At 40.4% G+C, this 115,343-nt stretch carries 87 protein-coding genes (2 of these 87 running past the window's edge); 41 read left to right on the top strand and 46 right to left on the bottom strand.

Going from position 1 to position 115,343, the window contains the following annotated elements; all coding sequences use genetic code 11:
• From T7867_RS16320 to msrA, 4 genes are all read left to right on the top strand, one after another.
• Positions 1-836, top strand: partial view of a class I SAM-dependent methyltransferase gene (locus T7867_RS16320; protein ID WP_322299566.1) — the 3' portion only. 25 nt of this gene lie to the left of the window's left edge; 836 of the gene's 861 nt are visible here — the last part of the coding sequence; its start codon lies off the left edge, out of view; the stop codon is at positions 834-836.
• 60 nt (positions 837-896) lie between these two features.
• Positions 897-1,433: a peptide-methionine (R)-S-oxide reductase MsrB gene (gene msrB / locus T7867_RS16315; RefSeq protein ID WP_322299565.1), complete on the top strand. Its 537-nt coding sequence runs from the start codon at positions 897-899 to the stop codon at positions 1,431-1,433.
• Between the two features lie 68 nt (positions 1,434-1,501).
• A complete protein-coding gene (locus T7867_RS16310; RefSeq protein ID WP_068221964.1) occupies positions 1,502-1,978 on the top strand; it encodes a pyrophosphohydrolase domain-containing protein in 477 nt (158 codons plus the stop codon).
• Between the two features lie 50 nt (positions 1,979-2,028).
• Positions 2,029-2,694 carry a peptide-methionine (S)-S-oxide reductase MsrA gene (gene msrA, locus T7867_RS16305; RefSeq protein WP_322299564.1) on the top strand — a complete coding sequence of 222 codons (666 nt, stop codon included), beginning with the start codon at positions 2,029-2,031 and terminating at the stop codon, positions 2,692-2,694.
• Here msrA and T7867_RS16300 read toward each other — a convergent pair.
• Complete coding sequence (locus T7867_RS16300; protein ID WP_322299563.1) at positions 2,691-3,209, bottom strand: hypothetical protein; 519 nt, start codon at positions 3,207-3,209, stop codon at positions 2,691-2,693. The two genes, msrA and T7867_RS16300, sit on opposite strands and share 4 nt — an antisense overlap.
• A gap of 260 nt (positions 3,210-3,469) precedes the next feature.
• Between T7867_RS16300 and T7867_RS16295 the strand changes: the two genes are divergently transcribed.
• Both T7867_RS16295 and T7867_RS16290 read left to right on the top strand, forming a co-directional pair.
• Positions 3,470-3,949 carry a DUF456 domain-containing protein gene (locus T7867_RS16295; RefSeq protein WP_068221968.1) on the top strand — a complete coding sequence of 160 codons (480 nt, stop codon included), beginning with the start codon at positions 3,470-3,472 and terminating at the stop codon, positions 3,947-3,949.
• Between the two features lie 219 nt (positions 3,950-4,168).
• A complete protein-coding gene (locus T7867_RS16290; RefSeq protein ID WP_068221970.1) occupies positions 4,169-5,512 on the top strand; it encodes a M20/M25/M40 family metallo-hydrolase in 1,344 nt (447 codons plus the stop codon).
• Positions 5,513-5,627: 115 nt separating this feature from the next.
• Here T7867_RS16290 and T7867_RS16285 read toward each other — a convergent pair whose 3' ends face one another.
• Complete coding sequence (locus T7867_RS16285; RefSeq protein WP_157717655.1) at positions 5,628-6,506, bottom strand: hypothetical protein; 879 nt, start codon at positions 6,504-6,506, stop codon at positions 5,628-5,630.
• Between the two features lie 291 nt (positions 6,507-6,797).
• Positions 6,798-7,670 carry an AraC family transcriptional regulator gene (locus T7867_RS16280; protein WP_068221976.1) on the bottom strand — a complete coding sequence of 291 codons (873 nt, stop codon included), beginning with the start codon at positions 7,668-7,670 and terminating at the stop codon, positions 6,798-6,800.
• A gap of 102 nt (positions 7,671-7,772) precedes the next feature.
• Between T7867_RS16280 and T7867_RS16275 the strand changes: the two genes are divergently transcribed.
• Positions 7,773-8,171 (top strand): DUF983 domain-containing protein, encoded by a 399-nt coding sequence (locus tag T7867_RS16275; protein WP_068221978.1) that lies wholly within the window; start codon positions 7,773-7,775, stop codon positions 8,169-8,171.
• Between the two features lies 1 nt (position 8,172).
• On the opposite strand, the gene T7867_RS16270 is transcribed toward T7867_RS16275, so the two are convergent.
• A complete protein-coding gene (locus tag T7867_RS16270) occupies positions 8,173-8,949 on the bottom strand; it encodes a S1/P1 nuclease (protein ID WP_068221979.1) in 777 nt (258 codons plus the stop codon).
• A 1,148-nt stretch (positions 8,950-10,097) separates the two neighbouring features.
• On the opposite strand from T7867_RS16270, the gene T7867_RS16265 reads away from it, so the two are divergent.
• Positions 10,098-10,787 carry a YciI family protein gene (locus T7867_RS16265; protein ID WP_068221981.1) on the top strand — a complete coding sequence of 230 codons (690 nt, stop codon included), beginning with the start codon at positions 10,098-10,100 and terminating at the stop codon, positions 10,785-10,787.
• Positions 10,788-10,985: 198 nt separating this feature from the next.
• Here T7867_RS16265 and T7867_RS16260 read toward each other — a convergent pair whose 3' ends face one another.
• Positions 10,986-11,963, bottom strand: a complete 978-nt coding sequence (locus tag T7867_RS16260; RefSeq protein ID WP_068221983.1) for an NADPH:quinone oxidoreductase family protein — start codon at positions 11,961-11,963, stop codon at positions 10,986-10,988.
• Between the two features lie 79 nt (positions 11,964-12,042).
• Here T7867_RS16260 and T7867_RS16255 point away from each other — a divergent pair, with 79 nt between their 5' ends.
• Positions 12,043-12,432: a hypothetical protein gene (locus T7867_RS16255; RefSeq protein WP_157717656.1), complete on the top strand. Its 390-nt coding sequence runs from the start codon at positions 12,043-12,045 to the stop codon at positions 12,430-12,432.
• A gap of 3 nt (positions 12,433-12,435) precedes the next feature.
• Here the strand turns inward: T7867_RS16255 and T7867_RS16250 are convergent, their stop codons facing one another.
• The 9 genes from T7867_RS16250 to T7867_RS16210 form a co-directional block, all read right to left on the bottom strand.
• Complete coding sequence (locus T7867_RS16250) at positions 12,436-13,302, bottom strand: ABC transporter ATP-binding protein (RefSeq protein ID WP_068221987.1); 867 nt, start codon at positions 13,300-13,302, stop codon at positions 12,436-12,438.
• Positions 13,295-13,969, bottom strand: coding sequence for a molybdate ABC transporter permease subunit (modB, locus tag T7867_RS16245; RefSeq protein WP_068221989.1), 675 nt, complete (start codon positions 13,967-13,969; stop codon positions 13,295-13,297). The genes T7867_RS16250 and modB overlap by 8 nt, the downstream gene beginning before the upstream one ends.
• Positions 13,966-14,367 carry a TOBE domain-containing protein gene (locus T7867_RS16240; RefSeq protein ID WP_068221991.1) on the bottom strand — a complete coding sequence of 134 codons (402 nt, stop codon included), beginning with the start codon at positions 14,365-14,367 and terminating at the stop codon, positions 13,966-13,968. Before T7867_RS16240 ends, modB begins: the two co-directional genes overlap by 4 nt.
• A 1-nt stretch (position 14,368) precedes the next feature.
• Positions 14,369-14,830 carry an IS200/IS605 family transposase gene (gene tnpA / locus T7867_RS16235; RefSeq protein WP_068221993.1) on the bottom strand — a complete coding sequence of 154 codons (462 nt, stop codon included), beginning with the start codon at positions 14,828-14,830 and terminating at the stop codon, positions 14,369-14,371.
• 612 nt (positions 14,831-15,442) lie between these two features.
• The gene (locus tag T7867_RS16230; RefSeq protein ID WP_273513264.1) at positions 15,443-18,049 is read right to left on the bottom strand and encodes an FtsX-like permease family protein; all 2,607 of its coding nucleotides are present in this window, start codon (positions 18,047-18,049) and stop codon (positions 15,443-15,445) included.
• Positions 18,049-18,375, bottom strand: coding sequence for a PadR family transcriptional regulator (locus T7867_RS16225; RefSeq protein WP_317038758.1), 327 nt, complete (start codon positions 18,373-18,375; stop codon positions 18,049-18,051). Before T7867_RS16225 ends, T7867_RS16230 begins: the two co-directional genes overlap by 1 nt.
• Positions 18,376-18,468: 93 nt before the next feature.
• Positions 18,469-19,206, bottom strand: a complete 738-nt coding sequence (modA, locus tag T7867_RS16220) for a molybdate ABC transporter substrate-binding protein (protein WP_068221999.1) — start codon at positions 19,204-19,206, stop codon at positions 18,469-18,471.
• A 159-nt stretch (positions 19,207-19,365) separates the two neighbouring features.
• Positions 19,366-22,284 (bottom strand): FAD-binding and (Fe-S)-binding domain-containing protein, encoded by a 2,919-nt coding sequence (locus T7867_RS16215; RefSeq protein WP_068222001.1) that lies wholly within the window; start codon positions 22,282-22,284, stop codon positions 19,366-19,368.
• 284 nt (positions 22,285-22,568) lie between these two features.
• Entirely contained in the window at positions 22,569-23,156 is a 588-nt protein-coding gene (locus T7867_RS16210) for a hypothetical protein (RefSeq protein ID WP_157717657.1), read from the bottom strand.
• Positions 23,157-23,244: 88 nt separating this feature from the next.
• Between T7867_RS16210 and T7867_RS16205 the strand changes: the two genes are divergently transcribed.
• Complete coding sequence (locus tag T7867_RS16205; RefSeq protein ID WP_068222005.1) at positions 23,245-23,466, top strand: hypothetical protein; 222 nt, start codon at positions 23,245-23,247, stop codon at positions 23,464-23,466.
• Positions 23,467-23,499: 33 nt separating this feature from the next.
• On the opposite strand, the gene T7867_RS19705 is transcribed toward T7867_RS16205, so the two are convergent.
• The 4 genes from T7867_RS19705 to T7867_RS16190 all read right to left on the bottom strand — a co-directional run bounded on the left by T7867_RS19705 (position 23,500) and on the right by T7867_RS16190 (position 27,076).
• Positions 23,500-23,574 carry a CPCC family cysteine-rich protein gene (locus T7867_RS19705; protein ID WP_157717708.1) on the bottom strand — a complete coding sequence of 25 codons (75 nt, stop codon included), beginning with the start codon at positions 23,572-23,574 and terminating at the stop codon, positions 23,500-23,502.
• Between the two features lie 73 nt (positions 23,575-23,647).
• Complete coding sequence (locus tag T7867_RS16200; protein WP_068222007.1) at positions 23,648-24,985, bottom strand: sensor histidine kinase; 1,338 nt, start codon at positions 24,983-24,985, stop codon at positions 23,648-23,650.
• Positions 24,975-26,351 (bottom strand): sigma-54-dependent transcriptional regulator, encoded by a 1,377-nt coding sequence (locus T7867_RS16195; protein ID WP_068222009.1) that lies wholly within the window; start codon positions 26,349-26,351, stop codon positions 24,975-24,977. Before T7867_RS16195 ends, T7867_RS16200 begins: the two co-directional genes overlap by 11 nt.
• A gap of 263 nt (positions 26,352-26,614) precedes the next feature.
• Positions 26,615-27,076, bottom strand: a complete 462-nt coding sequence (locus T7867_RS16190; protein WP_322299562.1) for an endonuclease domain-containing protein — start codon at positions 27,074-27,076, stop codon at positions 26,615-26,617.
• A gap of 404 nt (positions 27,077-27,480) precedes the next feature.
• Here T7867_RS16190 and T7867_RS16185 point away from each other — a divergent pair, with 404 nt between their 5' ends.
• The 5 genes from T7867_RS16185 to T7867_RS16165 all read left to right on the top strand — a co-directional run bounded on the left by T7867_RS16185 (position 27,481) and on the right by T7867_RS16165 (position 39,594).
• Complete coding sequence (locus tag T7867_RS16185) at positions 27,481-29,844, top strand: ABC transporter permease (protein ID WP_068222013.1); 2,364 nt, start codon at positions 27,481-27,483, stop codon at positions 29,842-29,844.
• A 36-nt stretch (positions 29,845-29,880) separates the two neighbouring features.
• Positions 29,881-32,244, top strand: coding sequence for an ABC transporter permease (locus T7867_RS16180; protein WP_068222015.1), 2,364 nt, complete (start codon positions 29,881-29,883; stop codon positions 32,242-32,244).
• Positions 32,245-32,324: 80 nt separating this feature from the next.
• Complete coding sequence (locus T7867_RS16175) at positions 32,325-34,724, top strand: ABC transporter permease (protein ID WP_084375696.1); 2,400 nt, start codon at positions 32,325-32,327, stop codon at positions 34,722-34,724.
• Positions 34,725-34,796: 72 nt separating this feature from the next.
• Positions 34,797-37,169, top strand: a complete 2,373-nt coding sequence (locus T7867_RS16170) for an ABC transporter permease (protein ID WP_068222019.1) — start codon at positions 34,797-34,799, stop codon at positions 37,167-37,169.
• 58 nt (positions 37,170-37,227) lie between these two features.
• Positions 37,228-39,594 (top strand): ABC transporter permease, encoded by a 2,367-nt coding sequence (locus T7867_RS16165; protein WP_068222021.1) that lies wholly within the window; start codon positions 37,228-37,230, stop codon positions 39,592-39,594.
• A 160-nt stretch (positions 39,595-39,754) separates the two neighbouring features.
• Here the strand turns inward: T7867_RS16165 and hrpB are convergent, their stop codons facing one another.
• Together hrpB and T7867_RS16155 are read right to left on the bottom strand one after the other, a co-directional pair.
• Positions 39,755-42,241, bottom strand: a complete 2,487-nt coding sequence (gene hrpB, locus T7867_RS16160; RefSeq protein WP_068222023.1) for an ATP-dependent helicase HrpB — start codon at positions 42,239-42,241, stop codon at positions 39,755-39,757.
• A gap of 45 nt (positions 42,242-42,286) precedes the next feature.
• Positions 42,287-43,123, bottom strand: a complete 837-nt coding sequence (locus T7867_RS16155) for a hypothetical protein (protein ID WP_068222025.1) — start codon at positions 43,121-43,123, stop codon at positions 42,287-42,289.
• A 398-nt stretch (positions 43,124-43,521) separates the two neighbouring features.
• Here T7867_RS16155 and yaaA point away from each other — a divergent pair, with 398 nt between their 5' ends.
• Positions 43,522-44,286 (top strand): peroxide stress protein YaaA, encoded by a 765-nt coding sequence (gene yaaA / locus T7867_RS16150; protein ID WP_068222027.1) that lies wholly within the window; start codon positions 43,522-43,524, stop codon positions 44,284-44,286.
• Positions 44,287-44,653: 367 nt separating this feature from the next.
• Here yaaA and T7867_RS16145 read toward each other — a convergent pair whose 3' ends face one another.
• Both T7867_RS16145 and T7867_RS16140 read right to left on the bottom strand, forming a co-directional pair.
• On the bottom strand, positions 44,654-47,827 hold the full coding sequence (locus tag T7867_RS16145) for a WD40/YVTN/BNR-like repeat-containing protein (RefSeq protein WP_068222029.1): 3,174 nt from the start codon (positions 47,825-47,827) through the stop codon (positions 44,654-44,656).
• Between the two features lie 82 nt (positions 47,828-47,909).
• Positions 47,910-49,325 (bottom strand): Gfo/Idh/MocA family protein, encoded by a 1,416-nt coding sequence (locus T7867_RS16140; protein WP_068222031.1) that lies wholly within the window; start codon positions 49,323-49,325, stop codon positions 47,910-47,912.
• Between the two features lie 316 nt (positions 49,326-49,641).
• Here T7867_RS16140 and T7867_RS16135 point away from each other — a divergent pair, with 316 nt between their 5' ends.
• From T7867_RS16135 to T7867_RS16110, 6 genes are all read left to right on the top strand, one after another.
• Positions 49,642-52,293 carry a TonB-dependent receptor gene (locus T7867_RS16135; protein WP_068222033.1) on the top strand — a complete coding sequence of 884 codons (2,652 nt, stop codon included), beginning with the start codon at positions 49,642-49,644 and terminating at the stop codon, positions 52,291-52,293.
• A gap of 47 nt (positions 52,294-52,340) precedes the next feature.
• Positions 52,341-53,426 carry a DUF4249 domain-containing protein gene (locus T7867_RS16130; protein ID WP_068222034.1) on the top strand — a complete coding sequence of 362 codons (1,086 nt, stop codon included), beginning with the start codon at positions 52,341-52,343 and terminating at the stop codon, positions 53,424-53,426.
• On the top strand, positions 53,417-55,708 hold the full coding sequence (locus tag T7867_RS16125; protein ID WP_273275851.1) for a hypothetical protein: 2,292 nt from the start codon (positions 53,417-53,419) through the stop codon (positions 55,706-55,708). The genes T7867_RS16130 and T7867_RS16125 overlap by 10 nt, the downstream gene beginning before the upstream one ends.
• A gap of 201 nt (positions 55,709-55,909) precedes the next feature.
• Positions 55,910-57,364, top strand: a complete 1,455-nt coding sequence (locus T7867_RS16120) for a hypothetical protein (protein WP_273275849.1) — start codon at positions 55,910-55,912, stop codon at positions 57,362-57,364.
• A gap of 3 nt (positions 57,365-57,367) precedes the next feature.
• A complete protein-coding gene (locus T7867_RS16115; RefSeq protein ID WP_273275847.1) occupies positions 57,368-58,930 on the top strand; it encodes an alkaline phosphatase family protein in 1,563 nt (520 codons plus the stop codon).
• Positions 58,931-58,934: 4 nt separating this feature from the next.
• Positions 58,935-63,473 carry a molybdopterin cofactor-binding domain-containing protein gene (locus T7867_RS16110; RefSeq protein ID WP_068222051.1) on the top strand — a complete coding sequence of 1,513 codons (4,539 nt, stop codon included), beginning with the start codon at positions 58,935-58,937 and terminating at the stop codon, positions 63,471-63,473.
• 315 nt (positions 63,474-63,788) lie between these two features.
• Here the strand turns inward: T7867_RS16110 and T7867_RS16105 are convergent, their stop codons facing one another.
• The 4 genes from T7867_RS16105 to T7867_RS16090 all read right to left on the bottom strand — a co-directional run bounded on the left by T7867_RS16105 (position 63,789) and on the right by T7867_RS16090 (position 66,530).
• Complete coding sequence (locus T7867_RS16105; RefSeq protein WP_068222053.1) at positions 63,789-64,466, bottom strand: hypothetical protein; 678 nt, start codon at positions 64,464-64,466, stop codon at positions 63,789-63,791.
• A gap of 82 nt (positions 64,467-64,548) precedes the next feature.
• Complete coding sequence (locus tag T7867_RS16100) at positions 64,549-65,073, bottom strand: hypothetical protein (protein WP_068222055.1); 525 nt, start codon at positions 65,071-65,073, stop codon at positions 64,549-64,551.
• A gap of 100 nt (positions 65,074-65,173) precedes the next feature.
• The gene (locus T7867_RS16095) at positions 65,174-65,713 is read right to left on the bottom strand and encodes an acyl-CoA thioesterase (protein ID WP_068222057.1); all 540 of its coding nucleotides are present in this window, start codon (positions 65,711-65,713) and stop codon (positions 65,174-65,176) included.
• 166 nt (positions 65,714-65,879) lie between these two features.
• On the bottom strand, positions 65,880-66,530 hold the full coding sequence (locus T7867_RS16090; RefSeq protein ID WP_068222061.1) for a protein-L-isoaspartate(D-aspartate) O-methyltransferase: 651 nt from the start codon (positions 66,528-66,530) through the stop codon (positions 65,880-65,882).
• A gap of 108 nt (positions 66,531-66,638) precedes the next feature.
• On the opposite strand from T7867_RS16090, the gene T7867_RS16085 reads away from it, so the two are divergent.
• Positions 66,639-67,223 (top strand): riboflavin synthase, encoded by a 585-nt coding sequence (locus T7867_RS16085; protein WP_068222064.1) that lies wholly within the window; start codon positions 66,639-66,641, stop codon positions 67,221-67,223.
• Entirely contained in the window at positions 67,220-68,296 is a 1,077-nt protein-coding gene (locus tag T7867_RS16080; protein ID WP_068222067.1) for an o-succinylbenzoate synthase, read from the top strand. The genes T7867_RS16085 and T7867_RS16080 overlap by 4 nt, the downstream gene beginning before the upstream one ends.
• A 10-nt stretch (positions 68,297-68,306) precedes the next feature.
• On the opposite strand, the gene T7867_RS16075 is transcribed toward T7867_RS16080, so the two are convergent.
• A complete protein-coding gene (locus T7867_RS16075; protein ID WP_068222070.1) occupies positions 68,307-69,944 on the bottom strand; it encodes an ABC-F family ATP-binding cassette domain-containing protein in 1,638 nt (545 codons plus the stop codon).
• Between the two features lie 302 nt (positions 69,945-70,246).
• Between T7867_RS16075 and T7867_RS16070 the strand changes: the two genes are divergently transcribed.
• From T7867_RS16070 to T7867_RS16050, 5 genes are all read left to right on the top strand, one after another.
• On the top strand, positions 70,247-70,564 hold the full coding sequence (locus tag T7867_RS16070) for a hypothetical protein (protein WP_068222073.1): 318 nt from the start codon (positions 70,247-70,249) through the stop codon (positions 70,562-70,564).
• A 243-nt stretch (positions 70,565-70,807) separates the two neighbouring features.
• Positions 70,808-71,671, top strand: coding sequence for an MbnP family protein (locus T7867_RS16065; protein ID WP_068222076.1), 864 nt, complete (start codon positions 70,808-70,810; stop codon positions 71,669-71,671).
• The gene (locus T7867_RS16060; RefSeq protein WP_068222079.1) at positions 71,661-72,713 is read left to right on the top strand and encodes a cytochrome-c peroxidase; all 1,053 of its coding nucleotides are present in this window, start codon (positions 71,661-71,663) and stop codon (positions 72,711-72,713) included. The genes T7867_RS16065 and T7867_RS16060 overlap by 11 nt, the downstream gene beginning before the upstream one ends.
• Positions 72,706-73,626, top strand: coding sequence for a hypothetical protein (locus tag T7867_RS16055; RefSeq protein ID WP_068222081.1), 921 nt, complete (start codon positions 72,706-72,708; stop codon positions 73,624-73,626). The genes T7867_RS16060 and T7867_RS16055 overlap by 8 nt, the downstream gene beginning before the upstream one ends.
• Before the next feature lie 12 nt (positions 73,627-73,638).
• Positions 73,639-74,100, top strand: a complete 462-nt coding sequence (locus tag T7867_RS16050) for a hypothetical protein (protein WP_157717658.1) — start codon at positions 73,639-73,641, stop codon at positions 74,098-74,100.
• A gap of 51 nt (positions 74,101-74,151) precedes the next feature.
• Here T7867_RS16050 and T7867_RS16045 read toward each other — a convergent pair whose 3' ends face one another.
• From T7867_RS16045 to topA, 5 genes are all read right to left on the bottom strand, one after another.
• Positions 74,152-75,561, bottom strand: coding sequence for an MATE family efflux transporter (locus tag T7867_RS16045; protein WP_068222087.1), 1,410 nt, complete (start codon positions 75,559-75,561; stop codon positions 74,152-74,154).
• A gap of 156 nt (positions 75,562-75,717) precedes the next feature.
• Positions 75,718-76,404 carry an SIR2 family NAD-dependent protein deacylase gene (locus tag T7867_RS16040; RefSeq protein WP_068224149.1) on the bottom strand — a complete coding sequence of 229 codons (687 nt, stop codon included), beginning with the start codon at positions 76,402-76,404 and terminating at the stop codon, positions 75,718-75,720.
• Between the two features lie 102 nt (positions 76,405-76,506).
• On the bottom strand, positions 76,507-77,049 hold the full coding sequence (locus T7867_RS16035; RefSeq protein ID WP_068222091.1) for an HD domain-containing protein: 543 nt from the start codon (positions 77,047-77,049) through the stop codon (positions 76,507-76,509).
• Positions 77,046-78,014: an alpha/beta hydrolase family protein gene (locus T7867_RS16030; RefSeq protein WP_068222094.1), complete on the bottom strand. Its 969-nt coding sequence runs from the start codon at positions 78,012-78,014 to the stop codon at positions 77,046-77,048. Before T7867_RS16030 ends, T7867_RS16035 begins: the two co-directional genes overlap by 4 nt.
• A 72-nt stretch (positions 78,015-78,086) precedes the next feature.
• Entirely contained in the window at positions 78,087-80,573 is a 2,487-nt protein-coding gene (gene topA, locus T7867_RS16025) for a type I DNA topoisomerase (RefSeq protein ID WP_068222096.1), read from the bottom strand.
• 145 nt (positions 80,574-80,718) lie between these two features.
• On the opposite strand from topA, the gene T7867_RS16020 reads away from it, so the two are divergent.
• The 3 genes from T7867_RS16020 (at position 80,719) to T7867_RS16010 (ending at position 83,589) form a co-directional block, all read left to right on the top strand.
• Positions 80,719-81,210 carry a SixA phosphatase family protein gene (locus T7867_RS16020; RefSeq protein ID WP_322299561.1) on the top strand — a complete coding sequence of 164 codons (492 nt, stop codon included), beginning with the start codon at positions 80,719-80,721 and terminating at the stop codon, positions 81,208-81,210.
• Between the two features lie 64 nt (positions 81,211-81,274).
• Entirely contained in the window at positions 81,275-82,552 is a 1,278-nt protein-coding gene (gene speE / locus T7867_RS16015) for a polyamine aminopropyltransferase (RefSeq protein WP_322299560.1), read from the top strand.
• Positions 82,552-83,589 (top strand): agmatinase family protein, encoded by a 1,038-nt coding sequence (locus T7867_RS16010; RefSeq protein ID WP_322299559.1) that lies wholly within the window; start codon positions 82,552-82,554, stop codon positions 83,587-83,589. Before speE ends, T7867_RS16010 begins: the two co-directional genes overlap by 1 nt.
• A gap of 4 nt (positions 83,590-83,593) precedes the next feature.
• On the opposite strand, the gene T7867_RS16005 is transcribed toward T7867_RS16010, so the two are convergent.
• Positions 83,594-84,193: a biopolymer transporter ExbD gene (locus T7867_RS16005; RefSeq protein ID WP_322299558.1), complete on the bottom strand. Its 600-nt coding sequence runs from the start codon at positions 84,191-84,193 to the stop codon at positions 83,594-83,596.
• A 118-nt stretch (positions 84,194-84,311) separates the two neighbouring features.
• Between T7867_RS16005 and T7867_RS16000 the strand changes: the two genes are divergently transcribed.
• Complete coding sequence (locus T7867_RS16000) at positions 84,312-85,724, top strand: alanine/glycine:cation symporter family protein (RefSeq protein ID WP_322299557.1); 1,413 nt, start codon at positions 84,312-84,314, stop codon at positions 85,722-85,724.
• 46 nt (positions 85,725-85,770) lie between these two features.
• On the opposite strand, the gene T7867_RS15995 is transcribed toward T7867_RS16000, so the two are convergent.
• Entirely contained in the window at positions 85,771-86,121 is a 351-nt protein-coding gene (locus T7867_RS15995) for an arsenate reductase family protein (RefSeq protein ID WP_322299556.1), read from the bottom strand.
• A gap of 189 nt (positions 86,122-86,310) precedes the next feature.
• On the opposite strand from T7867_RS15995, the gene T7867_RS15990 reads away from it, so the two are divergent.
• From T7867_RS15990 to T7867_RS15975, 4 genes are all read left to right on the top strand, one after another.
• Positions 86,311-86,745 carry a hypothetical protein gene (locus tag T7867_RS15990; RefSeq protein ID WP_068222113.1) on the top strand — a complete coding sequence of 145 codons (435 nt, stop codon included), beginning with the start codon at positions 86,311-86,313 and terminating at the stop codon, positions 86,743-86,745.
• A 171-nt stretch (positions 86,746-86,916) separates the two neighbouring features.
• Positions 86,917-88,104, top strand: a complete 1,188-nt coding sequence (locus T7867_RS15985) for a hypothetical protein (RefSeq protein WP_322299555.1) — start codon at positions 86,917-86,919, stop codon at positions 88,102-88,104.
• A 78-nt stretch (positions 88,105-88,182) separates the two neighbouring features.
• The gene (gene gyrA, locus T7867_RS15980; RefSeq protein ID WP_068222119.1) at positions 88,183-90,711 is read left to right on the top strand and encodes a DNA gyrase subunit A; all 2,529 of its coding nucleotides are present in this window, start codon (positions 88,183-88,185) and stop codon (positions 90,709-90,711) included.
• Positions 90,712-90,742: 31 nt separating this feature from the next.
• Positions 90,743-91,915, top strand: coding sequence for a tetratricopeptide repeat protein (locus T7867_RS15975; RefSeq protein WP_068222122.1), 1,173 nt, complete (start codon positions 90,743-90,745; stop codon positions 91,913-91,915).
• An 898-nt stretch (positions 91,916-92,813) separates the two neighbouring features.
• On the opposite strand, the gene T7867_RS15970 is transcribed toward T7867_RS15975, so the two are convergent.
• The 5 genes from T7867_RS15970 to T7867_RS15950 form a co-directional block, all read right to left on the bottom strand.
• On the bottom strand, positions 92,814-93,539 hold the full coding sequence (locus T7867_RS15970) for a hypothetical protein (protein ID WP_322299554.1): 726 nt from the start codon (positions 93,537-93,539) through the stop codon (positions 92,814-92,816).
• Between the two features lies 1 nt (position 93,540).
• Positions 93,541-97,644, bottom strand: coding sequence for an Eco57I restriction-modification methylase domain-containing protein (locus T7867_RS15965; RefSeq protein WP_322299553.1), 4,104 nt, complete (start codon positions 97,642-97,644; stop codon positions 93,541-93,543).
• Position 97,645: 1 nt separating this feature from the next.
• Positions 97,646-101,038, bottom strand: a complete 3,393-nt coding sequence (locus T7867_RS15960) for a helicase-related protein (protein WP_322299552.1) — start codon at positions 101,036-101,038, stop codon at positions 97,646-97,648.
• Positions 101,035-101,226 carry a helix-turn-helix domain-containing protein gene (locus T7867_RS15955; RefSeq protein ID WP_322299551.1) on the bottom strand — a complete coding sequence of 64 codons (192 nt, stop codon included), beginning with the start codon at positions 101,224-101,226 and terminating at the stop codon, positions 101,035-101,037. Before T7867_RS15955 ends, T7867_RS15960 begins: the two co-directional genes overlap by 4 nt.
• A gap of 256 nt (positions 101,227-101,482) precedes the next feature.
• Positions 101,483-101,788 (bottom strand): GIY-YIG nuclease family protein, encoded by a 306-nt coding sequence (locus T7867_RS15950; protein ID WP_322299550.1) that lies wholly within the window; start codon positions 101,786-101,788, stop codon positions 101,483-101,485.
• Positions 101,789-102,035: 247 nt separating this feature from the next.
• Here T7867_RS15950 and T7867_RS15945 point away from each other — a divergent pair, with 247 nt between their 5' ends.
• The 3 genes from T7867_RS15945 (at position 102,036) to greB (ending at position 105,689) form a co-directional block, all read left to right on the top strand.
• Complete coding sequence (locus T7867_RS15945) at positions 102,036-104,240, top strand: glycoside hydrolase family protein (protein WP_322299549.1); 2,205 nt, start codon at positions 102,036-102,038, stop codon at positions 104,238-104,240.
• Between the two features lie 285 nt (positions 104,241-104,525).
• Entirely contained in the window at positions 104,526-105,050 is a 525-nt protein-coding gene (locus tag T7867_RS15940) for a CIA30 family protein (RefSeq protein ID WP_157717660.1), read from the top strand.
• 123 nt (positions 105,051-105,173) lie between these two features.
• On the top strand, positions 105,174-105,689 hold the full coding sequence (gene greB, locus T7867_RS15935; RefSeq protein ID WP_068222141.1) for a transcription elongation factor GreB: 516 nt from the start codon (positions 105,174-105,176) through the stop codon (positions 105,687-105,689).
• A gap of 380 nt (positions 105,690-106,069) precedes the next feature.
• On the opposite strand, the gene T7867_RS15930 is transcribed toward greB, so the two are convergent.
• Positions 106,070-108,463: an ABC transporter permease gene (locus T7867_RS15930; protein ID WP_322299548.1), complete on the bottom strand. Its 2,394-nt coding sequence runs from the start codon at positions 108,461-108,463 to the stop codon at positions 106,070-106,072.
• Between the two features lie 129 nt (positions 108,464-108,592).
• Between T7867_RS15930 and T7867_RS15925 the strand changes: the two genes are divergently transcribed.
• On the top strand, positions 108,593-108,754 hold the full coding sequence (locus T7867_RS15925) for a hypothetical protein (RefSeq protein WP_322299547.1): 162 nt from the start codon (positions 108,593-108,595) through the stop codon (positions 108,752-108,754).
• A gap of 6 nt (positions 108,755-108,760) precedes the next feature.
• On the opposite strand, the gene T7867_RS15920 is transcribed toward T7867_RS15925, so the two are convergent.
• From T7867_RS15920 to T7867_RS15895, 6 genes are all read right to left on the bottom strand, one after another.
• Positions 108,761-109,087, bottom strand: coding sequence for a hypothetical protein (locus T7867_RS15920; RefSeq protein ID WP_322299546.1), 327 nt, complete (start codon positions 109,085-109,087; stop codon positions 108,761-108,763).
• Positions 109,088-109,091: 4 nt separating this feature from the next.
• A complete protein-coding gene (locus T7867_RS15915) occupies positions 109,092-110,567 on the bottom strand; it encodes a tyrosinase family protein (RefSeq protein WP_322299545.1) in 1,476 nt (491 codons plus the stop codon).
• 12 nt (positions 110,568-110,579) lie between these two features.
• On the bottom strand, positions 110,580-112,415 hold the full coding sequence (locus T7867_RS15910) for a multicopper oxidase family protein (protein ID WP_322299544.1): 1,836 nt from the start codon (positions 112,413-112,415) through the stop codon (positions 110,580-110,582).
• 280 nt (positions 112,416-112,695) lie between these two features.
• Positions 112,696-113,979 (bottom strand): serine hydrolase domain-containing protein, encoded by a 1,284-nt coding sequence (locus T7867_RS15905; protein WP_322299543.1) that lies wholly within the window; start codon positions 113,977-113,979, stop codon positions 112,696-112,698.
• 115 nt (positions 113,980-114,094) lie between these two features.
• Positions 114,095-115,162 (bottom strand): helix-turn-helix domain-containing protein, encoded by a 1,068-nt coding sequence (locus tag T7867_RS15900; protein ID WP_322299542.1) that lies wholly within the window; start codon positions 115,160-115,162, stop codon positions 114,095-114,097.
• Between the two features lie 157 nt (positions 115,163-115,319).
• A protein-coding gene (locus T7867_RS15895; RefSeq protein ID WP_322299541.1) for a transglutaminase-like domain-containing protein crosses the window boundary here: on the bottom strand, positions 115,320-115,343 show its 3' portion. Its footprint extends 606 nt past the window's final position; only the last 24 of its 630 coding nucleotides appear in the window; its start codon lies beyond the right edge, outside the window; the stop codon is at positions 115,320-115,322.

Below are 115,343 nucleotides of genomic sequence, written 5' to 3'. Positions count from 1 at the left end.
TCAATCAGAAAATTTCTAATGGTGAACTTTATTTTCACCCAGGAATACAAGTAGAAATTAGCTTGGAGCAAGGGTTAATTACTGAAAATCAAACCTATTTCTATCCGATTGTAGACGATATTGTTCTGCTGAGAAAAGATACTGCAGTTACCGCGAAGAACAGAACAAAGAATCCTCTTCTAAGAGTGACTCAGCAAACTGTTGAAGCTTTTTATACAGAGTTTAAGCCTCTTAAGAAAGGAGATAATTCACACGTAGGTTTAAAGCAAATGCGCAGTAAGCCTCTTTCTAACGAGCAGCTGAGTGAACTTAAAGGCCTTTTGCCTAGATCTGGAGACTGTTTTCTAAGTGCTGTAACTCATGATGTAGACGCTTTACATAACCTCGTTTTCAATACCCATTTTAATCAATATTTGCATATAGATTTTTCTTTAGACCGACTTAGAGCCATAAAAGCAGAGATGAAAGATAATACCTTGTTGATTCTCTGTGATAATGCCAACTTGCCTTTTGCTGAAGAGTCTATTGATGCATTGTTCTCTTTCGACTATATTAATGAGTATGACAAGGCAGATCAAACGCATGCTTATCAAGAGTTAAAACGTGTACTGAAAGGGAATGGGCATTCCGTTGTTCTTTATGATAAGGATAAACCATTACATGCTCAAGCTCAATTTAAGTCAGATCAATTGTCTAAAAAGGCTTTAGGAATTGTGGCGCCATGGAAAAAGAAAAAGGTACCGTCCATCTATTTTCACCCTGTGAAAACCCATTCTAATGATGATACTTCGAGCGATTTATATACCAAAACATCGCTCGGAAGACAATTCTCCTAATTCGGAAAACCGAGTCAAACCTTTTGTACGTAAATCTAGTTAGGCAAACAAAAGCTATTCATGAAAGCAAAGATCATTTTAATATCAGGTTTAGTTATAATTCTAATTTCTAGCATTTTCGCAACTAAGCGATCTAAGGCGTTTCAAGATCAAGACCCTAAGAAGAAGGAGAAATATGAAATTCAGTTGACTGAGGAAGAATGGAAGCAGAGGCTGACACCTAAGCAATATTATGTTTTAAGAGAGCAGGGCACCGAACCACGAGGTGGTAAATACGATAAGTTTTATAAAGAAGGAACTTACTATTCTGCTGCTTCATTGCAGCCAGTTTTCTCTAGTGAGACCAAATATAACTCATACTCTGGTTGGCCAGCTTTTTGGAAACCAGTATCGGATAGCGCAATAGAGCTGAAGAAAGATACCTCTCTTGGTATGGTGCGTTGGGAAGTAGTAGATAGTAAAAGTGGTTCACATTTGGGACACGTTTTTGAAGACGGGCCGGAACCAACTGGTTTAAGGTATTGCATTAACTCAGATGCTTTAATCTTTGTGCCAAAAGGAGAGGAGCCTCCTAAATTCAAAAAAGACGATAACTAATTCCAGCGCAAAAGAATTATTGATTAACATTGGCCTGAAACTAAATTTCAGGCTTTTTTTATTGAATTATGGAAGAACCAAAAGCACTTAATAGCGTAGCAGAATTTCACAAGACTTTTAAACATCCTATACTCAGTTCACCTCAAATACCTTCAGAAGATAGGTGTAAACTGAGGGTTTCTTTAATTGCTGAAGAACTAAAGGAACTTGAAGAAGCCATTAATGATAAGGACTTGGTTGAAGTAGCCGATGCACTTTGTGATATTCAGTATGTTCTAAGTGGAGCCATTTTAGAGTTTGGCCTTGCAGATAAATTCAAAGAGTTATTCGATGAGGTTCAGCGCTCAAACATGAGTAAAACTTGTAAAACCATGGAAGAGGCAGAAGCTACTCAGAAATTCTATTTAGACAAGGATGGTACAGAGAGCTACATAGAAGAGTCTGACGGGCATTTCTTGGTATATAGATCTTCCGATAACAAGACCTTAAAGTCAGTCAATTACTCACCGGCCGATCTAAAAAGTAGGCTGGCTGACCACCTCTAAAAACCTTTGACTTACTGAGGGCGTTATCAAAGCGAACGTAAAAAATGATTATGCGAGATATTTATTCTATTCTGGTTTCTGCAATGCTACTTCTATCAGTAAGTGCTTGCTTTGGTCAGAGTGAAGGCTCTCAGTTGGTTAATTTGAACAAGGCGAAAGGAGCAGGAGAAGAGGTGGCCACATTTGCTGGTGGATGCTTCTGGTGTACAGAAGCAGTGTTTGAAAGAGTTAAGGGAGTAAGAGATGTGGTTTCTGGCTATACAGGTGGGCCTGAACAAAACCCAACTTACTATGAGGTAAGTTATGGTAAGACTGAACATGCTGAAGCAGTTCAGATCTATTATGATCCTCAGGTTATTACTTATCAGGAATTGCTAGATATATTCTTTGTAGCTCACAACCCTATACAAGCTAATGGTCAAGGCCCTGATATTGGTAAGCAGTACAGGCCAGTTGTGTACTATCATGATGCCGCTCAGAAATCGGCAACAGAGAATACAATTAAAAAGCTAGACGCCTCTGGAAAGTATTCGAAGTCTATAGTGACTGAGGTTGAAGCATTTGAAGAGTTCTGGCTAGCCGAAGATTATCACCAAAACTATTATGAACTCAATCCTGGGAATCCATACATAATTCAAGTGGCTGTTCCTAAGGTGAAGAAGTTTAAGAAAACCTTTCCAGAGTATGTAAAAGCAAAGTACTCAGGAGAAAACTAAAGTTTAGAGAGGGCATTAAGTATTTTTTGCCCTCTATTTTTTTCACCCGCTGTACCTTCTGGAATAATTTGCTCTATGGCTCCCATGAGTTCGTGTTTTAATTCAGGAACTTGTTTTACAACATTGTAGGCAGTAGACATAGAGAAGACTTTTACGGCTACTGGTTCGTTATTGTCTTCAAGGAATCTTATACATACATCATACAATTCTCCCCAGAGACTCTCATCTACATTTTGGAATTGTAAAACTCTAAGAACATTTCTTTTAACAGCCACAATACAGTCTGTTTGCCTAATTGCTTTAACCATTCTAGGGAAGAAAGGCTTGATTAGTTCTGCTTGTTTATCACCTAAAGTTCCAACTACCCAGGCAGCTCTCTGCACCATTATGTGATTTGAGCTAAAGAATTGATCCATCAAAGCATCAATTTCACTAGGGTTATTTAATAGGTGTTCAACTATTAAGTCTTTATTCTCTTTGCTATGTTCTTTGGTGAGTTGAGCCTTGATGTCCATATCTATTGGTAAATAACAAAAGTCAAACCTCAAATTCCAAGATTCCTTAACTCTCAATATTCTGTTTCTTTTTTCATCCCGAGGAACCGAGGGATCAGCCCGTCTATGTTCATGAGTAGATCATTCGGCATGCTCATGATTTGGAAAATTTTTTAGCCTAAAAATCCATCCATCGACAATGGACTATCGACCATTGACTTGTACTAAGGTGTAACAAATCAAAGTTTTGTGCATCTTTAAATTAGGTCAAAACAACAACCATGGATATTCTTTTAATCATTCTCGGTTTCATTTGTGTCATTGTAGGTATTGGAGGATGTTTTTTGCCAATCCTGCCTGGTCCGCCAATCAGTTTTTTGGCATTATTACTACTTCAATGGACAGAGAAGTCGCCTTTTGATTCAGACACTCTTTGGCTTTGGGCTTTCATTACTGCAGCTGTTACAGCGCTAGATTACGTTGTACCCATTTATGGAACCAAGAAATTCGGAGGAACTAAAAGAGGAGTGTGGGGCAGCACCATCGGATTGTTGGTTGGTTTGTTCTTTTTTCCTCCATTCGGAATTATTATCGGTCCGTTTGTAGGCGCCTTTTTGGGAGAAATGAGTACTGGCAAGACTACCAATAAAGCCGCACTCAGGTCTGCCTTCGGTTCCTTTGTTGGTTTCTTGGCAGGAACACTCCTGAAATTAATAGCTTCTGCTTGGATGGCCTGGCTCTTTGTGGTGAATGTTTTTTAGAAGTTTCTTTGATTCAAGGGAGAAATCTTGCCTCTAACTTTTTGGCCGATGCCTCGTTCCCTCGGGATGTAAATGATTAGTTTTTCCTATACTAAGCAATCCCGATAGCTATTGGGAGAAGTATATGCCAGATTACATTGATAGGTCAGTTTAACATCCCAAACAGCATCACTTTCTAGTGTTGTATTTCTTCAGTATACTTGAATTAAACATTCATCTATGAAACTGACTCAAGCCAATTTTGGTGTCTTTACCAAAATCATCTGTTTACTTGTTCTTTTCGTCTCATTTCAGGCCAATGCTCAACTCGATCGTACCGAAAAAAAGCTTTCTTCTTGGGTAGATGAGCATAACTCTGAAGCATTAGACTTACTTAAAGAGCTTATTAACATCAATTCTGGCACCATGAATTTTGATGGAGTGAGACAAGTGGCGGATGTTCTAATTCCGAAATTTGAAGCAATTGGAATGGATGCCAGTTTTATTGATGGAAGCTCATGGAACCGCGCTGGGCATTTGGTGGCCAAAATTGAAGGAGGAAAAGGGCCGAAGATTTTAATGATTGGTCATTTAGATACCGTATTTGAACCAGATAGCCCATTCCAGCAATGGGAACAGGTTGATGAAAATACTATCAAAGGGCCTGGAATTGCCGATATGAAAGGTGGAGATGTAATTATTCTTCAGTCCTTAGCTGCATTAAATGAGGCTGGTCTACTGAAAGACATGAACATTTGGGTGGTGATGACAGGTGATGAAGAACTCAGCGGCAGGCCACTTGACCTTTCTAAAGCGGAGTTGAAAAAGGCTGCGGAATGGGCTGATATTGCGCTTGGGTTTGAAAACGGTGATGGCAATCCAAAGACAGCGAATGTAGCCCGTAGAAGTTCATCTGGTTGGACACTAGAGGTGAAGGGTGTTCCTTCACATTCGTCTCAAATCTTTAAACCGAACATTGGGGCAGGTGCCATCTATGAGGCTTCTCGAATTCTTTATCAATTCTATGAAGAACTGTCAGGAGAAGAGTTTTTAACCTTTAACCCAGGGAATATTGTAGGTGGAACCGATATTAGCTACAATGACAAAACCAATTCTGGGACTGCTTTTGGAAAGACCAACGTAGTAGCCGAATCTGCTATTGTGAATGGTGATATTCGCTGTATCAGTGAGGAACAGTACAAGAGGGCACAGGAAGTGATGAAACGCATAGTTTCAGAGCATTTGCCCCAAACTGAAGCAACAATCACTTTCAGTGATGGTTATCCGCCTTTTGCCCCAACTGATGGCAATTATGAACTTCTAAAGCAATTCAGTCAGGTGAGTCAAGATTTAGGCTTTGGAGAGGTTACTCCTGTAAACCCTGCAGACGCTGGTGCAGCAGATATATCATTTACAGCTTTTGGAATTAAAATGGGCATTGATGGAATGGGAATGGGCGGAACTCAAGGTCATACTGTCAATGAAGCTGGAGATCTAAGAACCTTGCCAATGCAGACTAAAAGAGCTGCAGTTTTAATGTACCGCCTGCTAACTGATAAGTCACTTTCTTTTTCCAATAAATAGATAAAGATCTGTTGAAAATAGATAGACTTAATAAGTTGCTACTTTGCCCTCATCTAGTATACTTTTCTGGATGAGAAATTCAGACTGTCCAAGGATGAGTTATGCACTAGCATCGCTACTTCTTGCTATATCTTTTTCTTGACTCTTCGCTGAAAATGATTCGGAAAGAATAAACTTCATTCAAAGGTTTACCACGAGAATAGAATTTTTTGAGTTTTGGGAATTCATTGAATATTGTTCTAATCTCATTAACATATGCCTCTGGAGCTTTAGCTTTGATTATATATAGACTATCTTTTTGGCCTAATTTTATGCCTGCATATAGGCAGTATTCCTTTGATAGTTCAGGAAACTTCTTCCAATCAATTCGATTAAAAACTTTAGTTATTATAGAGTCTGGGTGATTTGAAAAGTTGTTGTCATCTGGTCTATATCCATTTATAAAGTGACTCTGATCAACTTGATTTCCTTTGTCGATTTCCAGAACTGTTTCTTCTTCATAGAATCTTGAGAATCCCGTATGATTATACTTTATTACTTCTCCATGCTGAATAAAAAGGTTGCCGGAGTACCAATTAGCTTTTATAGGGAAATCAGTGTTAAATAGTTTACGGAAGATGCTTTTTTCTTTGTCGGCACATTGGAATACATCAATAAGAAATAATTCATTGTTTTCAATTTTCCACAACCCTTGATATCCTCTCCACAACCCAGTGGAACACATCTCTTTAAGGAAGGGATATTTCTCATTTCTTTTATCTAGTTCACCTAAATAGGGATCTAATGGTAAAGAAAGCATTTCCAACGTATCACCATTATATATAATCAACTCTGAAGCTTGACTTGTGGCAAAGGATAACTTAATAGATAGACTGAGAATTAGGGCAATGATTAATCTCCTATGCATCAATTGGCTTATTTGTTCAAATGACTTTGACTTAAGAAATAAATATAAGGTCCAAGAAATGGCAGAAAGAGCATTAACATTCCCCAATGGTAAGGAAGTCTACGTTTGGCTATATCCATGAAAAGCGCAATGTAGCAAGGCAGGAAACAGGCAAAGGCTAGAATAAAGACTGCTGGAGCATTATCGAATGTCAGACTCTGGCTAATTCCAAATATAAATAGGAGAAGGGCAAAGCTTAGTAAAGTACCAACCGCCCATTTAGGCATAAATGTTATTTGTGAGTTCATGTTAGGAATATAGTGATTTCATTAATGAATATTGGTTTTCTAATTGATTAGTGGCTTGTTAGTAGGATGATCGTGTCTCTTGAAATGATGATTACTGAATATACCCTTTCCGAAACTGCTGTGGCGTTTGGGTGGTGTGTTTTTTAAAGAGCCTAGAGAAATAGGAGTAGTCAGAATAGCCCAACTGGTTAGCTACTTCTGCAATGCTTAAATCTCTAAACATCAATAAGCGTTTTGCCTCTAACAATACCCTAGCGGTAATTACTTGACTTACTGATGTGCCTAAAACGTGATTGCAGATTCTATTGAGATGCTTTAAGGTTATGTTGAGTTGGTCGGCATAATATGATGGTCCTTTTTCATCTTTGTAAGAGATTTCCACTAAGTGTTCTAAAGTCCTAATTGTGCTGTCATAATGCGAGTTCCTTTTCACCTTATGATTTGTCGGGCTGTAAGCCCGTGTCAATGCTATATATACAAGAGTTATAAGGGAGTGAATTTTCAGCGCTTTATACTCATGGCTTGCTTTGTACTCTTGTAGCAAGTTGTGACATAGATCGTGCACCGAACTAAACGCTTCTCCGTCTAACACTATTTCTGGAGTATTCTGTTTTGAATAGAAAAAAGGAAACTCATCTAACTCGAATTCACTATCTCTTAACATGAAAAACTCTTTTGAATGAAGAAAAACAAAGCCTTTTACATCATCTGAAAGCTCCCAATGATGTACCTGACCAGGTGCCATAACAAAAAAACTCCCAGGTTTTACTTCAAATTCATTGAAGTCTATTTCGTGAATTCCTTCGCCATGAGTAAAAAGTACATTCAAATAAAAGTTGTGCTTGTGTGGGTGTGAAATCTTATTATGATGATCTAAAAGATGTGTTTTTAGGTCATTAATGTAAACTCCATTTCCTCCACTAAGCAAGAATTGATCGAGGTGTAATATTGGGATATTCTCCATACTACAATTAATGGAAAATGTCTTAATTGTGCTAGTATTAGAGTGTATTGTAACAGCTTTGTTTTCTACATGATTCTAACTTTGCAATAAATTGAAAAGGAGATGGGTAGGTTCAACTCAATGGTAAAAGGCAAATGCCCTAAATGTGAAGAAGGAAAGATTTTTGAGTCAAATGGAAATATTCTGAAGCTTCAGGGGCCAAAGATGCATGAGAATTGTCCTCATTGCAATTTCAAATTTGAACGTGAACCAGGCTATTTTTTCGGAGCCATGTTTGTGAGTTACGGTATTACTACGGCTGAGGCAATCGCTACTTTTGTTGCTATCAGGGTTTTAGGAATAGAAATGTCTGTAGACCTCATGATGGCCATAATTACAGCTGTAATGCTTATTTTCTTATTTCCGAACTTTAAACTATCGAGAATATTGTGGCTCTATCTTTTCACAAAAAAACATAGAACCACTCCTGTAGATGCCGCTAGTTCAGAAGCTCAGGCTTAGATTATCCGTAAATGTCGTTGATAACTCCTGCCAATCTAACTCCAGCCTGAAGGACTCTTAACTTGATGATGTCGAAATACTTATAGCCATATTGATAGCTCAATCTTCCATTTTCCGGAACATCATACACTTGGTCTCTATAAGACATAGACTCATAAGCCCATTCTCTTACGGTTGCAGACTGCCAATCTTTTATCTGACTTGAACTCGGGTGATTTACCCAATCTGCAAACTCTGTGTAGCTCAATTGTTTGCCATCGATCATGCGACTATCCCAAACGCTATGCAGGTTAGTGCTGCTTCCGAAATATTCAACTTTAACATCGTTTCCACCACGATCTTCACCATTCCCAACATGAAGAGGTTGGTGAATGTCGCCAATCAAATGAACTAGAAACTTCAGTTTTGTAGCCTCCTCTTCGGCCGATAAGTCCCCTGCCTTAAGCTCGGCAGTGATGGTTTCTATCGCTTTGATTACATCGCCACCTTCTTGCTCAGGAGCTTCTTCATAAGTCATTCCATCGGGGATTGTGCAGTAATGCCAAGTGTTGGCATAATCGTAAGCCCTGTCCGATCTTACTTCATCCATCCATGTGCTTACCTCAGCCAGTGTTTCGCTGCCAAGAACACGTTTCACATTTTTCTGCGCCTTTTTGCTTAACATACCATCAGCGATATGACCAACTGTTCTATGTCCAATTTGTCCCCAGAAGAAACTGCTTGAGGTTAGAGAAATAGAGAACAATACTAGAAGCGAAAGAGTAAGAAATTTTCTCATGACTTGAAATTTGCCCAAAGATAAGGATGTAATGGTTTACAAAGAGCGATTTTAAATTTAACTAATGTGAATTAGGCTTTACCTTTTGATGAACTAAGCGTTTACCTCCCTGTCCTCATAAGATTCTCATCCCCATCAGAGTCACACGCAATGGATTCTGATGATGCTTTAAGATGCTCAGAGTCCCTTTAAGGAGACGTCTGAGCGAGGTAAATGTCCCTTTTAGGAGGTTTTTGGGTGAGGAGCTATAAATGTTAGAATTGTACGAAGTTCTCTAATCGAAGGCTGGCTAACTACTTTCACTATGTAGATATAGAGCTGTGAGCTTTGTTCAAGCTCTTTTTCATCCCGAGGAATCGAGGGATCGGCCAGGCTTTATTTATTGCTCAAGCAGTGTTGTCACTCTTAAGCTGGATTCTGGTGACAAAACCCAATCAACCTAGAGTATTAGTCGAAGCGAGACGCTTCAACTAGGTTGGAAGCTGACAAGTTCAACTGAGGCGCGTCTCACTGGTCAGACCACTCCAAGTGGTCAGACCAGTTGATTCCCATCTCCATCCGAGTCTCGCGCAGTGGACTCTGATGATGCTTTAAGATGCTCAGAGTCCCTTTCAGGAGACTCTAAGCGAGGAGCGTGTCTCTTTCTGGAGGTGCCTGAGTGAGCTTGGTGTGGTAGAGAAGTTCTCTACTTGAAGGCTGGCTTCCTACTTTCACTGTTGTAAGGCTCCTAGTTTTGTTCAAGCTCTTTCTCATCCCGAGGAATCGAGGGATCGGCCAGGCTTCATTTATCGCTTATTCAGTGATGTCATCTGGAAGCTGGGTTTTGGTGACAACACTCAAATAGTCTGAGTATTAGTCGAAGCGAGACGCTTCAACTAGGGTGGAAGCTGGCAAGTTCAACTGTGCGCGTTTCACTGGTCAGACCACTCCAAGTGGTCAGACCAGTTGATTCCCAACACTATCAGAGTCTCATGCAGTGGACTCTGATGATGCTTTAAGATGCTCAGAGTCCCTTTCAGGAGACGTCTGAGCGTAAAAGGTGTTGCGTTTCAATTTGACCTACGATTTGAAGGGTAGACGAAATTTCTATCTTCCAGCTATCGTCCTCGGACTTTATTGCTAATTTCATTCATTCTTAATTCATCGATATGAAACTCAAATTGACCTTCCTCGCTCTGTTCCTAATGGTTGCTGCTCAATTACAGGCTCAGTATGGTGATGGTAGATATACCTTCGTTTTCCTGAACACGAATCCTGACCGAGCTGAACTACCCAAAGAGCAAGTCGATAGCCTTCAGTCAGGACATATTGCTAATATCAATCGGCTAGTGAAAGAGCAGAAGATGATTGCTGCAGGTCCGTTTTATAATGGGGGAGGTATTTTTCTATTCGATACCAATAAGACCGATACGGAAGCAGTTTTAAATTCTGATCCTGCAATTTCTGCTGGCCGTTTTAAGCTAGAGGTTTATCCGTTCGATCTGATGGAAGGGAAGCTTTGCACGCTTTGGCATAAAGACGAAGCCGATGTAGAAATGACGACCTATTACTTCGTACGCTTTGAGCCAAATAAGGGTGATGAGAACATTGATGCAGTAAAGACTAATCGTTTTACTGAGAATTTGCTGAAAGAACTCAAACAGAAGTACAAGGACAACGCTGAGTTGGTTGGAGCTATTAACTTAAATGCCAATGAAGGTCAGGTTGTCATCTATAAATCAGATCAGGAGGGAGGAGTTGAAGAGCTTTTCGCGACTCATGAATTGGTTAAAAAGGGCTTGATGTCCTATTATCACAGACAAATTTATTTCCCTAAAGGAGTATTCTGTGAAAATTAACTCAAAACCATTTTCTTTCTGAATTAGGATTGATTGAACTTGTTCAAGTTAGGATTTTATAGCCTGAAGCTCTGCCTGAAAGACATGGTTTATGTGGTAAGCCGATTTCTGAGAAGCAGGTCATTCCTGCTCAATTGTTCCTAGCTATTTTGAAGGTTAACCCAGACTCATTGTTCGAGTTTTTGATAGCAAAAACATTTAATCTATTATAACCACATTCTTACCTATTACCTTTCTATCCATCAGATCACGAATAGCCTGAGCACCTTGCTCTAACGGATATTCTTTATAGATGTGCTGTTTCACTTTTCCTTCCTGAATCCACTGAAGAATCTGCTCAAAGTTCCTCATGTTTTCTGCGGGTTCTTTCTGAGCAAAAGCGCCCCAGAATACTCCAACTATCGAGGCGCCTTTCAGCAAAGGTAGGTTCATTTTAATAGCAGAAGGAGAACCAGCAGCAAAACCCACCACCAAATACCTGCCTCCCCAAGCGAGAGAACGAACTGCGGGTTCAGCATATTGATCTCCAACAGGGTCACAAATCACATCGAAACCTTCTCCATTCGTCATGGCTTTTGCTGTTTCCTTTAGATCTTGTTCTGAGTAGTTGATGACTTCATCAGCTCCGGCTTTCAGGCAAATTTCCAGCTTTTCTTTTGAACTTGCAGCAGCCACCACATGAGCGCCCATCTGCTTGCCAATCTGAACTGCTGCCAACCCAACACCACCAGAAGCACCTAAAACCAGTAGTTTTTCTCCATTCTGAAGGTTAGCTCTTTGCTTAAGCGCGAAGAGTGATGTGCCAAAATTGTACATAGTAGTGGCAGCGGTTACAAAGTCCATGCCCTCAGGAACAGGCAAGCATTTGTGAGCATCAGCGGCTACAAATTCAGCAAAGCCACCCCAACCAGTAAGCGCGAAAACTCGATCACCTTTTTTGACGTGGTTCACTTCAGGGCCTACTTCAACAGCTATACCAGATACTTCACCACCCGGGGCAAAAGGTAGTTCAGGTTTGAATTGATATTTATTTTGAATGATGAGCGTATCTGGAAAGTTGACACCACAGGCTTTCACTTGAATTAGAACCTGATTGGGTTGAATTTGAGGAGTTTCAAGCTCATCCATTTTAAGGTTCTCAGGTAGACCGAAGGAGTGACAAACCAATGCTTTCATGAAGCTGAATTACTTTAATTTATCATCTAATTCCAACCATTTGTCCCAAGTTGAGGTCTAGAATAGCAAAAGCACAAAAATGAAGAAGCTATCTTTTATTCTATCTATACTTTCCATCGCTTTGATCACTTCATGCGACAATGATTCGGTTGATGGCTGTATTCAAGTTAAAATGATTAATCAGCTATGTGGTACGGCTATTTATCAGGTTACTGGTGGCGAAGTACCGAGTGGTGTCGCTAATTCTTGGACTAACAATAGTGGAGTTACTTATAAGAATGTATTTACTACAACCGTGAGTCCATGCGACAGTGGTGTACAAGTTGGTGATACTTTCTTTGTAAATATTGTTGATGAGCCAGTAGAGTCGGATTGTATTCAATGTATGGCGTTATTGGCTGACACACCAGATCAGTTTCTGCATACTGTTGTATCCTCACAATGCAATCCGATAAGTAATGATTTTTAGAAGCTAAATTTTCTTAATAATAGGGTTGAAAGCCTTCGATGCTACGATGACCTCATCGCCAATTCGAAGGTTTTTTTGTTCCGAGTCGCTGATAACTACTTTTATTAGCTGGTTGCCCACCAACACAGAGGCTATACAAAGCAGTTCTTCTTCCTGAATGTCGACCACGGCTCCAGTAAACTGAAATTTTCCACTCAGGCTTTTGTTTCCGAAAACCTCAGTTGGTTTTCCATCTTTGGTGATGTTGCCTTTTTCAATTTCAATGATTCTATCGGCTAACCTTAAGGCTTCTGAAGGGTCGTGAGTGACCATAATAGTGGTTAGCTCAAATTGCTGATGCACCTTTTTAAGGTATTCCTGAAGTCGAATACGCATTGACCTATCTAGGGCCGACAATGGTTCATCAAGCAGTAGAAGTTTGGGTTTTTGAACCAGTGTTCTGGCTAAAGCCACCCGCTGTTGCTGACCTCCTGAAAGCTGATTGGGTTTCTGATTTCTCAACCCCTTGATTTCCATGATATCCAGTAGCTCTTCAATGATGGAGTCAGCTTGTGACTTTTTCAAGGCATATCTAAGGTTGCCCTCAACAGTCATGTTAGGGAAGAGAGCGTATTGCTGAAAAACCAGTCCGCAGTTTCTCTGCTGAGGTTTGATATTAGTTTTATGGCCGAACCAAGGTTCTTGATTGGAAATGATGTTGCCTGAATCTGGATTCATCAAACCTGCTATCATGCGCAGGAGGGAAGTTTTGCCAGCTCCTGATTCACCTGAGATCACTAAAAATTCACCTGCTTGGCACTTAAAATCTAGGTCAAGTTCTAGTTGGCCTTCGGCTGAACTCAATAGCTTATTGACTTTTACTTCAAGCATGGTTTCCAGTGAGATTAATTCTCTTATTTAGGCTGTAAACTGTCACCAAAATGCCAAAGCTGAGTAGAAGTAGTACCAGTGCGTATTGATGTGCTGCAGCATAATTGAGCGACTCGACCTCATCATAAATGGCAATGGAAGCCACTTTAGTGACTCCAGGTATGTTTCCGCCAATCATTAGTACTACTCCAAATTCACCCATGGTGTGGGCAAAAGAAAGTACCAAGGCTGTTAGAATCGATGGTTTGATATTGGGTAGAAGAACATGGGTCAGTGTCTTAAACTTCGATTGGCCTAAAACATATGAAGATTCTTTCATGTTTAATGAAAGACTAGCTAATCCCGATTGGATTGGCTGTACCATAAATGGAAGACTGTAAATCATGGAAGCAAGTACCAGTCCTGGAAAAGAGAAGAGCAATTGAATACCAATGGTTTCCTGGAGCCAGTTGCCAAAGGTATTATTAGGACTGAAGGCAACCAGTAAATAGAAGCCAAGCACCGTAGGAGGGAGCACAAGAGGCAAGCTGATAATGGACTCTATAATTGGCTTGATTCTCGACTTAGTTTCTGCTAACCAATTGGCCAAAGGAACAGAGACAACAAAAAGTAGTATAGTGGTTACCAAAGCTAACTCTAAGGACAGTATAATAGGTGACCAGTTCATTCCTTCGAAAGCATTAGTTCGTTGGTTTTAATTAAGGCAAAAACTTCTTGTCCAACAGTCAGCCCCAATTTATCTGCTGATCCGCTAGTAATCACTGAAGTAATAGGCCCAACTTGGGTTTGAAGGGTGATTCGAGCCAATAGCTGACCTTTTTGAATGTCCGTGATATCGCCTGAAATCTGATTCTGCAAGCTGATGGGTAAGTTGGCCTGAATAGCAATTGAAGCTTCTAACTCCTTAAAGATCACATTTACTTCATTGTTCAACTGTATGTAATCGGCTGTTTCAGGAGTATCAATCACTATGCTTTTTAGCTTCAAGCCATTGGCATTCAGGCTTACTAACGAGAAGCTACCGGAGGTTTTGATGTCTGAGATTTTAGCTTTGAAAGAGTTCAATTCAGTCTAGAAATTCGAAGAGATATTCCTCATTATAGTCGACCCTAAATTTGCTAAGAAAATCGATGTATTCTTCACGGAAACTAGTTTTTCTATGATGCGCTGGTTGATTATTGATGTACTTAACTACTGTCTGAACTTGACTTTGGGCATATGAAAACGCTCCATAGCCGATTTGCCAGTTGAACTTATTTTTCAGAAACTTCTTCTCATTAATCCATTTGGAAGAGTTGGCTTTGATGTCTCTAGCTAAGTCGCAAACGGACTGAATTGGGTTTAAACCTATCAAAATATGTGTGTGATCAGGCATGCAATAGATAGCAATGCATAGATGTCCGTGGTTCTTAATAATGCCAGTAATGTACTTTTGGAGTTCCTCCCTTATGGTTTCCTTAATCAGGTTGTCTCTTCCTTTCACCACAAAGACATAGTGGATATAGATTTGTGTGTATGTGTTTGCCATTGAACAATTTACTAATACTTATGTGAATATATCGCTTCTATGAAGCTTAGTTGGAAGGTAGGATTATTGATGGTTATGACATTTCGCCACTATGTGGCTGTCTAAACTCACAATATGGTATGGGGAAATTAGGCTCCAGAGGAGCCCAATGTCATAACATCTGCAACTCGACCGGATTATTAAGCTTCGTAGAAGCGAAATAAGGTAAAGCACAAATGATAATTGAGGGAACAAGAGGGAGGCAGCCTTTCATTTGAGGTAGTAATGCTTATACCCTTTATTTTTTTGAGTAGGCTGGATTGCAGGATAGTGTCTTTGATGAGGTTTATTTTGATTTTATCGGCCCTCTCGCTTCTATGAAGCTCAGGTTAGCTTAACCATTGATGGTTAAGACATTTCGCCACTCTGTGGCTGAACTAATCTGCTGGCTTGGTTGGAGGGGCTCTGGATGAGCCTTATTTCCTATCTAATAGAACGTCTAGCCACAGAGTGGCGTTATGTCATAATTATGAGTTATCCTACTATTCCATTAAGCTTCGTAGAAGCGACATCGCACAACGTACTGCCCAGAGATTAGTCGCATAGACGAGTTTGTGAAGAAATTCCGTCTACTCAATCATTTCTTAGGTTTTCTGCCGGGTTGATCCTGATGATCCTTCTGCTTTGCCAGAATATGGCAGATAAACCGATTATGATGGTCAATAGGCTGCTTACAAATACTTCTGCGAAGTGAACACCACCACTAAACTTATTGTAGATATTCACAAAGAGATTATCATAGAAAAAATAGGCTCCAGGTATGGCAATTAACAAGGCAATTAGCCAAAGCTTTAAGAACATTCCCGAGAGGTTTCCGAAGAGCGTCATGGCATTGGCGCCAAGTATCTTACGAATAGCCACCTCTTTACGCCTGTTTTCGGTAGAGTAAACAACCATCCCCAATAACCCAAGACTAGAGATTGTAATAGAGATTAACGCCAAAAAGCCGAAGATTTTCATGGCCGTAAACATAAAGTCATAACTCTGAGCCACAATACTTTCTAAATACCTAGGTTGAAATTGGCTTTCAGGTTGAAGCTTATTCCATGCGGCTTCAATGTTAGCCAGTGTTGCATCACCATTTACTCCGTTAAGTTCAATAATCGCATAATTATAAGCCGATTCATTTAGCCGCATTACCATAGGTTCAATTCTTTCGTTAAGCGGTTCGTGATTATAATCTGCTACTATACCAACAATCTGAACTTGCTTGTCGGCTAACTGCCTGATTAAACTGTCTTGAGGGTTATTCTCAATATTGTTGAGAAGGCTCAGCAGCTTCTCATTAACCAGCACCTGTTCAAATTGAATATTACTCAATTGGCTTTCGCCCCAAACCATTTTAAGATTCATTTTATCAATGAATTCTTCACTGATGTAAACCTCTCTAACTAGAATAGAGTCGGTCAAATCATCACTGTAGAAATAATTCGTTTTGTTCAAGGGTAAACCAGGGATGTTGGAACTGAAACTTATGTCTTCGACCCCATTTATAGCTTGCAATTCATTTTGAAGTACGGCTACATTGTTCGACTCAAGAGGTAAGATAATTCTGTTTTCTTTGGCAAAACCTGGGTCATAAGTAATGGTGTGCGAGTACTGCCTTAATACTACACCAATGCCAATCATGAAAGAGAGCGAAAGAATAAACTGAAAGACTAGAAGCCCTTTTCTGAAGCCAGAAATCGATACTTTTTTGTTACTGGTTCTGTTGTTGATGGCTGAAATAGGAGCGATACGAGCAAGGTAAAGAGCCGGTAATACTCCTGTAACAAGGCCTGTTAAAATGGCAAAGCCTAAGAACATGATGATGACAAGAGGAGTCATCTCAAACGTCAAGGCTTCTGCACCAACTAGCATAGAGGTAAACTCTCCTTTTATAAGGTTGAAGAGTACGGTCGAAAGCAATAAACTGATAATGCAGACGATAATTGTCTCTACCAAAAACTGTCTGATAATGAATTTATTAGGGCTTCCAATAATTTTTCTAATGCCAATTTCTTTGGTTCTATTGAGTGTGTTGGCAATGGCCATGTTGATGTAATTGAAACACGCTGGAATAAGCACCATAAGCGATACTCCAATAAAGTACAATAGCCCATCGTACCCGAAAATCACACCAATTCTATCTGAGTAATTGGGGCCTGGGTTGATCTCAGTTATGGCCTGAATATGATAAGAAGCTTGAGAAGATTCCAAATCAAAGAATGCTTGGCCGCTTTGACCTAAGTTGCCTACCATTGTTTCTAGGTCACCTTTAGAAGCCTCCGACTTAAAGTAGAAATAATTGCCGCTAAAATCTGTCCACCCTGCAGCACCAATATTGTTTCCGCGATTAGTACCTGAGATGTTTGCTAGCAAATCGAACTTGAAATGGGTACGCTGAGGGAAAGGCGCCAACACACCACCAATTTCGAAAATACCATCTCTTTCTGTTTCAACGGTTTTTCCGATAACATCCGTAGAGTTGAATAATTTTTCAGCCAGCTCATGCGTAATGATCACGCTTCTGGGATTATCAATTACGTTAGCATTGCCTCTTTGTAATTTGAAATCAAAAAGTTCAAGGAAGCTGGGTTCGGTATAGTAACCATACATCTGAATAGGCTCTCCCAGTGATTTGATAGTAGGGAAGAAATGATCGTTAATAACTGCACTATTTGTGATTTGCTGGGTACTGTTACGTAATAATTCTGCCAAGGCAGGAGGGGAGGAAGCAAAGTGATTTCTGTCTCCTGAAGTGGTTAGCTTTGTTGTGATTCGATAGATGTCTTCCGAATCTTGGTGGAACCTATCGAACTGTTTAAGATCCGACACCATGGCTAGGCAGAGTAAGGCAACCGACATGCCTAAGGCTAAACCAAAGACGTTGAGCCCTGTAAAGAGCTTTTGTTTTTTTATGTTCCGAATAGAGATTTTAATGTAGTTGAGAATCATTGTATTGAGTTTTTGACCAGAATAATAATTTGAAAATGACCTGTCTTTCTTGCGCTTTCTCAGGGCGTAGGAGAAAGAGAGTTTTATAACTTCTAACCAGTAGAAGAGGCGGGCTCTAAATTCCCCTTTCGATTCTAACTTATCTTCATAGAGTTCCTGCAGATCGCCTAAAAGATCTTCATTCTGAGCCTGACCACTTGCCCAGTGAAAGAGTTTAGTTGCGAGTTTAGGAGCTTTATGCATTAGCCAACTGATAAGTTGATTTTAGAGTTTTGCCAAAGTTCATCACGAAGGCTTTTCATGTTGTTGAGCGCTTCCTTAGCACTTTGTGTGATCTCGAAATAGCGTTTTCTACGTCCACCACGTTTGGCTGTAGGCTCTCCTAAATAGGAAACGAGAAACCCTTTTTCTTCCAAGCGTGTGAGAGTGGAATGCAAGGCACCCAAGCTCATTTTACGATTAGCCTGCTGCTCTATCATTTCCAAAATGGTAGTTCCGTAAGCTTCCTCAGCCAGATTCGCTATGGTTAACAAAACGAGTTCTTCAAACTCACCCAAATAGCCCTTCATAATATGTTTCTACTTTTGATATTAAATATAGGACGGCAACAATAGAAATATGTTTCTACTTTTCATAAAATATGACTAAAAAAATTGAAAAGGCTATCTGTAGCCAAAATTGCGTAGAATGGAAAGGCCTTTTTCAGATCTCACAAATGTTGCAAATGCCTCAGCTTCCTTTCCTAAGCCTCGGTCATTTTTAAGTATAACCATAGCCTGATTGATAGGGGAGTGCAAGCTATCAGCTATGGTGATCCAATTGTCATGGGTTGACATATTAGGAGAAAGGACAACCGATTTGGCTGTGAAGCCCATTTCCGCAGCCTGAGAGATGATAAATTGGTTGACCTGAGAAATACCTTCTCCAAAGACAAATTTGGACTCATTGGCCTCATACAAATTCAATCGCTTAAGCACTTCCTCCGCAGCGAGTCCATAAGGAGCAGTTTTGGGGTTGGCCAATGCGGTATGCGATACCTCTTTAGAACTCAGTTGATCCAAAGAAACTAACAGATTTTCCTTCATAGACCAGAGCACCAATTGTCCCTGAGCATAGATAACAGGTTCTCCAATTGTGTTTCCTGATGCCTGAAGTGCTTCGGGGAACTTGGTATCGGCTGAGAAGAAGAGATCGTAAGGAGCACCCTGTTGAATTTGCGCAGTCAGTTTACCAGAAGAGCCAAGGATGATCTCGCAATCAGTTCCGGTCTCAGCCTCATAAGCCTCAACCAAGGCACTCATAGCAAACTGCATATTGGCAGCGGTGGCGATGGTGAGCGAGCTTTTTTTGGGGGAACAGCTGAATATCGCTAGAACTAGAAGGAAACCTAATTTATTCATTATCATGAATCTAGTGATTAGTCTTGAGTCTTGGGTCTTGAGCTAATATTTTGTCCGTCATTGCGAGGGAGGTACGACCGCGGCAATCTCCTTGTTTTTGGGCAGAGACTGCTTCGTGCCTCGCAGTGACGTTCAAGATCTAATCGCGAAACAATGACATTATCTCAAAACACTTAATAAAATCTCCACCACATGCAGCGCCTTTCTCCCTGTTCCGTCTTTAATCTGATGACGGCAGCTGGTGCCTGAAGCGGCAATAATTACTTCTTCCGGTTGCTTTCTCACAGTAGGGAAGAGTACTAATTCTCCAATCTGCATGGAGAGCTCATAGTGTTCCTTTTCGTAGCCAAACGACCCGGCCATGCCACAGCATCCTGAAGGAATCATGTGCACTTCAAAGTTTTTCGGAAGACTCAGAATCTTCTTAGTAGGAGTCATGCTGGAAAGCGACTTCTGGTGACAGTGTCCATGAACTTTAATCAGCTTCTGCACCTCTGTAAACTGTTCCGCTTTGATATGGCCTCGGTCAATTTCTCTAGCCAAGAATTCCTCTATAGTGAAAGCATATTTGGCTAAATTTCTAGCCTTTTCCTGCAATTCACCACGAGTTAAGCCGATAAACTCATCTCTGAAGGTAAGTATAGCGGAAGGCTCTATGCCTACTAAAGGCACTTCTTCCGAGACTATATCCGCAAATAGCTTCACATTGGCTTCGGCCAATTCCTTGGCTTCATCCAACAATCCTTTGGAGAGCTGTGGTCTGCCACAATCTGGGTGATCTACGAAAGTCACTTCATAGCCCAGTTTGTCCAACAATAGGACCGCCTTCTTCCCGATTTCAGCATCGTTGTAATTGGTGAATTCATCGCAATAGAAGTAAACCCTTTTCTCTTTCTTTTCAGGTCGGAATTCTTTGTTCAGCCAATGTTTGAGTGGCTTCTTGGCCAGTTCAGGCATGCTGCGCTCTTTAGCGAATCCTGCAATCGACTTGGCCAGATTTCCTGTAACCGAGTTGCCAAAAACCAGATCGTAAGCCCATGGAGCTTTGCTGGCCAGCTTCATGCTTTTGGAGAAATGAGCGATCCGTTTGGCCCTAGTTGGAACGCCCTTTTCCTGATAATATTGATATTGCCACTCGGCCTTGAGTTTGGCCATATCCACATTAGACGGACATTCTGAAGAACAACCTTTGCAACTCAGGCAAAGATCCATCACTTCTTTAATTTCTTCGTGAGCGAAAGGATTAGCCTTGTCTGAACGAGTCAGCATTTCCCTCAAAATATTGGCTCTGGCTCTAGTGGTCTCCTTCTCGTTTCTGGTGGCCATGTAACTCGGGCACATGGTGCCGCCACTGAGTTCCGATTTGCGACAGTCTCCCGATCCATTGCAAAGTTCAGCGCTACGAAGAATCCCCTGATTCTCGGAGAAATCGAACATGGTGTCGAATTCTCTGGTCTCCTGATCTTTCTCATAGCGAAGCGAACTGTCCATAGGAGGGGTGTTCACTATTTTGCCGGGATTGAAGATATTCTGCGGGTCCCAGATTTGCTTCATCTGCTTGATGAGCTCATAATTGTGTTCACCCACCATTTGAGGAATGAACTCGCCTCGGAGTCTTCCATCACCGTGCTCTCCTGAAAGCGAACCTTTGTATTTTTTAACCAGTGAAGCAATTTCTTCGGCTATGATTCTGAATTGCTTTTGTCCTTCTGCCGTCTTGAGGTTCAAAATGGGACGCAGGTGCAGTTCTCCAGAACCGGCATGCGCATAATGCACGGAGTATAAGCCATGTTTTTGGAGTATCTGGTTGAACTCTTCGATATAGGCAGGTAAATCCTGCACATCTACAGCTGTGTCTTCAATAACCGGAGCAGCTTTGGCATCGCCAGGAACATTAGAAAGAAGGCCCAATCCAGCTTTTCTGAGGTTCCAGACGGATTTAATCTGTTCTCCCTGAATGACGGGATAGGCATAACCTCTTCCTTCACTTTTTAAGTCAGAGATTAAATCAGTGACTTTTTGGTCGGCTTCTTCAGGTGTTTCGCCATTCAATTCGACCACCAGAATGGCTTCAGGATCGCCTTCTACAAAGAAGCGTAGTGCACGATACATTGGGTTTCGCTTGGTTGCTTGTAGAATGTAATCATCCATCAGCTCACATGCTGATGGAGCATATTTCAGTGCTACCAAATTGGCTTTTAGGCTATCATCTATTGTTGCTGAGTGAATGCAAACCAGTCGCTTGTTATTAGGTGGAAGAGGAGTGAGCTTGATCTTCGCTTTGGTAACCATGCATAGTGTTCCTTCTGAACCAGCGATCAGACTACAAAAGTTAAAAGGAGTGCCATTTTCAACAAAGGGCTCATGCCTAAGTAGCATATCCAGCGCATAACCTGTATTTCTTCTCGGTATATCGGCCTTAGGGAATTGCTCAACGATCTCTTTTTGATTCGTTTCATCCTTCAACATCTCTCTGGTTTCAAAGTAGATGTTATTGTGAAGCAAACCTGTTGTAGAAAGTCCGTTGCATCGGTTTAAAAACTCGCCTGTATCCATCGGACCGAACCAAGTCTCTGAACCATCGGCTAAAATGGTTTCTACCTCTAAGAGATGTTCTCTCGTACTACCATAAACCACCGAATTAGAGCCGCAAGAATTATTTCCAATCATACCGCCAATCATGGCTCTGTTGGCTGTAGAGGTCTCAGGTGCAAAGAAGAAACCGTAGACGGCTAGGTGCTTGTTCAGGTCGTCTCTAACGATTCCTGGTTCAACCCAAGCGTAGCCTTCTTCAGCATTTACTTCAATGATTTGGTTGTAGTTTTTGGAAAGATCTACCACAATGCCACCGCCCACTACCTGACCAGCGAGAGATGTCCCTGCCGTTCGGGGGATCAGTGAACTATTGTTCACCGAAGCAAACTTAACCAAGGTAATTAGGTCTTCTTTTCCTTCGGGAATAACCACAGCAAGAGGTAATTCTCTGTAAGCCGAAGCATCAGTGGCATATAGCCTTCTGTGGGTTTCGTCAGTATATAAATCTCCTTTTAGGGAGTCGCGTAATGGCTGCCAATTCATGAAGAGGCAAAATAACAGGAGTGAATTTTTAAAGGAAGTGGTACAGGGGAATTATTTGTGCAATCGTAATAGCATAATTAGTCTTGGGGGCTCCCTAAGACTTTGAATAGGCAGTCAAGGGCGGTCAAAGCGAGACGCTTTGATTAGTGGAAGAAGCCTATATATTGATCTTTCTAGCCATTATTATTCAGGTGATTATTCTTTGATAGGCCAAGTAAGGGGTGATTTTTCCAGTTTCTAGTCTTGGGCGAGATGCCAAGACTAGATTGAGATGAAGCTGGAGTTTACTTTTTCCTCTTGCCAAGCCTAAACGCTAATGACAACTCCAGAAAATTTCCGTTAGAATTGAAAACATTAAATCCATGGATTCCAGATTTGTTTTCTGTTGGTGTTGAGTTCTTATTGCTATAGTTGACTTGATAAAAACCTGCATAAGGTTTAAAACTGAGTCCCAAGGAAAATCTTCTCGTTATGTCGTAATTGATACCGGCAAAGCCATATAGATAAAGTGAATGCACGTCATATTGCCGATTATAATTAATGACCCCATTATTATTTACTCTTTCTTTAACTCTGACAAATGAATATCCTATTCCTCCACCAAATCGGAAAAATGCCCTTGATGAAAGAGGATATCTCCACTCTCTTCCAGCTTCAAAACCAATTCTATTCTGATGCTGAAAACCGGAGTAAGCACTCCCATAAAGACTGAAATTCCATAGTTTTCTTTCTGACCCGAATCGGTAGGTGATACCTTGATCTTGAGTAGTTGCGAATAACCCAATTTCTTTCGTAGCTGAGCTGTCTTGTCCATGCACGAGACTCGAAACAAATAGGGCGCAGCCAATGATTATTTTTGTAATATGTTTCATTGATGGTGTTGTTTGATTTACTCAATGATAGTCGTCCTCCTATTCCAGAACAAAAGTTTGAATCGAGTTTAACTTTTATTCAGGTTTATTGGAATCAGTTTTAAAAAATCAGTTAAAAGATGGTCTAAGTGAGATGTTGAAACTAGGTTTTTATGAGACGCCTAAGACTGGGTTTAGGAGTGGACAGGTTTCCATTACCAATAGAGAAACAGAATCAGATGAGTTATTCACCCAACTAGAAGTTTATGTATTGATCTTTTTGGCTATCATAATTCAGGTGATTATTCTTTACAGGCCGAGTAAGGGGTGAAAAATAGAATGGTAGATTAGCAAATTGCAAGAACTAAATGAACCGAATATCATACGCCCCAATTTCTTCTAAGGTGAAATAATCACAACAAGGGCATTGGTATTTCATAATTCAAATCTCAATGTTATTTGGAGATTCCCGCCTACGCGGGAATGACGTCTAAATTTAATATATGGATATCCTAAAAACTCAAAACAAAACACGCTCCCTTACCAATTTCACTTTCAACTCTTAGGTCGCCACCATGGAGTTGCATAATCTGTTTGGATAGACTCAGTCCAATACCTGAACCTCGCTTTTTAGTGGAATAGAAAGGCATAAAGATCTTCTCTTTGGCTTCTTCGGTAATGCCTTGTCCGTTGTCTTGGATTGAGACTTTGGTATGTCCATCACGGAAATCAACTTTTACCTCAACTTCTCCGTCTTCTTGGTTTTCAATAGCTTCACTAGCATTCTTGATCAAATTAATGAGCACTTGCTCGATTAACTGATCGTCTAAGTTTACAATGGTTTCCTGTTTTAAAACCTTCAGTGTCAGCTGATTTTCCTTGAATTCATTCTTCATCAGAGCCACCGCACTTTCGACTACTTTGTTAATATCATGCTTTTGTAGGTTTGGTTCGGGCAGGTTGGTGTAATCTCGATAAGCATTGATAAAGTTGATTAATCCATCTGAACGACCTGATATGGTGCGTAGACCTTCTTCCAGGTCGTCAAGGCTATCATCTGGTATCAGGTTAGCATCGGGCTTTCTGGTTACATCTTCTGCAATAATTTCCTTTAGCGTTGAGGTGAGGGATGAAATAGGGGCAATGGAGTTCATAATCTCATGCCTCAACACCTTGGTCAGGTTTTGCCAGGCTTCCAACTCACGCGATTGCAGTTCAGCCTTAATGTCTTGGAAGGCCAACAAACGAAACGATTCATTTCCTAATTTATAACGGCTGATAAATACCGCTAACTCGTTGCCGTTCTTGGTTTTATAAATGATTCTAGAATGATTTCCCAGTTCCTTCAGTATCTCCCTGATTTCAAGGTAAGACCGATTGATTGACACATTTCTATCATTATTCAGGTTCAGTAGGTTAAGAGCTGAGCGGTTGATGAACTTCACCTTGTTTTCTTCATCGATGGACACAATACCAGAAGCTATGTTTTCAACCACCACCTGCAATTCCTGAAAGAACTCTTCACGCTTCTGACGTTCCAACAAAATGGCATCAATCACTTCTTTGAAAGCCATATTCAGTTCCTTGAAGGTCTTTCCCAGCTTATTGTCATGGGTAAAGCTCATGTTGAAGTCGTTGTACTTGATGGCATCGAAAAAGCGTCTGAGCTTCTTGTTGGTGCTTTCTATGTAGTTGAAAAGCTCAAAGACTTCAAAGATGATCAGAAAGCCGGTAACCACAGTGGTTACGTACTTTTCATCGAAGAAAATTAGATATACAAAGGCAGATACGGTGATGAAAAGAACAATCACCCGAAGCAGTACAAATAAGCGGAAACGGTTAAAGCCCATACTTCTCTAATCTTCTGTATAGTGACGAACGCGTAAGTCCCAATTCCTGAGCGGCATGGGTAATGTTTCCGTTGTGCTTTGCCAAGACTTTGCGGATGAGAATTCGCTCTACATCTTCCAGATTATACTGCTCCAGATTGATCTCGCTTTGGTCTTTCGGCTGATTCGAGGCATTAAAGAAGAAGTCTTCCGGCTGCAGAATGTTGTCTCTGCTCATAATCACAGCTCTTTCCACAGCATGCTGAAGCTCTCTAACATTACCAGGCCAATGGTATTTCTCCAATCGCTTCACAGTGGCTTCTGAGAACTTGTAAATGTCTTTGTTGTATTTCTTAGCAAACTGCTCCAGATAATGTTCTGCCAGTATTCTAATGTCCTCGTTGCGTTCTTTCAGCGAAGGCAAGGTAAGCTCAATGGTGTTGATACGATATAGCAGATCTTGCCTAAATTCCCCCTTTTGCACCATTTCATAAAGCGGCATGTTGGTGGCACATATCAAGCGAATGTCTACATCAAGTACTTTGTTTGAGCCAACGCGAGAAATACGTTTATTCTGCAAGGCTGTCAATAATTTGGCCTGAAGAGCAGGAGAGAGGTTGCCAATTTCATCGAGGAAGAGAGTGCCGCCATTGGCTACTTCAAATCTACCAGCACGATCTGTTTTGGCATCGGTAAATGCACCACGCACATGACCAAAAAGTTCCGACTCAAAAAGGGTCTCAGTGATAGCTCCCAAGTCTACCGTAACGAAGGGTTTATCAGCTCTTTTGGAATTGCGGTGAATGGCTCGAGCAATGAGTTCCTTACCCGTTCCGTTTTCACCCAGAACTAGCACATTGGCATCGGTTTCAGCTACTCGTTCAATGGTGTCAAACACCCTGATCATAGCCGAAGACTGACCAATAATGTCTTTGAACTTATGATCCAATTCTTCACGCATAAGTTCCTGTTGGTCTTTGAGTTGCTGAACTTCTGCTTTAGAAGATCGAAGCTGAATAGCTGATAGCATTGTGGCTAGCAGTTTCTCATTTTCCCATGGCTTCATCACAAAGTCTGTTGCTCCAGCTTTGATGGCTCTTACCGCCATATCTACCGAGCCAAAAGCTGTGATAAGCACCACCACGGCAGACGGATCAATCTCCAGAATTTTATCTAACCAATGAAAGCCTTCCTGACCTGAATTCACATCTTGTGTAAAGTTCATATCTAGCAGAATCACATCATACGATTCATTTTTAAGTAGGTCAGGAATCAGGGTGGGATCTTTCTCCAGATCAATCTGCCCGAAATGGCGTTTCAGGAAAATACGAGCTGCTTTGAGCAGGTCTTCGTTGTCGTCTATAATGAGTATGCGTCCTGTTTTCATGTTTGGGTTTCGGTGATTTTAATCCTCTTAACTCTCTTTTAAAAAAGGTAAATTATTAGCAGATAAACATCTTTGGAATTGATCTGAATGATGTTTGTAAGGATACTCCTCCTTGGCGAAGGAGGTTGGGAGGATTGACCTAGTCACTAATCCTCCTAGCCCCCTTTTCAAAAAGGGGGAGAGTTGCTGCCATAAATTATTTACTTTTTCCATAGTCGCTTTGCTTTATGCATATGCTTCTGGTGGTTCTAACTCTAGTACGTTTATTTTCCCATAGGCTTCCTGAGCAACGGCAGAGGTTCTGGGGATTGACTGTTTCCTTGTCTTCCTTTAATCCCTTCAGGTACAAATTCTTTCAGATAGTGATAAACCGCATTTACATCTTCTATTACCAACTTTTCGGGAATTCTAATGACCTGATAACCGAGTTCTTTCAATCTATAGTCTCGAATTTCATCTTCCTCAACTATATGGTCATGATATTTTCCATCCAATTCGATGATCAATTTCAATTCGCGACAGACAAAGTCAACTATATAGTTTTCAATAATGAATTGCCTGTTGAATTGAAGTCCGTAAAAACCTTTGGCTCTGAGAACGTATTTCCAGAGTATGGCCTCACCTGGTGTCGACTCATTTCTAAGTTTTCTGGCGTTGTGTTTTAAGTGTTTGTTGTAGGTGGTCATAATGGATTTATCATCTAATCCCCCTAGCCCCCTTTTCAAAAAGGGGGAGGGTTTGTGCTAGGTTTTATTTTTCTTGTAATAAAACAACCTTTTACTGATGCCTGATTTATCGTCATTCCCGCGCAGGCGGGAATCCCTTACGGATCTTGTTTTCATTGGAGATTCCCGCCTGCGCGGGAATGACGTTCTAAAATGTATTCACCCTTAAACCCCTTAAGGGGCTTTTTTTATTTTAGGCAGAGTTAAAAAGCTTAGCAAATCAATCCTTCCTCATGAATATACACAAATACTACCGTCCGCCAGCGAACGGTAAAGTTCGTCAGCGAATAGTTTAAGTTGAGGATGTGTTTTTAAAGCACTGTAAATCAGGTTTTTAACTTTGGCATATTGCTTGGAAAGAAAATGGTGGGTTAGAGCCCAATGGTCAAAATAATTCAACACTCATGTTTAAAAACTACTTCAAGACTGCTAGCCGATATCTTCTCAAAAACAAAGGCTACACGTTCATCAATGTATTTGGTCTGTCGATAGGCTTGGCAGCTTTTATAATGCTTGGTCTGTTCGTAAAGGTTGAGTTTAGTTACGATGAGCATTTGAGCCAGAAAGACCAGATTTATCAAGTCTTTCTTAAGGATACTACTGATAAAGCTCCTGATTTTGCCTTACAGACCATGGCACCTATGGGGCCGCTAATGGTTGATCAAGTACCTGAGGTAGCGGCAAGCACTCGTTTTGGTACTATGCATAAGAAAGTGTTGAAAATGAACAACCAGAGGTTTTTGATCGAAGGAGTTCGTTACACTGATCCGGAAACACTCGATTTCTTTGATGTTAGTCCTGCTACTGGTTCTTCCAATTTGAAGCTAGGGAAGAGTGATATTATCTTATCAGAAAGTGAGGCAAAGAAGGTTTTTGGTTCGGTTCAGGCTGCAATTGGAGAATCGGTTGAAATAGTTGAGCTCGGCACTTTTCAAGTAGGTGGTGTTTTCAACGATTTACCAGATAATACTCACTTGGATTTCGATTACCTTATCTCTTTCGAGAATGCCAATGATGCTTTTTTCTCGGGAGTCAATTTTATTATGGAGAAAACAGTCTTCGATTGGGGTGTGGTTTCTGCTTTTCCTTTATATGTCAAGTTGAATGCTGAGAACCTAGATATTGAGTCGGTTGAAGCAAAAATGAATGCGGCCTTAGGGCTACATCAGAGTAATAGGGTTACCAAATTACTCCCTGTTAATGAAATTTATTTTTCAGACCTGAGTCATGGTTACTTTGGGAGAAAAGGAGAAAAAGACAAAGCTCAGCTCTACCTAATTATTGCGCTGGTCATTTTAGGTGTGGCCATTATCAACTACATGAATTTGGCTACGGCTCGCTACTCTAAACGATCTCGAGAAGTTGGTATTCGCAAAACAGTTGGTGGGCATAAAATGCAGCTGGCCAGACAGTTTCTAACAGAATCTTTCATCATTACATTTATCGGTTTAGTATTGGCTATTTGTTTGGTTGAGCTTTGTTCTCCAATACTAAGCAACTTTGTAGATAAGTCGATTGGTGTTGATTACAGTGCACCAGAAAGCTATCTTATTCTATTATCAATTGTTATAGCTGTAAGTTTCCTAGCGGGAATTTACCCCGCTTCATTCCTTTCCAGATTCAATGCCATTGAAGTACTTTCTGGTAGAGCAACGGGCGGTAAGAAGGGTTCAAAATTTAGAACTGCGCTGGTTGGTTTTCAGGTGTTTATTTGTCTTGGTCTTATATCGGTGACAATGATTGTTCTTCAGCAATTCAAGCACATGTCGAATTTAGATTTGGGCTTTGATCACGATCAAATTGTGGGCGTTTCTTTGGCCGATAAAGGTGTAGCTGAGAATTATGAAACTTTCAAAAATGAGTTAACCAAGAATGCCTCAATCGAATCTGTTACAGGGGCTTCTTTCTCTGTTTTCGATGGTAGTGCCAGCTTCTATATGGATCCGGAAGGAATGGAAGAATCTGTGCCCATCACTTTTATGAATGTCGAAACGAACTTCGCAGAGCGTTTAGGAATCACAATTAAAGAAGGTGATGATTTCTCTTCTGAAGGTGAGTTAAACAGAAAAGGAATACTCATTAATGAGACTGCCCAGGAAGAATTCGGTTGGGATACTCCAATTGGTAAAACCATAAGCGATTATAAAGTCATTGGCCAGGTGGAAGACTTTGTCTATGGATCGGCCAAAGAGGCAATACAACCTTTAATGATTGTACCTTCGAAAAGTGGCTTTACTTATGCTTACGTTAAGATTTCAGGGGGAAATATTAAGTCTGCCATGAATCATCTGCAGTCAACCTTTGAAAATTTCGCAAGTGATTACCCATTCGATTACAGTTTTCTAGACGATGTCTTCGCTAAGAAGTATGAACAGGAGCAGAAGCTTTCTCAAGTCTTTTCAACCTTTACAGTGTTGGCCATTATTGTAGCCGGTCTTGGGATTTTAGGGCTTTCCATCTTCATTGCTGAATCCAGAATTAAAGAAGTGGGAATCAGGAAAATTCTTGGTGCCAATATTGGTCAGTTAATCTGGCTTTTAAATAGTGGCATCACCAAGCTCATTCTTATTGTAGCACTCATCACCCTGCCTTTAGTTTACCATTTTATGTCTGAGTGGCTCGATGGTTTTGTCTACAATATTTCCATCAGTGTTTTCACTATGCTTATTCCACTCATTGCCTTGATCGCAGTAGTCTGGATTATACTGATATTTCAATCCCTTAAATCGGCTTATGCTAATCCTGTAAACGCTATTAGAACAGAATAAGGGTTAGGATGAATCACTCACAAATCAACAAAAGACATGAATAAACTGGCACAATTCCTTAAAAGTGGCTTCAAGTCCTTGAAACGAGAGCGGTACTATGCGCTGCTCAACATTCTTGGACTTGGTTTAGGTATTTTCTGCTTTCTACTCACTTCGCTTTATGTGAAAGATGAGTTGACCCATGATAAATGGCATAAGAATGCAGAGAATATCTATATGCCACAACAGATTTTCGAGTCAGAGCAAGGCTCTATGATGTTAATGCCATCTTTTGCCATTGGGCAGGGGTGGGTAGATGAAATTCCTGCGGTTCGAGACTATGTGAATATTAGCTCTGAAAAGCATAGAGACTACATCATTAATGAAAGTGAGTTTAAAACCAAGCAACTGGTCTTTACCACTGGCGCTCTATTTAGAATCTTTGATTTTAGTTTGGCTTTAGGCAACCCAGAGAAAGCCTTAAGCGAACCCGATGCAATGGTTATTTCTCATGAAATAGCCAGAAAGCATTTCAAAGGTGAGAACCCTTTGGGAGAGTACATTGAAGTAAAGGGAATTGGAACCTATAAGGTTACTGGAGTGCTCAATCCAATCCCCAGTAATTCTCACTTACAATTTGAATTTTTAGTGCCTATCGACTTTACCAAAGACCCTTATACTGGACTTGAAAATAACTGGCAATTTGGTAGTGGCTATCACTATTTACTGATTGACGAGGGCTCTGATATGGAAAAGCTCTCTGATGAAACTTTGGCTATGCTTGAGAAGCATACAGGAAATAAGCAGGCAATGCCTTTTAGGTTCAACAAATTCTCTGAGTTGTATATGTCTGGCAGTGCTATGAGAACTGGGGATAGCATGTTTGGTGGGCGGAAGAAGTACGTGGTTATATTTAGTATAATAGGAGCTCTTATGCTTCTGGTTGCGTCTTTTAATTATATCAACTTGACCACTTCAAGGTCTTTTGCCAGAGCAAAGGATTTTGCAATCAGGAAAGTGATTGGTGCGTCCAAAGCTAGGTTAATTGCTATTCAGTTGGGTGAAACGTTTTTCATTGCCTTGCTAGGTCTGGTCATAGCGCTAATTGCCTTAGAACTTACTTTGCCATCGATTAACGAATTGATAGGAAAGAATCTTTCCCTCCAGATTCAAAGAGACCCTTCAGTATTATTTCTTCCAGCATCTGTATTGGTGTTAGTAATGCTGCTTTCAGGATTGTATCCGGCACTTATTGGAAGTCGTTTTAATTTATCAGCTTCATTAAAAGGCAAGTCGCCCAACTCTAGAGGAACAGTCATTCGTAAAGCTTTAATCGTCATTCAATTCACTATTTGTACAGGGGTTTTGGCAAGTGCTTTAATTATCCGCTTCCAAGCTAACCACATGATCAATATGGATTTGGGATATAATACCAAGAACATCATTTCAATAGAGATGAGAAGAAGTGGCCTTTATGACAAAATGCAAACCTTTAAGAATGAAGTTCAGCGTTCGGCTATAGTTGAAGGAATTGCTTCTGGTCCAATTCCTACCAGCGGTGGGGCTATGATAATCAATATTGGCGAAGAAGATAAGGTTCAACAGTTCTTTGGGTACAGTGCTGCCGACAAGAACTTCATCAATATTGCTGATTTGCAGATCGTTGCTGGCAATTCTTTCGCAAATGTAGATGAGTCGGCTTTGGCTAATGGTGTAATTATTAATGAAGCAGCTTGCGAGCTTTTGGATCTTTCTCCAGAAGAAGCTATTTCTACAAAAATTCCAGATTCTGAAATGGAAATTGTAGGGGTTATTAAGAACTATCATACAAGTTCTACAAAGTCTAAAATTGGCCCTCAAATCATCTCTTATGATGAAGATCAGCTTAGCAATGTATTGATCCGATACAAGGCAGGTGATCAGGATAAAGTGGTTGCTCATGCTGAAGCAGTTTTGGCAGAGTTGGGATATACTGAGCAATTGAAATACAACGTAATTGAAAATCATTTTGAAAACGCCTTCAAAAGGGAAGAAGCGCTGATCTCTATTTTCGATGGTTTGACCATTATGCTGATTTCAGTGGCGGGTCTTGGTCTATTTGCCCTTGCCGTTTTCGAAAGCCAGATTAGAGAGAAGGAACTTTGTATACGCAAAGTGCTTGGTGCTAATTCTTTAACCTTACTCAGGAACTTGAATATGCGTTTTGTGCTATTAATAGGTCTGGCCTTGATAATTTCTATCCCGATTACCCAGTACCTAATTGGTAGTTGGTTAGATGCATTTCCTTATCGAATAGATTCAACGGCCAACTACTTCATTTTAGCTGGTGGCGTTGTAATGGTCCTAGCCATTGTAATGCTATCTATTCAAGGAGTAAATAGTGTGAGGAAAAACCCGGCCGAAGTGCTTAGAAGTGAATAAAGGTCAGTTCAATCTTCCTTGTTTGAAGTTCAAAATTGAGCCAACATGGAACATGAAACTTAGAACATAAAATTAATACCATGCTCAAAAACTATCTGAAAATCGCCATTCGAAATATCCGTAAACACAAAGGATATTCATTCATCAACGTCTTTGGGCTTGCCGTAGGGATTTGTTGTTGTTTGCTCATTTTCCTTTATGTAAAAGATGAGTTGACTTACGACAGGTTTCACACTAATGTAGATAGAATCTACCGCATCAACTCTGAAATTGATTGGTTTGGGAACAAAGACCTCATGGGAGCTTCTAACTTAGTTGAAGCCAAAGAATATGCAGATAGAATTCCTGAAGTAGAGGCTTTTACTCGGTATAAGAGTACTGCCTTAGTCATCAAAAAAGGGGAAGAGTATGTGAATCAATATGGGGCATTGTTTACCGATTCTGGAACCTTTGACATATTCGATTATGAGGTTTTAGACGGAGCTCTTGATGGAGCATTGGACGACCTCAACTCAATAGTGATTTCCAGAAGCATTGCGGAGAAGTATTTCGATAGAGTGAATGTAGTTGGAGAAGAACTCACCATTAAGCTAGAAGGAAAGCTGGAGCAGTTCATCATTCAGGCAGTTTTTGAAGATTTTCCAATTAACTCATCATTAAACCCGAATATTTACTTTCCATTAGAAAAGTCAAATGACTTCAGAAACCTGAAACCTGAAAGAGCTTGGAATAATATAGGAAATACATCTATTCTAATGCTTAGAGCAGGTTCTGATCCTTTAGAAGTTGAAAAGAAACTTAGGGAAGTTCGTCTTCAATTGAATCCGGAAGAAGATTCATGGGCGAGAGGTATTATGAGCTATTTAGAACCTCTGAAGAGTTTCCACTTGAATACAGAGGTTCAGGGTAGCTCAGGCGTTTCCAATGCCAGCGACCCTACCTACTCTTATATTTTAGGAGGAATTGGATTGCTGATTCTAATTCTAGCCTGTATCAATTTTGCCAACCTATCGGTGGCAAGGTCTATTCCGAGAGCCAAAGAAATTGGTTTGAGAAAAGTGCTAGGTGCGCAGAGAAAACAAATTGCACTTCAGTTTTTAGGAGAGGCGTTCTATGTTTCAGTCATAGCCTTTGTACTTGGCCTTATTCTGGCTGAATTACTTTTGCCAACCTTCGGTCAATTAACAGGGAAGGATTTTTCTTCCAGAATATGGAATGATGCCTACTTAATAGGAATCTGTTTGGGAGTAGTGGCTTTCAGTGGCTTAATGGCTGGCTCATATCCTGCCTTCTTTGTGTCTCGTTTTTCAGTCCTCAAAAGCCTTTCTGGCAGGGTGAAAATGAGTGGTAGACAGTACCTCACCAAAGGTTTGGTGCTCTTTCAATTCGCTATTGCTGCCATTTTGGTAATTGGTACCATTGGTATGAATCAACAGATTTCCTTTCTACTTAAAACCGACTTAGGTTATAACGATAAGGACTTGGTTTCAATGAGTATTAGGGGCAGCGAGAAGCAGGCTAACATTGTAACTAGTGAGCTGGCCAAAGATCCGAATATTACCAAAGTTGCCCTAGGTGGTGATTTCTCTTCCGCTACTTCAATGGGTTATGGAGAGGAGGAGTTTTTCTGTGTTGTTTCTGCAATTGACACGAGTTTTATTGATGTTCTGGGTTTGGAGCTACTCCAAGGTAGAAATATTAAACAGACAGAAGACGCCTATATAAGAGGACAGGATACACTGACAAACATAGTTGTCAATCAAAAATTCTTGGAGAAGATTAAGTTTGATGGAGATCCAATTGGGCTCTACATCACAAGTGGAGGCGATGAGGAAGAAGACGCTTACCGCATAGTGGGGGTGGTCAATGACTTTATTTATTCATCGGCTAAAAGTGGAGTTTCTCCAATATCATTTATAGCAGGAAGCGCTGAAAAGGGAAGTTTTAATAAGGTGAATGTCAAGCATAGCGCTGGATACGCTAGTGAAATAGAAGGAAAACTAACTGATGCATGGAGAAAAGTAGACCCATATACGCCTTTAAGCTTTTCATTTGTTGAAGAACAGAATAGAGAAAGCTATTTTGATGAGAAGCGGTGGAGATCCATTATTACTAGCGCTACTGTTATTGCCATCATCATTTCATGTCTCGGGTTATTCGGAATGGCACACCTTTCTTCTCAACAGAGACAGAAAGAAATTGGTGTAAGAAAAGTATTAGGGGCAAGTGTGAGGGAACTGGTGTTTATGCTCAATCTGAGTTTTACCAAATTGGTAGCTATTTCGGCCATAGTGGCTATTCCAGCAGCTTATTACTTCTTAGACGATTGGCTTTCAAACTTTGCATTTAGAATAGACTTAGGTGTGTTGGTTTTCCTTATTCCAACCCTGATAACGCTTTTTATCGCGGTATTAACGGTGAGTATACAGTCTTATAGAACAGCCAATGCTAACCCAATTAATTCATTGAGAGATGAATAGAACTGTTCAAAGTTTCAAGTTCAAAGTTGAACCAATATGAAATCTAAAACCTAGAACATAAAACTAATAAACATGCTAAAGAACCACCTTAAACTCGCTTTCAGAAGACTGATCAAGAATCGGTTTTACACCCTCATTAACCTATTGGGTTTATCGGTTGGTTTTGCATCTGTATTGATCATTTTCCTTTTTGTAAAGAAGGAGAGGGCGTTCGACAAGTTTCATTCAAAACTGGATAGGATTGAGCACTTGGCAATTGTAACAGAACGGGATGGTACCGCCCAGAAATCAACCAGAACTTCAGGGCCTATTCTGGTAGAACTAGCAACTGATTATCCAGCTATAGAAGCTTTTAGTAGATATGAATTATCTGGAGGAAGCAAATTTGTATCCGATTCCACAATATCCGAAGATCTGGCCATTAGCCACAATACCTTTCAGGTCGACTCTAAATTCAATGAGATATTCGATTTCAAACTTAAATATGGTCAGTACCCAGATTTTGATAATGATCATAGTGCAATAATCATTACAGAAAGTAAAGCGAAGGCATTATTTGAAACAGGGCAGAAGGCAATTGGGAGAAGCGTGTTTAGTAGTTTTAACAAGGAGGAATATATAGTGAAGGGAGTGATAGAAGACATTCCTGAAAGTTCTTCACTTCGTTTTGATTGTCTCACCTCTCTGATGGGAGCCTATCCATCGGTAGAAGGTAAAACAAGTTTTATAAAAATGTGGGGGAATAACATCGTTAATAATGTGGTGTTATTCAAGAAGGGTGTCACCCGTGAACAAAGAGAGTTAGTTGCTCATGAAATTGCTGAGTTATACAACACCAGAGTAGTTCATCAGGAACTTCCATCAAGTTTTGAATTTCAGCCTTTTAAAGAAGCCCATTTCGACTTAGCCACCAATGACCACTTCAGTGACCAGACAGATGAAAGTTACCTGCTGATATTTAGCACTATTGCTTTGGTTATTCTTTTCGCTTCGCTTGCGAATTACTGCTCTCTTACCCTGTCTCAATCAGTTGAAAGAGTTAAGGAGATTGGCGTAAAAAGGACAGTTGGTGCATCAACCATGAATCTCATCAGCCACTATTTTTTCGAGTCTGTAATACTTACTTCATCAGCTTTTATTCTGGCTCTGATCATAATAGAGGTTTCAGTTCCGGAAATAGAAAGTGTAATCAATAAGAGCTTGGGTGTACAAATTTTTAGTGACCTAACACTTCTATCGAAATGCTTTAGTGCAGTTGTGCTTGTGTCTTTTCTTTCCATACTTTATCCTGCTTATATAGCTTCTAGAAGGGGCTTGAGCAATTTTAAAGCACATGGTAGTTCAGCATTATTCCGAAGAACATCATTTATCTATGTTGTTAATTGCTTTCAAGCAGCCGTATTCGTTTTTCTATTGGCAGCTACTTTGTTTGTCAATCAACAGTTAGATTTTGTTCAAAACGAGAATCTGGGCTTTAACAAAGAGCATGTTTTGATGGTCTCAGTGAATACACGTGAGTCCATTTTCAAGAAGAATGAACTGAAAGCTACTTTCGTCAAGAGCCCATATGTGCAGCATGCTGCAATATCAAGTTCTTATCCGGTAGAGCATGCCCGCCCAACATATGCAGCGAAAGAGGAACTGAATTTTATTCAGTATACAGCCGATGCAGAATTTCTGGGGGTATTTGATTTCGATTTGATAGAAGGCAGGCCACTAGAAAACCTCGAACACCACAAGAATTACACAATACTAAACGAAACTGCTGTGGAAGCTTTGGGCTTTGATGAACCGATAGGTAAAAAATTCAACGGAAAGGAGATTATAGGTGTTGTGGCCGATTTTCATGCAGAATCGAAAAGAGAATTGATTAAGCCTCTGGCCATTCGATTGTTCGAGCATGATGGTTTTGGATGGATTTTGATGCGGCTAAAGTCAGATAATATTCAGGCTGCTATGGATGATGTGCTCGAGCGATACGAAGAGGTAACAGGAAGCAGCAAGATTACTTACCGATTCTTTGATGAGCAGTACGACAAAATCTATGCTTCGGAGAAGGTGATCAAGTATTTGATGCAGATTTTTACCGGTATTGCCCTCCTGATTTCCTTCTTCGGAGTGTTTGGGTCGAGTTCCTATACGGTGAGGCGAAGAGTGAAGGAAATCAGCATTCGCAAGGTGCTAGGCGCGAATCTGATCGATCTAAATAGAGCCATCAACAAAAGTGGTCTTAGATACCTTGTCATCAGTGCTCTGGTGGCCATTCCATTGTCGTATTGGTGGATCAACGATTGGCTAGCTCAATTCTCATATCAGATCAATGTTGGTGCCTTAAACTACGCTCCGGTTTTAATGATTACAGCTTTGTTAATTATTCCTGCTATGCTTTTTCAGGTGGTTAAAGTGTATCACACTAAGACAGTTAACTATTTAAAAGATGAATAAATGAGTTCAAAGTTGAGCCAACATGAAACCTAAAACTTAGAACATAAAACTAACAGATATGTTAAAACACTTTTTAAAAACAGGCTATAGAGGCTTTAAGAGACAAAAACTTTACTCACTTGTCAACCTTTCGGGCCTGGCAATTGGTATGTTCTGTTTTCTCATTACGGCACTTTACGTAAAGGATGAACTGACTTTTGACCGATGGCATGAGAATGCCGATAATATCTTCATGTCTTCTTTGGAAATGCAGCGAGAGGATGGAGAGAAGTTCAAGGTTAGGCCATCTTATGCTTTGCTTAAGGCATTGAAAGAAGAAAGCTCTGAAGTAGTAAGTGCTGTAAATATTAGCCGAAACAACTGGAAGTACTATCAGCTAGGTGAAGAGTGGGTTCAGACCGAGCAGTTCTATTATTCTTCACCAGAACTTTTCGAAGTATTTGATTTTAGTCTGAAGTATGGTAACGAAACCACTGCACTTTCTGAGCCAACCGATGTAGTAATTTCTTCTGAATTGGCAGAATCTCTTTTCTCTGGGGAGAACCCATTAGACAAAATGATAAGCATTCAAGGCCAGGGTGAACTGAAGGTGGTGGGTGTTCTAAACCCAATTCCAGCAAATTCACATTTGAGGTTCGATATGGTGGCTTCAATTAATAATCCAGGCTCTAGATATAAAAGATCAGAGGGGGAGTGGGTTTATGGAACGGGATACAATTACTTCCTTCTAAAAGGAGATTATAAGCTCGATAAGCTCTATGAGGATACCAAAACGATTTTAGCTAGAAATGGTGCTGAGGATATAGCTGCCAACTATGAGTTTCTCAAATTTTCAGAATTGTATTTGAAGCAACAAACTGAGCGCTTTAATAGGGATATGTTTGGCGGTCAGATGAAGTATGTCTACATCTTCAGTTTAATAGGAACGCTAATTCTTCTAGTAGCCTGCTTCAATTACATCAACCTTACTACTAGTGCTTCAATTAGCAGAAGCAAGGAAATGGGTATTCGTAAGGTGATAGGTGCCTCAAAGACAAGTTTAGTATCTAACAAAATGGTGGAAACTCTCTTTGTTTCATTTTGGAGCTTAGTCTTAGCCATCATAGCCGTAGAAATGACGTTACCTTATATCAATTCCCTAATAGGTAAGTCGCTTTCATTCAATGTTTTGCAGTCTCCATCACAGCTAGTATTACCAGTAGTGTTGCTTATTGTTGTCATGTTGATTTCTGGCGTCTATCCTGCATTTATGTTGAGCTCTATCAACTTGTCAACAGTATTAAGAGGAGCTCAACCTAAAACTAAAGCCGGTTTATTTAAAAAGTCGCTGATTGTATTTCAGTTTATCATCTGTTCAGGTCTTCTAATCGCTGCCTTAGCTATCAGAAGCCAAGCTGACTTCCTCATTAACATAGATAAAGGTTACAATGAGGAAAATATTATGTCTATGAGTGTTAGACAAGAAGGTCAGCGTTTGGAATATGAAGTGCTCAAAAACAAGCTAGAGTCCATTCCTCAAATTGAGGTGGTTACTTCTGCTACACTTCCCATTTTTCCGCCTCCGCCTCCGCCATCGATGGTGGAGATAGAAGGTAGAATGTTTGCGATGACCTTTTTTACAGGCTTCGTTGACAGGAATTTTAATGAGATTTTTCAGTTGGAGTTTCTTGAGGGAGTGGACTTTACACAAGTACCAGAATCTGAACTTGGAAATGCGGCTATTATCAATGAAACAGCTAAGAAGAAGCTAGCTCTCAATCCAGCTTTAGGTGCTAAACTGCCTGATGGGTCTAAGGTAGTAGGAGTAGTAAAGGACTTTTTCTTTGATACAGCTAAATCGGAGATTCAACCCGCTTCTCTTACCTACTATCCAAGAGGTTTCTATAATGTTCAATTTAGTTTCAGAGCTGGAAATAAGGCAGATGTTATGGCTCAGGTTGAAATGGCCATGAAACAAGAGTTTGGCCTAAAGTCTGCGCCAAGCATGACAGAACTGAAGACCATAACCCAAGGCTTTAACTTTTATGATGCTGAAACTACGCTCAAAACCATCTTTAATATGCTGACAGGTATGGTTATTCTGGTGGCTTTCCTTGGCTTGTTCGCCATGGCCACTTTTGAAAGTAATGCTAGGGAAAAAGAACTCGGAATTAGAAAAGTGTTGGGTGCCAACTATTTCCACATCTTAAAAACGCTCAATAAGCATTTTGTTGGGCTGATGGTTGTAGCCTTTCTAGTATCGATTCCCACTACATTTTACTTGGTAGAAGAATGGCTCCAAGCTTTTCCGTATAGAATAGAAGGTCTTGGAAGCTTTGGTATAAGCTCAGTAGCCATCATAGTTTTGATTGCAACCCTCATACTAGGAGCTCACAGCTATTTAAGTACTCGAAAGAACCCAACTGAAGTACTTAGGAATGAATAAACCTGTTCGATGTTTCATTTGGGCTCAAAGTTGAGCCCAAATAAAACTCGAAAATCACTAAGCATGGGGTTAGATCACTTGGCAATCATAAACTCCTTCAATAACTATTGACAAATGACCACTGACCAATTACCTAATTCCCCAATTTCCGTTCAACCGATTACTGTTTTCTCTTTTTAACCCCACGAATAGCGGGTTCATTCCAAGGATCATCTGGCCAAACATGCTTAGGGTAGCGCCTTTTTAGTTCCTTGCGGACTTCAAAATAGGCATCGGACCAAAAGCTTTTAAGGTCAGAGGTGATTTGCACGGGTTTGAAACCTGGAGAAAGTAGATGCATTAGTACACCCTGTTTTCCACCATTTATCTTAGGAGTTTCGGCCAAGCCAAAAACTTCCTGAATACGCACGGCAAGGATAGGAGCTTCGGCATTATCTCGGTATGCCAGTCGGATGCTTGAGCCACTTGGCACTTCAATCTTTTCAGGTGCCAAGTCATTCAATTGGCTCTGCTGCTCAAAGCTGAGACTGTGATGAAGAATGTCTTTCAGGTTGAGCTTCTTCAAGTCTTCAGGCTTACGAATGTCATTGAGATAAGGAGCTAGCCATTCAGCTGAGGTCTGTAGGAGTGAAGAGGTGCTGACTTCTGGCCATTGCTGGTCAGGATTCCATTTCCTGAGCGATAATACGCGACTTTGCCATTGAGCTACTTCCTCATTAAAGTCTAGCAATCTTTCGCCTTCTTTCTTAATAGCTTCAATAATTGCTTCTACCAAATGAGAAGGATCAGGGTCTGGCAGAGGAGTGCTTCGCAATACAATGTTTCCTATGCACAAATTTTTGCTCGCAATCAGTCCACCATCTTCAGTATCCCAAGTAATAACTTCTTTTGCCTTTACCAACGGTGCCAAATCACGTGGATTCAATGGAGAGGCCATATGAATCTTACCCATTCCATCGCGGGCATCTATATGGCAAACTGCTAGCCAAGGTTCGGCAGCCAAATCATCTCTGTGGCCAGCCATAGCATAGCGTCCATTGGATAGCTGAAACTGAGCATTATTACCAGGTCGAGCACAAGCGATTCGCTCTGGGTAAGCATGGGTAATCAAAACACCTGTTTCATACGGATCGACAAAATCATTCTCTGCTTTAATCTGAAACAGCCTTCGATACTGATCTGCTATTTTTTCTATTCGCGCCAGCTTCTTTCCATCACGGTTTTCCCTGCGATGCATTCTCAATGCTTCAATTCTGGTATTGATATCTATTCCGGCTTCTCTTCCAAGCGGATCACGTTCTTCAAGCAAAGCTGCAATATCAGTGGCCAAAGCTAAATGATCATGTTCTTCTGCCAGTAATAGCATATGAGCAATCCTTGGGTGACAAGGCAAACGCAACATCTTTTGACCATGCTCAGTGATCTTGCCATTTTCTAAGGCCTCAAGCTGATGAAGTAAGTCTCTTGCCTGTGCCAATGGACCGGCAGGAGGTGGAGTTAGCCAAGTCATCTGTTGAGCATCAATAATTCCCCATTGCGCCATATCGAGTACCAATGAAGCCAGATCGGCCTCCATAATTTCTGGTACAATATGCTCAGCCATTCGCTGATGAGTCACTGTTGACCACATGCGATAGCAATGTCCTGCGCTTAGTCTACCAGCCCGGCCTGCCCGCTGATCGGCTGAGTCTCTAGAAATCCGGACTGTTTCTAAACGAGACAGACCTGAGTTTGGATCGAATTTGGAAGTTCTTCCAAAACCACTGTCAACCACCACTTTAATGCCTTCAATGGTCAAACTGGTCTCGGCAATATTGGTAGCCAGTACCACTTTTCGTTTCCCATTTCTATCAGGCATTATGGCTGCCTGTTGCTTATGTGGCGGAAGACTTCCGAAAAGTTGGTGAATGGCCATATCGCGTAAACTGCCTCTGAGTAAGTCTGCTGTTTTCTGGATTTCTCTTTGTCCTGGAAGGAAGACCAAAATATCGCCATCATGCTGTTTTGCAGCCTTTGTTATGGTTTTCGATATCAGTTCAGGAATTAAGAATTCATCGATATCGCCTTCATAGTTTACCTCTACAGGATATTGCCTTCCTTCGCTGACTACCGCAGGAGCTTTCAAAAGACTTGTCAGTTGAGGCATGTTCAGCGTGGCCGACATGATCATAATTCTCAAGTCAGTACGGAGTACCTGTTGGGCTTCACGGCAAAGTGCTAGGGCTACATCGGCATGAATGCTTCGCTCATGGAATTCATCGAAAATGACCATTCCAATGCCCGAAAGCTCATTGTCTGATTGAATCATTCGGGTAAGAATACCCTCGGTAACGACTTCAATCTTCGTTTTATCAGAAACTCGATTGTCAAATCGAATTCGGTAGCCAACCGTTTCGCCAACTTTCTCTCCGAGGAAATAAGCCATGCGTTCCGCAATGGTACGCGCAGCCAATCTTCTTGGCTCCAGCATGATTATTTTCTGACCCTTGAGCCAAGGTTCCTCCATCAAAGTGAGTGGCAGAAGAGTACTTTTTCCAGCACCCGGAGGCGCATTTACGATCATGGTGTTCTTTTCAGCGAGATGCTTTCTGGTATCAGAAACTACTTCCTTAACAGGAAGGTCTATATGTTGGTAGTCGAAGGACATTTAGTGAATTCTAGTATGCAGTAATTTGACTGGAGAGAAGCTCGGTTAGTTAGATTTTTTACGTTCTAGTTTCCAGATCATCAAAGGTTTGCCTTGTGTTTCTGTTCCGTGTATTCCCAGCAGTGTTAAAGACTCTGGTTTTATCTCAAAAATTGAGAAGAGATGAATTCCATCAGAATTAATCATGCTATCCGCAACATCATATTTAAAGGTACCCATAGGTCCAATTTCATCTTGTCCAATAACTAGTTCGTTGTTGGAAAAACTCAGTGAAAACACCGGGTCGGTTATGGGAGCCGATAAAGTATCGAGGATGGTCACAGGTTCCTCATAGATAGCAATTCCTTCGGTTCTTACAGGTTGAACGGATTTGGTTACCCATTCACCTTTAATACCCTCTAATAATTCATATCTCGTACTTTCGAAACCTTTTGAGCTTGTTTTCTTAAATGACATCAACTTATACCCTCTAAGCGGTATGAGTTCAGGGATTTCCAGAAGCTGAAGTTCGTTATTGTCAATTTTAACCACTTTCCATTTTTGACTGCCGAGAAGCAATGTGTCGGCAGAAACATCATAGATAAATGCATAATGAATAGGTTCTCCTTCAAACAGTTCACGACCTTCAAATGCAGAATTGAAATTAAAAGCTAAGTCATTTTTATCCTGCTCTTCGTTGTTATGATTTTCCTCAGAACCAAAGCTTCTTAGTTTAGGTATTTCAACCTTGTTTCCTTCTTCATCAACCTCTATTGAAATTGTGCCTTCCCAAGTGCCTATGATGAGTCTCTTGATATCCTTTTCTTGCTGAGTTTGTGCTGATATGGTGCCTGAAAACAGGAAGGAAGCTAAAAGGAAAACAGAAGTTATAAGTTGTTTCATTTTGAATAATATGTTGCGAAGTTAAGGGTTTTAGTATTGAGACCTGAGTATTGGTTATTGAGAAATACGGATTTGGGATGATACTCTTGATATTACAGATTAGAAATTTTATTGAATCTAATAATGAATAGGTAAATCCCCCGACCTTCCCGAAGCATCGGGAAGGAATTGAGGGTTTTTGAGTCATTTCTTTCTTCTCCAAATCAGAGTCTCTTAGATCCTCAGTGTCCATTTTAGGAGACACTGAGGGTGTTGCACTTGCGAGTCTCAATACTCAATACTCTGTACTTTGTACTCAATACCCATATCGCAAATCGCTATACAATATTGAAACAAGCTATCATTCCTACGAACATTTTTAGCACTCAGGTTGTATGTTTGCATAAAGAACAATCAATATGCTATTAGTACTTTCTCCTGCTAAAACACTCGATTTCGAAACGCCTTGCGATAAGGAACATTCTTACCCAAAATTTCAGAAAGAAGCGCTGGAATTGATTGGTGTGCTGAAAGAAAAAAGCCCTGAAGACATTCAAGAGTTGATGGATTTGAGTGAGAATCTGGCGGAGTTGAATGTAGATAGGTATAGAAAGTTCGCCAAGAGCAAAAACTCTAAAAGAGCCAAACAGGCAGTTTATGCTTTTCAGGGTGATGTTTATCAAGGCTTGGAGGCTGAAGCGCTTTCTGATGAAGATATTTCGTATGCTCAAGACAGGTTGAGAATTCTTTCTGGTTTGTATGGCATTTTAAAGCCATTGGATTTGATTCAGCCTTACCGATTGGAAATGGGTACTCGATTAGCTTTCGATGACTATACCACACTTTACAACTATTGGGCAGATAAGCTTTCCATTGAGTTGAATAAGCAGTCTAAGAAGTTGAAAGAGAAAACTTTGGTGAACCTGGCTTCTCAAGAATACTTCAAGGCAGTCGACCTAAAAGCGCTTAAAATGAATGTGGTAGATGTTGAGTTTTTAGATAATAAAAACGGTACCTATAAGATCATTTCTTTTTGGGCGAAGAAAGCCCGTGGGCTGATGGCTCAATACATCATAAAAAATCGAATCGAGACAATTGAAGGTCTTCAAGCTTTTGATTCTGAAGGCTACTTATTCGATTCTGAATCTTCTACTGATAACAAGCTAATCTTTAAGAGAGGGTAGGTATTGCCTTTACAGTCTTAAGCCTTTTATACTATTTATGTCGATTGTAAATCGACTTTTCTACTGTCCTCGTATCAAACGGTGACGAGTTGGTAGTTTTATAAAAAGAAAAGATAAGTCCGGAATAGCCGAGGTACCGTAATTGCGAGGAGCAAAAAGAACAAAGTGAAATTTTGTAACGAAGCAATCCGCTTGTTTATGTGCATCGTGCCAAGAACGGACAGATTGTCGCGTCACAAGTTTGACTCAGGTCAAACTTTCTCCTCGCAATGACTAAATTGGCCTGAAGACCTTTAAGATTCCAAAAAAACAAAGAGCGCAAAGTTTAAACTCTGCGCTCTTTGTGTAAATGGGGATATTACACCTATTACTTCCCAGCTTTTTCTATTTCAATCGTCCTGTTCTTTCTTTCCAGCGCCTTGTTGAACTTCGGAATGTCTTCATTGATAATCTGATCGAATTGTTCAACGGCTTTTTGAAGTCTTCCATTTAGCACTTCATAAACTTCACCTTGTTGATTGGTTGGACGGAAGTCTATGCCACTACCGTTGATATCACTAGCCAAAGCACTCAATCTTCCGTAAAGCTTGATAGGGCTTCTAAATGCATCTTCACGTGCACCTGTAAGGTGAATGTCATATAATTTTCCAGCTATATCTTCGGCAATTCCGAGAAGTCTCATTGCCTCTTTCTGAGTGCGTTTGTCACTTTCTTCATCTATGATGTTTTCGAGTTCCTTGCGAAGTTGTTCTACGGCATTAATATTACTTACTGCAACGTTAATTGCATCTCGCAGTTGAAGGGAGAAATAAACCTGTGCCTCAATATCTTCTTGAGTTCCTTCAGAATAAGGGTCTTTTAACACATCAAACATTTTCGAAACTTCTTGAATCAAGTCACCATTTTCGTCTTCTAGTTTCAAGTTGACTTTATACGAACCTGGAGCAACCCTTGGTCCGTATTGACCCGCCATTAGGTCTAAATCCCATTGTACTAAAGGTCTCCAGCCTTCTCCGTTTAATTGCACCCACGGGCGGCCAGGAGGTTGAGTTAAAAGCTTGGCTCGAATAATTGGCTCGTGTCTTAAGTCCCAAGTGGTTCTGTTTACACCTGCTCTAGACCTTGGGCTGAGTGTTCTGATCAGGTTTTCCTCTAGGTCTTCGATCTCTATTTTCACTTCACCCTTAAATCCTTCAGGTAAGAAATAGTTGATAATAGCTCCATTTGGCGGGTTTTGACCTGAATTGAAGCTTCCTCCATCGGTTTTAATGCTCTCTCGAGTATTGAACCTGTAAGTGTCTCTGACGTCCAGCAGCGCCAATTCATCATCTAGCTGATCAGCATTTCTCAGTGCTGCTAAGTCGTCCAATATGTAATATCCACGACCATAGGTACCCACCACCATATCGTCAAAACGCTCTTGAATTTCTATCCAGTAAACGGGGGCAGGAGGAAGGTTAAGTCTTAATCTGTCCCAGGTTGAACCATCATCATAGCTCACATAAATGCCTTTGTCTATACCAGCATAAAGCATTCCCTGTCTTTTTGGGTCCTCCTTTATGACATGTACAAAGCTCGACTCAGACGAAGGAATTCCGTCAGAAATCTTCTTCCAGCTTTGGCCATAGTCTGTGGTTTTATAAATATATGGATCGAAATCACCCATTTGGTGAAGGTCTACTGAGATATAAACCGTGCCTTTCTGATACTTCGAAATTTCAATGTTGGCAATAGTTCCCCACTCTGGAAGACCAGTGATATTGGCTGTTAGGTTCTGCCAGGTTTCACCACCATCTTTGGTGAGTTGAACTTGTCCATCATTTGTGCCCACCCAAATTAAGCCTTCTTCTAAAGGCGATTCTTCAATGGCGAATAGGGTAGAACCATCGAAAGTCATCAGGTTGTCAATTGCTACCCCACCAGAACTCTGCTGATGATCTTTCAGGTTTAGGGTTAAATCTGGGCTGATGATTTGCCAGCTTTGGCCATTATCGTCCGACTTATGAACGTACTGACTACCTACATACACTCTGTTTTTAGTGTGAGGGGAAAAGCTTAGCGGGAAGTTCCAATGCCAACGATATTTCATATCTGCCGGAGCCCAACCGTAGCCAGCTTCTGGCCAAACTCTAACTTCTCTCGAGTGACCTGTTCTGATATCGTGTCTTTCTAAACCACCATCGTAACAACCCGACCAGATGATGTTATTGTCGTTGGGATCTGGTTGAGCAAAACCACTTTCACAGCCGCCAACGCCTTTCCACAAACCAAGCGGAATGTAGCCTTGTAATGAATTGCTTGGTCCCATGTAGGACCAACCGTCTTGACGATTACCGAATACATTGTAAGGAATTTTATCATCTACTGCTACATGGTACATCTGCGCGATAGGAAGTACCACTCTTTGGAAAGATCTTCCATGATTGAGGGTCATACTTACCCCACCATCGTGAGCAACCATAAAGCGGTCAGGGTTTTCTGGATCGATCCAAATGTCATGGTTATCGCCACCACCTCTTGGAGGTCTTCTGTTCCTAGTTTTTCCACCATCTAATGAGTGAACGAACCGAACCGACATAGAATAGATTTCATTCGGATCACCAGTATTCACACGTAATCGGGTGTAATAAGGAGCTCTTTCATTCCAATCATGATCACGGCTCATCAATGTCCAGCTCATGCCTTTGTCCTCCGATCTCCACACTTCAGGGCTTTCTGCTTCGAACAAAGCGTAAACCACATTTGGGTCACTATGAGACAGTGCTACCGATGTTTTTCCTACAATTCTATCAGCACCGAACTTCAGGCCATACTTGTTTAAAGGTTCCCAAGTATCGCCACCATCTGTAGATTTATAAACTCCACTTCCGGCACCACCGCTATTCAATCCCCAAGTATTGATATGTACAGACCACATAGCAGCATAGATGATGTTTGGGTTTTCTGGGTCGATGGCTAAATCTGATGCACCAGTTCCTTCATCTATAAATAAAACTCTTTCCCAAGTTTCTCCACCATCTTTGGTGCGGTACACACCGCGCTCTTGCTGAGGACCATATGTGTGACCTAATGAAGCTGCATAAACAATGTCTGGGTTGGTAGGGTGGATTACCACATGTCCGATTCTACCTGTTTTTTCCAAGCCTTTGTGTTCCCAAGTCTGGCCTGCATCTGGTGAGAAATAGATTCCATTTCCCATGGCATGGGCAGGACGGATAACGAAAGTTTCGCCTGTTCCTACCCAAACTTGATCAGGATCGGAGGGAGCTAAGGCCACAGAGCCAATGGATGAGATGTCTTGATTATCGAAAATTGGACGCCAGTTGATGCCGCCATCAGTGGTTTTCCATAATCCGCCAGAAGCTGCACCAATGTAGTTGACCATTGGGTCGCCCGGAACTCCTGCTACAGCAATAGCTCTGTTACCTTCTGGGCCAATAAATCTGAATCTATGATTACCTAATTTCTTATCTAAATCGCTTTGACCCAGACAGGTGAAGGAAACGAGTAAGAGGACAAACAAAATGAGTTTTTTGAGCATTGTTTTAAGGTTTGAGGGGAAGATAATAAAAAAGGAGATTGTCAAAAATCAATCTCCTTTATGCGTAATATTATTGATTTGATTACCAACCAGTTCTATATTCTCTCTTCACGAATTGATTAGCCTCATCGAAATTGGTGATCTTCATGTTAGGACCATCCCAAAGTAGCTTGATGTAGCGTCCTGGATAAGTAGTTCTATTGCCATCTTTTTTCTGAATATCGAAACTTCTTAAGGCTAGATTGCCCATCAAAATACTTTCAGTTAGAGGTCCAGCAATATCGAAATCTGAGCTACATTCTTTTTGCTTATACCCGGCCATAGCAGCATTTACCCACTGTACGTAATGGCCTTCTGGTACTCTAGGGATTGTCTCTTTTACATTGATGGATTCGTTCAGCTCTAATGGTACCAAGCGAGGGTTTATTCCGTAAGTACCACACATCATGGTGCCTCGGGTTCCTTTGATGATTACTCCATTGCCACCATCACCCATTTGCTCGTTGGCACCTAGTTCTTCTGGTCTTGGCGGCTGAATTCCGCCATCCATCCAATGCAGTTTTAAAGTAGGCTCTTCGCCTCTTGCAGGGAAGTCTAGGGTGATATGGCTAGAAGGAGGGCAGCTTTCAGGAAAATAACCTCTTCTGAATTCACCAACATAAACAGAACCAACAGATGCCTCTACACCAGTAGGGTAACCTAGCTTGAGTGTTTTAAAAGCAGGTTCAATAATATGGCAAGCCATGTCGCCTAAGGCGCCTGTACCATAATCCCACCAGCCACGCCAGTTAAATGGCACTAAATTGTCTATATAGTCTTTTTTAGGTGCTGTTCCCAGCCAAAGGTCCCAATCGAGCTCTTTTGGTACCTGTGCTTTTCTATCGGCAGGCCAGGCTATGCCTTGCGGCCATACGGGTCTGTCTGTCCAGCACCACACTTCTTCGGCCTCACCAATTAGTCCGGCCTGATACCACTCTTGCATCTTTCTTACACCGTCTCCAGATGCTCCTTGATTCCCCATTTGGGTCACCACCTTGTATTTGTGAGCGGCTTCGGTCAGCTGTCTTGCCTCGGCTATATCGTGGGTTAATGGCTTTTGAACATATACATGTAAGCCTCTTTCCATGGCAGCCATCGTTTGAATAGCATGCATGTGATCTGGTGATGAAATTGTAACTCCATCTAGTCCAGATTCCTTTTCCAGCATTTCTCGATAGTCTTTGTAGTAGTTGGCTTCCGCAAATGTTTTTCTGGCATTAACAGCTCTTCTATCATCAACATCGCAAAGTGCTATTACTTTCACTGCAGAGCTTTTTGCAGATTCTGTCAAGTCAGAATAGCCTTTTCCTCCTACACCAATTCCACCTAAATAGAAGGTGTCTGATGGAGCTCTAAAGCCTTTGCCTAGAACATGGCGGGGAACAATGGTGAAAGCCGCAGTACCCAGACCGAGGGTTTTGATAAAGTTTCTGCGAGAACTTTTGTTTGGTTTGTCCATAGTTTCAAAAATGTGAGCCAGCGCGCTCGTTTCATACAATCGTTTAGCTTGGATATACCTTGCTGAATCAGTAAACGCGTGTTAACATCAGTGATTCTTGAACACACGTAGTACTGATCTGTCGATAAATTAAGGATAAATGACTTAATCAAAAATCATTTTCTGACCTTCTACATTTATGCCAAATGAAATAAAGTCTTTTAGCCATCTGGCAACTATATCTTTTTTGGGAGTCTAATTCTTCTAACTTACAAACAATTGTATGAGAACGCGCTGGATACCGATATTGTGGCTATGCCTTATTGGCAATACCCTCATGGCTCAGAATATACTAGACCATATGATGAATGGATCTGAGCAAGGAAGGCAATTGCTTGAGGTACTTTCTGAAATAGCCGATGAAGAACAAGCCAGTATTTTTTTTCTCCCTCGATGGATTGATGGTATTCAGATCAATAAGAGTTATTCGAGTAAAAGCCTTGGCTTCATGCTGGAAGAGCTCTTTGAGAACACTGAACTTGATGCAGTGTTGATGTACCCAAAAGTACTTGTTCTAATTAAAGACCCCACAAAAGATATTCAGAGAAGAGAAGCACTGATTTCGGCATTAATGCAAGGGAAGAAGGTTGAAACATATGAATTTGGCGAACCAGGAAGCTCTTCGAATCAGGAGGTTTTGATAGAAGGAGAAATAATTGATTGGACTACCGGAGAGGAGCTGCCTTTTGCAACGGTATCGGTGAACGACTCTTTAATGTCGACAGCCTCAAATGATCAGGGAAAATTTAGCTTAAAACTACTTGCTGGAAGTTATGTGTTACGCTTCAACTTCTTGGATTACACAGAAAAGGTGGTAGATCTTCATGCTTTCGATAACGGAAAAATCTATGTGGAGCTAGAAAAAGAATCTACGCAGTTAGATGAAGTTGTTGTGCAGGGAGAAAGAACCCAAGACCTTACAAAAAGTAAAATTGGCAGAACCTATTTAAATGTTAGAGATATTAAGCTAGCCCCTGCTTTTTTGGGTGAAGTTGATCTAGTGAAACAGGTTCAAACACTACCAGGTGTAACTACGGTAGGGGAAGCCGCTACAGGGTTTAATGTGAGGGGTGGGAGTGTAGATCAGAACCTCATTCTTTATGACGGCATGCCCGTGTTCAATAGTTCTCATGTTTTTGGGTTTCTTACCACTTTTATCCCAGAGGCAGTTAATGATGTGTCTTTTTATAAAGGAGGAATACCGGCCAATTATGGAGGTAGGGCATCTTCGGTGTTAGATATTAAGTCTAAAGACGGAGATTTGAATCGCTGGAATGCAAACATTGGTATTGGTATGATAACCAGTAAAGCCATGGTTGATGGGCCCCTTAAAGAAGGAAAAACCGCAATGGCGGCATCACTCAGGTCTACCTATTCTAATTGGTTGGTAAATGCTATAAGAACAGACTATGCCGATTTAAGTGATAGCAAAGTCAACTTTTACGATGCCACTTTGAAATTGACTCATTTGGTTTCTGATGATACCAAACTATCTTTTACAGGATATTCCAGTAAAGATGCTTTTTCGTTAGAAGGTGATACCACCTACAGATGGCATAACTTGCAAGTCAGCGTAAGACTAGATCACCAATTTACCCCGCAATTAGGTTCTGATTTTACGCTCGGTCATACAGTGTATGGTTACAACGTAGATAATGAAGACCCTAGACAAGCCTCACGTCTTTCGTACCAAATAAACCTCACTTCGTTTCAATCTGCTTTTCATTTAGACAAAGCTGAACACAAGTTAGATTTTGGATGGCAATTGACCCATTATCGATTTCAGCCAGGTAAGCTAGAGCCAACTTCTGGTAATTCTAATGCTGCAAATATTACCATGGATAATCAGTATTCAATAGAAAGTGCTTTCTACCTCAACGATGAATGGGAGTTGAATGATAAGCTAAGACTTGAAGGAGGACTGAGGGTGCCTATGTTCTTTTCTTTTGGCCCTGCTGAAGTTTTCACTTATGAACTAGGGGAGGTAAAGCAAGTGTCTACCATTACAGACACCCTAAGTTATAAGGGTGGAAAGTTAATTAAGGCTTACTTTGGTCTAGAGCCAAGGCTTTCAGTTAATTGGGAGTTTGCTTCCGAAGCATCTTTAAAGATTGGGTACAATAGAATTTACCAGTTTCTTCATTTAGTAACCAATACTGCTGCTGTTACTCCTGTAGATATATGGCAGCCAAGTGGTTATTACTTTCGTCCGCAGCGCGCAGACCAAATTTCTGCAGGTCTGTTTAAGGACTTTAGAGATAAAGCCTATGGTTTGTCTACAGAGGTGTTTTATAAGTTTATAGAAAACCAGATAGACTTTAAAGATGGTGCACGTCTTATTCTGAATAATCATTTAGAAACAGAGCTACTTCAAGGTAAAGGAGAAGCTTATGGAGTTGAAACCTCAGTTTTTAAGAATCAGGGAAAGCTTACAGGCAGTTTGAGCTACACTTATTCCAGAAGTTTCAGAACAATTGCAGGGGCCTCTACAAGTGAATCCATCAATAAAGGAGAACGCTATCCATCCAGTTACGATCAGCCTCATATTGTCAATTTAGGTTGGAAGCTAGCGATGTCTAAAAGGCATTTTTTTACAGGAAATTTCACTTATCATACAGGCAGGCCTGTAACTATTCCCTTGGCCGTATTTGGATATGATAATAATTCGGTAGCCTATTTTTCTGGCAGAAATCAATACAGAATTCCCGACTATCACAGACTAGACCTCGCCTTGGTTGTAGAAGGAAATCATAATAAAAGAAAGAAGTGGAAAGGTACATGGGTGTTCTCAATATATAATGCTTACGCTCGAAAGAACCCATACACCATCTTTTTCAGAACGTCTAGAGCTGGTGTTCCTGAACCCTATCAATTATCTATTGTAGGTACTATTTTACCATCTGTGAGCTATAACCTGAAACTCAATTGAAAGCACATCAATTTAAATATTCACCAACTTTCTTTTGCTGTCTCTTGATGATATTTGGGTGTGTTCAACCCATAGAATTTGATGTACCACCTGCAGAATCATTAGTTATTGTAGAAGGCTATATCAGCGATCAAGACGAGGAGTATACTGTAACTATCTCTAGGGCCATTCCGCTTTCAGCAGATAGTTTGAAACAGCCCCCAGTAGAAAATGCTACCGTTAGATTATACGATGATGAAAACAACATAGAAGACTTCCAAGAAGTAAGTCCTGGTGTTTACAAAACTGGTGGAGCTATTCAAGGACAAGTTGGTAAATCTTACCATATAAGGATTGAATTAGAAGATGGAACGATTTACGAGTCTGAGCCAGATTTGATGAAGCCAGTAGGGAATGTTGAAGAGATTCGCTATGAATTTGAAGCTAGAACAGAAGAACAAAATTTTGTCAATGCCCGCAAAGATGTATTTAATGTTTATATAGATTCAGATGCTGGGCCAGGCTTTGGTAATTATGTTCGATGGAGGTTTAAGGGTACCTATAGAATTGTTACTAACCCAGAATTAAAAGTAGAAGTCTTACCATGGTCAGATTTACCGAGACCAATACCTAGAGATTGTAGTGGCTTCCGAATAGCTGGTCATCCAAGTGGTTCGGGTTATATACTAGTTCAAGAGCGAGATTGTACTTGTTGTGAGTGTTTTGTAACCCAATATGAAAAGGCGCCTCAGCTTTCAGACGATCTATTGATTGCTGATAAACAGTTCAATAATGTAAAAGTGGGAGAAGTGGCCATCAATAATATAACATTCTACGATAAGTACCTGGTTGAAGTAGAGCAAATGAGCATGACTCAAACTGCTTTTGAGTTCTTCAAATTGATCAGAATTCAAAAAACCGAGGCCTCAAATATTTTTCAGCCACCATCTGGTGAATTAATTGGTAATGTTTTTCCAGTAAATTCCGATGACCGTGTGCTTGGTTTATTCTGGGCTACTGCTACCAGTAAAAAGACACGGTTTATTCAAAAATCAGATATACCTTATCAGCTAACCCCTACGGAAACCATTCCAGAATCTTGCACAGTCTTTTTTGATCATTCAACCACAGTCCAGCCAGAATCATGGAATTGAGAAAGTTGACTCTTCTTGGCTGGTTTGTTTTGTGCTTTTGTTCTGTTAAAGCTCAAAGCCAGTTGAATTCCTTCTTAAAGACTTATGAAACATATAAACAAGAAAGGCCTACCCAACAACTGTATTTCACTTTCAACCAAGGCAAGTATGTTCCTGGAGATACGGTATTCTTCAAAGCCTACCTTTTAGGGGAAGACCTGAGTCTTTGGAGCAGTCCTCAAATAGTTGAGATTAACTTGATCGATGCTTATGGCTCAGTAAGTGCACACACACTGATTAAAACAGAAAAGGGAGTAGCAAGCAATCAGATCATTCTTCCATCAGATTTGAAACCCGGCTTTTACAATTTTACGGCCTTCACTAATTGGATGAGAAATTTTGGGGTTTCTTCTATGTTTCAAGCTCAGCTAAGCATAGTAGGAGAAGCTGAATTAGATTATTTGAATGACAAAATAGAGTACGGAATTGAAGGTGGCAATTTGGTAGATGGAGTGGTCTCCGATGTTGTGATTAGATTCAATAAAGCCGATTCTTGGGTTTACTTAAATAATCGATTAAGCCGTATTGACTCTGTTAAAACGGACATGAATGGCTTGGGGAAATTCACCTTTAGAAGTGACAAGGCCAAAAGGTATTCTATAAACGCGGGAGATACAGTTGTAGATCTTCCAATGGTTCAGGAGAATGGATACAGTGTAAGCTTGGTAAATGGGGAGTCTAAAGATGAAGCCGTTAAAATATTGGTATCTGGAAAACCTGATCCTGATTTGGATAATCTTTATTTCATTATCACCTCAAAAGGAAAAGTAGTTTATGCTGAGGCTCTTCCTGTCGACCAGCTGAAAGTAGGGAAGAGCATATCTCGTGAAAAACTCACCTCGGGGCTCTATCATATTTCCTTGCTTAGTGATAGTGGAGAGCTCATTTCATATCGCGAATTCTTTCTTCCTTCTGTAGAAGATTTGGGAATATCGATAAATACTACTGGTATCAATTCAACTGTTCAAGACCTGAAGCTTAATATAGAAACTGCTCCATCTGTTTCGTCAGAATTATCGGTGCGGATTATCAATCAATCAGTTTTAGAGAATGAAACTCTTTCTTTCGAGGAGAAAATAGTGTTAAGTCAGAGAATCATTAATGAAGGGTACCACAAGCTTAAGACAAACGATAATGTGGTAGATCAAATGCTCATTCTGAAGCCCAAAACAGCTAATTGGGATGACATTCTTGAGTTTGATGGTAGAAAGCCTCAGTATGGCTTTTCATCGTTACTACAAAAAATAGGGGTGGCAAAAGATTCATTAGATAATCCCTTGCCTTTGCATTCTACCCTGATGTTTTACTTACAGAACGACTTAATGCGCTATGAAGTGGATGTATTAGAGCAAGGTATGTTTGCTTTAAACTTGTTTGATGTATTTGGCGAAGAAGAACTGTTTGTGATGGCAGAAACACCAACAGGTGAAGAGCTTCTAAATATTAATATTGACTGGATTGCCGAGCCGTTGCCTAGGTTTTTAACGCCACCTAAAGCCAAGGAGTCGAGTAGAAAAGATGCTTACGGGATTTTTGCTAGCAAAAGACAAAGAATAAACGACTCGTTTCAGTTTTTCTCTGATTCTGCCAATTTAGATTCCTTGGCAGACTCTCAGAAAAGTAGAGCGCCTAAGGTTCCTATTCTTGAGGCAGACGAAACATTTAATGTCGAAGACTTCTATTTATTTCCCACGTTTTCTGAGTTCATTAATGAGGTGGTTCGCCCTTTGAGAGTGGGAAAATTTAAGGGAAAACCTGTGGTTAGGGTAAGGTTTTTAGAACCAAACATAGCTACTGCAGATCCACTATATATCATTGACGGAATAGCAACAAAGAACACCAACTTCTTTCTGTCTCTCGATCCAAAAACGCTTAAACGAATTTCGGTTATCAAGTACCCTAAAAAACTTTCTAGGTTTGGAGACATGGCCAAAAATGGGATTGTGCTAGTTGAAACTAAGTCGGGAACAACAAGAGAACCAATAGATGAAAATAAGCTCTTTACTGGCATTAGTAGAGGCTTACCATTTGCTAAAATTCGTCCGAACAAGATTACGCCACAGTTTAGGTCTACACTTTACTGGAAACCTTCGGTTGAAACAGACGAAAATGGTTCGGCTACCATTCAGTTTTATAGTTCTGACGATGTTGCTCCAATGTTGATTTGCGTAGAAGGATTTGTGAATGGAAAGCCTTTCTCTGTGACAAAACAGCTTGAAAATGCTGCCAGAAATAATCACTGATTTTCACCTGATAAACCAAGTGTAAATACTTGCTTTTTGCGCAATGGAGAAGAGTGTTCTTTTCTGTTTATAGTGCTGAAAAACAGGTTGTTGAATGTACTCTGTTATTTGAAAGGTTAATCGAATTGCTTTTAAGGATGGTTTTAAAATTTATGAAATAATCCTATATTACCTAAGTTTTAAACCTTAACTACAAGTAACATGAACACACACAATACACTCAAGAGAGTGCAGCTCTGCATTCTTATTGGTCTAACATTTCTGGTAATTCAATCCTGCAAGCATTCGGAACCTGAGCGTAAGCATAAGGGCTATGAGGCGAAAACGGTTAATAACAACTTTCCTGATTTCGGAAGAATGATTAGCCCGGCCGAGTTCGTTGCAAATTACCCTGGAGAAAAGGTATTTCAACTCAAACAAGATTATCCTCTAGAAATGCCCGATGAATCTAAAATCCCTGACTTCTTCAACATCCCATTCGATGATGATGACCGATGGATGGAATACATTAATGCTGTGAGAGACTACTGTTTCGAAGGCATGATAGATGTAGACTTTGTGGCTCAAGAGAGTGAGGTCAGAGAATGGTATCACATGCCATGGATGCATTGGGGTCCACAAGGTTCTGAAGGTTTCAACGGACTGGCCAAAGAAGCTCAGATTTCTCCGTACCAATTAACACCAGAGCAAAAGAACCCGCATCAAACTTATGCTTTGGGCTATTACAATGAGTTTGCTGGTTATACGCTAGGGCAAATGTGGAAAGATGCTGACAACCCAGATGCTTATGCTACCCAGAATCCTAAAGGCTTTCCAGTAGGCACCGTCATCTACAAGCTTCTCTACACTGATGCCGATGAAACTGAAGTGGATTACTTGGTAAATCCTATGACAAGAAAAGCTTATGTTACACCAACTTGGAACGATGGTCAGGATACAGGACGAGTTGTAAAGGACATGCACCTGATTCAAATGGATGTGATGATCCGTGACCCAAGAGCCGATAAATATGGTACTGGTTGGGTATTCGGTACTTTCTGCTACAATGGAAAGCTGAACAATGGTAAAACTGGCTCAATGAGGGCTCAGAACCTAGTTCCAGTGGGAATTCAGTTCGGAAATGACGAGCAGGATACCACCAATTTTATTAATCCTTACCCGCCTACTGAAACTATAATTAATCCTAACCTTAAGGAAACCAAGATTAATCCGAATAAGGAAGAGTTACCCCCACAGCATCTAGGTTGGGGTGGAAGATTAGATGGCCCCGTAGACTTGAATAATGCCTCTTGTATGTCATGTCATTCTACGGCTGAGTATCCTCAGGCCGCAGCACTAGTACCGGCAGAAGCTTTCGAAGGAATTAAAAAACCAGTTAAACCTGGCAGTAAAGACAGTGTTTTGGTTAAGCTCACTAATACTGAAGCTGCTGCCTTCAAAAAATACTTCACCAATATTCGCTGTGGAACCCCTTATTCAGAGGGCACTACATCTTGCGACTTTTCATTACAGGTTTCATTGGCATTAGGCTATTTCACTGAATGGAAAAATGATAATGTTGAAGGCTATTGGTATAAGGAATATGAGAGAAGCCCGCTAGAAATGCATAGGAATGGTGAGTTGAAAGCATCTGTTGACGAAACTTTAAATAAGTAAGTCATGAGCCAGTACTTACCGCCACAAACTGAAAAGCTTCAGAAGAAAATCAAACATATCGTTGTTCTGATGCTTGAGAATCGCTCTTTTGACAACCTGCTTGGCTGGTTGTACGATGAAGAAAAACCACCAAACAGTCAATATTTTGAGGGTTTGAATGATGATCTTTGGAACCCATTAGACAATATTGATAGTAATGGAATGCCCTTTGTTGAAAAGGTACCTATTCAAAAAAATGGAGTCAAAAAGAGTAAATATGGAAAAACTGAAAGCGTTCCGGTAGACTATTGTTTTCCTGACCCTGATCCTGGAGAAGGCTTTAAAGATACCAATCATCAGCTATTCAGTGAATACAATGTTGGCGCACTTTATCCTCCTCAGCCTATTAATATGGGCTTTGTTCAGAACTATCAGAATGCTATGCTCTACGGAGCCTATAGTTTTGGTGATTCGCCTAGCAACCCAAGGGACATCATGAAGTGCTTTACTCCTGAGCAGACACCAGTACTCTCTTCTTTGGCTAAGAACTTTGCGGTTTGCGATCATTATCATTGTTCAATCCCCAGTCAGACGTTGCCGAATAGGTCTTTCGTTCATGCAGCCACTTCGGGCGGAAATGTGAACAACTCACCTAATTCATTTACCGATTCTAAAACCATTTACAATCAAATTCAAGATGCCATAGATGGAGGAAGGAATGACTTGAGTTGGGGGGTGTTCAGTAGTAATATGATGCCTACAAGCTATTATAAAAAGCAAAAAGACAAGCCAGGCGAAACCAAAGATGATCATTTCTCACTTACCCGTCTCTGCATGACACAATTGCACGATCCTAAGTACGATGACAACTTTGGTACAATAGATGATTTTAAACAGAAATGCGCTGATGGAACCTTACCGAGCTATTCGTTTCTAGAGCCTTGTTATGGAGGAGAAGATCAAAATGATCAACATCCTCCAGCCGATATACGTCCTGGTGAGCAGCTTATGGCTGACTTGTACAATGCAGTAAAAACTTCCAAATCGTTCGAAAACACACTTTTCATAATTACTTATGATGAACATGGTGGATGTTATGATCATGTCCCTCCTCCGGGAGAAGCCAAGAATCCTGACCCCAACAATCAGCCGGGACAAGAAGGATTTCTGTTCAATCGTTTTGGTGTACGGGTTCCTTGTATTGTCATCAATCCATACATTACCCAAGGTTTAATTGCCAGGCCTAAGGGCTATGTGCCTTTTGATCATACCTCAATAATCAAGACAGTTCAGGAGTGTTTCAAACTTGAAGGTCACCTGACCGCAAGAGATGAAGCTGCTCCGAGTTTTTCGGCCGTGTTAACTGAAGCCAGTCCTAGAACTTCATTTCCCGAAGTAACTCCTCAAAAATGGGATACCAAAATAGATGTAGATCATGAAAATGACCTTCATAGAGTAATGGGGAAAATGGTGAATAAACTTACTGGTGATTCAAATGATAGTGGAGATAAACACCACTTGGAACACTTACAAGAAAGCTACAGCAAACACTTCATTCATAGAAATAAAGAACACTTAACTAAATAGGCACATGTCAAATCAAGTATCGTTTTTTCTAAATGGTCAGCAAGTAGTTCTAGAGGACCCTTCTCCAAAACTACTTCTGATCGACTTTTTAAGATCTCCAGAAATAGGGCTCACAGGAGCCAAAAAAGGCTGCGGCCAAGGTGGTTGTGGTGCCTGTACGGTTATCATGTCTTCTTGGAACAAAGAAAAGAAGGAAGTAGAGCATAAGTCCATCAACTCGTGTTTGAGACCAGTTTGCTCATTAGGAGGACTTTCCATTACCACTGTTGAAGGTACAGGAGGAACAAAAAGGCCTGAAAACAAACACCTTACCTTTACTCTGCCTGCTTCGAGAGGAGTGGCTCCTGGGGCAATTCAGCCAACAGATCATTGGAATGAATCTAAGAGTAACTTGCTGGAACATCAGGAGAAAAAGAAGTCACTGGTAAGGAGCAGCCTTGAAAAAATCCGTGATGCAAAAGGTCTAGAACATGTGCTGGTAGGAGATGAAAATCTGCATGAAATTCATGAAGGAATGAACCCAGTGGCACATAGGCTGGCCATCAATAACGGATCTCAGTGTGGATACTGTACGGTAGGTTTTGTAATGAATATGTCTGCTTTCCTTGCCCAAAATCCATCACCAACCAAGCAGCAAATAGAAGAAGCTTTCGATGGTAACATCTGTAGGTGTACTGGCTATCGGGCAATTCTTACGGGAATGAAAACCTTTGCTTCAGACTGGACGGAAGAGGACGAAAAAGAAAGAATGAAGTGCTTGACAGAAGACAAGTGCGATCAGGTTTTGGTGCATGATCAAGTAAAGATCCCATTTCCTGAGGCTGCTAAAGCACCACTTCCGGACACTAAAATTTTAGAGAGTCAATGTGATTGGGTGACGCCTAGAACGCTTGATGAACTCAAAAGAATCATGAGGAAGAATCCTGGTGAAACTACCAGAATAGTCTTCGGAAATACATCATTCGGTATTTATGCCGATGAATACCCTCAAGTCAAATTGATGGTAGATATTAAGTTGATTGAAGAGTTAAAGGGAATTAAACAGACTAAGGATGGAATTTCGTTTGGAGCGACCACAACTTATTCCGAACTCTTCGATTTTCTGGAGAATTTGAATCCAGAACCTACTAGCAGATTAGGAGCTAGTTTGTACATGGTTCATAGAACGGCAGGAATGATTGTGCGAAATGCTGCTTCAGTGGCGGGAAATACCATGTTGGTTCTTAAACATTTGATGCAAGGAGAGCCTTTTCCTTCTGACCTATTTACAGCCTTAGATGGTAATGATGCTACAATTACTTATCTCAAGGTATCTACCGGAAGAACCACTGAAGATCATGTTGATGAACTAGTGAGAAAGCTAAGAAGAACACCTTCATTAGCAGATGATATTATCATTCTCAGATATTTCATTCCTCAAGGCAAAGGAGAAGAGGTAGTATTATCTCAGAAAGTTTCTATAAGAGAAGTAAACTCACATTCCATTGTCAACTCAACAATTCGACTGGAGCTTGGTAAAGACTTAAAGGTCGATGAAGCTTCCATCGTTTTTGGTGGTATTGCTCCTATCACTTGGCATGCAAGAAATTCCGAGAGATGGCTAAAAGGAAAGAAGCTATCCCTAGACCTCCTTCCTAGACTTTTAGGCATTGTTAGGAGAGAAGTCATAAAAGAGCTGGCTTATTGGGAGGAAAAAGGAAGGTCTAATGGCTTACCATCGGAAGGTTTTACCGATGAATATCGCGTAAAGCTTGCTATGTCTTATATCTACAAGGCCATTGTTAGGGCGATTGTTGAAAAGAAACCGAAAGAGATTCCTGAGAACATTAGCTCTGCTGCAAAAATTGATTGGGGTAATTGGGGTGTTAGCAAAGGAACTCAACACTATACCATTCAAGACTTTAAAGCTCCAGTATCTCAACCATACATTAAGCTTATGGCTTTTCATCAGGCTATGGGAGAGGTGCATTATACACATGAGATTGAATTGCCACCAATTGGTCAGAATGGTGCTTTTATTCAAAGCCAAAGAACGCTGGCTCTCTATCATTTCATTAATCCAGAAACCAAAGCTCAAATTGATAGAGACCAATTAGCAGATTATCTAGAAGATAAATTCGAAGGGTTTTATGCATTAATCAATCATGAGGATATTCCTCCAGGTGGCGTAAATCTTCAAGGTATGGGCGCTGACCAACCCATTTTTGCTGTAGATCAAATACTCTATCCAGGCCAAGCAATTGCCATGGTTATAGCCGAGAGCGAACAATTAGCCATCGAAATTGCAGAATTCGCCTCTTCCAATTGTTTAGCGTACAAGCCCATTAACTGGCAGAAGGGGTGGGAAAAGCCAATTATGAGCATAGATGAGGCCATTGAAAAGGAGAGTATCTTCCCAGACTGTCCAAAATCTTCTCCATTTGTTACGCATATATGGAAGATTACAAGGCCTGGCACGGAACTCTATTGGACTAATGAGAATAAAAAGCCGTTGGATAAAAAGCCTGTGAAGCGGAAGACCAAGGTGGACGGCAACAACTGTCTGGTTATTGAAAATACTCAGGTGTCAGGTGAGCAGATTCATTTCTACATGGAAACACAATCTTGTGTAGCAATTCCTGAAGATGACAATCAAATTCTGATTCACCCTTCTTCTCAAAGTCCAATGGAAATGCACCAAACTGCTGCCATTTCTTTAGCGGCAGAACATAACAAAGTCAATATTGATGTTCGTCAATTGGGAGGTGGTTATGGAGGAAAAACCGAGCAAGCCAAGTTTGTGATTGGTCCAGTTGCGGTTGCTGCTAAAGCCCTAAATATTCCGATTAGAATGGCCCTGAAGCGAGAGCATGACACCGCTATGATTGGTAAAAGACATGGTTATTATGGTCAATATCAAATAGCTGTAGATCAGGGAGATATAAGAGAAGAAGATAAGGGGATTATTAGAGGTCTATTGGTTAAGCTTTGGGGCGATGGTGGTGCCTTTTACGACTGTTCATTTGTAGTAAGTAATTGTATTCAGTTGCGACTGGATAATGCTTATCTGATCAAAAATTTTGAATCTCAATTAGATGTGTGTCGAACTAATAAGGCGCCTAATACTGCTATGCGTGCCTTTGGCGATATACAGGGCAAGTTGATTTTAGAAAATGCAGTAGATGATGCCGCATTTAGTGTTGGTATGGATCCCTATGACCTTCGACTCAAAAATATGTATCAAAGAGGGGATGTGACACCATTCGGTCAAGCCCTTTCTTATTGCTACATGCGCGATGTATGGAAATACATTGAGGAGAAGAGCGATTATAGAGCCCGAGTTAAGAAAGTTGAAGAGTTCAATAAAAATAATAAGTGGAAGAAGCGAGGTATTTATGCCATTCCTGTGAAGTATGGTTCTGGTTATAACCTAGTGATGCTTGAGCAGGCCGCTGCTATTGTTTCTATATATTCTGGTGATGGGAGTATTTCCATCAATCAGGGTGGTGTAGATATGGGACAGGGAATGATGACCAAAGTGGAGCAAATAGCCTCTTATATCTTGAATGTGCCTATGGAACTCATTCAAATTCATAAACCGTCAACTAAGGTAATCCCTAACCCGAGTAGCACAGGAGGTTCCACAGGAACGGCCTATAATGGTGAAGCTGTAAAGCAGGCCTGCGAGAAAATGAGGCAAAGGCTAATGGAATTTGGTCAGAAGTTGCTCAAAGAAAACGGAGAAGACTGGTGTAAGGCTCAAGGTATTGACTATTGGAACTATGGAAAAGAAGGGTGGTCAGCAAACGTTATCCGTCCGAATGTCGATAAGCACCCAAGGTTAATCTGGCAGAATCTCGTAGGGTTGGCCTACCAATACCGCATTGACTTGATCGCTGCATTTACCGCACCAATTCCTGGCGGAACAACGCCTGTTCCTGCCATGACATTCAAGCCAATAGATCAACAAAAGGAAATACCGGGTATTGAATTGGCCCCTGTGCAAAGCACTGCTGGTGTTGTCGACTCATTCGTTGGTTGGACATTCTCAGCTGCATGTTCAGAAGTAGAGGTAGATGTTCTCACAGGAGAAGTTAAAATTCTCAAATCAGACATTGTATTTGATATGGGCTGGAGTCTAAACCCTGCCATTGATATTGGTCAGGTAGAAGGTGCTTTTGTTCAAGGGGTTGGTTATGTAACCACCGAAAAGCTAGTTTTTCAACCTGATGGTGAAGAAGTAGGCCGCCTGAATACGCTGAATACCTGGAGGTACAAGCCACCAGCTGTTACTTCTATTCCTTTGGAAATGAATACCTATTTGTATCCTAGAAATAACTCTTCAGAGGTTCCTGAAAACCCTAATGAATTGATGTCTAGTAAAGAAGTAGGGGAGCCTCCTTTGGTACTGGCTTCTAGTGTATTCTTTGCCATCAAGGCGGCAGTAAGAGCTAGCAGGCTTGAAAGAGGGCATTCTGGTTTATTCAAATTAGATGCTCCAGCAACCGTTCAGGAAGTGAACCTGGCTTTGGATGTAACTGACAGAGACTTGAAATCTATATAGTCGTGTAAGGCGCTGATACATTCAATAGAGGCTGTTTCAAAAGCTATTGTTCTCGTCATTCCCACTAGATTTTTAGAGCTGGGTCGAGAATGAAAGCTAGCAATTGAGACAGCCTTTTTATTGGTCATAAAAGGAGTTAAAACTATGCACTTTAGTGCATTTCGCTTTAGCTTCTCAAAAGCATCCTGGAATTTACGATGTACGCCCCGATAATGCTCGGGGTTTGATTGACGTAAATCGTACATTTTCTAAGTCGGCCATTCAAAGCGACTTTTAGTTGCTTCTAAAACTATGGTGCTTTCAGCCCATAGTGGTTTATTTCGTGTCCTCTTTTTCCTTACTGATTCTTTCTAATGTCTCAGCAACTTCAGTCAGGTTTGAATCTGAGTTGCCAGCTCGTATATTTTGTGCACACTGATTGATGTGCTTTATAGGCCAATGTTCAATATACTCTTCCATGATGGTGTATTCCCCGTTACCAGTACCATCAGGGCCCATGTTCTCTCTAATAAAACTCTGCTGAACTAATAGTTTCTCTGTTTCTTCAGTGTCTAATCTCTTTATTATGTTGTCTAAGGCATTATTTACAATCACATTGTCAGGGTTTCTGTGAATGTAGTTGAGTGCAGTAACTAGATCAGTAGCAAACCAAGGCACCTTATCTACCCAATTGTCGATGAAGAGGTCTCTTTCAGATGCATTTTTGAGATTGGCTCCAGCCACTTCTAAGTAGTATACTAAAGCAGGCTCCTTATTTGGGAATATAGCCATGATAAGACCGAGCACATCTTCTGCAGACTCCTCAAATATGGCTGAAGGGTTATAACCTCTTTCTCCTTTAGGAGCGTCCGTCATAAAGCCAACGTCTACTAAGTAATCGTAAGCCTCATCTAAGTCGTAGGTAGTAGGAGTGAAGTTCTTTTGGTCACTGCCAAAACAGGCACTGAAGCAAATAAAAACCACTAAACTGATAGATTTGAGTCCCTTAATCATGGAGCGAAAATAATGAGTTGTGTTTTTACAACAAATCAAATAGGTTGAGTTGAACTAAAGCAGATTTATGGTTGAAAGAAGTTTACAAAAACATCTCTTTTAAGGCATTCCAAAGCATTTTCTTCTTCTCTGTATCGGTAGCTATTTCAGAGAGAGGATGAGCTTTTAATGATTTTTTAGGGCCGTTAGCAGTAATCTTGTAAAAGTCAGCAGGCTGAAGATTTGGTATCTTACTAGTTCCAAAATCTAACACATGCTTGTGATTTTGCTCCGCTAAAAGTGCCTCCATTTGTTCTGATGAGCTGTCATGAGTATGAGCAATGAGTACGTCTGTCTCTGTCCGTTTTACTGAACCAAGAATTTTCAATAGTAATTCTTTCTCAGCACTCACTTCACCATTTTGCCAGTCTACCAAAATGATACAGCCTTTTAAGTTATCACCAGAAGTGAATATAGGCTTTAGCTCCACCTTGACCTCTGGTTCTTTCACAACAGCTGGCTCTTGTTCAACGGCTTCTTCTTTATACTCGTTTGAAGCCGGTAATTCTTCTTTAATAAGGTAAAGGGGCTCGGTGATAAACTCAGAAAGAAAAGCGCGATCGGACATAGATCAAAAATAGGCCTTTGTGGGTGTTGTTACCAACAAAAAAGGCCTGATTATTTAAGTTCCCTGACTAATTCGTTGAGAAGCGAAATCTGCAAAAGGATTATTCAGCTTTTGCGATATTTTGATCTACGAAAATACTTTTCAATTCTGTAGCCTCTTCTGGCTTCATTCTTTTAGCCAAAACAAGGCGAAGTTGTCTTCTTCTTAGTGCGCCATCGAATAATTCTTTCTCTTCATCCGTCTCAGGAATTAGCTCTGGAACGTCTATCGGCTTACCACCTTGGTCTACAGCCACGAAAGTAAAGAAGGCACTGTGGCTACGGAATTTGGTTCCTGAAGGTATGTTCTCGGCAAATACCTCAATATATACCTCCATTGAGCTACTAAATGAACGAACCACTTTAGCGCGAAGAGTAACTACATCGCCTAATTGAATCGGTCTTTGGAACGAAATATTATCGGCAGAGGCAGTAACAACAATTCTATTGGAGTGTTTTTGAGCGGATACACCAGCGGCTATATCCATCCAATGCATGAGTTTACCACCCATTAAATTGTTTAACGTATTGGTGTCGTTAGGAAGCACCAATTCGGTCATTATAACTAAAGATTCACTCGACTTCTTTGCTTTCTTTGCCATAGTATATTTTGTTCACTGCAAAAGTAGTCAATGAATTTTTAGTTGTATGATGTATTCGTTAGATATTTTAGAATAAAATACTGAAAAGGAGAGCACAAATGACAAGCGTCAAATTCCAATTGCCGACCAACTCTGATTACTGTTTTCCGTTTTCTAATGAACCGATTTACTTCCCCCAACCGTCTTCGCCCATGAGAGGGACAAACTTGAAATCAGTAAAGGTTTCGGTCCTTACACGGTTTTTGGCGGTTTTAGTAATGCGCAGCATTTGTTGAGTTTTGGCATCACCTACAGGAATCACCAAGATACCACCAACCTTTAGTTGGTCAATGAGTGCATCGGGTACAGTGGGAGCCCCTGCTGTCACTATAATTTTATCATAAGGAGCAAAGCGTGGCATTCCCTGCGAACCATCTCCATAAAAGAAGTTTGGTTTATATCCCATTTCTGGCAAAAACCAACTGGTTTTGTCGTACAAATCTTTCTGATACTCAATGGTATAAACCTCGGCACCTAATTCTAGCAGTACAATGGATTGATATCCAGAGCCAGTTCCAATTTCGAAAACTTTGTCTCCAGGCTTTAACTCTAGTAGTTCAGTTTGGAAAGCTACGGTATAAGGTTGAGAAATGGTCTGACCCGAACCTATAGGGAAGGCTTTGTCTTCATAAGCATGCTCCAAAAATGCATTCTCAAAGAAGAAGTGGCGCGGTATTTTGCCAATAGCAGCTAATACTCTTTCATCTCTAATTCCCTTCTCTCTAACAACTCGCACGAGCTGCCTTCTCATTCCTTTATGTCTGTAACTGTCTTGCATTGAAGCTTCGAATTTATCTGAAAATTTGCAGACAATCCGATAAAAAATTGATGCTTTTCGTTTGTGCTTGAGGCTCAGGCTTTCCCGATTAATGCGTAAACTTGCCATATGTTTACAGGGATAATAGAAACGGTAGGAACCATCAGTTCCATTGAGCAAGAAGGAAGCAATTATCACTTCAATATTGAAAGTAACATCAGCAATGAGCTAAAGATAGACCAAAGTGTGGCTCATAATGGGGTGTGCCTTACAGTGGTTGCTGTAAATGAAAATGTACACCGAGTTACTGCGATTGATGAAACGTTACAAAAGACAAGCCTGGGAAACTGGAATGTTGGTGGTAAAGTGAATATAGAGCGTTGTATGGTGGCTAATGGCCGATTTGACGGTCATGTTGTACAAGGCCATGTGGATCAGATTGGTACAGTAACGAGTATCCAAGAAGAGGATGGAAGCTGGCTTTACGACTTTGAATATGACCCCTCATTAGGCAATGTAACTGTTGAAAAAGGTTCGATATGCGTTAATGGCACCAGCTTGACTTGTTTCAATTCTGAAGAAGGAAAGTTCAGAGTAGCTATTATTCCTTATACCTACGACCACACAGTATTTCATACGCTTAAAGAAGGAGATTCAGTAAACTTAGAATTCGATATCATTGGGAAGTATGTTAAAAGACTTTTAGGCAAATGAGGCTAAAGTTTGAGGTCATTCCTTATGTCTTGAAATTCACTTTCACAGCAGGTACTTCTCGTGGTTCTTTCACCGAGAAAGAAACTTGGTTGATTAAGGCCTATGATCCATCAAAACCAGATCAAGTAGCTTGGGGCGAAGCAGGACCGTTAAAAGGACTATCAGAAGATTATTCGCCTGATTTCCAGTCAAAATTGACTTCATTTTTTAGTCAAGTTGAAGGAATGGAAATACCAGACAATCAAGTAGATATTCTTGAATTTGCCTCAGAAGTGATTCCTGCTGATTTCCCTTCAATTAGGTTCGGCTTAGAAACTGTTCTGCTCGATTATTTAAAAGGTGGACAGTTTAAGATATTCGATAATCCGTTTGCTCAAGGCAAAAGGCGTCTTCCTATTAATGGCCTAATCTGGATGGGTGATGAAGCCTTCATGCAAGAACAGATTGAGGCCAAATTAAAAGCCGGTTTCAATACCATCAAAATGAAGATTGGTGCCATTGACTTTGATACCGAGTTTAAACTGCTTGAATCCATAAGAAAGCATTACTCTGCCAATGAAATTACTTTACGAGTAGATGCCAATGGAGCTTTTGATGAATCTAATGTTCGTTCAAGATTGACGGATTTAGCTTCCTTAGAAATTCATTCTATAGAACAACCCATTATGCCAGGTCAAGGAGATCTTATGGCAAAGCTCTGCGAGGAAGAGTTGTTACCTATTGCGCTAGATGAAGAGCTGATTGGAATTCATTCACTTCAAAAAAAGAATGAGCTACTCGATAAAATCAAACCTCAATACATTATTCTGAAGCCATCTTTGGTGGGTGGAATCAAATCCTGTCGAGAGTGGATTACTCTTGCTGAAGAAAGAAATATAGGCTGGTGGATGACCTCCATGCTCGAATCTAATATTGGTTTAAATGCTATCGCCCAGTTCACTGCTGAGTATGAAAACCTGTTGCCGCAAGGCCTAGGAACAGGTCAGCTTTACTCCAATAATTTTGATTCTCCACTGGAGATCAGAAAAGGAGAGTTGGTATACAATGTGCCTAAGGAGTGGGAGATAATTTAATGAACCTAGATCACACCTTCCGCTCAATCTCCCTCAGGTTCTCCATCTTCTTATTGCGAAGGAATCCGTTGATGTCTTCCAAATGCTCTTTGATTCTCTGATTGCCGAACTCTAATACTTTATCTGCTAATCCGTCTAGAAAGTCACGGTCATGAGAAACCAAAATCAGCGTGCCATCAAAAGCTTTTAAGGCATCTTTCAAAATGTCTTTAGAGCGAATATCCAGGTGGTTGGTAGGCTCATCCAATATCAGGAGATTCACTGGTTGTAAGAGTAGCTTCACCATAGCCAAGCGAGTTTTTTCACCACCAGAAAGCACTTTTACTTTCTTATCGATAGCATCTCCAGAAAACATAAAGGCGCCTAGTAAATCCTTGATTTTCGACCTAATGTCCCCTTTGGCTATCTCATCAATGGTTTGGAAGACGGTCAGGTTCTCGTCTAACAGTGAAGCTTGATTTTGAGCAAAGTAGCCAATCATAGAGTTATGGCCAACCTGAAGTGTTCCATCAAAATCGATTTCGCCCATAATAGCTTTAACCAAAGTAGATTTACCCTGACCATTTTTACCTACTAAGGCAATTTTTTCTCCTCTAGCCACAGTGAATGAAGCACCTTCGAAAACTACATGGTCTCCATAGCGCTTAGCCAAGTTATCTACAATTACTGGATAGTTTCCTGAGCGAGGGGCTGGAGGGAATTTGATGTTTAAGGCAGACGTATCTACCTCATCAACCTCAATAATTTCCATTTTTTCGAGCATTTTCACTCTAGATTGAACCTGAAGTGTTTTGGAATAGGTACCCTTAAATCGCTCAATAAACTGTTTAATTTCCGCTATTTCTTTAGCCTGATCATCGAACTGCTTTTGCTGCTGCTCGCGTCTTTCTTTCCTCAGTTCTAAATAATGCGAGTAATTGGTTTTATAATCGTAAACCTTGCCTCTGGTGATTTCAATGGTTCTATTGGTGAGGTTGTCTACGAACGTTTTATCGTGGCTAATAACCATTACAGCCTTAGCGCTGGTTTTCAAAAAGTCTTCTAACCATTGAACCGATTCAATGTCTAGGTGGTTGGTAGGCTCATCGAGCAGAATAAGATCTGGTTTCTGAAGCAGTATTTTAGCCAATTCTATACGCATTCTCCAGCCACCACTAAATTGACTCGTAGGTTTGTTTAGGTCAGAACGCTCAAAGCCAAGGCCTATTAAGGTTTTTTCTACTTCAGCATCATAGTTTACATCTTCAATGCTATAGAACTTCTCACTAAGCTCGGAAACCTCTTCGATGATCTTACTGTAGGCGTCTGACTCATAATCAGTCCTTGTTTCCAGCTGATGATTGAGTTCATCAATTCTGGTTTTCATTCCTTGAATCTTGGCGAAAGCTTTAGAAGCTTCTTCAAAAACGGAGCAATTATCTTCAGTCAACAGGTGCTGGGGTAGGTAGGCTATAACAGCTTCTTTGGGTGCAGATATTTTACCACTAGTAGGCGTGTTTTTACCCGCTACTATTTTTAACAGTGTAGATTTTCCTGCCCCGTTTTTGCCCATCAGGGCTATTCGGTCATTGTCATTAATATTGAAAGTAACATTATTAAATAGAGCATTGCCATTGAACTCAACACCTACAGCATCAACTGAAATCATGAATCGAAATTTGGTCGCAAAGATATGTTTTTGGCCATTGAAAATATGATGGATGCTAAGAGTTCTGAAGAATTCTTAGACAGATTGAAAACAGTTTTATCATAAGTGCACTGATGATATTTTCGGAAATAGCTTAGATCTATTTTCAGCTTTTAGCCGCTAGGGGTTTTTAACCATCCTTCAAAAAATGGAACTTTTTGTTGTCGGCTTCACGACCATGGTGGACATTTGTAATAATGTCAGCAATTAGATCAACTCTTATTGGCTTGGTGATTTGCTCACAGCTTGTGAGCACTTTTCTCATGCCACTGATCTATCTCGATTACGAGATACGGAAAGATTATATTGCTGAGTTCCTTTGTATCGAAAGAGACAAACCCATTACAGTATGCTACGGTAGCTGCGTTTTGAGCGAAAACCTACAAACGGCTCAAGACACTCAGGACGATGCTGAAAAGCTGATGCCTAAGGAGTATACCTTTTACTGCAATGAACAAAGGGACGAAGCAATAGGTGAAGCCACTTGGCATCTGTTGCAAGACAAATTGCCACTGGCTTATGACGAAGATGTTCCTAGCGACCTCTTTAATTCTGATATTTTTCAGCCTCCCCGGGCATAGATTTCCCTTCCCAAATGGTGTATGAATTAACTGTATTCCATTTGCTCATGGCGAATGTGAGAATACACTGTGCACTCTTATCTATTATTCAATTATATCCTGAATTGGGTTAAAGCTTGATGATCTACTCGTTTATTTTGAGCGAGTAAAGCTGATGTCTATTAGTTTCTAAGTAAACTTTTAGATAGAACATCTACGCATCAGTTTTAGCCTGTTCAACTAATATTCTAAGAAATCTAAAAGATGAAAATATCTAAAATTTTAGCGCTACTGGCGCTTATCGTTACCATTATGTCTTGTGAAAATGACGAACCTCAACCAGAAGAGTTCGGAACATTTCAACTTTACTTCGATAATAAGGTAGGGGCTAGCGAGCTTACGCTAAGTGAGCCCGGATCTACTAATTACAATTACGAAACAACCAATGGCGAAAAATTCAACCTTTCCAGGTTTGGCTATTACGTGAGCAAAATAAAATTGGAAGGACCGAATGGTGAACTTTATGAGGATGAAGTCAGTGTTTCTGCCAGCGAGTCGAAAGGTTACTACCAAATCTTGGAGAGTGTAGCTTCTAGTCATAATGTAATGCTGGAAAATGTACCTGCCGGTTCGTACAGCAAAGTAACTTTCACTATTGGTGTGGCTGAAGATGGCGTTCAGGAAGGTGCTTTGGGAGGTGTTCTAGATCCGGCCAAAGGTGCTTGGTTCTGGAACTGGAATGCTGGCTACATTGGAATGGCCATTGAGGGAACTGCCGAAAACTCAGCCCAGCAATATGTAGATTGGGGCAATGGTACAGAAACCAAAGAGAAAACCTTTGCTGTTCATGTTGGTGGCTGGAAGGATGTTACTGACAATGAGAATTTTGTGAACAATGTTCGCACCAGAACGCTCGATTTTGGAACAACCGTCTCGGTTTCTGAAGAGCTTTCTCCGAATGCTCATGTAGTAACTGATGTGCTGAAGCTATTAGATGGAGTTAATATAGACTTTAGTTCAACCTATTCGGTACATGCTCCAAAGGCAGGTAAGCCTTTTGCAGATCAGTTAGCCAATGCCTTTGTGGTGCACCATGTACACCAGAGTTCTAATGGTCATGGTCATTAATAGAGTGATGAAAAAGTGCCTGGCCATTGGCTGGGTGCTTTTTTCTCTTTGGTCATGTGGGGGCGGAGCTGATGAAAAGCCTGGAGAAGTATTGGCTTTTGTAAAGCCTGAGCACTTTCCAGAGCCTACATACACGTTTCAGAATAACCCGATAACAGCAGAAGGTTTTGAACTGGGTAAGAAGCTGTTTTTCGACCCAATATTATCGAGAGACAAGAGTGTTTCATGCAATAACTGTCATCAGCAGTCGCGGGCTTTTGCCGACACACCACTGCATCCGACTAGTGTTGGGGTAGACAACCGGTTCGGCATAAGAAACGCGCCTTCCATAGCCAATATGGCCTTTATGAAGGAGTTCTTTTGGGATGGTGCAGTTACACATCTTGACTTTGTACCCATCAATGCGATTGAATCGGATGTAGAAATGGATGAGTCTTTGGAAAACGTGGTGAAAAAGCTCAATGCCAGTGAAGCTTACAGAACCAAGTTTAAGACTGCATTCGGAACTGAAGAGGCCACTGCGCCTTACTTGCTTCATGCGCTTTCTCAGTTCACTGCCATGATGATTTCTGCAGATTCCAAGTACGATAAGTATTTGCAAGGGCAAGAAGAGTTAACAGCGAATGAATCGCGTGGTTTGGCGCTGTTTGAACAGAAATGTTCAAGCTGCCATGCTGGTGTTTTGTTTACCGATCAAAGCTATCGGAATAACGGAATCAGTTCGGATTTTGGCGATAAGGGTAGGGGGCTTATCACTGAGGATGAGGCTGATGAAGGCAAGTTTAAAGTGCCAAGCCTTCGCAATGCAGGCATTACCGCCCCATATATGCACAATGCTAAGTTCTCAACACTAGAAGAAGTGCTTGAGCATTATGGCAATGGCATGGTCGATTCTCCAACACTCGATCCCTCATTTAAAAATGGGGAAGTAGTGGTCGGAATACCTATGACTAAAGAAGAGCAGGGAGATATTATTGAGTTTATCCATACCCTAACCGATTACACATTTATTTCAGACGAAAGATTTAGAAACAATGAATAGAAGAATAATTCTGGTTGCATTGATTGCCGTACTGAGCATTCCAAAGACCTGGGCATGCGATGTATGCGGTTGTAGCCTTTCAGGCCTCTATTTCGGTTACGTATCTATGCAGAACCGACATTTTATAGGACTTAAGTACAGTTCGGCTTCATTTAAAGCCTACATAGATAATGATGACTACTACTTTCAAGATGAGTATTCTAACGATACTTATCAGCGATTCGACTTGACTGGAAAATACCGATTTAGCCCAAGATTTGAAGTAAGGTATGTGGTACCTTATATCATCAATAACATGGAAGGGTCGCATCAAAATGTGCGTTCTTCAGGATTGGGAGATCCAATGATTGTTGGTTACTATTCAGTTTTCAACACTGGTGAAAATATGGAGGGAATCGTTCATTCACTAAATGTAGGCGCTGGGTTGAAACTGCCGGCAGGGGAGTTTGAGAAAACTGATGATGGAGAAATTATCAACCGAAATTTTCAGTTGGGCTCTGGTAGTCTAGACTACATTCTTTCAGCCAATTATATGGTGAGGTTTGGTAAGTATGGTGCAAATGTAGAGTCATCTTATAAAATCAACTCAGCCAATAGTATGGACTATGAATTTGGAAATCAGGCCAATGTTGCCTTGAATGTTTATCGCTATTTGGAAACCGCCAGTTTCTCGGTTTTGCCGTTTGTAGGAGCCTTTTATGAACAAGGGGACTATCACTATAATGAGGGAATTCGAGAAGCCAATACTGGTGGTAAAGCCATTATGGCTACACTTGGTGCCCAGGTTTTTGTCAGCCGACTTACTTTAAATGCTCAGTATCAGACTCCTATTAAGCAAACCTTCAATACAGATGATTTTGCCTCAATTGAAGGGGGAGATAGGTTTTCAATCGGGTTATACTACAGCTTGTAAATGATGAGTAGAATGAAGTCTAAAGGAATCTTGATAGCTATAGGTATTCTTATAGCTATCATAATTTTTTCATTTGACTCAAATATAGGGCAAGATGAAGTGAGTGAGTTGAAGGAAGAAGTTATTACTATTCATGATGAAGCCATGGCTAGAATGGGAGAGATTATGCAGTTGAAACGTGAGCTCTCCAAATTGAAGATTGAGGCTAAAAATGATTCGCTTATTCTTATCAACTTAAGTGATTTAACCAAGGCGCACGATGGTATGATGGACTGGATGCGCAACTTCTCAGCAAGGTTTCCCGAAGGTACTTTGATGGGCGGAGAAGCCTCTTCTCTGGCTGATGATGAAGTCATGAGTAAGGAAGAACTAACTGATGCTTTGAAAGAGGAATTGACAAGTGTTAAGATTGTGGCTGAGGATATTGATAAGGCTATAATTGCAGCAAAGGAAACACTTAGTGAAAGCAATTAAGTAAAAAGAGCCTCCGATCGATTGTATAGATTGGAGGCTCTTTACTCATTTTTAAACTTCTGTAGTCTTCCACTTACCTTTCCTGAAAAGAAGGATAGACACTATGGCAATAAGTATCTCTGAAGTGGTGATTGCACCATAAACTCCTATAGGTCCCCAATCTAATTGAAGAGCAACAAAATAGGCCACAGGAATCTGAAATAGCCAAAAACAAAAGAAGTTGATAATGGTGGGTGTTTTAGTATCTCCAGCACCATTGAAGGCCTGAGTAACCACCATACCATAGGCATAGAAAATGTAGCCCGCAGTAATTATTTGTAAACTTAAGGCTCCGTATTCTACTACATCACTTACATCGCTAAACCATCCGATAATTTGTTTAGCAAATAGGAAGTAGACAGCCGAAACGATTACCATGAATACAGCATTGTATTTGCTGGTTTTCCATACCGATTTTTCCGCTCTCTCGGGTTGCTTAGCTCCTAAGTTCTGACCAACCAGCGTTGCAGCAGCATTACTCATTCCCCAAGAGGGCATAAGGGTGAACATCATAACTCTTATGGAAATGGTGTAACCAGCTAATACATCGCTACCGAATTCGGACATTATTCGCATAAGAAATACCCAGCTCGATGTACCGATCAGAAACTGACCAATTCCTCCCAAGGAAATTTTGATAAGGTTCATCATTACCTCCGCCTTCCACACAAAGTCACTTAGTGTCAATTTGACACGGCTCCAACCAAAGAAAAGCACCATAAATTGTGCTACTACAGCGGTTCCTCGACCTATTGTAGTGGCTATGGCAGCACCTTCTACACCATAAGCTGGTATAGGACCCCAACCGAATATAAGAATAGGATCTAGTATAATATTCAAACCGTTGGATAGCACCAGGGCCCACATGGCTACAGAGGCATCACCAGCGCCTCTGAAAATAGCGTTGATGAGAAAAAGTAGCATAATGGTGATATTTCCACCTATCAAGATTCTGGTATATCCATACCCTTCCTCTATAAGAGCTGGTTCGCCTCCCATTAGCCCCAGAATTTCTTTAGGGTAAATGATGCCAATTGCTCCAACTACTATTGAAATGATTACGCCTAAAATAATGGCTTGAACAGCTGCTTCTTTAGCCCCTTTTTTGTCTTTGGCGCCTGTTCTTCTGGCAACTACAGCCGTTGCGGCCATACTTAACCCGATGGCCAAAGCATAAAGTAGTGTAATAACAGATTCTGTAAGACCAACGGTGGCAACAGCATTTACCGAAACCCTGGAAACAAATAGAATGTCTACCAGAGCAAAAGTAGACTCCATGAGCATTTCCAGAATCATAGGAATGGAAAGCATAAAAATAGCCTTCCGAATACTACCGGTAGTAAAATCTTCTTCTTTGCCACGGATAGCGGCAATAAGGTATTGAAAGTAACGCTTGTACTTATTTTGAGAAATAGATGTCATTGTAGAGAATTATGAAATAAAAAAATACAGATGTGCGACTAGGAAAGGATTATCCTAGGTTCAGGACCAATGCAGCCTCGACATAAAGTGTGAACACAACTCTCAAACAATCATGCTATAAAGCAAGGCCAATTTTCGAAAAACTCCTAGAGTTTTTTAATTTTTGAAAATAAGCTCCTTGAATTTCAGCATCCCGGTGCTTGCTTTTTCTTCAATGAAAGTGACATTTCTACCAAGGTAACCACCTGGCTTTTTGGGGTCTACTAAGTAAATAGGGCAGCTCGCCTTGGTGTACTGAATGAGACTAGCCGCTGGATAAACCTGTAATGACGTTCCTACTACAAGGAATATATCCGCTTGTGCAGTTGCTTCAATGGCGGGTTCCATCATAGGAACAGCTTCTCCAAACCATACGATATTTGGTCGAAGTTGAGAGCCTCTTTCACATAAATCGCCCATTTTGAGTTCCCAACCATCTACCTCATAGACTAATTGCTCATCAATTGAGCTTCTTGACTGAAATAACTGACCATGTAAATGTAGCACTTCGGTTGACCCAGCTTTTTCATGAAAATTATCTACGTTTTGAGTAATGACCGTTACTTCAAAGTTTTTCTCTAATTCTGCTAATAAAGTGTGAGCTATATTGGGCTTAGCGTTAAGTGCTTGTTTTCTTCTTTCGTTGTAGAACTTCTGAACCAACTCAGGATTCTTAGCCCATGCTTCTGGAGTAGCTACTTCGGTTACATCATGACCTTCCCATAAACCTCCTGAGTCTCGAAAAGTCTTTAAGCCGCTTTCGGCACTTATTCCTGCTCCTGTTAGTACTACTAGTTTTTTCATACCCATTTTTCTGTCATTCCTGCGAAGGCAGGAATCCCCAATTCTGTGCACAAAACTTAGGGATTTCCACCTTCGTGGAAATGACATGTTTTTGATAGGGGGTTAGCCAATCCCCAACTCTTCCTTGTTCTGCTCCAACACATTGATAATAAACCGAATGTGTTCATCCAGTTCAACCTCAAGCAGACTGACGCCTGCTTCAATTTCATCTCTTTCTACTTTAGCAGCAAAGCTCTTTTGTTTCAGTTTCTTCTTTACAGACTTTGGTGTTAAGCCGTTAGCACCTTCTGGTCTCACTTGGCAACAGGCAATAATAAACCCAGTGAGCTCATCGCAGGCCAGCAAAGCCTTGTCTAATAGGTTTTCATAACTGACTCCCCATTTTGTGTAATGAACTGAAATAGCATGTGCTATCTTCTCTTCGCCTTTCTCCCGCAAAAGGGCTACTATTTTATTCGGATGCTCTTCAGGATACTTTTCATAGTCTGCATCATGTAAAAGACCAGTAATGGCCCATTCTTCCGAATCTTCACCGAAATGCTTTCCGTAAGCTTCCATTACTAATTCTACACTTCTGGCATGCCTTAGAAGGCTATCAGTCTTTGTCCAGTTTTCAAGAATTTCTCGGGCTTCAGGTTTTGTCATTTGAGATGTTTAGAAAAAAAAGTGTTGATCGACTTCTCGAACTCTTCATTCAGAGGAAGGTTTGGGTTTGAATAGGAGGCAGTATTTTCATTGGTTAAGGCAGAAGAATTTTTCAACACATGGTTCATTCCTTCAATCACTTTTAGTTCGGCCTTGGCATTGGCTATCTGAAGTCGCTGAGCGTCTTCTACGGTTACCTGTAAGTCTGTGCTGCCAGCTACTACCAAGATTGGTATATCCAGTTTTTCAATTTCCAGCAAGGGGTCATATTTCATCCATGATCTCATAAACGGTTGAATGCTTGGCCTGAAAACGGCCATTAGGTAAGGAGGGATTGTGGAAACACTTTCTCCATTTCTGAGCTTGTTAAAAATATCTTCGGCCTCTTTGGTAATGTTAGGTGGATTAAAAGGATTGCTCTTAATCTGAGCTAGTATGGTTTCATCAATACTTAGTGAAGGTCCAGCAATTGAAGCGAAAGCTTCTACCTTTTCATGTCGAGACAATCTCATTCCGATTAGAGATCCTTGAGAGTGACCTGCGATGCCAATACTATTGAAGCGTCTATCTTCTATAAGAAACTCTAGCCATGCATTGGCGTCATTTACAAAGTCATCGAATGATAGCTCAGCTTCTGGTATAGCAGCTTCTTTACTTAGGCCAACACCTCGCTTATCGAATCGGAGGGAGGCTATGCCGTTTTGGGCTAATACCTCTGCTAAAAGCTTTAGCGAGTTGTTCTTTCCTGCCAGAGCAATTGAATTACCATCTTTATCGGTTGGTCCAGAACCTTGGATGATAAGTACAATAGGCAGCTTTTTCTTCTTGCCTTCAGGGAACATTATGACTCCACCAAGATCATGTCCTTTGGATTGAATATGTACCGTATCTTCTTCGAAGGTTTGTGTGTGAAGAAGAGGTGAAAATAAAAGTATAAAGAAAGATATAAGTATCAGTCTGCCCATAGTCAATCTGTTTGAAAACTAATGATTTCAATGGAGACTTGAAACAATAAATAAGCCAAAGAAAGTTAAGAATTACTTCTTTTTAGCCTTTCCCTTTTTTGCAGGAGTATTGTTGGCAATTAAAGTTTGAGCTTCTTCTAATGTCATGTTTTCTACACTAACATTTTTAGCTAACTCTACTTTTACCTTGCCTTTTATAACATTATGCCTTCCCCAACGAGCCTTTTCAACGCGAATGCCTTCAGACTCCCAGTTATGAATAACCTTTTCTCTTTCCTTCTTAAGCTTATCTTCAATGAGTTCCTCAATATCTTGTGCCGAAAGGTTATCCCAGTCGTACTTTTTGTTCACGTTAATGAACATATTGTCCCATTTTATGAAAGGCCCAAACCTTCCTTTACCTTTCTGAACCGGCTTATCTTGATAAACATAAATAGGTGCATCAGCCTCTTCTTTTTGTTTGATGAGCTCAATGCATTCGTCTAGCTCAATGCTAATTGGGTCGGCACTCTTAGGTAGAGAAATAAACTTCTCATCGTACTTAATATATGGTCCAAAACGGCCTATGGCGGTAACTACTTCTTTGCCTTTGTATTCGCCAACCTCTCTTGGTAGTTGGAATAGTTCTAGCGCTTCTTCTAGTGTTATACTCTCAATGAATTGCCCTTTTTTAAGGCTAGCATATTTAGGTTTATCTTCCTCATCTTCAGAGGCTTCACCTATTTGAACTAAAGGTCCGAATTTACCAAGTCTAGCAACAACAGTTTTGCCACTTTCCGGATCAATTCCTAACTCCCTACTAGCACCAACTTCTCTGCGGTCTATTTGCTCTGTTTCTTCTACAGTCTGATGGAACTTACCGTAGAAGTTCTTAATCATATTGTCCCAGTTTTGAGAACCCTGAGCAATTTGATCAAATTCTTCTTCCACATTAGCAGTAAAAGAGTAGTCTATCACATTTGGGAAATGATCTACCAAAAAGTCATTCACCACCATTGCAATATTGGTAGGGAAGAGCTTCGACTTTTCCGCACCAGTAATTTCCGTAAGAGCGTTAGACCGAATATTGTCATCTTTCAATATTAGCTCGATGTATTTACGCTCGTTACCTTCTCTGTTTTCCTTAACTACATACTCCCGCTTCTGAATTGTAGAAATAGTAGGGGCATAAGTAGAAGGTCTACCGATACCCATTTCTTCCAATTTCTTCACCAAACTAGCCTCTGTATATCTGGCAGAAGGGCGAGTAAAGCCTTGTCTGGCTTTTAAGAAATCTAACTTTAGGTTCTGACCAATAGATAATGGTGGAAGCATTCCCTTTGCCTCATCTCCACTTTCTTCATCGTCTGTAGATTCGATATAAACCTTTAAGAAGCCTTCGAAAACTATCACCTCACCATGGGCAACAAGTCTTTCTTTGTTAGTTGAAATGTCAATATTTACGGTAGTGCGCTCCAACTGAGCATCTGCCATTTGAGAGGCTACAGCTCTTTTCCAGATCAGTTCGTAGAGCCTTTTTTCGTTATAGTCTTTCCCAGCAGTATGTGCCGAAAAATCAGTTGGTCTTATGGCTTCGTGAGCTTCTTGTGCCGATTGAGACTTGGTTTTGAATACACGACTTTTTGCGTATTCAGCTCCATAAGCCGACTTTATTTCTTTTGCAGCACCGTCCATGGCCTCTTGAGAAAGGTTCACAGAGTCAGTTCTCATATATGATATCTTACCCGCTTCGTAAAGCCTCTGGGCCAAAGTCATGGTTTGAGAAACAGAGAAATTTAGCTTTCTACTGGCCTCTTGCTGAAGGGTAGAAGTTGTAAACGGAGCAGCTGGAGATCTTTTTCCAGGTTTTTTGTCGAGTGATTCGATAGTGAAGTTGGCAGCTTTACAACTTTCTAGAAAGGCTTGCGCCTCTTCTTCTGTATCGAAACGTTTAGGTAGTTCGGCTTTTAACTCTTTACCATCTATGTCGAAGATGGCTGAAACTTTAAAGAAAGATTGAACATCGAATTGATCGATTTCTCTTTCTCTTTCTACTACCAAACGAACTGCCACAGATTGAACTCTTCCTGCTGAGAGTCCTCTTTTTATCTTCTTCCAAAGCACTGGAGAAAGCTCGTAACCCACAATTCTATCTAGTATTCTTCTGGCTTGCTGAGCATAGACTAAATCTTCATCTATAGTCCTTGGGTTTTCCAAGGCCTTCTGAATAGCAGATTTGGTTATCTCTCTGAATACTATGCGCTTAGTGAAATCATCTTTAAGCTTTAATGCTTCTTTTAAGTGCCAGCTAATGGCCTCTCCCTCGCGGTCATCATCACTCGCTAGGTAGATGGTCTCTGCCTCTTTCGCTAACTTTCTAAGGTTTTTGATGACGTCTTTCTTGTCTGCCGTAACTTCATAGGTGGGGCGAAAGCCATTTTCAATATCAATAGCTTTATCTCCTTTGGGTAAATCTCTCACATGGCCATAACTAGAAACTACTTTGAAGTCTTTTCCAAGATATCCTTCTATGGTTTTAGCTTTAGCCGGTGACTCGACAATAACAAGATTTTTCGACATGTAGGGCTTGATTTTAATCTCTGAGCGCCTCAAAGATGCGCATAAAACTTTCAAAAAAACAAACGAATTGATTTTTCACCTGTTTTGCGATATATCAATACATTGCTTAATTCGTTGTTCACCCAACAACACAACATCAATTAAAATGGTTAGAAATTTATTATTGATTAGGCATGCGGAAGCTGAATTTCCTAGCGAACGCAAAAGAGATTTCGATAGAAACTTAACACCTAATGGTCATAATCAGGGAATTATCTTGGCTAGCTACCTGAAAGAATTACCCTTTGAGCTAGACGCTATATATCACAGTCCATCTAAAAGAACCTTACAAACCAGCCAATTCATTTTAGATACTCTGAATAAAGTGCCCAGAATGATGGATGCTGAAGAATTATATGAAGCAACTGGAAACCTCATGAGGGCTTTTGTGAATAGAATGGATGATAATTTTAAAAACGTAGCTATTGTAGCCCATAACCCTGGTATTGCAGAACTACATAATTACCTCACCAGAAAATTTGAGTCTTACAGCCCCTCAACCTGTTCATGGCTAGAAGGGGAGTTTGAGAGTTGGTCTCACATCACAGAAAATAGTTTTACTGAACGAGATTTTTACTATCCTGGCCAAATCGGATAATGATCTATTGAGAATAATTGAGAAACTTTGGCTCAGTAAAAATTGAAGGTTTTATTTTTGACGCATGGCATCATTAGGAAGACATATTATAGTGGAGTACTACAACTGTTCTCCAGAATTATTGAACGATGTAGTTCATATAGAAAAAAGCATGGAAAATGCTGCAGAAGAGGCTGGAGCAACCATCATTAATTCAACTTTTCACCATTTTTCACCTTATGGTGTTTCTGGTGTCGTGGTTATACAAGAAAGCCACTTGGCTATTCATACATGGCCTGAATATGGTTATGCGTCTGTAGACTTATTCACCTGTGGAGATACGGTAAACCCTTGGGTTTCTTATCAGATGTTGAAAGATTCATTTCAGGCTGGGCATGGTTCGGCTGTAGAGTTGAAAAGGGGTGAAATGGCTTTATTGAAGAGAAAGAACTTTGATGTGAAAGCCATGAGAGATGAAAAGAGCTCTGAAGATGGTGACCCGATCAGAACCAGAGATGTATGGTTTACCGAGCGTGACGATAAAATAGCCCTTTCTCTTAAGCATGATGGTAAATTGTACGATGTGCAATCTGACTATCAGCGCGTAGAAGTGTACAATACTCAAGCTTATGGCAATATGCTTACGCTAGATGGCATGGTAATGACCACCGAAAAAGATGAGTATGTGTATCATGAAATGATTACTCACGTTCCGCTTTTAACTCATCCAGATCCAAAAAGAGTGCTTATTATAGGTGGTGGTGATGGTGGAACCGCCCGCGAGGTTCTTAAACATGAGAACTTGGAAGAAGTGGTAATGGTGGAGATTGATGATAAAGTGATCGAGGCAAGTAAGATGCACTTACCAACTATAGCCCAATCGTTAGACCATCCTAAGCTAAACCTGATCATTGATGATGGAATCAAATATGTAAACGATGCTGCCGATGGTAGTTTCGATTTAGTTATTGTAGATTCTACCGATCCTGTTGGCCCAGCGGAAGGTTTATTCACTGTAGATTTTTATAAGGAGGTTCACCGAATACTCTCAGCTGATGGATTGATGATTACTCAAAGTGAGTCGCCAAGATTTAACAGCAAAGTCTTTAAGGAAATTTACCAGACTTACAGAGGAATCTTTGGTCAAGATAACGTACACTGTTACTTAGCTCATATTCCTACTTATCCAACTGGCATGTGGTCATTCAGCTACAGCTCAAAAGGATCGGCCAACCCAATGAACTTAAAGCCTACTGAAGAGGTAGATGCTTTTGTAAAGGCTAACAGGCTCAGATATTATAATGCCGATTTACATAAAGCAGCATTTGCATTGCCAAACTTTGTAAAAGAAATGATTGGGTAATGGCAACAGACTTCAATCCAAACAATGTTGGTATTAAGGGCACTCTATTTGGGTTGCCCTATAGTACCGATGATGCCAAAGTAGTTGTAATTCCTGTGCCTTGGGATGTTACTGTTTCTTATGGAGCAGGAACTTCAGATGGTCCTGAAGCTGTGTTGGAGGCTTCATCTCAACTAGACTATGAGCAGCCAGATCTTTCTGAAGCATGGAAGCTAGGTGTGGCTATGGCCGATATTCCTGAGGTTTGGTATTCGCTAGGGAAGGAGTTGCGTGCTAAATCGGAACAGTACATTCAATGGCTCGAAGAGGGGTCTAACCCCGTTTTGGCCAAAGAGATGGATGCTATTCTTGAAGAAGTGAATGAAGAATGCGCTCAACTGATGAAGTATGTGGAGCAGGAGTGCGACTATTGGCAGGAGCAAGGTAAGTTAACTGTGCTACTTGGGGGAGATCATAGTACTCCTTTGGGACATATCCGATCGTTAACTAAGAAGCATAAGGGCTTAGGAATCCTTCAGATTGATGCGCATGCTGACCTCCGGACGGCTTATGAAGGCTTTGAGTTTTCACATGCGAGCATTATGTACAATGCTTTAAAGGATGAAAATCTAGGAAAGTTAGTGCAGGTTGGCATCCGTGATTATTGTCAAGAAGAAGCTGATCTAGTTAAAGGTTCGAAAGGAAGAGTAGTTAGTTTTTACGATCAGGTAATTAAAGAAGAGCAGTATGCTGGTGTTACTTGGGATGCTATTTGCGAAAAGATAATTGCCGAACTGCCAGAGAAAGTATACATTTCATTCGATATTGATGGCTTAGACCCTAAGCTTTGCCCAAATACAGGTACTCCTGTACCTGGTGGCTTTGAGTTCGAACAAGTGATGTACTTGTTTAAAAAGCTGGTACAATCGGGTAAAACTATTGTGGGAGCCGACCTAAATGAAGTTTCACCTTCAGATGATGAGTGGGATGCCAACGTGGGTGCAAGAGTGCTCTATAGGTTAATCAACTTAATGGCTATGAGTCAGGGCTTGCTTTAAGCCCTCACTTCAAAACAGTCTTTCTAATTCCTAGTTCTCTAGCCTTTTTCATTACGAAGGCTACAAATTCAAATGGTGTTCTGGCATCGGCTGTAATAATAACACAAGAATCTGCAGGCAAGGCATATTTATGCTCATTTATCTTACCCATGAATACGGCTTCAAAACTATTAATGGGTAAGTCATTGTTATTTAGATATATAAGCCTTCTTTCATCAATATGAAGATTAAATGTGATGTGCTTTTCGGATAACATCTGGGCATAGAGAAACAAGACTTCTTCAGGACGTTGTTCACCCATGTTTTCCAGTTCTCTCTGAGCCTTAAGGAATGGCTCCTTAGGAATGAAGGATGGAATGCTAAGTGCTTCGGGTTTAAACTCTTCTATAATGGAATAGATCTTTTTATGAAGAATGTCAACATGCTCAAATTCACCTTCATTCAAAATTCCCTTCTCTATTAATGCAGTCTTAAATGATTGAACTATATCTGTGACATTCACTTCAATTCTATCGTGGTTATAATGCTTCTGAATGATGTCTATTGAAGAGGTCTGACCTGCCTGCCATTGAAAGAATAATAGAAGCAAAATGATAGCTTTCATGAGGTGATTTTAACTATATAAATAGTTGAAACCAAAGAATTATTCTCCGATTTAAAAGAGAACTGTTGGTGAATGAAGTCTTATCTGTTATTATAGCGGCTTCACATAATTTGAGACTGTGGGATTTATAGAAGACGCTGTAGCTTTTTTTGCCGGATGGATTTGGGGAATACCTCTTTTAATTCTTTTAATGGGTGGGGGGCTTTTCTTTATGGTATATGCTCGCTTCAGCCCATTTCTGTATTTTAAGCATGCCATTCAGGTACTAGCTGGTAAATACCACGAAGAAGATAAAGAAGGTCAAATTAGTCACTATGAGGCGCTTTCTACAGCGCTTGCAGCTACTGTGGGTATGGGTAATATTTCTGGAGTGGCTGTGGCCATCACCATGGGAGGCCCAGGTGCTATCTTCTGGATGTGGGTTTCGGCATTCTTCGGAATTGCCACAAAATTCTTCACCTGTACTTTGGCAGTTATGTATCGTGGAAAAGATTCTGACGGTGAAGTTAGAGGTGGTCCCATGTATGTAATTACTGAAGGCTTAGGTAAGAAATGGAAACCTCTGGCGGTTTTCTTCTGTATTTTCGCACTGATTGGCGCATTGCCAATATTTCAAGCCAACCAGTTAACTGCAGCGCTGAATGAAGTGTTGGCGCCATCCATTGGTTATGATGTGGCTTCATCATTCAGCTTTTTAGGAATAGATATACCTTACGCTTCAGCCATTATTGGTGTAATACTCACCGTATTGGTTTCTTCTGTGATCTTCGGTGGAATTAAGAGAATTGCTAAAGTGGCCTCAAAGATGGTTCCTTCTATGGTGGTGCTTTATTTTATCCTAGTAGTCTACATTCTAATTCAAAATCTAGCTGGTATTCCCGAGATATTTGCTTCAATTCTTGAAGAGGCATTTAATGGCAATGCCATTTTAGGAGGTGGTGTTGGTGCCATAATTGTAACTGGAGCCAAACGAGCTGCATTCTCGAATGAAGCGGGTATAGGAACTGCCCCTATGGTACACGGAGATTCTAAAACGGATGAGCCAGTAAGAGAGGGCTTGGTTGCTATGCTTGGTCCAGCTATAGATACACTTTTGGTTTGTACCCTTACTGCTCTTGTAATTCTGAGTACTGGTGTTTACAAACCGTATATAGGAGATGGCAACATAGCAGGTATTTCTTTAACACTTGAAGCGTTTAATGCCGCTATTCCAGGTTACGGAGCTTACTTCTTAGGACTGTGTATTTTGGTTTTTGCAGTGAGCTCTCTGCTTTCTTACTCTTACTACGGAGTGAAGTGTGTGTCTTTTATGCTGGGAGCTAAGAACGGAAACCTATATAACTATTTGTATATAGGTACCATTATTATTGGGGCTGTTACTTCGCTTGGTTTTGTGGTAAACCTGATAGACAGCAGCTTTGCTCTAATGGCCATACCTACCATGATTTCAGCCATATTATTGGCACCTAAAGCATGGAAAGCAGCTCAAGACTACTTTGCCAGGCTTAAGGCAGGGGAGTTTGATAACTAGTCAATAGCTATTAGTCATTAGTCATTTGGTCATGAATGACTAATGACTAATTTCCAATGACCGACTTAAGTGCTTCAACATTCTTTTTACTATTTCCAATGAATATCTCATTGTTAATAATGAAAACAGGACGCTTTAGAAAAGTGTATTCTTCCAAAATGTAGTTTTTCATTTCTTCTTCAGTGAGGTCTCTTTCATTGAGGCCAAGTGCACGATATTTTCGGGCCACTTTAGAAAACAAGCTCGCATAACTTCCTGCAAGCTCTTTCATTTGTTCAACTTGAGTTTTAGTTATGGCCTCGTTTTTGATATCTTGCTTCTCAAATCCTTCAAGGTTGAGTTCGCTCATTATTCTCTTGCAGGTATCGCAAGTGGAGAGGTAGTAGACTTTCTTCATATTCGATCTGTTGTTTGTCTTTTTTTATGGAAACTGACAAAATCAGCCGCAATTAAACAATTTTGGGATACTAATATTTGTATGTTTTGATCAAATGCCTTTTTTTGTGATGCTGTTAAAAATAACTAAACTACTAAACTGTCTGAAAGGAACGCTGACCTTTCATTAAAACTAAAATCAAAAACTATTATGAAAAGATTATCTAATGTTGTTCTAGCTGCTATTTGTTTTGTCTTTGTGTCTGTTTCAGCACAAGCTCAAGACGAAATCACAGATCAGGACTACAAGGATTACGCGATTATCCTTTTGGCTCAGAAATCAATTACTGATAAAATCAGCCCTATGGTGAATGAATTGATTGAAAAGCAAGAGGGTATGACTGGTCAGAGATTCCAAGAGCTTCAGAAGAAATCTGGTGAGCCAGCAGCTGACTGGGAGAAGCAATTCTTGGCGCTTGTAAACAAGCAAATCGATGCAAAGAAGAAAGCTGCAGGTAGTGTAGTTGGTACTTTGGCTAAACATAGCCTTGGAGCTAAAAAGTACAATGCCGTGAAGAAGGCTTACGCTGGTGGTGGAGATGCAAAGTCAAAAGTTGATGCATTCTTGGCCGAACTAGCTCAATAAGAACCCTTAATCAACCTTAACATACTAAAAACGAAAAGAGACTGCTTTGGCAGTCTTTTTTTTGTCCATGAGTTTACTGTAAGGGTTTATAATCTTACTTCTAGCATCTATTTTCTACCCCTTTCCATAATAATTGAATACGTTTGTCTTTATAATTGAAAAAACCTTTCATTGATACGTCTCTACCGCCTTTTCTTGCTTACTCTCGTTTTGGGTATAACATTTAACCAAGTAGATGCTCAGTTTTGGAAAAAAAAGAAAAAGAAGGAGGGTAATGTACAAGGTTTTGTGCTTGAAGAGGCCCAAACACCAGAGGAAAGGAAAAAGGCCATGGAACGGCAGCTCACTAGCCCGGTGAGAAAAATGCTCAATCGGTTCAACCTGAGTGTAGAGAAAAGCTACGGATATTTTTCTTATCAAAATCCGCTAGAAGGGGTGTCTGTTATTAGAAACCCGAGAAACGACCTGCTTTATATTGTCCCTATTGATGAAGAATCGACAGTGCAGCCTAGTGTTGCCTATAGCAATTGGTTTAATAGATTTACCGAAGTTGATATTTCGAGAATAGATGATGATAGTCAGATTGTAAGAACAGATACAGCTTCATTCGTCTATAAGAATTCAGGTCGTTATAATCCGCTAACTCTGAGGCTATCGTACAGCATTAAGAAATTAGACAAAGGCCATTTCGAAAGAACTGGAGAAAAGAGGTATCTAGATGATGATATGCTTCGCATAGGAGGCGGAATAGGGTGGGGTGCACACAAGTTTAGGCATCCGAGTTCAGAGCAAGATGTAGACCCATTGCTGAGACGATATCAGCTACCTGAAACCAAGATATCTACAACCAAAATGTTTGCTTCGGTCACTTATAACTTCTACTCCCTGGGAGACTTCTCTATGTTGGCCGATGTTTATGGTGGTGTTTGGAAAATCAAACAGTCGCAAATCAATTCAGATAACATCAACTACGAGCCATTTTTCAATGTCGGGCTCATGTTCCAAACCACATTCTCAAAGTATTTCAAAGGCTACATCAGACCATCATTTGAAATGAGGAGCTATACCTTGGCCAACGATGTTATTTCTACCCAGCACAAATATTCCATCTTTAGCATAGACTTAGGTTTACTATTCAAGTATCCTGTCTACCCAAGAAATAAGTACAAGGCCGATATGGTGCAAATGGAACATGTTTTCAACGGAAAAATGTACCGAGGTAGGCCGTTCTATAAGAAGCAAAATCCTCGCTACGGACAGCGAGGCGTTAACAGAAAAGCCAAGGGTTGGTCATTCCCAATTATAAAGGACAAAAAGTCTAAAAAAGGTAGCGAAAAAGGTGGTGGAAATGGCAATTAAACCTTTCATTTTAACCGCTTCTACAGATAATATTTAGTATCTTGCGCCTTTAATTAAAACGGACTTTTTAACCAATTTATGGCAGACGGAGACAAGGAAACCATCATCCCCATTAACATAGAAGATGAGATGAGGGGTGCATACATCGACTACTCCATGTCGGTGATTATCTCAAGAGCATTACCAGACGTCCGAGATGGACTAAAACCAGTTCACAGAAGGGTTCTTTACGGAATGCTCGACCTAGGGGTTAACTGGAACAAACCTTATAAAAAATCAGCTAGAATTGTAGGAGAGGTGCTTGGTAAATACCACCCTCACGGAGATTCATCGGTATACGATACCATGGTACGTATGGCCCAAGAATGGTCGTTACGATATCCTTTGGTAGACGGGCAAGGTAACTTCGGTTCCATTGATGGTGATTCGCCAGCAGCTATGCGTTACACCGAGGCTAGGTTGAAAAGGATTGCTGATGAGATGTTGGCCGATATCAATAAGGATACGGTAGACTATCAATTCAACTTTGACGATTCATTAAAAGAGCCAACAGTTTTACCCGGTAAACTCCCTTGTTTATTGGTAAATGGTAGCTCCGGTATTGCGGTAGGTATGGCTACTAATATGGCGCCTCACAACCTTACTGAGGTAGTGAATGGTACCATCGCATATATCGACAACAATGACATAACTATCGATGAGCTTACGCAGCACATCACAGCTCCTGACTTTCCAACTGGCGGAACCATTTATGGTTACACAGGTGTAAAGTCTGCTTTCGAGACAGGTAGAGGTAGAGTGGTGCTTAGGGCCAAAGCCGATATTGAAGTCTTGAAGTCTGGTCGTGAGCAAATCATTGTAACAGAAATTCCTTATCAGGTAAACAAAGCCAGCATGATCGAGAAGACTGCTGCTTTGGTAAATGAGAAGAAAATTGAAGGTATTTCTGATATCAGAGATGAGTCGGATAGAAGCGGAATGCGCATTGTCTATGAGCTAAAGAAAGACGCCATAGGTAATGTTGTATTGAACAACCTGTATAAGTATACACAGCTTCAATCTTCATTTGGTGTGAATAACGTGGCCTTGGTAAAAGGTAGACCATACACATTAAACCTTAAAGACTTAATAAAGAACTACGTAGACCACAGACATGAAGTGGTTATTCGTAGAACGCAATATGAACTCAATGAAGCTGAAAAGAGAGCACACATCTTAGAAGGCTATCTTATTGCACTAGATAATCTCGATGAGGTTATCAATCTAATTCGTTCTTCAAGAGACCCTGAAATAGCGAAAGCAGGTCTAATGGAGAATTTCGGTTTGTCAGAAATACAAGCCAAAGCCATCTTAGAAATGCGACTTCAAAGATTGACAGGTCTTGAAAGAGACAAGATCAAGAAGGAGTATGAAGAGATAATGGAGCTTATTGCTAAGTTGAAAGAGATTCTTGAGAAAGAAGAACTTAGAATGGGCATTATCAAGGATGAGCTTATTGAAATAAGAGACCGTTATGGCGATGAGAGAAGAACTGATATAGTTCATTCTGCAGAAGACTTCACTACGGAAGATATGATTCCGAATGAGGAAATGCTCATCACCGTTTCTCACCAAGGATATATTAAGAGAACGCACCTTTCTGAGTATAGAACTCAAGGAAGAGGTGGTGTTGGTTCTAGAGGGGCTGGCTCTAAGGAAGACGACTTTACGGAATACCTATTCACTGGTATGACGCATAACTACTTGTTGATCTTTACTGAGTTTGGTAAAGTATTCTGGAAGAAAGTATGGGAGCTGCCAGAAGGGAGTAAAACCTCTAAAGGTAGACCAGTTCAGAACTTGATTAATATTGAGCCTGGAGACAAGATCAGAGCCATTATCAATGTTGAAGACTTGAAGGATGAAGACTATGTAAATAACCACTTTGTGGTTATGTGTACTGAGTCTGGAACCATCAAGAAAACTTCTCTTGAGGCATATTCTAGACCAAGAACTAACGGTATCAATGCTATTACCATTAACGAAGGAGACCGATTATTAGAGGTTAAATTCACAAATGGTGACAACCATATTATTATTGGTAAAAAGTCTGGTAAAGTGGTTCATTTCCACGAAAGTGACGTTCGATCTATGGGTAGAACAGCAGCTGGAGTAAGAGGAGTGACCCTAGAAGGAGACGATGATAGAGTAGTTGGCATGGTATGTGTAGCTAGAGAAGACGCTAACCTGTTAGTTGTCTCTGAAAAGGGCTACGGAAAGCGCTCTCCAATAGAAGATTACCGCATTACCAAAAGAGGTGGTAAGGGTGTTAAGACCATTAACATTACTGAGAAAACCGGTAACTTAGTATCCATAAAAGAAGTGATTGATACAGATGATTTGATGATTATCAACAAGTCGGGAATCACCATCAGAATTTCTGTAGAGAACCTAAGAGTTATGGGCCGAGCTACACAAGGAGTGAAGCTAATTAGGTTACAAGAAGGAGATGAAATCTCTTCTGTAGAAAAGATAGAACAAATAGCTGAAGATGAAGAACTTATGGATTCTTCAGAAAACGAAAATAACGAAGGAGGCGAAGCGCCAACTTCAGAGACTACCGAATAAAAATTGAAACTAAAATTAGACTAAAATACTCATGAAAAAACTGTTTTTAACTGTAGTACTTTCATTCCTGGCAGTGGGAGTATTTGCACAAAAGAAAGTATTAAAAGAGGCTGAGAAAGCATTAAGAAAAGGTGAGATTGACAATGCGATAACTAATGCTACTCAAGCATCTCAAGATGCTGAAACCAAAGTTGACGCCTTAGTACTATTAGGCGATATCTATCAAGAAAAATTCTTGACTGGTGGCCTAACCAATATGGAAGATGCTCAAAAAAGCTTCGATTGGTATATGAAGGCGATGGAAGTAGCTGACGACAAGGTGAAAGAAGACCTTATGCAAGAAGCTATTCTAAACCCTGCTGATGATACTAAAGCAATGGGTGGTTCTAAGTTAGGTGCATTAGAGGCTGTTTTGCTTAACGAATCTAATAAGGCTATGGAAGCTGAAGATTATGAAAGAGCTTACAAATGCTTGAAGATCGTTACTCAGATTAACTCAGATATTACAAAAGACTTTTTTGCTGGTTATTCTGCTGAAAACGCTGGAATGGATGATGAAGCTGTAGCATACTACAAAAAAGTAATTGCTTCTGAAGAAGACTATGACAACAAGAGCTATGCCTATAATCAGGTAATCACCAACCTTATCGATAATGAAAATTATGATGAGGGCTTGAAAGTGTTGAGAGCTGCTAAAGAAGAGTATCCAGAAGAAAAGCTTTATCCGCAATGGGAAGTAGATATTCTTATTAAGATCGATCAGATGGATGAAGCAATTGAGGGACTTGAGAGCTTAATCGCTCAAGGTGATGTAGAGAAGAATATTTACTACATGTTGTCATACCTACAATGGAACAATGAGGATTTCGATGATGCTTTAGTGAACGCTAAGAAGGCTTTAGAGATGGATCCTAATTACCCAGAAGCTTTATATGTTGCAGGATCTGTGGTTTATAATCAAGGTGCTGAGTTAATGTCAAAAGCTAATAATGAGGTAGATGATGATGCCAAGTATCAAGAGTTGAAGAAGCAAGCAATGGACAAGTTCAAAGAGGCTCAGCCATATTTTGAGAAAGCCATTGAAGCCGATCCTAATGATGTGTACTCATTAAGACCATTGAGTACTATCTACGATCAGTTAGGAATGGATGACAAGAGAGATGCCATCCTTGATAGACTAGATGCACTAGAAGGAGGTAACTAAGAAATAGAAGGAGGTTAAATAGGCCTCCTTCATTTTCGAAGTTTATATTTAACATAATATAAATTATATAACACTCATAGTGTTTTGCGTCCACGCAGTGGTTTACATAAGATCAGTTATCGTCACTCCAGTGCGATAACGGTAATGATCTTATGTTAAAGCAAAACACGGCCAGCACCGCCAACCACTTGTTATATAATTCTATATTATATTAACCACGCAGTTGCGTGGACCGTGACTATTCGTTTCTTGGAACTTAGTTCTCTGGGGCACCGCTGAGCAATACCAACCCGTGTCCATGTTATATAATTAGTTTTATATTAAATAGCCGCTTCGGCCAGCGCCATTGGCTACGAGAGCTTTTTGCTTTTGGTAGCAAAAACTCTCGCGCACCAATTTGCATACCCGCGGCCGCCCTGTTCCAAAGCTGCTATTTTATTCTACCCACCCGCTGTGCCGTGCCGGCAGTTCCCTGCGCTAAGCATAAGATTTAAAGGCTGTCTATTTTCTCGTGTACTGTACGATTGTACGGGTCGCTCTCAAATATGCGATTCTCAGGCGTTAGGATTTTCAGCCTTTAAAACACATGCTTGCCTGCGCTTTGTTGGTGCTATCCCGGACTGTTGGTTGTTTGAGTGAGCTCTGTGCTAGTCTGAGGCTTTTGTTTTTGCTGTGGCTCGTGTATTTGCCTTTGGTAGCCTGTGGGTCGATCAGTTGCTGTTCAGTAGCTTCTGTTAATGCTCAAGCCGCTGGGCTCATACTTTTTTCATTGATAAAAAAGTATGCAAAAAATCTAGAGAGAATAAAACGGCCAATCGCACTAAGCGGACGCATCCCCGCTATTCTCTCGGGCTAGCGCGCCTTCCTAATTAAGCTTACTTAACATAATATATAGCTCTCACATAAAATGAAGTAATAAGCGAATCTGAGTATTAACCAAATCTCGAGTGTAATTTGCTAACCAAAGTGCAGCTTCTTCACCAAAATGAGCTTCTCCAAAACCATTCCTTGTTCTGTCAATTGTATGCGAAACGTGATTGAACATGTTGAAAGCTTCGTCAGGAAAATGCTCTATATTATCTCTTAAATAACTTCTGATTGCTCTGGACATTTGAATAATCTCATTTAATCCATTTTGATCAGGCATTCTAGCATGAATAAATGCGCGATAAAAACCCTCTAAAGCCGTGTATGAAAGTGTAACCGCTCTTTCATATTGTGTTTCAGCAATAGCCTGGTTAATGTCTCCAAGCATTCTATTCAGTCTCTCAGCATTCCATATTTCAGGTGCTAACTCGTTCAGGGGTACTCGCTCTTGTGCACCGCCTATCATTGCTCTAACTGCATCACATCTTTCTTGATCAAGGTGCTGAATTTCATCAAGAATACCGTTTACGATTGTAATTCTATTCTCAACATTGAAAGACATTAATATATCCGAAAAGTAATTTCGCCTTGAAGTGCTTAAACCTTCTTGATTTCTTTGTTCGAGAAATTGATAATAATCTGGATGGTATGGGTCAACTTCCCTTACCACATTAATGAACCTTGGTCCTCCGAAGTATAAATTGCCTTCGGTATTGATTATTTCCCATAATCGATTAAAAATCCTAACCCAATTCATATTACTCTTCTACCATTTGTTCTTGTGCTTTCTCCCCTATTTCCTCTGTTGTCACTTCCGCTGTAATATCATAGAACTGATTCACCATCTGATCGATCTTGTCCTCAATAGGCTTTAGTTGGGTACGGGCATCTCCCTTCTCGATTTCTCCACTGAAGTACTTTTTCTGGATATTCAGGCATTGACCAAACGCTGCGCGAAAATCATTAAGCTCAGTATCCGATGGAATTTTAATTGGCATCTTTCGAATGTCATTTATTTGAATTGCCACAGTTCCGTTAAGAAACTCCCGAAGTATTTTAAAATGAAGAAAGGAATTAATTAAGCTGACAATATATTGGTCTCCAATCCCAATTTCATCATATAGTGACATTGATTTAACGTCATTGACGGATTGTGCTTTTAGTCTGCATTTGATATAGATACTGTTTGGATTTAGTACGTCACTCCAACAAAATCCATTTCTAAAAAAGAACGTGTATCCCTGCCAACGAGCTCGTTCATCTGTACTCAGTATTGCTACGGCATCAATACTCCAATCAATCAAATACGGTGTTTCAAGGTACCAACGGTTACCTTCTCTATCACCTTTATCATAGGGCACCCAGCATATTTCTGAGTTAATTCCTTCATTCTTTTCTGTCTCAGAGATATTGCTGGTATCAAATTCTAAAGTTTCTGGTATTATACGATACAGATAGCCCTTTCCAAAGACCCTTAACCCATACTCATTCTTTATCTCATCAAAAAGTGTCCAAACTGATTGCTCATCCATCGCCTTAAGAATACTTGCTACATCATCCTTTGAATTGGCACCACTGAGTACCGACCATTTAGAAGTGATATCCGGATGTTCCTCTATTGCTGCATAGAGTTTTTCAGTTCTTGTTTCAATACAGCGATCGGCAAAACGAGTCCCTTCCTTGTACCCCACAAACCTGCCATTGTTTCCAGTAGCAAGTCCCTGACCTCCATCGGTAATCAACCCAATTAGCGTCATATCTCCCGCTTTTAAGGTGTTTGTATACTTTTTGATGGAGGATCTATTATTGTTTATTGCTCTGGAGGTTTCAATTTTATCCCACCATTGATCATATACTTTTCTTGCAGGCTTTATGATCTTTTCTAATACTTGACAATTGTAAGGAGTTGGTGCGAAGATGGCGTAGTTGATTGCTTTTCGATAAGGTTCGTGCGTAAGCTTAAACTTCAAAAGAGTTGAATCGTCATCTTTAAAAACCACCTCGCCATCGCATGTATGCGATTTGGTCCAAGCAGGCTTTTTATGACCCAATGCATTGAAAGTATGCTCTAGAATTCGTTCCCAGCTAGCAAGATTTTCTTTGGATGTTTTAATATTCGCCCATTCTTCTTCACTTATCTCAAAAGATTCGGCTGTTGGCTTTCTTAAATCCACATAGACAAGTGCAGCATCATCCTTTGCTTGCTCCTTTTTCAATGTAAAAATTGCCGTATCCACCAACGCTGCGAATGCTTTTGGTGTATTGATGATGTCTGTGACTCTGCAATAGGGTTTATAATGATCGCTAGAAGATTTTTGTTTCGTAGGGATCAGTTCTCCCTGTATGGGTTTAGTGTTTCCAAATAAATCAGGGTTCGGTATATCAAAATGTTCTTTAAGCTGCGTTCCAAAAAGCTGGCCCTGGCCTTCAGTGATTTTTTGATTTGAGATTCCAAGAAACTCCATTCGCATGTTTTTCTTGGTTTGAAGCGTTAGGAATGTATCTGAGGTAATGTAGCTTAATAAACCACCTCTCTTTGTTAATTCCATTCCTCGAATGGTGAAGTGATTGTAAAGATCATCGCAATATCCGTACTCTGCTTCCAGCTTTTTGGTCAGCCCCATACTACTGATTTGCTTAGTATTGACATAAGGAGGGTTGCCAATGACAATATCAAATCCGGGATTTTCATTGTGTTTGCTGAAAATACCTGGAAAGACCACACGTTCTATAAAATAGTCCTTGATGGTTTCTCTAAATCCAGCTAATTCGGCTAACTCATTGGCCAATTTTTCAGCTTTCTTTTTCGCTTTCTTTATTTCATTCTCAGAAGCATTGGATGAGACCAGATGATTGACCGTATCTAATGCTACTTTGTAAAGTTTTTGAACCTGTTCGGTTTTGGAGTCAACAACTTTTTCTAATAAAGCAATAATCTTCTGTTTAATTTCTTCCTTATTACCGTGCCTGCTGCTCTTGACTATGAAATATTCATTTTCGAGATTAACCAATTCGTCTAGTAGTTCTTCATTATCTACGGTATCAATCAGTTGGTTTAGGTTCTGATCCTTGTAAAAGCGCAATAATGAATTCTTCTTGTAGAACTTGAATTCAAGATTCGGAAGTGGCTTAAGATTGTAATTGGGCTTGTCAAAATCTACTTTTTGTTCAACAATGAGTGATAACCAGCATCTAAGCTTCGTGATCTCAACCGCATATTCGAGTAGGTCTACTCCGAAGAGACAATTTCGCAACAACCCAAGCTTCTTTACATACCGAATTTGTTTGTCAGCAATGAAATCGGAGATGTGCTCCAAAAAGTCATCATCCTTTGATTTCAGCATTTCCGCAATCCACAAATTCCCTTCAGGATCAACAGCTTCAAGAACTTGCATCATCTCTTCCAACATGCCCATTGGAAAAGCTCCCGATCCACAAGCTGGGTCTAGAACTGTAGTTTCAAGCATCTTATGGATAACCTGCTTGCTGTTAGCAGATGTTATCTCCGTGTCCAAATGCTTCATCAAGGTATTTCTGCACATATAAGACACAACTGGTCTTGGGGTGTAGAAAGCACCAGCATTTTTTCTAGCGGCTTCCTTGGTGTCATCACTTTGTTCTGCCAAGAGATTCTCAAAGATTCGACCAAGCATTTCAGGATCAACAGCAATCTCTTCTTCAAGTGGTGTATTTTCAGCAATTGTGAATTTGTATCGAGCAAGGATACTATTGATTCCACTTTCTTTATCAAGGAATAAATGATCAGGAACTTGAAATGCATTATTGGCTTTGCCCTCTTCCATCCAATCATTCGGATGAACATCAAACAGTCCTCCATTGAGATATGGTGAAAAAAAGATGAATTCTTTCAGCTCATCAATAGCTGTGAATCCAGAGGCAAAAACATCAAATGCAGATTGATCCCTTTCGTTTTGCTCAGCATTTAGAGCATTAAAAAAGAGGTTTTGGAGGATGAACTTGTAGTAGCTCGATCCTGCCGATTTTGGAATTATCAGGTCATTATTTTCACCATTTTTTAATTCTGGCAAAAGCAAATCCTCTTTGATAACTTTTAGTTCCTTCAAAAACCATATGAATATCAATCGAGCAATTAAACGAATAACAAAATCCTTATGCTTTTCTGAGCCAACTTTCTCACTTGGAATTTGTATTTCCTTTATAGCAGAGTTAAACCACTTTATAACTTCCTCATAAAAGCGTTTATTAAGGACCGAAATGGAGAAAACAGATTGCCAATAAAAATAAAGGGCCTGGTAAGATGTTATAGCATTTCTTCCGGAGGAAGTAATGCTCAAACTGTTAAGAATTGCAATATGTCCTGAATGCGGATGACTTAGATCAATTTCTCTTAAAATAGAAACCTTACCGGCCTTCTCCCCTTCTCGCCACTCTTGTTTGAATTTCAATCGCTCGCTATTAGCAAACGAAATATAATTTCCGTACTTAAAGACAATGGTGACTGGTGTGTATTTGAATTCTCTATTAAAGGCTCGTGTAATATCTGCCAGTTGTGACCTGGTTGGGAGTAATCCGTTTTCACGATCTTTCAGTGTGATTCCTAGCAAGACAATCCCATCGTAATCACTTTTGATTGCATTTTTAAATTGCTCACCTGACTGGAATGTATCTTTTTCCTCAAAAGTCTCATCATTAACTATTCCGAGAAAATAGATATCATCCATCAGTTGATGCCCGTGGTTGCTGTTATTGTAATTTTCTGAAAGGATATCCGTTGGCTTCGCAGGTTCTTCAGCTAAATAGTTAATAGGAATATTCAATTCTTCGAAAAAGGCTTTTAGGCCTTCGTAAAAATCTTCTTGTATGGTTTTTAATGCATTCATATTAGCTCACAATAAACCAGGTTATCAAATCGTAATTCTCATTTTTGTATCTGTCTTTGATTCCAGTCTTTGATTCTTTTAAAGTGTTAACAGCTTCCTTTTTCCCACCTTTTAATTTATTAATCAAATCCAGTGCGCTAGAGCCCATCGTTTCTTTTATTGATCCGTCTTCTTGTTCTTCTTCCTGCACCGCTTGACTTTTCAACCATTTGCTGATAGTTGTGGATAATTGGTCAATTTCCTTTGCATCCCCTTGATCTAATGATTTTGGAACATATCTTACTACATCCTTGTGATGCGTTAATGCATCCAAAATCTCTTTCTGGTTGCTTAGTACACTTTTTCCTTGATCGTTAATGTAGACCAAATCATAGCTTTTGTATTTGTGCTCTTCCATCTTAGGTTGCCTTGCAGGGAAACCAAATAATGCAATCAAACCAGATTTTGGACAAGTTTCATTGATGCTCTTGAAACCAGTGTAAACACCTTTAGGCATATACTTGTAGAACTTCTCTTTACTTTTAAGCTCTTCCAAAAGCTCTTGACGATATGTTTCGAGGGATAAATCATCAAACCCAAGATTCTGGTCACTGATCTCAATATCATCCCATGAAGTCTGCATTTGCTCCATCATCTTGGCCTTTTGCTTTTGTTCAAGAGTTTCATTTTCAGCCATTTCTTTGAATGTATCCGAAAACTCCAAGTCAACCTCAGAACCAGCCAGTTTCATTGCTGTCATTCTTTGCTCAATGCGTCCCTGGAGATTCAGGTAGCTATTGATGTTGTTGGATGGCCAGAAATTCAAGCCAAAAATCTGCTCGTTAGGCGATCCTAATCGATCGATGCGCCCCATTCTCTGAATTACTCTAACGGGGTTCCAATGAATGTCATAATTGACTACAAAATCGCAATCCTGCATATTCTGTCCTTCACTTAGTGCATCTGTGGCGATGAGGATGTCAATCGGATTATTGAGTTTTTCAAATGTTTTTGAATCATTATCTGCAATCCACGTTTGCCATTCTTCGAATTGACCTGCTAAACTTAAATGATCAGAGCTCGGAACATAATCCCATTCTTTTTCTTTAAACAGTTTGGTGAGAGGGCAGAATCGTTCTAAGATTTCTTCAAACCTCTTAGTTTCCTGTTCCGAATCCCATATTCTTGATGTTTCACCACTTACGACAGCCAATTTCTCAAAACCGCGGGCTTTTAGTTGATCAAAAAGATAGAAAGCCGTGTCCTTGTAAACTGTGAATATTAATACCTTTTCATTGCTTTTATTCGCACCACTTTGTCTCTTCTTATTAATTCGACTGATTAGTGCTTCAAGCTTATCATCTTCGCTCTTCAGGTTTCTAGGTTTCTTGATTTCAGTCTCAATCTTTTTATCGAACTGGAACAGGTTCGCCTGCAATAATTGTAGGGCTTCAACGTCCTCTTTTAAATCCTTCTTGAAGAGTTCGAGCATGCCGGAATCATCAATTTCAGATAGTTGTATTTTCCTTTTCTTGCCAAGAGTGAATTCATCCAATTCGTTGGTCAATTCGTCATCATCAGCAAATAGATCAAGCTGATCATCATCGAAATCTAAGTCCTTCTTTGCTTCTTGATACTGTTTGATTCGATTCAGTGCATTTTGATGATGTTCAAGGATTTTATCAACGGTGGATTGAAATGCCGCCCATGAAGATTCAAGCCTCTTGACTAGAAGTATGTACATCATCTTCACCAGGAAGAAATCCCTCTGCCTCTCATCATGAAGCTTGTCAATATCCTCAATTTGTTCCACATAAAATGCTGGTTGATAGCCAGATAAACGTGGTGGAAAATGATCAAATAGTTCTTCAAAACTTTCAAAATTCCCAATCTGCTTTGGGGTCACAAAAACGTTTTCTGGTTTTTCTTTAGTAGGAAATGTCAGACTGTTTTGTTGACCCTCAATCATCTTTCTAGTCCTTGCAACAGTCAAAGAATCGGTAAGCTTAAAGAAATTGGAAGGAAGCTTTTTTATGAAATCTCCTATCCTTGGATGTGGATCATCTGTCCACTCATTAAATGCTTTTTGAGCAGCTCGGAAAGTGTAGTCAACGTTCCTTATGTCAAGCGATTCATAGAATCCTGCAGTATCTCCTGCAACTACCAATTTGAATTGGTTTCGAATATCTATCAGTGAATTATTAATCGGAGTAGCTGAAAGCATGAGCACCTTGACATCCTCGCATTTCTTAAGGATTTCATCAACAAAATATCTGTATCGTTTGGATTTATCGTTTCGGAGGTTGTGGCTTTCGTCAATGACGAAAAGCTTTGGTTTCTGATTGGTTAAAAAACTAATATCTTCCCTGTAGGAATTAATGCGATCTTCAGACAGGTCAGTGTGATACCTAATTAGATAATCAAATTGATCCTTTTCAAATTTGGAGTGACTTCTCTTAAGATATTGCGACCAGTTGTTAGAAAGCTTCTTTGGGCAGAGAAGTACTACTTCACGCCCTTGTAGTTCATAGAATTTCATAACTGCTAATGCGCTCCATGTTTTTCCCAAACCAACCGCATCAGCCAGAATTGCCCCGTTAAAGCGGTTGAGCATTTTGATTAAACTGAGAACGCCCTTTTGTTGAAATTCATAAAGAGAATTGAAGATGATAGTATTCTCTAATCGTCCAAACTGCCGATTGAAATCAGGATTATCTTTTTCTAAGAGAAGCTCTTCACCAAAGAGTTCGAAAAGAATCTTGTAATAGAGCTCCCTTGGTGTGTATTCCTGAAAGATCTTTTTGATCTCATCGATTAAGTATTGCTTAAATGGAATTTTAGAGAATGATCCATCCTCTCTCTTAATTGTCTTATGATTATGAGCTTGAGGTCGTTTCCACAACTCTTCAAACCATTTGATGAGTTGATCATACTGAGCTTCACTTCCAAATCCTGCTATATTTAGCTCTACGTTGCTGGTAACCTTTCTTCCGATTCCAGCATCCGTCAAATTTGAGCTGCCTGTGATGTAGTAGTTATGCTGAGCTTCATTCTCTTGATCTTCAAAGAGGTATGCTTTTGCATGGCAAAAATTAGGCTCAAGTGTTTTAGCTTCTACTTTATCAAGCTCCAAGAACCGTACAGCCTCTTTGGCTACTGAACTAAGTCTTAAAGACGCATCAACTGTGATATTCTCATTTAGTAAATCAAGTGACGACTCCTTGAATTCATCAAAGTTTACAATGTCGCCAAGAACAAATTTGTATTCCTCGATTAAGTCTTTTGTTTTCTCAGAGAAGAAAGCAAGACCACCAACGGTAAAGTAGCCAGTCACAACTGACATTTTACCTTCTTTTGTGTATTTAGAAATCCACTCGTGGACTTTTAGATTTTTGTTTTCGTTATCCAGTATCATTTACTCGATTCAAGTAAGTCCTTAACATCTACATCTAGGATTTTCGCGATCTTATACAAGTCCGCAATACTAGGTTGGCTTCTATTTTGCGCATAAGAATTCACCATGTTATAGCTCTTTCCAAGTTTTCCTGCTAGCCAAGTTTGCTTAATTCCTTTAGAATCAAGGACTTTTTTAATCCTATTCATTTTAAAATTGAGTCTCGCAACAACTTAATGAGATTTAATAAAAATATCTCATCATCTGAGATAAATATGATAAATGGCACCTGCTCAAATGTCACACACATGCTTGTGCAGGCACTACGCAAGAGTGTGCCATTCCTTCCCTCCTTTGCGGCTAAAAAGGCCAACCCTTCTTAGAATAAAAGCCTTCGTTGGAACCCGAAGCTATGTCAACATAAAACTATGGACATTATATAACACCCGTATGGAATACAGTGAATCAGCTATTATTATCATAAAATGTCTTTAGTCTCTTATTGAGATACATACGGCCATAATGTGTCTTGAAATATTTCTCTCTCTTACGGGCATCCCATTCTTCTAGACAAGCTTCATAATATATGAGTGTCAATGGCCGTCTGTCTTTGGTGGACTGAACCTTACCTTCATGATGCTGATTCAACCGTAATTTCAAATCGTTTGTATATCCTATGTAGCGTTTATTGTCTTTCTCGCTGTGGAGAACATATGTGTAGTGCATACCATGAAGATACGACTTGAAATTATTCCATCGGGTGACATTCATAGTGTTTTGCGTAATACGGAGCTTGCGGAGTATTTGACATAAGAACAGTTCTCGGACTGCGAAGCTATACGATAACGACAGTTCTTATGCTAAGCGAAACACGGCATAAACCACCAACCGTTTGCTTTTATATTTCAATATGAATCTACGTGGGTCGGTAACCGAGCGCTTGGTTTACATGAACCATAGCTATTTATTTAGTATAATTAGAAACACAAAATAACACGTCACTTTACCACATACAGATATGGCAACCGATCCGTTTGAAATAAGCACCGAATTTTTAAAGTCCTTTGGTGATGACTTCGAGACCTTCGACCACAAAGGCTTTTTGCAGGCCGTAATTCATATTGCTGCCGATCAGGCTCCAGGAAAATCCAATAAGCTGATCAAGTATGTGGTAGACCTAGTTTTCTTTCCAAGCAGTGCCGATAAAAAGAAGAAATCTCTCTGGGATCAGATAGAAGGAAAGGTCTCTAATATGGTTGATCATAAGGTAGATGATGCGGTTCAACAGGCACTTGGAGAGCTTACGGCATCTAACCTCATCAAGAGAATTCGCAATTTTGGTAATCTTTTTAGGCAGTTGGCTTTTATAAGCAATGCCCGTGAAAAACGACTACATCTGATTGTATTGACTTCAGAAGCCAATACCATGCTGGCAGAGCTTAACAATGTGCCTCCCCTGCATCTACTCCAGGTTGCTAGATTAATGCAAGTACTGGCAGTTACACACATTGCTGTGCTTATGGAGCTCAAAGCCATGGAGCCTCATACTTATAGGCATCAGGCTGCTCTTAATAATATGGCCATCCTTTATTCCGATAGTGCCGCTTCTATGTTTCATCGATCTATGGCATGGAGAAGATCCATGATTGCTTCAGGCAAAGGAGAAATTCACTATAGAGATGGCTTAGAAGAACAAGAAGTGCTCAAAGCTAAAACAAAAGTTATCACCATGACTGTTTACGATCGCTTTGCTCAAGGGCGATGGTCGCCTGGCTTGGGCACGGCAGTTATAATAAAGGAGACGCCTAGAATACCTGTAGATCGCGGTCAGGTCGAATTTCAGGATACGAAAATGGCGGTTTATGAGGCTCTGAGGTCTTATGATGAGAAGGTTCAGGAAGAGTGGACCAAAACTTGGAATGAAGCACTTCTAAATACCACCAAAAGTTTTATGAATTTGGTTGACTGGGATGGTAGAAATCGAGAAATGGCTGGGCTCATTGAAAGGCAGCCCAACAACTTAATATTCCCCGTTGTACCGAGTAGAAGTAAGTATCATTCTGCCAATTCTCTTGAACGAATTGACTTGTTCTTAGAGCAGCAGATGGATCAATTTCAGTTAAGTGGGCCACGTTATGTACAAACCTATCGCCCACCTGCACCTGGGTTTTCTACAGATCATAACATGGTTTTTTCTAGAGGCGATACCTATGACACGGCCATGGCGTGTATTTACTTTTTGGTGAGGGATAATTTGGAGCGAGCACAGGCGCTGGGTGATGGTTTGGTGCAAGCTATGAACCACGACCCGATTGGCGAAGGTAGAATTGTAGCCGCAACAGTAGCCGATAGGCTTATTGACCCTGATATGAATTTTACCACCTCTATTTATGTGCCTGATGGAGGGCGAAGGGATATCGGAAATATGTCGTGGGCTGGTATAGCACTTACACGCCTTTACCATAAAACCAAGGTTCATCGTTATTTGCATGCTGCGGAAACCATAGGTCAATGGATTATTACAAACTGCACTAAAGAAGATGAACTCCAGGGCTTTACAGGTGGTGAAGACCATTGGGGGAATCCGTATCACTGGAGGTCTGTAGAGCATAATGTAGATTGTGTTTCCTTCTTTGATAACCTGTGGGTATTGACAGGTAATGATGCTTGGAAAAACGCCAGAGAAAGAGCTAGAACATTAGTGAAAGGCTGTTTTTGGCAGAATACGTATTATGTTACGGGAACTGGTATAGCAAGCGACATTAACCATACTGTAGTACCAACCGACTGTCAGAGCTGGGTTAGTTTAGCACGAATAAACCCTGAAACGGACATGTCTAGTCTTTCCTTTATGATTGATGCTATGACGACCAAATCTAAAGGGTTTAAAGGAACCAAGTTCGCACTTGCTGGCTCAGAAATACAAAATGAAGCTACTGCAGGGGCTGCCATGTCGCTTTGGTTTGCCAGACAGGTAAGTTCGTCTTTCGAGAAGGTTTTTGATGAATACATGGAGAGTCTGGTTAGGCAAATTAAAGAGGCCGAAAACAGTATAGGCTACGGCTTAGTGGCCACTCCTGCTAAAGAGGCACATACTGGTGAAGGTTTAGGCTGGGCATATTTCAACTACCTGCATGTAGCCTCTACCGCTTGGACTGGTTTAGCCCTGATTGGTAAAGACAATGAAGAGGCGAATCCATACTTTAAGCTCTCAGCTATTTGATAGGCAGGTTTCCTTAGCAAATTCTTAAAGTTCGAAGCTTTAAGATCCGATTCTTTTAGATAAGCTCTATAGTTAGGTTAACATTTGTGGCTCACTTATTAGTACAAAAATTTGGTATAAATCAGTATCGGAATTACGTATGGCGAAAGACCCACTTAAGTATATCTTCCTTCATTGAAACTTCTAAGCTCAGATTCCGCACTACCTATTCTACTACTATCGGCTAAACGTCAATTTGATAAACAGTAAAGCTGAAAACATAGTTAGCAGCGCATGTATAACTTAATGATCGTACTAACCTCCATTTTCTTTATGGCCAATCCATTAATCATCGACTTTGGGCAAAACAAAAACGCCAACTGGTTTTCTGTCAACGATACGGTGATGGGTGGTCGTTCTCAGGGTAATGTGAGCTATTCCGAAAACTCTTTGGTCTTTAAGGGCTCGGTGTCTTTTGAGAATAACGGAGGTTTTGCCTCCGCAAGGAGTTCTTTTGGCAGTTACGACCTGTCAGAATATGAAACGGTTACAGTGAGATATAAGAGTGATGGACAGAGCCTGAGTTTAAATTTAGACTATTATAGAGCTTGGTGGTACCCAAATTATAAGGCTACTTTACCAGCAACTGATGGTGAATGGCAATCTGTAACCATCGCTTTAGCCGACCTGAAAGAATACAGGGTTGGTAGGGCTACGGGCAACAAAATATCTAAAAGTCAGCTCGAACAGATCATTCGTTTGGGCCTTATGACCAACGACAAAAAAGAAGGCCCTTTTCAAGCTGAGATCGATTTTGTGAAGTTCAATTAACTAGTCTATTGACCAATTCTACTGATTCCTGCATTAAGCAATTTGAAATAGGCTGTTCGTCTGGATGCATTCAAGCTCTAGAACAATTATCTTGCGCCAAATTTTAAAATCAGGTCTTCCAATATGAGACGGAAAATACCAGAATCGACACTTCCTAAGCTCAATCGTTCACAGATGATTACGCCAGAGGGCTTTGAAAAGTTAAAAGAAGAGCACGATCATTTATGGAGAGTTGAGCGTCCTGATGTAACGGCTAAAGTGGCCTGGGCAGCAAGCTTGGGAGATCGTTCAGAGAATGCCGATTACCATTACAATAAAAAGCGACTTCGAGAAATTGATAGCCGCTTGCGCTATTTGCGTAAATGCATTGACGATTTTAAGGTTATTGAGTATCACCCAAATCATGAAGGAAAAGTAAACTTTGGTGCTTGGGTAGAAATTAGAAACGAAAAGAAAGGAATTCAGAATCGTTTTCGAATTGTTGGTTATGAAGAGTTAATAGGCAATAAGAACTACATCTCTATGGACTCCCCTATGGCTAAATCACTGATGCATAAAACTGTTGGCGATGAAGTGGTGGTTACCACTAAGCTGGGTGATTTTGTATGGAAGATTCTAAAGATAGAATACGATAAGTAGCCTTAGTTCACTTCCAGTTTAATGTTAAAAGATACAGATTCCCAGTCAAGCAGGGAATGACGTTGAAGTGGTTTTATAGTTCTCTTAACCCCACGTAGGTGAACAATAAAGTCTGCTTACAAAGCTCTTTGTTAGCCTTTATTCTTCCCTCCAAATTAGGTCTTAATCATAACTAGAAAGTCATTAAGGCTTTAGAGACTACCAGTCAAGCTGGGAATGACGTGACAGAGGCTCAAATGTAAGTATCGCAAGGGAAATGAATCAATTAAAACTGTCTGAAAAGCTGTTGGGTAATCGCCAATCTCGCTCAATTTTCAAGCTGACTATCAACCAACTAAATAACTTTTCGGACAGTTTTCTTAATAATAATCAGTCAGATTTTACTCACTTCTTAATTTCTGAGCAGGATTAGCTGTGGCAGCTTTGCGAGCATGGTAACCTGTGGTTAAAACCGTTACCAGAACAGTTCCCAATAAAACGATAGAGAAAATCAAAACTCCGGGTGTAATGTGGAATTGGAAGGTCTCTAACCAATCCATCATTGAGTAATAGCCCAAGATGCAAGCTGGTATAGCGGCAATTAGTATCAGAATGATAAAGTCTCTGATTAACAAGCCAACTAATCCGCCAGTATTGGCTCCTAAAACCTTTCTAATGCTAATCTCCTTAGAACGCTGTTCTGCAGTGTATGAGGCTAAGCCCAAAAGGCCTAAACAGGCTATGAGAATAGTCATACCACTGAAGCCAAGGAACAGCTGTCCACGAATTTGATCTTCCTCATAGTTCTCCATAAACTGCTGGTCTAAAAAGGTATATTCAAAGGCAGTGGTGGCATAAGTTCTGTCCCAAGCTTCTTCAATAAAGTCAATGGTGCTATTTACATCTCCAGAGATTTTAACAACAGCAGACGGATTCAATCGACTTGGCAAAAACATTAGCGCACTGATAGGTTCATAAAGTGACTTTTGGTGAAAGTCTTTTACCACACCCACTACGCGAGCGGATGGCAGAGAATCATTACCTGTAAGATTTACTTTCTTGCCGATTGGGTCAGACCAATCCATTCTACGTACCATTGCCTCATTGACCATTACAGCCTGAGAAGAATCTGAAGGGTATTCAAGAGAGAAACTTCTACCTGCAACTACTTCAACTCCCAAGGTTTTGAAAAAGTCATAGTCAACGCGATAGTTATCCAAACCTCTCTGATCCATTGGCCCTTCTTCGGTTTCAATACTGTAAACATTTTTACCATGACCATTTCCCGGAGTTGAACTAGAAGAGCCAACACCAGTGATATTCGGGTTTTGAAGCAATTCATTTTTCAATACATTCCATTTTTCAACATCTGCCCTGCTTCTAAAGTCAATTTGAATGACTTGATCTTTATCAAAGCCAAGGTCTTTATTTCTTACAAATTGCATTTGAGCGTAGATCACAAAAGTGCCTATGAGCATAAACATGGAAATAGCAAACTGAAGAGTTACTAAGCCCTTTCTTAAAATTTTGCTTCCAGACTTACCTGCACTACCTTTTAATACTGCAGCTGGCTGAAAAGAGGATAAAAAGAATGCAGGGTAACTTCCGCCTATAAAGCCTGTGATTATTACTACTCCTATGATGGATAAAATCACGTTGGTGTTTAAAAGTGCCTGAACGTCTAGACTGGTGCCCACCAAATTATTAATGCTTGGCACTACAGAAACAATGATTAGAATACTGAGTGCAAGAGATATAAGTGTAATCAATATAGACTCAGTCAAAAACTGACCGATGAGACCTCCCCTTTGGGCACCCATTACCTTTCTGAGACCAACCTCCATAGCTCGTTTAGCCGACCGGGCAGTAGCCAAGTTCATATAATTGATACTGGCTATAATGATTAGGAAGATAGCAATGGCTGTAAAAATCCTTACATATTTAATATCACCAGCAGGCACTGGTTCACCTTCAAATTCAGAATTTAAGTGAATGTCTTGAAGTAAGACAGGAATCATCTGCACCTGAATGTTGATTGGTTCAAAAATAGGCGCTATGTACTTGGTTACGGTAGAATCGAGCTTTACCTGTAACTCTTCTTTGCCTACTCCTTCATTTACTAGCACGTAAGAATAAGTACCCCAACTCCCCCATCCTGGATCATCTCCTTGAAAAATAGTCTTCCAAGAAACTAAAGCTTCAGCAATTAGGTGAGAACTCTTAGGTACGTCTTTATAAACCCCGGTAACCTGTAATGACATTTCTCTATTGCCACCGCTCTGTAAGGTTTGACCTACCGGATTTTCATTCTTGAAAATTTTCTTAGCCATTGACTCATTGATGACAATGGAGTTAGGAGCTTCCAAGGCTGTTTCTGGGTTACCTGATATAAAATCATAATCGAAAATCTCGAAAATGGTAGAATCTGCAGCGTAGACATTATTTTGAAAATAGTCGACCTGATTTAAGGTGAAACGCATTCCTCCTTGACCGCTCACTTCAGACAAACGAGTAGCCTGAACTACTTCTGGATTCTCATTTTTGATGGTCATGGCTGCTCGCCAAGTCATACTTGCCCACTTAAATGAATTGTCTGGCTCCGTTATTTGTGTTGAAAGTCGATAAATCCGATCTGCCTTCGAGTGCTGCTTATCGAAGCTCGTTTCATGAAAAATATACAGCAGGATAATTAAACTGGAAGCAATGCCTACGGTTAAACCAATGATGTTTAATGCTGTGTAAGCAGGTTGCTTAAGTAGGCTTCGAAAAGCTACTTTCACGTAATTTTTAAGCATGTAAGTTGTTGTTATTTGTTTTTGACCTTATGAAACCACTTGCAGTCAAGCCATTTCACCTTTAAATATAGGTAACCCATTACATAAAATGGAGGCTTAGCTTGCTAAAAATCGCTAAGGCTATACTAAATGACTCTCCGAAAGCTGAATAAGTTACAGTATAGAGAGACTGAAAAACAGTTTTCTTGGGAAAATGAGGCAGAAAAGAAAAGCCCTGAGCGTTTCCCCATTCGTCAAAAGGAAAGCTCAGGGCTTAATTATAAGACTAAGATCGTAATGATCTATTTGTAAGACTCGCTAAACAATTGGTCCGCTAAATGCCTCTGCTCCTTCGCTTTCTGGCATTCCATCTTTTAACCATTGATTGTACATGTCTATTTGTTCATCTGGCAATGGGTTATCATCGCCATTAGACTTTCTTGGAGGCATTGGGTGAGCTGTTTTACTCTCAGGCTTGTAACCTTCAATAGCTATTTTAATGCGCTGGCTTAATCGGCAAACTGACTCGTAATTGCTGAGATCTAAGCTAAAAACACCTTGGTCCGTTGCAATTGAGACCTGTAACATTGGTTGTACGTATGGTGCAAAAATGGCCTTAATATCTGGGTCGAAATAAACGCTCATGGTGTTATTGTTTAGTGTAGTTTACTGTTATTTGATATTCTTCTCCCGAGAAGTTTTGGTTCAAAGCATTAATAGCCTCGGTTAGGTCTACATTTAGTTTGTGACCTCCCATCATATGATCGCCATGCATTTCATCTAACCATGCATTTGCCGACCTTACAAAGTATTTTTCCCTGAACTTCTTCGACTTAATTTTCGCTTTAACATTTACAGGGTGCATATAAATATCTACCTGATAAGAAGTTGTTGGCTGACTTTCCGTGTAAGTGTAAATGTATGGCACTTTTGGGTTTACTGCACCTATTGTAAGGTTTTGCTGAGTCAACTCTCCAATGTCACTTTCTGGCTTTCTTTGAACGCCATAAGTAAATAGTTTGTAATAAGGGCTTTCATTGCTCACCCCTAAAACCAAAGGTCTGCCTCTGCTATCAGTTAAAAACTGAGCTATCTCTACCGCATTATAGAAGCGGTCTTTACCTCTAACCTGATATTTATAACCAAGTTTAGAAATGTCGAGATACAGGTTTGCCTGCCCCATATTAGGTCTATCACCAAGTCCTGAGTTGTGGTTTGGTAAATGAAATTGCTCTGGCTGTTGGGCTCTCAGAAAGTAGTTTAAAGAAGTGATCTTCTCTTTTCCGTGTTGCTCCATCCAAGCTTCAAATACATAATCGATATAGGCATGAAATGAATAGAAAATCGGGTCATAAGCAGCAGTAGATGGGCTTGCCATATCTCCACCAATGAACTTATCGTGCATAGGGTTATGAATCTGACTTTCAAAAGTACCATAACCACCATTGGTGGCATTTGGGTAGCCTCCAAATACTGCCCAATAGTCACTTTGAAGTAAGCTTGAGAGTAAATAAGGAGATGTAAAGGAGGTGTCTTTCGGGTCAATTTCTACGTTTCTACCCGGATGATAGAGCACGGAATTTTGATCTTCAAAAATCTTCGGAAACTTCTTGCCACTTGCTTTTCTAGTGAAATTCCAAAAAGGAATACCCAAGTTCTTTGTGGGGTACTTATTTCCTTTGCTGTCTACAATTGTACCCTCAGGGTCGGTATTCTGTAGAATCTGTTCGTAGTAATAAAACTGTGCTCTGTGCCAAATAAAGAAGATGTCTTTTCCATGCTCACACATACCTGGGTACCCGTATGTGCCATCTGCATAGACTTCTTGAGCAGCTTTTTTATAAAACTCGGTCGGAATCATATCTCCTTGCTTCATAGTATTTTGAGCAGGAATGGTGACTCTGTTTTTGTTGTGAACCCAAGCTTGCCAAGCGTAGCCCTGTAGATCGTACGGATTTTCAGCACTTCTATCTTTCAATAGTTGAATGGCATGTTCGTAAGTGGCCAACTCTACTGCGGTAAGCGAGTCGATGTTCTTTCTAATTACCTGCGCTGAGATTTGCCCAGCAAAAAGTACTATCAGCAACATACAGCCGATGAGCGTTTTGAGTGTGTGTCTAATCATGTTCATAAGTGTTTATTCTAATTCTGTCATGTCGAAATCATTCTTATAGCCTGGCCCACAAATAGAAATCCCTCTATCACTCAGGTAGGCGGTAATTCGGTTGTCTTTATCTATTCTCACCGATTCCATCATACCCTGATCTTCATGGTCTAGAATGTGACAATGGAGTACAAAATCTCCCACAAAGTCCTTATAGATTGATTTGATGATGATGGAATCTGAGCTAGGAACAAAGTAAGTATCCTTCCAGACTGGCGAGGTGGGCTGTTCTACCCATTCATCATTCACTTTCTTAAAATGCTGTTGAATCTGGAAGTGATTCACATGGATGTGGAACGGATGAGCACCTAATGATGAAGTGAGAGTCCACTCCTGCACATTATTCAGTCCTAGTTGACGCGGTGGCCTGGTATGGTCGAAGGCTTCTCCATTAATCTGGAAAAGGGTAGTATCTCCTGGCACTATATCAAACTGTACATACTGCATAGAATCGGTAACCGGTTCATTAACCAATGAAGGATATGGTGCATACACTGCCAATGCCTCTGAAGAAGGTAATTTGCGAGCCAATGCCTTGGAAGTTTTAGGCTTAACAATGACCACAGCCAATACCTTTTCCGACTCGTACTCGGTTCTATCAGTTTCATCCAACACAGGCGAATCTGCGTCAATTAGATACAGGGTGTCTTGCTCATTACTCGTATTTACTGCTGCTTGAACCAGAATATCAGCACGATAACCAGGCTGAAGCGTCATGCTGTCCACATCATTGCGATAACCATAGGCAATGCCATCTTCAGCTACCACGTGAAGCTTCTCATGATTGATTTTATTTTCTTGTAGGCTGACAAGCTTAAGGTTTAGTGTTTCTCTTACACCTGCATGAATAAATCGCCAACGTTGAGCCTCTTCAGACTCCATTTCAATGATAGGCAATACCATTCCGTTGATGGTTGTTCTCCATCCTGTTGAGGCTTCAATACCATCTTGCCAGCTTCCTGGACCAAAAGTGGTCCCTTCAATGAACTTCACTGCATAACGATCTGGATTGCCTCCTGCAGCGGTATCTGGTGTATAAGGAATCTGTTGCATAATGAAGATTTTCTCCTCCATTTTTTCAATCTCTGGCTGACTATCTAAGCCACCTTCTATAATTATAGCTCCTCCCATTCCTGAAGAAACCTGAATAGCTGTAGAGCCATGGAGATGTGCGTGATACCAAAAGGTACCGGGCGCATGGTTATCTGGAATTCCTATTCTGTTCTGAAAGCTACAACCAGGATCTAGGTTAACGAATACATTGTCTCCATGCCCCATAGGAGAAACATGCAGGCCATGCGTATGCAAATTAGTATTGTTAAACCTCAGACTATCAATGATGTTAGGATCTACTCCATCATGTATAGGTTCAAATGGGTCGCAAGCCCCTCCTCCTTCTAAGGTTGGAAGCTGATTCATCAAATTCACAAACAGTGAATCTCCTCTCTTAAGTCGAAGGGTTGGCCCTACCAGTTTGCCATTATAAGACCTGTGATACAATGAAATGTTCTCGTCTTTAACTGTATTATAGATGGAGCTTGTAGTAAACTTTACGGCAAGCTCGGTGTCGAGCATTCCATTGTTAGAAGAAATTTCTTCAGGATTCTGGAAAGGCAAATGTATTAGCGGCTTGTCTGCACCAGCCTTGAGCTTAACACTTGAAAGACTAGCTTTTATAGTGTTTATCTCCTTAAGTATGTCTTCAGAAGCTACTTCTTGATGGCGCTGCGTGGCTTTTTGGCAAGAAGGTAGGCTTAAAACAATTAATAGAGTGATTGCACATAAGGCAATCTGATTGATTCTTCTCATCGGGTTGTCGTTTGTGTGATTTGCTAGGTTGTGAGCCTAACCGTTTATTGTTACTCGGTTCAATTAACTGAACACTGCTAATTTAAACAAAATGAATATTACCCAATAGTTGAAATCTTAAATAATTGATATAGTTATATGAATTTAAGCTTTAACGCACTGTTGGTTAGATAGTAAGCTTAATATTAAAAACCATCCACGTACTATCATCAAACAAATGTTTACTACACCGATCACTTAACAGCACTACTCAGATTCTAAATTCTGAAGAAAAAGGGCCTTAGGTATTAGCCCTTCTCCTTTTTAAAATCAGCCATGATAAAATAACTATTAGTACATAGCCGACTACAAGCAGAGTTACTAGATAAGGTATGTTTCTCTGCATCACTACCCTATCGGCAATTCCTGCTTTCCAAAACAACCATTCATCTGCAGTGTCTGAGGCAAAAGAATAATGCCCTGTGCTCAGTATAATGATCCCATCTTGTGAGGCTAGGTCGAACCTTGCTGTGGCATTGATAGCATCATTTCCACTTCCATCATGGCCAATGATATTTGCTGTTTCGTGCTGTGGTGAGTATAAATCAGGGCCTAATCCGTAATAAGGAATCCCATTCCTGTAGCTCTCAGCTTTTGCCATTAACTGAATAGTGCTAGACTTTAGAAGCGAATGGTTATCTAATGAATTGCTCAGCATAAATTTTGAGAGGTCATCTAGGCTAGTCATTAATGAAGCAGCTGCTTTAGCTGTGAATCTATTCATTGGCCTAGTCGATCCGTTGGTTTTGTACACATTTACCAGATTTATACTGCTACTATCTCTTAGATTGAAGCTGGAGTTATTCATTCCTAATGGGTTAAAAACCGCTTGACTGATATAATCCGAAAATGATGCACCTGTTACTTCTTCTATAAGCAATTGTAGAAGCGTATAACTGGCTCCGGAATACATAAATTGGCTCCCTGGCTCGTATCCAACTCTTGCTTTGGCACCATCGTAGTAGGCGTCTGCTGCGCTGGTGAGAGATTCTTCCAAGGATTGAACTTCTTCATCTGCAGTGAATCCACCGTAGCCCAAATCATCATCAAAACCAGCAGAATGCGATAATAGTCTTCTTACCGTAACTTGATCATTGTCGAACTCACTTGCCGGCAAATTCCAACGAGTTAGATAATTTTCAACTGGTGCATCCAAGTCTAGCTTTTGGTCTTCCACCAATTTCATTACTCCAACAGCGGTTACCCACTTGCTCACCGAAGCTACTGGAAAAGCAGATTGTCCATTGATATCTTCTCCACTATCTGAATGGAAAAGCGTTTCTGACACTTTTCCGTCTTTGACTAGTGCCATGGCCAGGTTACCGATATATTCATCTTCTATTTGATTTGAGACAGCCTCTGCAAAGCCTTTTGTTGTTCCACTAGAGTCGATAGATTTCAATAAATATCCATCTACAAAACCAAGCGCAATGAAGGCTGTCCAAAGGATTAAAGCGAGAGAAATTAGGCCGATTGTTTTGAGCTTTTTCATGGTTGAGTTATAGGTGATTTGAATTTTTTTCATTGAAAGCCTCTATCTGCTTACACAAAGAGCTTAGGCAAATCAAATGAAAGAAAAGGGCTCTGTGGTTCGATTAGAGGAAAGTCGAACCAATTTGTTGAAAAAGAATACCTAGTAATTAGACTTTAGATGATGCGGTTTGCCTTCTATATACTGAAGGCGTCATGCTGGTATGTTTCCGAAAGGCCGTGTTGAATGAAGACTTGGAGTTAAAGCCAACTTCGAACATAATCTGTTGAATGGTCTGGTCAGTTTCGCGCAGTAAATACTTGGCTTCCTCTACCCTATACCCATTGATGAAATCGAAGAAGTGCGTTCCCTTAGATTGGTTAATAATTAGCGATAATCGTTTTGCGGAAAGTCCGGTTTCGCTGGCTAACATTTGAAGCGTTAATGTGTCACTTAAATACGGTTTCTTATTCAACATGTAGGCATCTAAAATAGCGAGATCTTCAGATACATCTTCTGAGGGAGCATTGTTTACTTTTTGCTTTGTAGATTCCTTTTCTTTTTGACTTACCTGAATAAATAGCTCCGGAGTGTGCATGGTTTTTAGAACGAACCAAGAAACCATGAACAAGGCGAACAAGGCGATAAATAAGTCTAAAATAGGAAAGCGTTCAAAGTTATTTAACGCTTCTGAGACTCCTCTGAAAAGCACAATGCTGTTGGCTAGAAAGTATGATGCTATTGCCGTGAGTAACCAGCGATAGGTTTGGCTTTGCGTTGCATGGAAGTTTTCAAACGTCTTTCTGTAATTCTTCAGTACAATAAAACTCGCCACCAAATAGGTATAAATCTGAATCTGAACAGAAATAACGAAGATCACTTCCAGTCTCAGAGTGATTTCAGAGAAGAGATATACCAACAAAAACACAAGCGTAGGTAACGCATGCCACAAAAGTTTAGGCTTGAACTTGAAATCACTGAAACAGGTTTTCTTTACATAAAAGTAAAGCAATGGCATTTGTAAGAATGCGAGTGAGGTTCTCAACTTATTAAGGATGGTGAAATTCCTGTAAAAGTCACCTAAAAACTGTCCAGAAAGATCTAACGAAGTGATAATCAGAAAGCCAGCAAAAAGTAGGTTGGCAGTTCTTTTTTCAGACTTGTTTGAAATCAGAAATGCAGACAGTAATAGCAATAAGAAAACGCCAATCAGAGCAATACTTTCAATGGCTGTCATTTAGTTGAAGTTTAAATTGTCTAAACACGGAAGATTCACATTTCCGAAGCGTAGGTAATTTTAGCACAGCCACAAACATATCATTAAATCGTCTAGGGGCACTTTCTGAATGGCCAAAAATCAGTCGATCTGAAAGAATTCATATTTGCTTTCCAACTTAGATGGTGAATCTATCTTCTAC

The organism is Roseivirga spongicola, assembly GCF_034376045.1.
In the GTDB taxonomy this organism is placed as follows: domain Bacteria; phylum Bacteroidota; class Bacteroidia; order Cytophagales; family Cyclobacteriaceae; genus Roseivirga; species Roseivirga spongicola.
This window is presented reverse-complemented; position numbering and strand designations above follow the sequence as displayed.

What these genes read in the sequence shown, in the direction of transcription:
- T7867_RS16170 (WP_068222019.1), top strand. Translation starts at nt 34,797, where the DNA reads ATGCTAAAGAACCACCTTAAACTCGCTTTCAGAAGACTGATCAAGAAT.
- T7867_RS16105 (WP_068222053.1), bottom strand. Translation starts at nt 64,466, where the DNA reads ATGATTAAGGGACTCAAATCTATCAGTTTAGTGGTTTTTATTTGCTTC.
- T7867_RS16260 (WP_068221983.1), bottom strand. Translation starts at nt 11,963, where the DNA reads ATGAAAGCATTGGTTTGTCACTCCTTCGGTCTACCTGAGAACCTTAAA.
- T7867_RS15990 (WP_068222113.1), top strand. Translation starts at nt 86,311, where the DNA reads ATGAAAAGATTATCTAATGTTGTTCTAGCTGCTATTTGTTTTGTCTTT.
- T7867_RS16120 (WP_273275849.1), top strand. Translation starts at nt 55,910, where the DNA reads ATGAACACACACAATACACTCAAGAGAGTGCAGCTCTGCATTCTTATT.
- T7867_RS16040 (WP_068224149.1), bottom strand. Translation starts at nt 76,404, where the DNA reads ATGAAAAAACTAGTAGTACTAACAGGAGCAGGAATAAGTGCCGAAAGC.
- T7867_RS16055 (WP_068222081.1), top strand. Translation starts at nt 72,706, where the DNA reads ATGAATAGAAGAATAATTCTGGTTGCATTGATTGCCGTACTGAGCATT.
- T7867_RS16100 (WP_068222055.1), bottom strand. Translation starts at nt 65,073, where the DNA reads ATGTCCGATCGCGCTTTTCTTTCTGAGTTTATCACCGAGCCCCTTTAC.
- hrpB (WP_068222023.1), bottom strand. Translation starts at nt 42,241, where the DNA reads ATGTCCTTCGACTACCAACATATAGACCTTCCTGTTAAGGAAGTAGTT.
- msrA (WP_322299564.1), top strand. Translation starts at nt 2,029, where the DNA reads ATGCGAGATATTTATTCTATTCTGGTTTCTGCAATGCTACTTCTATCA.
- T7867_RS16280 (WP_068221976.1), bottom strand. Translation starts at nt 7,670, where the DNA reads ATGGAGAATATCCCAATATTACACCTCGATCAATTCTTGCTTAGTGGA.
- T7867_RS15950 (WP_322299550.1), bottom strand. Translation starts at nt 101,788, where the DNA reads ATGAATGTCACCCGATGGAATAATTTCAAGTCGTATCTTCATGGTATG.
- T7867_RS16030 (WP_068222094.1), bottom strand. Translation starts at nt 78,014, where the DNA reads ATGGGCAGACTGATACTTATATCTTTCTTTATACTTTTATTTTCACCT.
- modA (WP_068221999.1), bottom strand. Translation starts at nt 19,206, where the DNA reads ATGAATAAATTAGGTTTCCTTCTAGTTCTAGCGATATTCAGCTGTTCC.
- msrB (WP_322299565.1), top strand. Translation starts at nt 897, where the DNA reads ATGAAAGCAAAGATCATTTTAATATCAGGTTTAGTTATAATTCTAATT.
- T7867_RS15930 (WP_322299548.1), bottom strand. Translation starts at nt 108,463, where the DNA reads ATGCTTAAAAATTACGTGAAAGTAGCTTTTCGAAGCCTACTTAAGCAA.
- T7867_RS16145 (WP_068222029.1), bottom strand. Translation starts at nt 47,827, where the DNA reads ATGCTCAAAAAACTCATTTTGTTTGTCCTCTTACTCGTTTCCTTCACC.
- topA (WP_068222096.1), bottom strand. Translation starts at nt 80,573, where the DNA reads ATGTCGAAAAATCTTGTTATTGTCGAGTCACCGGCTAAAGCTAAAACC.
- T7867_RS16310 (WP_068221964.1), top strand. Translation starts at nt 1,502, where the DNA reads ATGGAAGAACCAAAAGCACTTAATAGCGTAGCAGAATTTCACAAGACT.
- T7867_RS16185 (WP_068222013.1), top strand. Translation starts at nt 27,481, where the DNA reads ATGTTTAAAAACTACTTCAAGACTGCTAGCCGATATCTTCTCAAAAAC.
- T7867_RS16110 (WP_068222051.1), top strand. Translation starts at nt 58,935, where the DNA reads ATGTCAAATCAAGTATCGTTTTTTCTAAATGGTCAGCAAGTAGTTCTA.
- T7867_RS16075 (WP_068222070.1), bottom strand. Translation starts at nt 69,944, where the DNA reads ATGATTTCAGTTGATGCTGTAGGTGTTGAGTTCAATGGCAATGCTCTA.
- T7867_RS15975 (WP_068222122.1), top strand. Translation starts at nt 90,743, where the DNA reads ATGAAAAAACTGTTTTTAACTGTAGTACTTTCATTCCTGGCAGTGGGA.
- T7867_RS16095 (WP_068222057.1), bottom strand. Translation starts at nt 65,713, where the DNA reads ATGGCAAAGAAAGCAAAGAAGTCGAGTGAATCTTTAGTTATAATGACC.
- T7867_RS16200 (WP_068222007.1), bottom strand. Translation starts at nt 24,985, where the DNA reads ATGGGCTTTAACCGTTTCCGCTTATTTGTACTGCTTCGGGTGATTGTT.
- tnpA (WP_068221993.1), bottom strand. Translation starts at nt 14,830, where the DNA reads ATGGCAAACACATACACACAAATCTATATCCACTATGTCTTTGTGGTG.
- T7867_RS16070 (WP_068222073.1), top strand. Translation starts at nt 70,247, where the DNA reads ATGCCACTGATCTATCTCGATTACGAGATACGGAAAGATTATATTGCT.
- T7867_RS16125 (WP_273275851.1), top strand. Translation starts at nt 53,417, where the DNA reads ATGGAATTGAGAAAGTTGACTCTTCTTGGCTGGTTTGTTTTGTGCTTT.
- T7867_RS16010 (WP_322299559.1), top strand. Translation starts at nt 82,552, where the DNA reads ATGGCAACAGACTTCAATCCAAACAATGTTGGTATTAAGGGCACTCTA.
- T7867_RS15915 (WP_322299545.1), bottom strand. Translation starts at nt 110,567, where the DNA reads ATGATTAGACACACACTCAAAACGCTCATCGGCTGTATGTTGCTGATA.
- T7867_RS16250 (WP_068221987.1), bottom strand. Translation starts at nt 13,302, where the DNA reads ATGCTTGAAGTAAAAGTCAATAAGCTATTGAGTTCAGCCGAAGGCCAA.
- T7867_RS16165 (WP_068222021.1), top strand. Translation starts at nt 37,228, where the DNA reads ATGTTAAAACACTTTTTAAAAACAGGCTATAGAGGCTTTAAGAGACAA.
- T7867_RS16225 (WP_317038758.1), bottom strand. Translation starts at nt 18,375, where the DNA reads ATGAAGGGCTATTTGGGTGAGTTTGAAGAACTCGTTTTGTTAACCATA.
- T7867_RS16290 (WP_068221970.1), top strand. Translation starts at nt 4,169, where the DNA reads ATGAAACTGACTCAAGCCAATTTTGGTGTCTTTACCAAAATCATCTGT.
- T7867_RS16210 (WP_157717657.1), bottom strand. Translation starts at nt 23,156, where the DNA reads ATGAAACATATTACAAAAATAATCATTGGCTGCGCCCTATTTGTTTCG.
- T7867_RS15945 (WP_322299549.1), top strand. Translation starts at nt 102,036, where the DNA reads ATGGCAACCGATCCGTTTGAAATAAGCACCGAATTTTTAAAGTCCTTT.
- T7867_RS16085 (WP_068222064.1), top strand. Translation starts at nt 66,639, where the DNA reads ATGTTTACAGGGATAATAGAAACGGTAGGAACCATCAGTTCCATTGAG.
- T7867_RS15910 (WP_322299544.1), bottom strand. Translation starts at nt 112,415, where the DNA reads ATGAGAAGAATCAATCAGATTGCCTTATGTGCAATCACTCTATTAATT.
- T7867_RS16080 (WP_068222067.1), top strand. Translation starts at nt 67,220, where the DNA reads ATGAGGCTAAAGTTTGAGGTCATTCCTTATGTCTTGAAATTCACTTTC.
- T7867_RS15905 (WP_322299543.1), bottom strand. Translation starts at nt 113,979, where the DNA reads ATGAAAAAAATTCAAATCACCTATAACTCAACCATGAAAAAGCTCAAA.
- T7867_RS16265 (WP_068221981.1), top strand. Translation starts at nt 10,098, where the DNA reads ATGAAACTCAAATTGACCTTCCTCGCTCTGTTCCTAATGGTTGCTGCT.
- T7867_RS16090 (WP_068222061.1), bottom strand. Translation starts at nt 66,530, where the DNA reads ATGCAAGACAGTTACAGACATAAAGGAATGAGAAGGCAGCTCGTGCGA.
- T7867_RS16270 (WP_068221979.1), bottom strand. Translation starts at nt 8,949, where the DNA reads ATGAGAAAATTTCTTACTCTTTCGCTTCTAGTATTGTTCTCTATTTCT.
- T7867_RS16255 (WP_157717656.1), top strand. Translation starts at nt 12,043, where the DNA reads ATGAAGAAGCTATCTTTTATTCTATCTATACTTTCCATCGCTTTGATC.
- T7867_RS16215 (WP_068222001.1), bottom strand. Translation starts at nt 22,284, where the DNA reads ATGAATTGGCAGCCATTACGCGACTCCCTAAAAGGAGATTTATATACT.
- T7867_RS15970 (WP_322299554.1), bottom strand. Translation starts at nt 93,539, where the DNA reads ATGAATTGGGTTAGGATTTTTAATCGATTATGGGAAATAATCAATACC.
- T7867_RS16020 (WP_322299561.1), top strand. Translation starts at nt 80,719, where the DNA reads ATGGTTAGAAATTTATTATTGATTAGGCATGCGGAAGCTGAATTTCCT.
- greB (WP_068222141.1), top strand. Translation starts at nt 105,174, where the DNA reads ATGAGACGGAAAATACCAGAATCGACACTTCCTAAGCTCAATCGTTCA.
- T7867_RS16230 (WP_273513264.1), bottom strand. Translation starts at nt 18,049, where the DNA reads ATGCATAAAGCTCCTAAACTCGCAACTAAACTCTTTCACTGGGCAAGT.
- T7867_RS15960 (WP_322299552.1), bottom strand. Translation starts at nt 101,038, where the DNA reads ATGATACTGGATAACGAAAACAAAAATCTAAAAGTCCACGAGTGGATT.
- T7867_RS16295 (WP_068221968.1), top strand. Translation starts at nt 3,470, where the DNA reads ATGGATATTCTTTTAATCATTCTCGGTTTCATTTGTGTCATTGTAGGT.
- T7867_RS15995 (WP_322299556.1), bottom strand. Translation starts at nt 86,121, where the DNA reads ATGAAGAAAGTCTACTACCTCTCCACTTGCGATACCTGCAAGAGAATA.
- T7867_RS16005 (WP_322299558.1), bottom strand. Translation starts at nt 84,193, where the DNA reads ATGAAAGCTATCATTTTGCTTCTATTATTCTTTCAATGGCAGGCAGGT.
- T7867_RS16130 (WP_068222034.1), top strand. Translation starts at nt 52,341, where the DNA reads ATGATATTTGGGTGTGTTCAACCCATAGAATTTGATGTACCACCTGCA.
- T7867_RS15900 (WP_322299542.1), bottom strand. Translation starts at nt 115,162, where the DNA reads ATGACAGCCATTGAAAGTATTGCTCTGATTGGCGTTTTCTTATTGCTA.
- T7867_RS16035 (WP_068222091.1), bottom strand. Translation starts at nt 77,049, where the DNA reads ATGACAAAACCTGAAGCCCGAGAAATTCTTGAAAACTGGACAAAGACT.
- T7867_RS16195 (WP_068222009.1), bottom strand. Translation starts at nt 26,351, where the DNA reads ATGAAAACAGGACGCATACTCATTATAGACGACAACGAAGACCTGCTC.
- T7867_RS16155 (WP_068222025.1), bottom strand. Translation starts at nt 43,123, where the DNA reads ATGAAACAACTTATAACTTCTGTTTTCCTTTTAGCTTCCTTCCTGTTT.
- modB (WP_068221989.1), bottom strand. Translation starts at nt 13,969, where the DNA reads ATGAACTGGTCACCTATTATACTGTCCTTAGAGTTAGCTTTGGTAACC.
- T7867_RS16050 (WP_157717658.1), top strand. Translation starts at nt 73,639, where the DNA reads ATGAAGTCTAAAGGAATCTTGATAGCTATAGGTATTCTTATAGCTATC.
- T7867_RS16045 (WP_068222087.1), bottom strand. Translation starts at nt 75,561, where the DNA reads ATGACATCTATTTCTCAAAATAAGTACAAGCGTTACTTTCAATACCTT.
- T7867_RS16140 (WP_068222031.1), bottom strand. Translation starts at nt 49,325, where the DNA reads ATGGACAAACCAAACAAAAGTTCTCGCAGAAACTTTATCAAAACCCTC.
- T7867_RS16135 (WP_068222033.1), top strand. Translation starts at nt 49,642, where the DNA reads ATGGCTCAGAATATACTAGACCATATGATGAATGGATCTGAGCAAGGA.
- T7867_RS16060 (WP_068222079.1), top strand. Translation starts at nt 71,661, where the DNA reads ATGGTCATTAATAGAGTGATGAAAAAGTGCCTGGCCATTGGCTGGGTG.
- T7867_RS16180 (WP_068222015.1), top strand. Translation starts at nt 29,881, where the DNA reads ATGAATAAACTGGCACAATTCCTTAAAAGTGGCTTCAAGTCCTTGAAA.
- T7867_RS15925 (WP_322299547.1), top strand. Translation starts at nt 108,593, where the DNA reads ATGACTCTCCGAAAGCTGAATAAGTTACAGTATAGAGAGACTGAAAAA.
- T7867_RS15965 (WP_322299553.1), bottom strand. Translation starts at nt 97,644, where the DNA reads ATGAATGCATTAAAAACCATACAAGAAGATTTTTACGAAGGCCTAAAA.
- T7867_RS15940 (WP_157717660.1), top strand. Translation starts at nt 104,526, where the DNA reads ATGATCGTACTAACCTCCATTTTCTTTATGGCCAATCCATTAATCATC.
- T7867_RS16065 (WP_068222076.1), top strand. Translation starts at nt 70,808, where the DNA reads ATGAAAATATCTAAAATTTTAGCGCTACTGGCGCTTATCGTTACCATT.
- gyrA (WP_068222119.1), top strand. Translation starts at nt 88,183, where the DNA reads ATGGCAGACGGAGACAAGGAAACCATCATCCCCATTAACATAGAAGAT.
- T7867_RS16115 (WP_273275847.1), top strand. Translation starts at nt 57,368, where the DNA reads ATGAGCCAGTACTTACCGCCACAAACTGAAAAGCTTCAGAAGAAAATC.
- speE (WP_322299560.1), top strand. Translation starts at nt 81,275, where the DNA reads ATGGCATCATTAGGAAGACATATTATAGTGGAGTACTACAACTGTTCT.
- T7867_RS16300 (WP_322299563.1), bottom strand. Translation starts at nt 3,209, where the DNA reads ATGGACATCAAGGCTCAACTCACCAAAGAACATAGCAAAGAGAATAAA.
- T7867_RS16175 (WP_084375696.1), top strand. Translation starts at nt 32,325, where the DNA reads ATGCTCAAAAACTATCTGAAAATCGCCATTCGAAATATCCGTAAACAC.
- T7867_RS15955 (WP_322299551.1), bottom strand. Translation starts at nt 101,226, where the DNA reads ATGAATAGGATTAAAAAAGTCCTTGATTCTAAAGGAATTAAGCAAACT.
- yaaA (WP_068222027.1), top strand. Translation starts at nt 43,522, where the DNA reads ATGCTATTAGTACTTTCTCCTGCTAAAACACTCGATTTCGAAACGCCT.
- T7867_RS15920 (WP_322299546.1), bottom strand. Translation starts at nt 109,087, where the DNA reads ATGAGCGTTTATTTCGACCCAGATATTAAGGCCATTTTTGCACCATAC.
- T7867_RS16275 (WP_068221978.1), top strand. Translation starts at nt 7,773, where the DNA reads ATGGGTAGGTTCAACTCAATGGTAAAAGGCAAATGCCCTAAATGTGAA.